Raw genomic sequence first — 98,392 nt, 5'->3', positions numbered from 1 at the left:
CTACGTGATGGTCTACGCCTACTCGACCTTCAGCGGGCTCAGCCTGACCGGCAGCTACAGCGCCGGCGGGGGCGGCGGTACGACATTGACGAATGGCGTGCCGGTGACGGGCCTGTCGGCGAGCAGTGGCAGCTGGACGCCGACGTACACGCTGGTGGTGCCGTCCGGCGCGAGCAACCTGTCCTTCGCGATCAGCGGCGGCACGGGCGATGCGGACCTGTACGTCCGTCTCGGCGGCGCGCCGTCGACGACCAGCTACACCTGCCGTCCGTACCTCAGCGGCAACAGCGAGACCTGCTCGTGGACCGCGCCGACGGCGGGGACGTACTACGTCGCCGTGCGCGCCTACTCGACGTTCTCCGGCGTCACGTTGACGCCGAACTACACGCCATAGCGGCAATCCCTCGCAGGAGGCGATGAAAAAGGCGGCCGGATCGTTCCGGCCGCCTTTCTTGTTCGTGTGATCGTCCTCGATCGCTGCTGTCCGCGCGTCTTTCGGACCTGTGCTGTACGGAGCCTGCGAGCGATCCACTCGCGGCCGTCGCCGGCCGCATTTTTCGAAAAGCGGCTACGGGCTTCCAGAGAAGTCGCTACAGGCTCTCGAAGCGATTCGCGTCGCGATTCTTGCGTACGCGCGACGGATCCCAGATGCGCCCGTTCATCGCGATGTAGACGCCGTCGGGCAGGGTCTGCACGGCGCCGACCGCGCAGCCGATGTTGAACACCGCGTCGGAGCCCTTGAACAGCGCCGGATTTAGCGCGCCGGTCAGCACGATGACCTTGCCGGCGAGGCCGGCGAGCGCCTGCGCGGTCTCGACCATCGTGTCGGTGCCGTGCGTGACCAGCACGTGGCGATGGATCTGCCGTTCGATCGCCGCGCGCACCGCGGCGCGATCCTCGTCGTCCAGATGCAGGCTGTCCTTGCGCAGCACCGGCACCACCTCGAAGCTGAAATCGACGCCGAGCTGCTGGAGGATCTCGCCGATCTGCGGCGCGCCGATCTGGAAAGTGGACTTGTCGTCGAAGTAGATCTTGTCGATGGTGCCGCCGGTGGTGACGATGGTCAGATGCTGCATGGGTCGTTCCGTTGGAGGATTGCGGGAATGGGTCGTGCAGAAGCGTCGTGCTCGCGCGCACGGGCATCCGTGGTGCTTTCGGGTGGCGGCCGACAATGGGCGACCGGCCTTCGGCGGTCGCAGCGGGCTTCCACGCGAGCGGGAATGAGGCTTTTCCGAGCACGAAGCATACGGCTTGGCGATGTCGCGCGATCGCCGTTCACAGCGCGCGCGCGATCAGGCGGTCGTCGACGAGCGTGACGGGCAAAGTGCCGAAACCCAGCCCGTGCTCGCCGCCGAGGCGGCTGCGACAGAAGACCGGCGCGGCCGGGCTGCCGGCGCGCAGCAGCACGCCGGCCTGCAACGTCAGCGCCAGACGTTCGGTCAGCACGCGTGCGGCGGTTTCGTCGATACGCTGCGGCGACAACGCGTCCTTCAGCGCCGGCAGCGAGGCGTCGTAGGAAGGGTCGAGGCCGCGCGCACTTTCCAGCTCGGCGATCAGCGCCGCGCCGCAGGCCGGGTCGCGAGACAGCGCGCGCAGCACGTCGAGGCACTGGATGTTGCCGGAGCCTTCCCAGATCGAGTTCAGCGGCGCCTGCCGGTACAACCGCGGCAGGATCGACTCCTCCACGTAGCCGGCGCCGCCGAGGCATTCCTGCGCCTCGTTGACGAAGGCCGGCGCGCGCTTGCAGACCCAGTACTTGCCGATCGCGGTGGCGACGCGCGCCAGCGCGGCCTCGTGCGCATCGCGCGCGGACGCGTCGACCGCGCGCGCGACGCGCATCGCCAGTGCCAGCGCGGCTTCCGATTCGACGGCGAGATCGACCAGCACGTTGCGCATCAGCGCCTGCTCGATCAGGCGCTTGCCGAACGCGTGCCGGTGCGCGGTGTGGTGCAGCGCGTGCGCCAGCGCCATGCGCATCGTCGCGGCCGAGCCGAGCATGCAGTCGAGCCGGGTCAGCATGACCATTTCGAGGATGGTCGCGATGCCGCGGCCTTCCTCGCCGACCAGCCAGGCGCTCGCGTCGGTGAACTCGACCTCGCTCGACGCGTTGCTCCAGTCGCCGAGCTTGTCCTTCAGCCGCATCAGGCGGAACGCGTTCTTGCTGCCGTCCGGCAGGCGGCGCGGCAGCAGGAAGCAGCTCAGTCCGCCGGGCGCCTGCGCCAGCACCAGGAAGCCGTCGCACATCGGCGCCGAGAAGAACCACTTGTGCCCGACCAGCGCGTATTCGCCGGGGCTCGCCGTCGGCGTCGCCTGCGTGCGGTTGCTGCGCACGTCGCTGCCGCCCTGCTTCTCGGTCATGCCCATGCCGAGCATGACGCCGGGCTTGGCCGCCATCTCGACGTCGCGCGCGTCGTAGCGGCAGGCGGCGATCTTGTCGATCCATTCGCGCAGGTGCGGCGCGTGGCGCAGCACCGGCGCGGCGGCGTGCGTCATCGTCAGCGGGCAGCTGGTGCCGGGCTCGACCTGGTGATGCAGATAGGACAGCGCCGCGCGCGCGACGTGCGCGCCGGGCGCCGCCTCGGCCCACGACAGGCCGGCCACGCCGTGCTCGACGGCGGCCTGCAGGATGCGGTGGTAGTTCGGATGGAACTCGACCACGTCGATGCGGTGGCCGAAGCGATCGTGCGTGCCCAAGCGCGGCTTGTCGCGATGCGCGTCGAAGCTGAGCGCGTACAGTTCGCTGCCGGCGAGCGCGCCGTAGGCGGCAATGCGCTCGGCGTAGGCGGAGGCCCCTTCGCGCTGCACCGCGTCGCGCAAGGCGACGTCGTCGGCCCAGAGGTCGCGCGGAGCGAACTCGGGCGGCTGATTGTCGACGCGATGCGTCTCGAACGGCGGGGGCGGCGATGCGGACATGACGCCGGGAATGGTGTCGGGACCGCGATTATGTCACCTGGACGAGGATTGCTCGTGCGGCATGCGCTGGTGCGATCGTTGTCGATCGCTGCAATCCGGGAAGCGGATCGTTCGGGCGAGCGACGTCTTCGGCTGATCTACCCGCGGCCATCCGTGGCCGCACTCTTCAAATGGAACAGCGCATCGCCGCGGTCGGCGGCGTTCGCTCAGGCGGCGAGGCGGGCGCAGTCCTCGATCGCATCGTGCGCCGAGGCGATCGCCTGCGCCTTCTGTTCCGGGCCGAGGTTGACGCCTTCGGCGCGCACGAACTCGACGTCGGCGATGCCGAGGAAGCCGAACACCTGGCGCAGGTAGGCTTCCTGGAAATCCGCCGCCGCGTACGGCGAGCCTTCCGAGTAGATGCCGCCGCGCGAGGAGGCGACGACGATCTTCTTGCCGCCGGCCAGGCCTTCGGGGCCCTTTTCGGTGTAGCGGAAGGTCTTGCCGGCGATCGCGATGCGGTCGATCCAGGCCTTCAGCGAGCTGGGGATGCCGAAGTTGTACATCGGCGCGCCGATCACCACAGTGTCGGCGGCGAGGAACTCCTCGAGCACGGCGCCGTTCTCGCGCATCGCCGGATCGTTCGCGTCGGCCACCAGCCTCCAGTGCGGCAGCGGATTGGCGGCGAGATCGCGATAGACGACCTTCGCGCCGGGATTGCGGCGCTTCCAGGCCTCGACCAGCGCGGCGCTGAGCTCGCGCGAGACGGAATGCGCGCCGAGCGCGCTCGAATCGATGTGCAGGAGACTCATGGCGAACCTCGTTCGGTGGAATGCCGTTTCCGGCGACGGGAATAAGGTATTGCGTGTACGATGCTTCGATAAGTCCGCAAAATTCGGATGGATCGTTCGCGAGGTGAAACAATGAACCTGATGACGGTCGGGGCGCTTTCGGACCTGAACGATCTGCGTTTCTTCGCCGGCGTGGTCGAGCACGGCGGCTTCTCCGCCGCCGGACGCGCGCTCGGCGTGCCGAAATCGCGCCTCAGCAAGCGCGTCGCGCTGCTCGAGGAGCGCCTCGGCGTGCGCCTGCTGCAGCGGACCACGCGGCGCTTCGCCGTCACCGAGGTCGGCGAGCGCTTCTACGCGCACTGCCGCGCGATGCTGGAGGAGGCGCAGGCGGCGCAGGACGCGGTCGCCGAACTCAGCGCCGAACCGCGCGGCGTGGTGCGGGTGAGCTGCCCGGTGGCGATCGCGCAGACCGTGCTCGCGTATCTGATGCCCGATTTCCTCGCCGCGCATCCGAAGGTGCAGGTGCGCGTATTCGCCAACAACCGGCGCGTCGACCTGATCGCCGAAGGCATCGACGTCGCGATCCGCGTGCGCGACAAGCTCGACGCCGAGGCCAGCCTGATCCTGCGCAACGTCGGCCGCAGCCGCGTCGTGCTGTGCGCGAGCCCGGCGTTCCTCGACGCGCACGGCCGGCCGTCGGCGCCGGCCGATCTGGAGTCGATGCCGCTGCTGTCGGTGCAGGAGCACGAGGGCGCGCAGACGCTGGAGCTGACTGGCAACGACGGCACCCGCCTCACCGTCGAATTGCAGGCGCGCATGATCTGCGGCGAGTTCAACGTGCTCTACGAAGCGGCCAAGCGCGGCATCGGCATCGCGGCGCTGCCCGAATTCGTCTGCGCGCCGGCGATCCTGCGCGGCGAGCTGGAAGTGCTGCTGCCGGAATGGAGCGTGCCGCAGGGCATCGCGCACTTCGTGTATGCCAGCCGCCGCGGCCTGCTGCCGGCAGTGCGTGCCTTCGTCGATTTCCTCGCCGAACGACTGCCGGAAACCTTGCGCACCAAGCACGAGCAGTGCAGGCAGCGTGAGGATCCGTTGATGGGGCAGGTCGATCTGTGAAGCGGCAGAGCGGTTGGACGCGGATCGGAGCACATGGACGCGGATAGAGCGAAGGACTTCCCGGCTCATCCGCGCCACGGCCTCTCACTGCCGGCACGCCGAACTTCGACGAAAGCGAACGCTGGACGAGGGTGACGTGGAAGCCAAGATCTTCGGCTCTATCGGCGTCTACGCGCTCTGATCCGCGTCCAGCCTTTGCTTCTGCCGACTGCGGCGCACGTTCCAGCCCAGCGTCGCGATCAGCACCACGCAGAACAGGATCTCGAGCACGGCCGGCACGCGCGTGGTCGGGTAGGTCCACGCCGCGACGATGCCGTGGCAGAAGTAGAACAGCGCGAGGATGCCGACCCAGAGCAGGGCGCGCTGCGCGCTGCTGCGCAGCGCGAGCAGCGGCAGCAGCAGCGGCGGCAGGGTCAGCAGCAGGGCCAGCGTGGCGTTTCCGTTCGCGGGCGGCGCCAGCCACAGGTACCAGGCGGGCTGCAGCAGCGTCAGCAGCGCCCACGCGCACAGGCCGAGTCGGAGTGGATTCATGCGCGTGCTCCGAGTTTCGCCGCGACCTCGGCGACGCGCCGGCCAAGTGCGCGCGCCAGCAGGCGCTGATCCTCGCTGATCTCGGCGTCGCCGTTGACGCCGGCCACGTGACTGGCGCCGTAAGGCGAGCCGCCGCCGCGCGTGCGGTTCAGCGCGCTTTCGGTGTACGGCACGCCGACGATCAGCATGCCGTGGTGGAGCAGGGGCAGCATCATCGAGAGCAACGTCGTCTCCTGGCCGCCGTGCATCGTGCTGGTCGAGGTGAACACGCCGGCCGGCTTGCCGACCAGCGCGCCGGAGGCCCATTCGGCCGCGGTCGAATCGATGAAGTGCTTCAGCGGCGCGGCCATGTTGCCGAAGCGCGTCGGACTGCCGAGCACGAGGCCGGCGCAGGCGCGCAGGTCCTCGCGCGTCGCATACGGTGCGCCGTCCTCCGGCTCCGGGGCGTGCGCGACTTCGGTCACCGGCGCCACCGGCGGCACGCTGCGCAGGCGCGCGGCGAGGCCGGCTTCCTCGACGCCGCGCGCGACCAGCCGCGCGAGCTGCGCGACCTTGCCGGTGCGGCTGTAGTAGAGGACGAGGATTTCGCTCATGCACGGTTCCACGGGAGTCGACAGGTTGGTTGAACGAGGGCGCTGCGCTAGGCTCGCACCATGTTCGTGCGCCTTCAGCAGTTTGCCAGATCGCTACGCGACCGCGACCGCGTCGTCGCGTTCCTGCACTTCACCTGGCAGCGCTTCCTCGAGGACCGCTGCTTCCAGACCGCCGGCGCCCTGGCCTACACCTCGATCTTCGCGCTGGTGCCGCTGACCGCGGCGGTGCTCGGCATCCTCGCCGCGTTCCCCGGCTTCGCCGGCTGGCGCGAGCAGATCACGACCTGGGTGTTCGACAACTTCGTGCCGGCCGCCGGCAGCACGGTGCAGGGCTACATCACGCAGTTCGCCGACAGCGCGAGCAAGGCGACCGCGATCGGCGTGCTGGTGCTGCTGTTCAGCGCGGTGTCGCTGATGATGAGCATCGAGGACGCGTTCAACCGCATCTGGCGCGTGCAGGTCGCGCGCGGCGCCACCGCGCGCTTCATCATCTACTGGACCGCGCTGACGCTGGGACCGCTGCTGCTGGTCGCGGCGCTGGCGATCAGTTCCTACGCGTTCGCGCTGCCGTTCATCGACGTCGCCGAGGCGCAGTTCTCGATCAAGGCGCGCGTGCTCGCGGCGTTGCCGTTCCTGATCGTCTGGGCGGCGCTGATCGCCGCCTACGTGGTGATTCCCAATCGCAGCGTGCGTCTGGCGCACGCGGTGATCGGCGCGCTGATCGCGGCGCTGCTGTTCGAGGCGGCCAAGCGCGGTTTCGCGCTGTACGCGACCAAGTACGCCAGCTACCAGCAGGTCTACGGCGCGCTCGCCCTGGTGCCGATCTTCATCTTCTGGGTCTACCTGTCGTGGATCGTGGTGCTGCTCGGCGCCTCGATCACCGCGTCGCTTTCCGCGTTCGACTACCGCCCGGCCGATCGCCTGCTGCCGCGCGGGCAGGAGTTCACTGGCCTGCTGCGCGTGATGGCGCGCTTCGCCGCCGCGCAGCGCGAGGGCAAGGGCTTGCACAGCACTTCGCTGCTCGCCAGCGAGCCGTATCTGACCGACGACCAGTTGCAGCGCTATCTCGGCGATCTGCATCGCATCGGCCTGATCCAGCGCGGCGAACTCGGCGAATGGATGGTCGTGCGCGATCTGGCCGCCACCGATCTGCTGGAGGTCTACGAGGAAGGCGGCTATCGCCTGCCGCTCGACCATCATCCGGCAGCGGACGGCTTGCAGGCCCCGGCGCAACGATTGCTCGACGCGCTCGGCGACAGGCTGCGTTCCGAACTCGCGGTGCCGTTGGCGGTCCTGTTCCCGCTGCAGGTACCATCGCCGCCGGAGACCGCGCCGGCGGCCCGCACCCCCACGGAGTCCGCATGAAACTTTCCCGTCGTCTGTGCTGTTGCGCCGCGCTCGCATTCGCTCTCGCCGCGTCCGGTATCGCGCAGGCCGAAACGGCGAAGCAGCCCTCGCTGAAGATCCAGACCCTCGACGGCGGCAGCTTCGATCTCGCCGCGCAGCGCGGCAAATGGGTGATCGTGAATTTCTGGGCGACCTGGTGCTCGCCGTGCATCAAGGAGATGCCGGACATCTCCGAGTTCGTCGGCAGCCGCAAGGACGTCGCGGCGATCGGCCTCGCCTACGAGGACACCGACAAGGCCGAGGTCGAAGCGTTCGCGAAAGCGCATCCGGTGAAATATCCGCTGGCGCAAGTGGACGTGTACCAGCCGCCGGCGGATTTCGAGAAGCCGCGCGGCCTGCCGACGACGTATCTGATCGCGCCGGACGGCAGCGTCGCGAAGAAATTCACCGGTCCCATCACCGCGACCGATCTGGACAAGGCGATCGCGGCGGCGAAGAAGTAGTCCGGTTCCGTGGCGACTGCGCGGTTCCTCGTTTCCGGTCTGGTGCAGGGCGTCTGCTTCCGCGCCTCGACGCAGGCGCGCGCGCGGCAGCTCGATCTCACCGGCTACGCCAGGAATCTCGCCGACGGCCGCGTCGAAGTCGTCGCCAGCGGCGATGCGCAGGCGCTGGCGCGTCTGGAGGCCTGGCTGCACCAGGGGCCGCCGGCCGCCGAGGTCGAATCGGTGATGCGCGAGGACCACGCCGAGCAGCACCACGACGATTTCGCGCGGCGCTGAGGAGATGTCCGGACGCGACCGCCAGGCGCGCGGCCCCGGCCGGCGTCCGCCGCCGAGCAAGCCTTCCGCGCCGCGTCACGGTCTCGCGCGCGTGATCTCCAAGTTCGGCGTCGCCTCGCGGACGCAGGCCGCGCGCTGGATCGAAGCCGGCCGCGTCGCCGTGGACGGACGCATCGTGCGCGATCCGGAGCGGCCCACCGACGCGGCGCGCGAACGCATCGCCGTCGACGGCGCGCCGATCGAGGCGCGCGGACGCATCTATCTGATGTTGAACAAGCCGCGCGGCTACGTGACGACCGCATCCGACGAGCGCGGTCGCGACACCGTCTACGCGCTGCTCGAAGGCGCCGGCTTGCCGTGGCTGGCGCCGGTCGGGCGGCTCGACCGCGCCAGCGAAGGCCTGCTGCTGTTCAGCAACGACAGCGTCTGGGCGGCCGCGATCACCGCGCCGGAAACGCATCTGGACAAGACCTATCACGTGCAGATCGACCGCCTGCCCGACGCGGACCTGCTCGCCGCCTTGCAGGCGGGGGTCGACGACCGCGGTGAACGCCTGGCGGCGAAGTCCGTGCGCGAGCTGCGCCGCGGCGAACGCCATGCCTGGCTCGAGATCGTTCTCGACGAAGGGCGCAACCGACAGCTCCGTCGCATGCTCTATGTCCTCGACGTCGCCGTGATTCGGCTCGTGCGTGTGGCGATCGGCGGGCTGACGCTGGGTGCGTTGGCGAAAGGCGCCTGGCGCGAGCTGACGGTCGACGAAGTGGCGCGGTTGTCGCCGTCTTCGCTCGCCTGAATCCAGCGACGGATTCGTCAAGTCCATTCGGAGGTCGTCATGGCCGGCATTCGGCGCGCGTTGAAGTGGTCGGGGGGATTGCTGCTCTGCTTGATTCTGGGGGCCGCGCTCGCGGTGTTCGCCCTGTTCCGCACGTTCTATCCCACGCCGCCGAAGGCGGACTATCCGCCGGCGAGCGACGTGGCGACCCGGCAGCGGCAGGATCTGGACTACTTCCGCCACTACCTCGAACTCAATCGCAGCTACACGCCGCAGGCGCGCGCGCAGGCGGAGGCGCTGCGCGAGGAAGACCTCGCGAAGGCCGGTTCGTTCTCGCCCGCGGCATTCGATCTCGCCGTCGCGCGCATGGTCGCGCTGTCCGACAACGGCCATTCGCGCATCCATCCCGGCGGGCAGTCGCGTCGCCATGCGCGGCTGCCGTGCCGGTTCTACCGGTTCGCCGACGGCTACTACGTGCTGCGTGCGCGGCCGGCCTGCGCGGAACTGCTCGGCGCGAAACTGACCCGGCTGGACGGACGTCCGATCGACGACGTCGCGCAGCGCATGTACGAATACTTCGGCGGTCCGCGCAACCACTACGACCAGTTCGCCGTTCCGTTCTTCCTGGAGTCGCCGCCGTTGCTGAACGCGGCAGGGCTGGCCGAATCGCCCGAGCGGCTGACGCTGCGCGCGACCTTGCGCGACGGCAGCGAGCGCGAATGGACGATCGCCGCCGATCCGCCCGATGCCGACGCGCCGCGTGCCTACTCCGACAGCTACCTGTCGCCGCAGCGGCTGGAGAGCGAGCCGGCGGACTGGACGGCGTTGCTGCCGGCCGATGCGGCGCTGCCGCTGTTCCTGCGCGACTACGCGACGCCGTTCCAGTCCGGTCCGCTGGCCGACCCCGCGGTCTACTACGCGCAATTGCGCAGCAACGACGACGAGCCGGGCCATCCGATCGGTGAATTCCTGGCGCGCGTCGAACGCGAGATCCTCGCCGGCCGACCGCGTGTGATCGTGCTCGACCTGCGTTTCGACCAGGGCGGCAATTTCACCAAGACCGCCAGTTTCATGAAGCGGCTGCCGACGCTGAGCGATTCGATCGAACGCGTCTACGTGCTGACCGGCGCCTGGACCTTCTCGGCCGGCAACGTGAGCCTGGCTCTGCTGAAGGAGCACGGCGCCGGCAAGGTGCGCGTGTTCGGCGAGCCGGTCGGCGACCGCGTGCGCATCTGGGCCGAAGGCGGCACGCTGGAGCTGCCCAATTCCAAGGTCGCGATCGGCTACGCGACGGGACTGCACGACTACGCGAAATCCTGTTTCGGCGAGTCCGGCTGCTTCTGGATCATGTGGCTGTATCCGACGCACGTGGAAAGCTTCGATCCCGACGTGCGCGTCGACTACACGTTCGACGACTACGTCCGATTGCGCGATCCGGTGATGGAAGCCGTGCTGGCCGACGCGCGCAAGCGCGACTGATGCGCGCAAGTGCGCGGATGGCAGCCTTCGCACGCGCCGAACACCGTTCGTCCGACGCAAACCTGAACCGTCCCGGCTCCGCGCCGGGCGCGTTCAGACGCGGGCAAGGCGGCTTCCTCAACCATCGAACGCGTTCCATCACGGAGAGCGCCATGAACACATTCCGCACATCCCTGCTGGCCACGCTGATCGCGTCCGTTCCGATGCTGGCCTTCGCGCAGACGGCAGTCCCCACCGCGAAAGACCCCACGCCGCCGCCGAAGGCGCCGGAATGGAGCGAATCGGACACCAATCGCGACGGTTATCTGACCAAGGAAGAATTGATCCCCTTCCCGAGCGTGCTGAAGCGCTTCGAGGAGATCGACACGAATCAGGACGGCCGCATCTCGGAAGCGGAATATCGCGCCTGGATCGAGCGCAAGTAGACGTCGGGTAGACGTGTGGCGGCCGCACCGATGCGCGCATCGGTGCGGCCGGTGGGTCGATGGGTTCCCGGGCGCGAGCCCGGTTCCAGATGCCGACGCGGAAAATGCGTCGACGACGCGGTTTCGTTATTCGAACCGCCCGCAAGAAATTACGATCGGTCGCCGCCGCTTCGCAGGCTGAATCTCGGACGCGGAAAACCGATCCGGCTCAATCGCCGCTGATCGTGTCCGGCCCCTTGCCTGCGGTCTTCTCGTACTTTCCCTTGCCGACCCTGCGGTACTGCGTGAAGCCGTGCTTGGCGACGTGGCTCTCGCGCAGCACGTGGCCCTGGCCCGCGATGACCTGCGGCGCGCAGATGACGCGGCGTATCGGCGCGCCGCAGTCGGGGCACTCCGTCAATGCCGCGTCGGCGAGCTTCTGCAGACGCTCGAAGCCGTCGCGGCAGGTCGCGCAGGATCGTTCCGTGCTGGCGGCGTATTCGTAGATGGGCATGAGCGGAAGATGCGCCCGCAGGCGCCGTCGATCAAGTCTCGACGACGCCGGTGCTCGAAGGACCGACGTGGGTGCGGAAGTAGTCGTCCATCTGCTTCCAGCGGTTGATCACGCCACAGAAGAGTTCGGCCGTGCGTTCGGCGTCGTACACGGCCGAATGGGCGGCCTGTACGTCCCAGTGTTCCCCGGACGCCTCGACCGCGCGGCTGAGCACGGTCTGGCCGTAGGCCAGGCCACCGAGCGTGACGGTGTCGAAGCAGCTGAACTGATGGAACGGGCTGCGCTTGTGCGCGGTGCGGCGGATCGCGGCGTTGAGGAAGCCGAGATCGAACGCGGCGTTGTGGCCGACCAGGATCGCGCGTTGGCAGTCCGCCTCGCGCATCGCGGCGCGGATCGGCTTGAAGATGTGGTCGAGCGCGGCGCGTTCGGGCAGCGCGAAGCGGAACGGATGGTCCGGGTCGATGCCGGTGATCTCGAGCGAGCGCGGATCGAGCTCCGAGCCCGGAAACGCCTCGACGTGCGTGGAAACGGTCGGCTCGGCATGCACCAGGCCTTCCTCGTCCATGCGCACGATCACGGCTGCGATCTCCAGCAAGGCGTGCCGCTCGCAATCAAAACCACCCGTCTCGACGTCGACCACGACGGGCAGGAAGCCTCGAAAGCGCTGCGCCATGCGCGTGGCGGGGGTGGGAATAGTCATCCGGCGAGCATAGCAAGCGCCGCCGCTGCGTGCCGCGCGACGCGCGTGCTGGCCGCCGCCGTTTGCCGTTGATGAGAAGTGCGACCGTGGGATGGCCGCTTTGGATTCCGGAACGGAGTCGTCCTTTCGCGTGCTTGCGACTTCGGGCACGTGGCGATCACGGACGATCGCACCAGTAAATCAAAAAAAGAGGCGGGGTTTCCCCCGCCTCGGAGTGACTCAGGATATCGGTTTGCTTACGGAATCGTGATCGCCGCGCCCGTCCGGTCGTACCAGTACTGGTTCAGCGTCGCCGGAGTCCCGTTCGGACCGGTGGTCGTGAGCTTGGCATAGCCGTAGTTGACCTGGCTCGTATTGGTGTTGGTGAACTTGAAGCCGACGTACATCGTGCCGCCGACGCGGAACGAGTTCGCCGCACCGTCACCCCAGGTGGAGGCCGGGCCGACCGTCGCGCCGGAGGCGAGCACGGTGCAGTTGGTACCGGTCACGACGCATTGTGCTGCCGCATCGCTGACGCCCGTCGACCAGAAGAAGCTCAGGTTGGTCGAGCCGTACGCATTGAACGTGTACGGACCGGCATCGCAACCGCCGCCCGACGCCGTGCTGCAGGTCGCACCGGTGAGCCAGTTGATGTACAGGCCGTTGGTGTCCTGCGCGATCGCGAGGTTCACCACACCGCTGTCGACGACGTTCGGGTTGCCGCCACCGGTCACGGTGAGGCTCGCGGACGCCGCCGCAGCGCTGTTGCCGAGGTCGGTCTGCAGGCCGCCGGCCGGGATCGTGTTGTTGTACGAACCCGCCGTGGCAGACTGCACGTCCACCTTGACCGTGCACGAGCCGGAGCCCGGGATGGCCGCACCCGTGCCCAGCGTCACGGAACCCGCGCCCGCCGTGGCCGTGACGCCGGCACCGCCGGCGCACGTGGTGGACGCATTCGGCGTCGCCGCGATGACCAGGCCGCTCGGGAACGTGTCGACCAGGTTAGCGCTCAGCGTGGCCACGCCTGCCTGCGTGTTGCTCAGCGTGATCGTCAGCGTGCTGGCGCTGCCGGCTGCGACGCTGGTCGGAGCGAACGCCTTCGCGGCGCTCGGTGCCGGCGGCGGCGGGTTGCCGATCGTCATCTGCACCGGTACCTGCACCAGCGGCGAGTCCGGATCGTTGCTGCGCACGCACAGCGTGCCGTTCCTGACGTCGCCATTGGCGAGGCCCGCGCCGTTCAGCGTGACCGTGACCGGATCGGTGCCGCTGGCCGCCGTCGTGCCGCTGGTCGGCGCGACCGACAGCCACGGCTGATCCTGCGGCTGCGAGCACGGTCCGTGTCCGAGGGCGATCGCGAACGCGGCCACCTGCAGATCGGAGGAGGTACCGGTGGCGCCGACCAGGGTCGCTGCACCCGTCGTCAGATCGACGGTGTACATGTTGTTGGTCTGGCCCTCGATCAGGTACAGCGTGTTGGTGTTCGGATCGAACGAAAGCGCCTGACTGAAGCGCGTGTCGATGCCGAGCGAGCCGACCGTGGTCGCCGCGCCGGTGGTCTTGTCGACCGCGATCAGCGAGGCCGAGACGATTTCCACGCCGTACATCAGGCCGTTGTTGTCGACCGCCAGGCCCATCACGAACGAGTAGCCGCTGGCACCGACGCCGCTGATGGCGCCGATGCGCGTCGGCGCGCCGGTGGCCGGATCGTACTTGTACAGATCCGTGCCGACGTCGCCGTCGACCACTGCACCGAACAGCGTGTTGGTGGTGGCGTCCCAGGCCAGGTCGCGGGGACGGTCGCCGAGGCCGGTCGAGCCGACGGTGGCGGTTGCGCCGGTGGTGGTGTCGACGGTCTTCAGATCGCCCGACGGATAGGCGATGAAGTATTCCTTGCTGAAGTCGTCGGCGACGAAGTCACCGCTGAAGGTGATCTCGCTGCTGGTGGCGATCGTGTTCAGCGTGCCCGGGGCGGTGGCGTCGAACGAGACCCACTTGCCGCTGGTCGACGACTGGATGCTGAAGGCGTACGCCGGCACGCCGGCGCCCTGCGGCTGCGGCTGCAGACGCTGCTGCGTGGCCGGCTTGGTCGGGCCACCTTGCAGGCTGCTCGGGCGGTTCGCCGCGGTGATGCGCTCACCCGGCTTGCGCGTGGTCGGAACGTAGCGCGGACCGATCGGGAAGTGCGAAGCCGGACCGGCTTCGCCGATCGACCACACCAGGTCGCGATTGCCGACGTTGGAGATGTCCAGCGTCGTCGCCGACGTGCCGCCGGCCGGCGCCGTGCCGCTGATCGAGGTCGGGGCGACCTGGATGTCGGGCGCGCCGACGTTCAGCGTGACGGTGTCGGAGGAGGTGAAGATCTGCGGATCGGTCGCTTCCCAGTCGATGCCGGTGTTGTTGGCGATCGAGGCCTGGTTGAAGGAGAACTGGTTGGCCAGGGTCGGATCGTTCTGCAGACCGATCGTCGCGCACACGCCGTTGTCGCAGTTCGCCGGATCGCCGCTTCCGGCCGCCGTGTAGACGACGTCCAGGTACTCGAAGGAGATCTTGCCGGTCGCCTCGTCGAAGATCGCCTCGAACGTCGCCGTGTCGGTGTTGTTGGCACCGTTGTAGTGCGCGCGCTGGTACCACTCGACGATGAACTTGCGGTTCGGCGCCGTGCCCTGCGTGGCGTAGTAGACCTCGCCGCTTTCGCTGTCGAAGTCGTCCCACAGCGGCATGATCGCGGCGGCCGGCAGGCTGGTGGTCGGCAGCGCCGCGTTGTTGAACAGGCCGCTGGTCGGGCAGGTGGTGGTGCCGAACAGGATCAGGCCGTTGTTGTCGACGCAGATCTGGTTCGAGGTATTGCCGTAGAAGTTGAACGAGAACGGCATCGTGACGGCGGCCGAGCCGTCGTCGTCGATTCCGAGCGCGGTGCCGGTGCTGCTGATGTCGATGAAGCCGCCACCGCCGCCGTTGCCGCACGCGGCGCCGTCGAAGCCGTCGCAGAAGATGCGGTCGGTGATCGGGCCGCCGCCGGTGGTGACGGTCGAGGAGTAGCCGGGCAGCTCGTCCTGCGCGGTCCAGGTCGCCGTGTTGGTCTCGGTCGCGCCGGCCGTGACGATACGGTTGTATTGGTAGGTCGCGCCGGCCGCCAGCGGCTGGTTCATCAGGCGGAAAATCTCGCCGTTGATGTTGTCGCTGAGCGTGTGGTAGTCGAGCGAGCCGGAGGTGTTGTTCTCGACGGTGTAGCAGAAGTTGACCTGGTCGCCGACGGTCGCGTCGAGCGTATCGGCCGTGCCGCAGGCGCCCGCGGTGGTGTCGGTGCCGAGCGTCACGGTCAGGCAGATGCCGCCGGCCGGGCAGGTATTGCCGCCGCCGCCGACCGCGCCGACGACTTCGAAGCCGAACGTGTTGCCGGTCAGGTCGCAGGCAGTGGTCGGGCCCCACGAGGTACAGCCGGAGCCGAATCCGTCACCCGGATTCTTCCACTGCGCGACGGTTCCGGGCACCGTGGCCGGCGAAAACGCCGACCAGTACATCTGGTTGCCGGCGGTGGCGAAGTTGATGTTGGCCTGCAGGACGACCCAGTAGTGACCCGCGGGCAGCGAGCACGCCGCCGGCAGGGCGACGCTGAGCGCCGTATCGCTGCTGCTCAGCGTGCCGGCGAGGTCGTCGCCGCCGCAGAGCGCGGCCGCCGTGTCGTTGGGAACGCCGGAGGCGTCCGAATAGACGTGCACGTTGTAGGTCGTCCCCGGATCCGCCGAGAACTGCCTGAAGGACACGTTGAAATTGAATGCGCTGACGTTCCAGCCGGCCGCATCCGTGACGGTGAAATCATCGGCGGCGAAGGAGTCGAAATCGTCGGTGGAGATCGAGTTGGAGGTGACCGCGCTACCGTCGTAGGTACCCGTGGTCTGCGAGTAGAGAACCGTACTGCCGTTCGGCTGCACGTGGCGTGGATAGGCGAAGCGGTTGGCCGACTGGATCGGACCGGTGGCTTTGGAGGTCTTGGTGTTCTTGCTTGCTGCAGCTGCAGCGTCGTGCGTGGCGAAAGCCTGCGCCGACAACGCCGCTGCGATGCCAATGGCAATAGTGCTTTTACGCATGAGCGAAACTCCCCATGAGGTGGCCGATGAAACAGACCGAACGTAACAGACCATGAACTACGTGACAATTAAATTGAATTTTGCTACGCAGCAATTGTCGTGGGGCCGCAGGCGAGTGTGATGCGGCGCGCTTTTTGCCTCGTCTAGGGGGCGGAAAAAAAGTGACGGCGGCGCTCGCGCCGGCACCCGGCCGTGGCGCGATTTCGAGGCTTCCCGCCACCCGCGGTGACGCCACCGCGCATGGGGAGGCGGGGCGGGCGGAAGGCAAGGAAAGATCGCCCGTTCCGCACGCGGACACGCGATGCGGAGACGGGCCAGGGGCGTGATCGCGTCGGCTAGCGCGTGCCGAGCGCCGCGCGCAACGGACTCAACAGGTCGCCGTACCTGGCTGCGTGACCGCCGCTCGCCTGCAAGGGCTGGCGGACCTGCGCGGCGCTGACCGTGCGCACGTTGCGCGGCGTCTCGTGGAAGCGCAGGCAGGCCGCGTCGAAAGGCAGGCCGCAGAAGTCGAGCAGGCCGCGGGTCTGCGCCTCGGGATCCTGCACCAGCTCCTCCAGCACCTGGTCGCGGATGCGATGCGGGTAGCGCGCGTGCCAGAAGCGCATCGCGCGATCGTAGTCGCGCCAGAACGAGGCCAGCTCGTCGACGTCGTAGGTATAGGCGTGGCCTTGCGCGAACAGCTGCCGGTAGCAGGAGAAGCAGGTCTCCACCGGATCGCGACGGCAGTTCACCACCCGGGCGCCCGGCAGCATCGCCATCGCGGCGCCGATCAGCCGCCAGTTCGACAAGGCCTTGTCGGTGAAGATCGGGCGGTCGCGGCGCCAGCGTTGCGTGCGGTCGAGATAGTCCTGGCCGAGCCGGCGCCAATCCTCCGGCGTCGCCTGCGCCACCCAGGCCGGGAACGGCCGGCCGGTGCGGCGGCTTTCGGCCTCGATCACGATCTCGAGGTCGCTCAGTTCGTTGGCGCCTTCGACCTGCGGATGCGAAGCGAGGATCTGCTCGGTCAAGGTGGAGCCCGAGCGCGGCAGGCTGACGATGAAGATGACCTCGCGCCCCATCTCCTTCGGCGCGGCGGTCGCCGGCGGGCTGCTGAAGGCGCGCAGGATCGATTCGGTGATTGCGCTGTGCGCGGGCGCGTCCCAGTGCAGCTGGCGCCGCTTCGACGCGTTGACCGTGTTCAGCACGGAGAGCGCGTCGATCGGACGGCGCTGGTCCTCGAGCGACTTGGCGTAGGCGAAGCCGATGCTGATGCGATCGGCCTCCGGCAGCGTCTTGGCCGCGTAGAGCCGCTCCAGCCAGGCCGACTCCTCGGCGCTGAACCGGATCGTGCGCATGTTCGCCAGGCGCACCCAGGCGCGCGTCGTGTTCGGCTGCTTCAGCGCCTCGCGATAGGCCGCCGCGGCCTGGTCGATGCGGCCGAGCGTGCGCTGCGCGTCGCCATAGCCGATGAGCGCGCCGCCGTGCGCCGGGTCGAGCTGCAAGGCGCGCTCGTAGGCGTCGAGCGCCTCGCCCGAGCGCGCGTCCTGCGCCAGCGCGCGGCCGAGGTTGTACCAGGCCGGCGCGTGCTCCGGTGCCAGCTCGCATGCCCGCCGCAGCGCGACGGTGGCCGCGCGCAGGTCGCCGGTCGCGCGCAGCGCGGTGCCGAGGTTCATCAGCAGCAGCGCGTCGCCGGGCGCGATCTCCAGGCCGCGGCGCAGCACGTCGACCGCTTCCTGCGGGCGCCCTTGCAGGTGCCGCGTCACGCCGAGCAGGCGCAGGTACTCCGGATGGCCGCCGGCCCAGGTCTGCGCCCGTGCGAGCAGTTGGTCGGCTTCGTCGGCTCGCTGCTGCTGGATCGCCTCGCGCGTCGCGCGCAGCAGACGCAGCGCGCGTACCGGCAGGCCAGCCAGGCGCTGGTCCATCGCAGAGGCGCCATCCGCGTGCGATGTCGAATCGGTGTGCTCGGCCGCGATGGGCTCGGACGTCGGAGTGCTCATGGACGGCGTCAACGCAAGGAAAGAATCAGCATAGCAAAGCCGCCCGCGCACGGGCGCACGGCTAGCGGCGTGCCTGCGCGCGACGCAGCGCCTCGCGCAGCGGGTCCAGCAAGTGGCCGTAGCGATCGCCGCGCGCGGTATCGCCGCGCAGCGGCTGGCGCACCTGCGCGGCGCTCGCGGTGCGCACCGCGCGCGCCGCGCTGTGGAAGTCCAGGCAGGCGCGATCGAACGGCAATCCGCAGAAGGCGAGCAGGGCGCGGATCTCGGCTTCGGGATCGGCCAGCAGCGCTTCGTAGGATTGCGTGCGGATGCGCTGCGGGAACAGCGCCCGCCAATGCCGCATCGCGCGATCGTAGGCGTACGCGTAGGCGGCCAGGTCGTCGAAATCGTAGGCGAACGGTGCGCCCTGCGAGAACAGCTGGCGGAAGCACGACCACGCGATCTCCAGCGGATCGCGCCGGCAGTCGATCACGCATGCGCCCGGCAGCATTGCCAGCGCGGCGCCGAGATAGAGCCAGTTGTTGGGCATCTTGTCGGTGCTGCGCGGGCGCTGGCGGCGCCAGCGCGCCGTGCGTTCGAGATAGCGCCGGCCGAGGCGGCTCCAGTCCGCGGAATCCGCCCGTAGCGCCCAGTCCGGGAATTTCTCGCGCCGGCGGTTGGATTCCTCGGCGATCACCGCGCCGAGGTCGCCCAGTTCGCTGGCGCCCTCGACCTGCGGATGCGCGGCGAGGATCTGTTCGGTCAGCGTCGAACCCGAGCGAGGCAGGCTGACGACGAAGATGACTTCCCGGCCGAGTTCCGCCGGTGCGGCGCCGGCGACGTCCGGGGTGAACAATCCGAGCATGCGCTCGACGCGGGCGACGAAATCATTCGCGCTCCAGTCGATCCGGCGCCGCTGGCGCGCGTTCGCGTCGAGCAGCATCGCGTACGCGTCGGCGTAGCGTCGTTCGTCTTCGAGCGCCTTGGCCAGCGCGAAGCCGACCGCGATCCGGTCCGGTTCCGCCAGCGTGGCGTCGCCGGCCAGCGTTTCCAGGCGCGCCAGTTCGTCCGCCTCGAGGCGTTCGGTCCTGATGCCAGCCAGTCCCCACCAGGCCGGACCGCAGCGTGGCTGCAGTCGCAACGCTGCGCGGTACTCCCCGGCCGCCGCCGCGACGTCGCCGCGAAACAGCAGCGCGTCGGCCAGCTTGACGCGGATCATCGGCTGTTGCGGCGCCGCGGAGATCGCCTGCCGCAGCAGCGAGCAGGCCTCGTCCAGCTCGCCGTTCTCCTGCGCCTGCGCGGCGCGATCGAGCCAGGTCGCGACGTCGACGTCGATCGACATCGCGACTCAGCGCGCGCCGGCGAGCGCGCTTCGCAGCGGATCGAGCAGGTCGCCGTAGGCGCTCGCGTACGTGGCGTCGCGCTGCAGCGGGCGGCGCACCTGCGTCGAACTCAGCGTGCGCACGGGACGCGCGGTTTCGTGGAAGCGCAGGCAGGTCTCGTCGAACGGCAGCGCGCAGGCGTCGAGCAGGCGGCGGATTTCGCCGTCCGGGTCGGCCAGCAGCGCGGCGTGCGACAGCACGTGGATGCGGTCCGGATGCAGGCGATGCCAGTGCGCCATCGCGCGCTCGTAGTCGCGCCAGAACGCACCGAGCTCGTCGAACTCGTAGGCGTAGCGCGTGCTGCCGTCGGGGAATCGGTGCTTGAAGCAGGACCACGCCGCTTCCAGCGGATCGCGCCGGCATTCGACGATGCGCGCGCCCGGCAGCATCGCGCGGATCGCGCCGATCAGCTGCCAGTTCGGCAGTGCCTTGTCGACGAAGCGCGGCCGCGCCTCGCGCCGGCGTCGCGTGCGTTCGAGGTAGTCGCGGCCGAGTCGCGCCCAATCGTCGGCGCCGGCCGAACCGGCCCAGTCGAAGAACGGTGCGCCGCGCCGGCGCGATTCTTCCTGCAGCACCTCGGCGAGGTCCGGCAGCTCGCCGGCGCCTTCCACCTGCGGATGCGAGGCGAGGATCTGTTCGGTCAGGCTCGAGCCCGAGCGCGGCGGGCTGACGATGAAGAGGACTTCGTGGCCGAGTTCCTCGTCCGCGGCCGTCGCACCGGCGCCGTCGAAGGGCACGATGCAGCCGTCGACTTCGCGGCCGAAGGCGGCGGCGTCCCAGTCGATGCGCGCGCGCTGGCGGTGGTTGGCTTCGACGAAGGCCGCGAAGGCCTCGGCGTGCCGGCCCGCCCGCTCCAGCGCCGTGCCGAGCGCGAAGCCGGCGTGGATGCGCTGCTCGTCGTCGAGCTGCGGTTCGGACGGCAGGCGCTGCAGCCAGGCCAGTTCGTCGGCGTCGAGCGTTTGCGTGGCGAGACTGGTCAGGCCGTGCCAGGCCTCGCCGATGTGCGGGCTCAGCCGGATCAGCTCGCGGTACTCGGCGGCCGCCTCGGCATCGCGGCAGAGCGACTTCAGGATGTCCGCGTGCAGCAACAAGGTCTGGCGGTGCATCGGCGCGAGCGCGCGGGCGCGCGCCAGCGCCTCTTCGGCGCGTTCCGCATAGGAACCGTCGCGCAGCAGTTCGCCGAACCGGTACCACGCGCGCGGCGAATCCGGGTCGCGCTGCGTCGCTTCGGAGAGCACGGCGTAGGCGGACTGCGCGTCGCCGGCTTCGCGCAGCGCGAGGCCGAGGTCGATCAGCAGCGGCGCATTGGCCGGACGCAGCTCCAGCGCGCGCCGCAGGCGCAGGGCCGCGCCCGCGGCGTTGCCGCCCGCGCGCAGCAGGGCGGCTTCGGTACGCAGCACGTCGGCGTGGTCGCCGGTGCGCTGGCGCGCTTCGATCAGCGCGCGCTCGGCGGCGGCGAACTCGCCATGCTCGATCCAGTGGCCGGCGCGGCGCAGCAGTTGCGCGCAGCGCGGCGGCAGCGGCGTTTCGACGACAGCGTTCACGACAGACCGAGGCTGCGCCGCAGCGGATCGAGCAGCGTGCCGTACAGGTGCGCGCGTGCGGTATCGCCGCGCAGCGGTTCGCGCACCTGCGCCGCGCTGGCGGTGCGCACGGTGCGCTTGGCCTTGTGGAAGGCCAGGCTGGACGGGTCGAAGTCGAGGTCGCAGAAGCTCAGCAAGCGGCGCACCTGCGTTTCCGGGTCGGCGAGCAGGTCTTCGTAGACCTGGTCGTACACCTTGCCCGGATAGCGCGCGTGCCAGAACGACATCAGGCGGTCGTAGTGTTGCCAGTAGGCGCCGAGCTCCTCGAGCGTGTAGCTGAACGGGTGCGGGTTGCGGCCGAACAGCTGCTTGTAGCACGACCAGCAGGTCTCGACCGGATCGCGCCGGCAGTTGACGAAGCGCGCGCCGGGCAGCATCGCCAGCGCCGCGCCGAGGAACAGCCAGTTGGTCAGCGCCTTGTCGGTGAAGCGCTTGCGCCCGCTGCGCCAGTGCGCGGTGCGCGCGAGGTAGTCGTGGCCGAGGCGCTGCCAGTCTTCCGGCGTCATCTGCGGCACCCAGTTCGGGAACACCTCGCCGCGACGCTGCGATTCGGCCTGGATCGTGGCGACCAGATCCGACACTTCGCCGCCGCCTTCGACGTCCGGATGCGCGGCGAGGATCTGTTCGGTCAGCGTGGAGCCCGAGCGCGGCAGGCTGACGATGAAGACGGCTTCCTGGCCGAGCGTCCTGTCGGGCGCGCCGGCCGGCGGGGTGGCGAAGGCGTCGGTGAAGCGGTCGAGCAGGGCGCCGAACTCGGGCAGGTTCCACTGCACGCGGCGCCGCCAGATCGCGTTGGCCTTGGAGAACACCTCGAAGGCTTCGGCGTAGCGCGTCTCGTCTTCGAGCGCCTTGCCCAGCGCGAAGCCGGCGAAGGCGCGGTCGCCGTCGTCGAGCTTCGGTTCGGCGTACAGGCGCTCCAGCGCGGCGATCTCGTCCTTGTCGAGGCGCTCGGTCTTCAGGTCGGCGAGGCCGAACCAGGCGCGCGTGGAGTCCGGCTGCACGCGGATCGCGCTGCGATACGCCGCCGCCGCGTCGGCGGTGCGGCCGAGCGACTTCAGCATGTCGCCGTGCGCGATGTGCGCCGGGACGTTGCGCGGGTCGCAGGCGAGCGCGCGCTCGAACGCGGCCGCGGCTTCCTCGACGTGCGACTCGTCCGTCAGCGCGCGGCCGAGATTGAGCCAGGCGGTGGCGAGCGCGGGATCCAGTTCGCAGGCGCGCCGCAGCAGGATCAGGCCGTTGGCCGCGTCGCCGGTCTCGTGCAGCAGTGCGCCGAGATGGTTGAGGATCAGCGGATCGTGCGGTTGCCGGCGCAGCGCTCGGCGCAGCGAGGCGATCGCCTCGTCGCGTCGCCCGCGCTTGGACAGGATGACGGCCTGCATGCGCAGCGCTTCGGCGTGTTCGGCATCGAGCGCGAAGACGCGTTCGAGCGCGCCTTGTGCGTCGTCGAAGCGGCCGGCGCCGAGCTGGTTCGACGCCTCGACCAGGGCGGCTACGCCTTCGGTCGGAAGTCCGGCCAGGCGGTCCGCCGGCGTCAGGCGCCGCGGCGAGGATGGAGTCGCCCCCACCGGAATGCGCTGCAGAGGTTCGGCCATGTGCGGAAGCAATGCGAAAAGGGCGGTCGAGAATAGCAGAGCGCGTCACACCGACCAGCGGGATGGCGCCGACGTGTGAACAATTCGTGCGGGTCCGGACCGGCGCCGCAGAAGCGCGGCAAATCCGCTTGCGAGGCGCGCGCGCGGCGGAGTAGTGTCCGCCCGGCCGGATGACCGGAAAACGATTGAGGGCAACGACGATGCTCTGGCAGAAGGGTCGCGCGAGCGACAATGTGGTCGAAGACGACGGCGGTGGCGGCGGCGGGCCTCGTTTCGGCGGCGGTCGCGGACTCGGCCTCGGCGGCATCATCCTGGTGGTGATCGTCGGTCTGCTGTTCGGCAAGAACCCCGGCGAGATCCTGCAACTGCTCGGCAGCATGTCCGGCGACGGCGGCGTGGACGCGCCGCAGCAGACCACGCCCGCCGGCAACGACGAGCAGACCCTGTTCGTGAAGAAGGTGCTCGGCTCGACCGAGGACGTCTGGGGTCAGATGTTCCGCGCCAGCGGCCAGCAGTATCCGGCGCCGAAGCTGGTGCTGTTCCGCGGCGGCGTGCAGTCGGCCTGCGGCGCGGCGTCCTCGGCGATGGGCCCGTTCTACTGCCCGGGCGACCGGCAGGTCTATCTGGATCTCGGCTTCTTCCAGGAGATGCAGCAGCGCTTCCAGGCGGCCGGCGATTTCGCGCGCGCGTACGTGATCGCGCACGAGGTCGGCCACCACATCCAGAATCTCGTCGGCGTGATGGATCAGGTCGAGAACCAGGCGCGCCGCGGTGCGCCGATGCAGGGCGCCGACGGGCTTTCCGTGCGCCAGGAACTGCAGGCGGACTGCTTCGCCGGCGTGTGGGCGAACCATGCGCAGCAGCAGCTGAACTGGCTGGAGACCGGCGACGTCGAGGCGGCGTTGAACGCCGCCAACCAGATCGGCGACGACGCCTTGCAGAAGCGCGCGCGCGGCTACGCCGTGCCGGACTCGTTCACGCACGGCAGCTCGGCCGAGCGCGTACGCTGGTTCCGCCAGGGGCTGAGCAGCGGCGACATCAAGAGCTGCGACACCTTCTCCGCGGCGCAGCTTTGATTCAAGGCTTTTCGACGCGGATCATGCCGATGGACGCGGATGGAGCGCTTCCGAAACAGGGGCGACCTCGATCCTCGTTCGCTCCGGCCCGTGGCTCCGCATGGCGTCGCGTGGAGAGCTTGGACACGGATTACGCGGATTCACGCGGATAAAGATTTTCTCTGTTCGAGAACTGCTTTATCCGCGGCCATCGGTTCGATCCGCGTCCCGCTTCTCGACTCGCGGAATTAGTTCGCAGGCACCGCACGCACCGGGACCGGCACGCTGCACAGGTCGATCTTGCCGGCCGGGACCTTGTACCAGTCGTCGCGGCGATTGCGGCGCGACTCGACCAGCGCGGTGAAGGTCGACGTGTCGGTGCGCAGGACTTGCAGCGGCGTACGCTCGGATTCGGGTACGTCGGCGGCGAGGCGCACCGACTTGATGGAGGTGCGCTGCTCCGGCTTCTCGTAGAAGCCGAGCGGCCCGCTGCCGCGCGGCAGCGCCGACAGCCACTCCATGCCCTGCACGACGCGGCCGACCAGGGCGATGTTGCGATCGAGCTGGCGCGGTGCGTGGCCGATCACGACGTAGAGCTCGGCGCCGCTGCCGCTGTCGACGCCGGCATCGCGGCCCGCGCCGACCATGCCGTAGCAATGCGCCAGCCAGGTCTTGCCGGCCTTGGCGTCGCGCGCGACCGGCAGGCCGTCGGAAAACCCGACCTCGGGCGCGTAGACGTCGCCGTCGGGCAGCTTCGTGAACGGCAGGTCCTTGGCGATCGCGCGCTCGAATTCGGGCGCGAGGGTCTTGCTCGCCTTGCCGAGCGTGCGCGCCTTGTCCTTGTCCTCCGCGTTCGGATCGCCCCACTGCGTGACGAAGCCGTCCTGCACGCGCAGGATCGCCAGGCCGTCGAAGTAGTGTTCGCGCACCATCGTGCGGATGTTCTGCGCGTGCAGCGGCGCGTAGGCGGGCGCGAGTTCGATCACCACACGCCCCGCGGCCAGATCGAGATACAGCGTGTTTTCCGGATCGAGCGGGCGCCAGTCGGAAGGTTTCGACGCCTCCAGCACCTGCTGCATCGTCGGCGGCTTGGTTTCGGCCCGCGCGGTGGCGCAGAGGGCGAGCGACAGCGCGCCGACGGCGAGGGCGCAGCGGATTGCGGCGGAGGTCCGACTCAGCGGATTCATGGAAACCCCGGATGGCGACGATGGCCGGAGACTGTAACCGATCGCGCGCGACGCCCGTCGCGGCAGGCGACGCTCCCGATTGAGCTAGCATGCGGCGAGCGGAAGGGGAATGACATGCGTCTACGATGGCTCGTCCTGCTGGTCGTCGCTCTGGCTGTTCTGCCGGCGTGTAAGAAGAAGGCCGTGCCTGCCCCGCCGCAAGAGACGGCGGTGTCCGGCGAGCAAGCCAAGGCCGGCGCATTCCTGGCGTACGAGCACGCGGTCCGCGTCGGGCTCGATCGGCGCGATGCGATCCCGGCGCAGATCGCGGCGGTGCGCGACGCCTGCGCCAGTGAACGGTTCGGCGCCTGCAGCCTGCTTTCCCTGGAGCAAGATTCCGGCGGCTATACGGCCGGCAAGATCGTCGTGCGGATCGTGCCGGCCGGCGTCGAGCCGCTGGTCCAGCTCGCGGCGCAGGGCGGCGCGATCCGGTCGCGCAAGACCAGCGCCGAAGACCTCGCCCAGGCCGTCGCGGACAACGTGAAGCAGCGCGAGCTGCTGACGCGGCAGCGCACGAAATTCGAAGAGCTGCAGGTGCGCAAGGACCTGACGGTCGCCGACAGCCTGGCGCTGGCGCGCGAACTGGCGGGGCTGGAAGTCCAGCTCGACGCGGTGGAGCAGGAATCGGCGCAGCAACGGCGGCGCATCGAGACGAATCGCCTGACGATCGACTTCGTCGCGCCTTCGGTGGAGGCCGACCGCTCGCGCATCGTCGGCGCGCTGCGCAATCTGTGGGACTCCTTCAGCGAAGGCGTCGCCGACGCCATCGAGTACGTCGGCTACCTGCTGCCTTTCCTCCTGCTCGGCTTTCCTTTGCTCCTGCTGGTGCGATGGCTGTGGCGGCGGGCCACGCGGCCGCGTGATGCGCGTTCGTCCGCGGGTCGATGAGGTCGTACCCGGGGAGACAGGCCGTTTCGCCTGGCAACCACGGCCGCGGGCAGCGGTAGCCGATATCGACGCCCGTCGCGAATGCCTGCCGTATCATGGCCCGGTCAGTTCCTGACGGGAGGGTGTCATGATCGACCGATTGATCGAGCGGTACCGCGACGCGCTCATTCTGCTCGCGCGCATCCTGCTGACGATGCTGTTCGTCATTTCCGGGTTCGGCAAGCTGACCGACTACGCCGGCACCGTGAGCTACATGAACTACGTCGGCGCGCCGATGCCGTCGGTCGCGGCGGCGGTGGCGATCGCGATGGAGGTGCTGGTCGGGCTCGCCTTGCTGGTCGGGTTCCGCGTGCGGCCGTTGGCGTTGTTGATGATGGTGTTCGTCGCGGGCACCGCGATCCTCGGTCATCCGTTCTGGGCGATGGATGCGGCCGAACGCGCCCTCAACCAGACCCAGTTCCTGAAGAACCTGTCGATCATGGGCGGATTGCTGCTGCTGGCGATCGTCGGCGCCGGCCGCTATTCGCTGGGCAAGTCCTGACGGATCGATCCGGGACGGCGGCGCGGCACGGCCGCGCGCGCCGTGGAGCACGGCGTCATCCCTTGTGGAAGCGCCGGATGAAGTCGCGCACGTCGGGGTAGACGATCTCGCGCCAGCGGCGGCCGCTGAAGATGCCGTAGTGTCCGGCGCCTTTGACTTCCAGATGGCTGTGGTTCTCGGCCGGGATGCCGCTGCACAGATCGTGCGCGGCCTTGGTCTGGCCGAGGCCGGAGATGTCGTCGAGTTCGCCTTCGATGGTCAGCAGGGCCGAACCGGTGATCGCTTCCGGCGCGACGCGTTCGCCGGCGACCATCCAGGTGCCGCGCGGCAGCGAGAACTCCTGGAACACCAGCCGGATGGTGTCGAGGTAGAACTCGGCCGGCAGGTCGAGCACGGCGTTGTACTCGTCGTAGAAGCGGCGATGCGCGGCGGCGTCGTCGAGGTCGCCGCGCAGGAGATCCTGGTAGTAGTCCCAGTGCGCGGTGAAGTGGCGGCTCGGATTCATCGCGACGAAGCCGGCGTGCTGCAGGAAGCCGGGATAGACCCTGCGGCCCTTGCCCGGGTAGTTCGGCGGCACGTCGAAGACCACGTTGGTCTCGAACCACGAGAACGGCTTGGTGGTGGCGAGGTCGTTGACCTGGGTCGGATGTTTGCGCGCGTCGATCGGGCCGCCCATCATGGTCAGGGTCAGCGGCGTGGTCTCGCCGGCGGCGGCCATCAGCGACACCGCGCCGAGCACCGGCACGGTCGGCTGGCACACCGACATCACGTGCAGCTCGGCGGCGCCGAGGTGCGTGATGAAGCGGCGCACGTAGGCGACGTAGTCGTCCATGCCGAATGCGCCCTTGTCCTGCGGCACCATGCGCGCGTCGACCCAGTCGGTGATGTAGACGTCGTGGTCGCGCAGCAAGGTGCGCACGGTGTCGCGCAGCAGGGTCGAGTGGTGACCGGACAGCGGCGCCACGACGAGCACGGTCGGATCGTCGCGCAGCTGGCGCAGCGCGGCCGGATCGTCGCTGGCGCGCTTGAAGTGGAGCAGGTGGCAGAACGGCAGCTCGATCACGCGCTCCTCGATCACCGCCGCTTCGCGCCCGTGCGCGTTGACCGAGGTGATGCCGAAGGCCGGCTTCTCGTAGTCCTTGCCGAGCCGGTAGAACAGCTCGTAGCCGGCGGCGATGCGATCCACCCCCGGCATCTTCGACAGCCAGTTGTCCGGTGCCGACAGCGCATGCGCGGCCGCGCCCGACCAAGTCACCCAGGGGTTGAGCAGGGCGCGGTTGATTTCATGCAGGTGGTACAGCATCCGGGTGTTCCTGTTGCAGTGCGACAGGCGATTCTAGGCCATCGCATGCGCGGATGGCGTATGCGAAAAGTAGCCTTTGGTCGCATGCGGGCCCTTAGAAAACCCCGATGGCGGTCAATCTGCGCGAAAGAGGGGATCTCCTTCGGCGTGTACCCGGCGCGATCGACGACGAAACGGGCGACTGTCCCGTCGGCAGCCGGAAGGCCCGCTCCCGTTTTCGCGGGAAGACGGGGCGCGCTCGAGGTGCGCTTGCCGAAGCTCGTTCAGTTTTCCTCGAAACCGTCGCGGAAGATCACGTCGCCCTGCGGCAGCGGCCAGACGTAGGCGCCGCGCGAGCGCGTGAAGATCGCCAGCGTGGTCGCGCCGCGGTCGATCACCAGGTCCCAGATCATCGCCGACGGCAGGCCCGCGTCGAAGCGGTTCCACACCGGCACGGCCGCGCCGATGTCGTCGGTGTAGTAGAGCCCCCAGTCGGTGCCGGCGAAGGCCTGCGCCGGGCGGTGCGGATTGATCAGCAGCGCGTTGACCGGAACGTTCGGCAGGTTGCCGCTCTTGTCGGTCCAGGCGAAGGCGGCGCAGTTCGCCGTGCAGTCGACGCGATAGACGTGGCCCGGCGTCGTCGGCGTGTTCTGGTCGAAGCCGGCGAATGCGGCGTAGGCGATCAGCGGTTGCGTCGGATCGGCGGTCACGTCCATCACCGGGCGGTTCGGCAGCACCGCGTTCGCCCCGGTCAGGTCGACCCAGGTGGCCGAATCGGCCGTGCCCGCGCCGAGGCCGAAGCCGGCCCAGACGTTGCCGTCGTTGGTGCCGACCATCGCGCGCGTCGGATCGGAGTAGGCGTAGCGCACCTTGTTGACGATCGAGAGGTCGTAGAAGTCTTCCGGCAGGTTCTTGGTCAGGTCCGGGCTGTTGGGGTACCAGGACGTGTTCGGCAGTCCGCCGCTCAGCGATTCCCACACGCGGAAGGTGCCGGCGAGCATGCGCTGGCAGCCGCTCGCCGGCGGGCAGGTGTCCGCGCCGCCGAACTTGTAGAGGTCCAGGTGCATCAGGAAGCCGGTGCGGTCGCCCTGCCAGAGTTCGAACGTCTTCTCGTCGTACGGCGACACCATCTGGTCGGGCTCGACCTCCGGGCCGGTCGTGCTGGCCATCACGTAGCCACCGTTCGCCGTGTAGTACCAGCGCTGGCCGAGAACCGGTTCGATCTTGTTGAAGGTGCCGTCGCCGCCGAAGCGCAGCGTCCACACCGACGGTCCCGGCGCGGCGCCGCCGCTCCAGGTGTGCGTCGCGCCGCCCTGGTCCTGGGCGCCGGCGATGATTCCGCGTTCGGTCGTGGCCGGATCGTCGAAGCGCGCGGTGATGTCGCCGGAGTAGAACTCGATGGTGCTCGTGCCCTGGTTCATCGCGACGAAGTCGGGCTGCGCGGCGAGCGCGTTCGCGCTGTAGTAGACGCCGCCGTCGTTGCCGACCAGCAGCCGGTTCGGATCGCCGCCGACGAACGCGCGCGCGTGGTTGTCGACGTGCACGTTGCCGTACTGCCCGGGCACGATCTCGCCGTAACCGCAGGTCAGGTTGCGGAAGGTGTCGCCGCCGTCGGTCGAGCGCCAGACGTCGGTCGAACTCAGGAACAGCGTCTGCGCCGTCGTCGGGCTCACCAGCAGGCCGGCGTTGTAGTCCTCGAACATGTAGCCGCTGCCGTACGGATCCTCAACGCAGCCGCTGGCGAAGTCGGCCGGCGGCACCGCGATGTTGGTCCAGTTGGCGCCGCCGTCGGTGGAACGCCACACGCCGAGCCGCATCGCCTGCACGTAGATCGTGTTCGGATCGCTCGGCGCCAGTGCGAGGTCGAGACGACGCAGCGGGTTGCCGCCCGGCTGGGTGGATGGCACGCCGCTGCCGGTGCCGGCCGGCCAGCCGTTGTCGGGACGCGAGATCAGCGTCCACGAGGCCGGGCAGCCGCTGCTCGGCATCGCCGTGCGATAGAGGCCGTTGGCGCCGTTCTCGGTCAGGTCGTAGCGCACGCCGGAATAGCGGCCGATCGTGCCGACCGCGGCGACCAGATCGGTGCCGCCGCCGGTGTCGATCGCGACCAGGCTGGTGACGTCCTGGCGCTGCGTCGAAAACGCGTTCGTGTAGCAGGGTCCGTCCCAGTTCGTGCCGCCGTCCTGGCTGAAGTACACGCCCTGGTTGGTGGCGACGGCGATGCGCGCCGACTGATGGCGGTCGACGGCGACGGAGCTGATCGCGCGGTACTGCGGGAATTCGCCGGCGGGTTCGGTGTAGACGGGATTGAACACGTCCTCGCCGAGTACCTGCCAGGTCTCGCCGCCGTCGGCGCTCTTCAGCAGGCCGCCGGCGCCGAAGGTGAACGGACGGTTGCGGCGGAAGTCGCCGGTGCCGGCGTAGAGCACGTCGGGATCGTTCGGGTCGAGCGTGAGCCAGCCGATGGCGATGTTGGCGATGCTCGGCGAGTCGGTCTTCGGCTGCCAGGTGGTGGCGGCGCTGCAGCAGTTCGTCGTCTTCCACACGCCGCCGCCGTCGGAGCCGAACCAGGCGATGTTGGTCTGCGTCGGATGCGTGACGATGGTGTTCACGCGTCCGCCGACGAGACCGAAGTTGTAGGCGGTGCCGGCGTCGAGCGGCGCGGGTCCGAGCGGCGTGACCTGGTCCGGATTCAGCACGCCGGCCGGCGCCTGCGCTCGCGCTGCCGTCCGCGGGCGGCTCTTGTTCATGCGCTCGTGCTGGCGTGCCGCGTCGACGAGCCAGCGCGAGTGGAACTGTCCGGTCGGATAGGTCGCGCGCCAGTTCCAGTAGCCGGTGCCGGCGGCCGCCGGCGACAGCTTGATCGGTCGTTCGACGGGGCGCGACGGCGAGGATTCGTGCCGTGGGCGATGCCACAGGAATCCTGCGGCGACGAGCGAGACTACGACGAGCGATGCCACGCCTACCGCGACCTTCGTCATGCGTCCTCCTCCCGGGAGTGTGCGAATATCGAAAGCATGTCCCCGCGCCTGAGTCTCTATCGACTTCGGTCGATGGGCTCATGCGTGCTCGTCTCCGCGGCGGATGGTAGGACGAGGGATTTCGTAATTCAACGAGAATCAAAAGCGGGAGTTCGGATGGCGAAGAGATGGAGATGGCTGGTCGCGTGCGCGGTCGGCAGCGCGGCGATCGTCGGTACGGCTGAAGCGCAGAACGAAGGCATGCGCGCGGTTCCCGCGCCGGCGGACGTGGTCTATCCGGGCACCATCCGGCTCGACGTCGACGCCAGCGACGTCGGCCGCCGCATCTTCCGCGTGCGCGAAGAGATTCCGGTCGCCGCCGGACCGCTGACCTTGCTCTATCCGCAGTGGCTGCCCGGCAATCACGCGCCGCGCGGGCCGATCGACAAGCTGGCCGGGCTCATCATTCGCGGCAACGGCCAGCCGATCGCGTGGAAGCGCGATCCGGTCGACGTGTACGCGTTCCATCTCGAGGTGCCGCCGGGCGTCGCCAGCCTGTCGCTCGAATTCGATTTCCTGTCGCCGCAGGAACCGAGCCAGGGCCGCATGGTGATGACGCCGGAGCTGCTCAACCTGCAGTGGAACACCGTGGCCTTGTATCCGGCCGGGCACTATTCGAGCCGCGTCACCGTCGCGCCGAGCGTGAAGCTGCCGTCCGGCTGGCAGTTCGGCACCGCGCTCGAACGCAGCGAGGGCAGCGGCAACGCGACCGGCGCCGACGGCACGGTCGCGTTCAAGCCGGTCACCTTCGACGTGCTGGTCGACTCGCCGATGTTCGCCGGGCGCCACTACAAGCGCGTCGACCTCGGCGGCACGCCGGCGCCGGTGCATCTGAACCTGTTCGCCGACGAAGCCAAGAGCCTGGACTTCAAGCCGGAGCAGATCGACGCGCACAAGCGCCTCGTGCAGCAGGCGCGCAAGCTGTTCGGTTCGCAGCACTACGATCGCTACGAGTTCCTGTTCGCGCTGACCGACCAGCTCGGCAGCATCGGCCTGGAGCATCATCGCTCGAGCGAGAACACCCGCCAGCCCGGCTACTTCACCGAATGGGAGCGGCGCGCGCCGGGTCGCGACCTGCTCGCGCACGAGTACACGCATTCGTGGAACGGCAAGTTCCGCAGGCCCGCCGATCTGGCGACGCCGACCTTCAACGTGCCGATGCAGGATTCGCTGCTGTGGGTCTACGAAGGGCAGACCGAGTACTGGGGCAACGTGCTCGCCGCGCGCGCCGGGTTGTGGACGCCGGAGCAGGCGCGCGACGATCTCGCGCTGATCGCCGCGACCTACACCGACAATCGCCCCGGCTTCGCCTGGCGCACGCTGCAGGACACGACCAACGATCCGATCGTCGCGCAGCGCCGCCCGCTGCCGTACCGCAATTACCAGATGAGCGAGGACTACTACAGCGCCGGCGCGCTGCTGTGGCTCGCGGTCGACGCCAAGCTGCGCGAGCTGAGCCGCGAAAAGCGCGCGCTCGACGATTTCGCCGCGGCGTTCTTCGGCGTCGACGACGGCAGCATGGCGGTCAAGCCGTACCTGTTCGACGACGTGGTCGCCGCGTTGAACGGCGTCGCCGCCTACGACTGGGCGAAGTTCCTGCGCGAGCGCCTCGACGCCGCCGCGCCGCCGCTGGACGGTCTCGCCGCCGTCGGCTGGAAGCTCGTCTACACCGACAAGCCGAGCGACTACCAGAAGAACAACGAATCCGACCGCAAGACGCTCGACTACTCCGCCTCGCTCGGCATCACCATCGGCAGCAACGGCGGCAAGATCGCCGACGTGCGCTGGAACGGTCCCGCGTTCAAGGCCGGCATCGCGCCGACCAGTGCCGTGGTCGCGGTCAACGGCCGCGAATTCTCGCCGGAGCGCTTGAAGGACGCGGTCGCCGCCACCAAGGACGGCAAGGCGCCGATCGAGCTGCTGGTCAAGAACGGCGAGGAGTACCGCAGCGTGCGCGTCGACTACCGCGAAGGACTGAAGTATCCGCATCTGGAACGCATCGCCGGCGTGCCCGATCGCCTGAGCGCGATCCTGGCGCCGAGGAAGTAGGCCGGTCGGGAACGCGATGACGGCGATTCGTCTCAGCGCGCAGCAGGCGCGCCTGCTGCATCTGGCCGCGCAGGGGCTGCTCGCGCGGCCGGGCCGGCGCGCGCGCAAGGCCGACGTGCTCGCCGCGATCGCGCGCATGCGCGTGTTGCAGATCGACACCATCAACGTCGTCGCGCGCAGCCCGTACCTGGTGCTGTTCTCGCGTCTCGGCGCGTACCGCAAGGAATGGCTGGAAGCGTGGCTAGCCGAAGGCGCGATCTTCGAATGCTGGGCGCACGAGGCGAGCTTCGCGCCGGCGCTCGACTACGCGCTGCACCGGCGCCACGTCGACGGCCGCGACGGGCACTGGTCGATGAAGCACGCCCGCCGCATGCGCCGCGAGCACGCCGCCGAGATGGACTCGCTGCTCGCGCACGTGCGCGAGCGCGGCGCGGTCAAGGCGGCCGACTTCGAGCGCGTCGACGGCGTCGGCGGCGGAGGCTGGTGGGGCTGGAAGAGCGAGAAGCGCTGGCTCGAGGCGTTGTTCGCGCTCGGCGAACTGATGATCGCGCGCCGCGAGAACTTCCAGCGCGTCTACGACCTCGGCGAACGCGTGCGCGCGGCGGCGCGCGCCAACGGCCATGTCCCAGACGCGGACGAGGTGTCCGAGGAACATATGCGCCGCGAGTTCACGCTCGGCGCGGTCCGCGCGCTCGGCGTGACGCAGGCGCGCTGGATCAACGACTACTTCCGCAGCGGACGCAAGCTGAAGGACGCCGATCTCGACGCGTTCGTCGAGGCCGGCGAACTGTTGCGCGTCGACGTGGAGGGCTGGAAGCATCCGGCCTACGTGCATCCGGATCACCGCGAGGCGCTGGCAAGCGCCGCTGTCGGCCGCCTGCGCGCGACGCATACGACGCTGCTGTCGCCGTTCGATCCGGTCGTCTGGGACCGCGAGCGCGCCGCCGCGATGTTCGGCTTCGACTACCGCATCGAGTGCTACGTGCCCGCGCCCAAGCGCAGGTATGGCTACTACGTGCTGCCGATCCTGCATCGCGGCCGGCTGGTCGGCCGGCTCGATGCGAAGGCGCATCGAGCGGACGGCAGGTTCGAGGTCAAGGCGCTGTACCTGGAGGAGGGCGTCGAGGCGGACGCGAAACTCGCCGCGGCCGTCGCCGAGGCGATCCGGCGCTGCGCCGACTGGCACGCGACGCCGCAGGTCGAACTCGGCCGCTGCGAGCCGAAGACGTTCAAGCGCGAACTGCGCGAGGCGCTGCGCCGGGACGGGTGACGCGCGCCGTTGTCGAGCGCGCGCCGTTGCGCGAGACTGCCCGCGGTGACGGAGGACTGGCGATGTTCGAGGAAGCGCTGGCGATCTCGATGCGGCTCGGCGCGGCGGTGCTCGTCGGCGGCCTGATCGGCCTCAACCGCGACCTGCACCACAAGCCGGCCGGCGTGCGCACGCATGCGCTGGTCAGCCTCGGCGCCGCGCTGATCGTGCTGGTGGCGCTGCCGCCCGGCAGCGGCGACCCGCATCGCTACGATGCGCTCAGCCGCGTCGTGCAAGGCGTGCTGACCGGCATCGGCTTCCTCGGCGCCGGCGTGATCCTGCGCAATCCGGACAAGCAGCACATCAGCGGCCTGACCACCGCCGCGACGATCTGGCTGACCGCGCTGCTCGGTGTCGCCTGCGGCATCGGCCTGTATCTGCCGCTGACGATCGCCTTCGTCATCGGCGCGCTCGTGCTGCTGCTCGGCGGCCGCTTCGAGCGCGCGTTCCGGCGGCGCTGGATGAAAGCCGGCGATCCGCCGCCTCCGGCACCGCCGCAGGGAGAGTGACGGCGATGGCCGAACTGCACGAGTGCGAGATCGCCAGGCTGCGCCCGACGCAGATCACGGTCGGCATGATCGAGGTCGAGGACAAGCGCAAGCATCTCGACGCGATGGGGCATCGCGAGCGCAAGGATTTCCTGGAGGCGCGCCCGATTCCCGCCGTATCCGGCCCCGGCGACAAGCTCTACATCACCGATCATCACCATCTCGCCCGCGCGCTGTCCGACGGCGGCTACGACAGCGGCTATTTCCTGATCGAGGCGGATCTGTCGAGCCTGGCGCTCGAGGCGTTCTGGAAGACCATGCAGGAGCAGCGCTGGGCGCATCCGATCGACGCGAGCGGGCAGCGCCAGTCGACCGACGACATTCCGCACCACGTCGACAAGCTCGTCGACGATCCGTACCGAAGCCTGGCCGGCTACGTGCGCGAACGCGGCGGCTACGCGAAGACGCCGACCGCGTTCGCCGAGTTCGCGTGGGCGGACTTCTTCCGCCCGCGCGTGGTCATCGGCCCGAAGCGCCGCGATTTCGACGCGGCGGTCGAGCAGGCGCTGGCGCTCGCGCACAGCGCGGCGGCGAAGGCGCTGCCCGGCTATCTCGCCGCGGCAGCGCGCTGACCGCGATGCCGATCAGGCCGGTCGCGACTGCCGGCCGCGACCGCCGCGCCGGCGCGGCTTCTTCTTGCGCGCTTCCGGATTGGCTTCGTTGCCGTTCGAGGCGTGCGGCCGGCGCGCATGGCGCTGCGGGCGGCCGCCGCTCGGCTTCTGCGTCGGCCGCGCCGTGCCGTCCGCACGCAGCGGACGCGACGGCTCGAAGCCGGCGACCGACGCGATCTCGATCTCCTGCTTGAGCAGGCGGCGGATGTCGCGCAGCAGGCCTTCCTCTTCGTGCGAGACCAGCGAGATGGCCAGGCCCTCGGCGCCGGCGCGGCCGGTGCGGCCGATGCGGTGCACGTAGTCCTCGGCGACCATCGGCAGGTCGTGGTTGATCACCATCGGCAGCTGGTCGATGTCCAGTCCGCGCGCGGCGATGTCGGTCGCGACCAGCACGTTGATCTTGCCGCTCTTGAAGTCCGCCAGTGCGCGCGTGCGCTGGTTCTGGCTCTTGTTGCCGTGGATCGCCGCCGCGCGCAGGCCGGATTTCTCGAGGATCTTGGCCAGCTTGTCCGCACCGTGCTTGGTGCGGCCGAACACCAGCGTCTGGCGCGCGTCGTTCTGCAGCAGGTGCAGCAGCAGGTCGCGCTTCTTGTCGGCGTCGACCGGATGCACGCGGTGCGTGACCGTGGTGGCGACGCTGTTCGGCTTGGCGACCTGGATCTCGACCGGCTCGCGCATGAATTCGCCGGCGAGCGCCTTGATCTCCGGCGCGAAGGTGGCCGAGAACAGCCAGGTGATGCGCTGCTGGCGCGGCAGGTGGCCCAGGATGCGCTTGATCGACGGCAGGAAGCCCATGTCGAGCATGCGGTCGGCCTCGTCGAGGATCAGCACCTCGATGTGCGACAGGTTCACGCTGCGCTGCTGGATGTGGTCGATCAGGCGGCCCGGCGTGGCGATCAGCACGTCGACGCCGCGGCGCAGCGCGTCGACCTGCGGCTTGATGCCGACACCGCCGAAGATCGTCGTCGCGCGCACGCCGAGGTGCTTGCCGTAGGCGCGCACGCTGTCGTGCACTTGCGCGGCGAGTTCGCGCGTGGGCGTGAGCACCAGTGCGCGCGGCGTTTTCGGCTGCGTCGTCGTGCGGCCGGCGGCGTAGAGCCGATGCAGCAGCGGCAGCGCGAATGCGGCGGTCTTGCCGGTGCCGGTCTGCGCGCCGGCGAGCAGGTCGCGGCCTTCCAGCGCGGCCGGAATGGCGGCGGCCTGGATCGGCGTGGGCTGGTCGTAGCCTTGTTCGGCCAGCGCGCGCAGCAGCGCGGGCGCGAGCCCGAGGGTTTCAAATGACATTGGATGACTCCGAATCGATGACGCGCGCGACGCACGCGGATCCGGCCGCGAAGGCCGTGACGATCAGCGCGAGGCGCAGCGCTCCGGTCGTGGAGACCGGTCTGCCGCAGCGTTCCCAAAGACCGCGCTGCGAACAGAAAGATGGGCGGATCGCAGCGATCGTCTTGATCGTGGATTCCGGGTTTGACGCGGCGAAGGCCGAGCGGCGCGGAACGTTTCGGCGGAAGCGGGGAGGCTTCCAGGCTCGGCGTTCCAAAGGGAAGATCGCGAAAGCGACGCAACAAACTGCGCGCAGCATACACGATGCGGCCCGCGCCGGCCACGTCCCCGGGGCACGTTGACCCCGGGGCGGGGCGAACATAGGCTCCCGGCCTCCCTTTCGCTCCGGAGTGTTCCTCATGGCCGCTCCCACGCTCGCGTGGTTCTTCCTGCTGCTCGCCGGCTTCGCCGAAATCGGCTGGGCGGTCGGTCTCAAGTACACCGAAGGCTTCACGCGGCCGCTGCCGACCGTGCTGACGATCGCCGGCATGATCGTGAGCTTCTACCTGCTCTCGCTGGCGATGCGCAGCATTCCGCTCGGCACCGCCTACGCCGCCTGGACCGGCATCGGCGCGGTCGGCACGGTGATTCTCGGCATGGTCCTGTTCGGCGAGTCGCGCGATCTCGCGCGCATCGGCTGCATCGCGCTGATCGTCGGCGGCGTGGTCGGGCTGAAATGGCTGAGCGGGAGCGCGGCCCACTAGTGTCGAACGTACGTCACGATCGCCGGATCGCCGTCGATCCTCATCCGCTGTTCCTGCCGAGGTCGCCGTGAACCCCGTCGATTCCACGCTCGCCAGCGTCCGCCTCGACGTCTGGCTGTGGGCCGCGCGCTTCTTCAAGACGCGCGCGCTGGCCAAGCAGGCGGTCGAGGGCGGCAAGATCGAGGTCAACGGCGCCGCCGGCAAGCCGGCCAAGGCCGTGCACGTCGGCGATGCGTTGAAGATCGTGCGCGGCGAGGAACGTTTCGAGATCCGCATCGACGGGCTCGACGAACGCCGCGGTCCGGCGAGCGCGGCGCGCCGCCTCTACTGCGAGACCGAAGCGAGCCTCGCCGCACGCGCTGCGGAGGCGGAGCTGCGCCGGCTGCAGGGAGCCGGCTACGCGAAACCGCCGACGAAACCGGACAAGCGCGCGCGGCGCCTGATCCGCGCGCTCGGTGACATCGACGCGCTCTGACTAGCGCGTGCCGCTCACGGCGACGGCCGTTGTCGCGAGCGGTTTTTCCGCGGCCTGCGCAATCAGCGCCGCGACCGTATCGGCCTGCGTGACCGGAAGCATGTGGCCGCCTTCCAGCAGGTGCAGCCGCGCGCCGGGAATCGCCGCGGCGAGCCGTTCGCCGTGGAGCTTGTAGTCGAGCAGCGGATCCTGCCGGCCGAATACGACGTCGACCGGCAGCGTCAGCGCAGCGTAACGCGGCACCATCGTCGGCAGCTCGTAGCGCAGGCCGACCATGTCCTGTGAAGCGGTGACGAATTCCAGCGGCCGAGCGGCCAGGGCACCGCCGCCGTCGACGTCGAAGTTCGCCGGCACCGGCTCCGGCGCGAACACGTCGCGCAGCATCGCCTCGTGCTTCAGCTTGCCGATCAGCGTCGCCAGGGTCCAGGCGACCAGTTCGCGCGCGAGCGGCGAGGTCAGGTCCAGGTCCTTGAACACCGCGGGCGGATCGACAATCGCGCCGCTGGCCGGAGCGATCAGCACCAGTCCGCTCACCGCTTCCGGATGATCGAGCGCGAGGGCGAGCGACAACGCGCCGCCGAGCGAATGCCCGACCAGCAGCGGTCGGCGCAGATCGAGTGTGCGCATGAACTCGGCAAGGACCGCGGCCTGCGCGAACAGGTCCGGATGCTTGCCCGACAGCCGTGTCGAGTAGCCGCAATCGGGCCGGTCCACCGCGATCACGCGATGGTCCTTCGCCAGGCGGTCGATCAGCGCGTGGAAGTTGCGCAGGTTGCCGCTGAGGCCGTGGACCATGACGATGACCGGTCCCTGGCCGCGATCGACGTAGTGCAGCCGCATGCCGCCGACGTCGACGAACTGCCCGAGCGGCGGCACCTGCGCTTCGGCCTGCCGTGCGCTCCACCAGGTGTACGAGACCAGCCCGGCGACGATCAGCGGCGCGAGCACGACCAGGGTGCGTGTGATCCTCATGGCTTCCCCCTGGTGTGCGTCAGCGCCACGCCGCCGCGCACAGCGCGTCGCAGGCGGCGAACGGGTCGTGCGTGCGTTCCCAGGCTTCCAGCCAGTTCCCGTAGTTGTGGATCGTCGGTTCCTGCGTCGGATGGAAGCCGGGCCGGAAGTAGGCCAGCAGCTTGCCGGCCAGCGAGCCGTAGATGCCCTTGCGCGGACCGTGCAGCCAGAAGAAGTTGCGCACGTGCAGGCCGATCCGCTGCCGGCGCGTGTAGCCGTCGGCTTCGAGCAGCCGGTCGGTGTAGATGTAGGTGTAGCGGATCATGTTCTTGATCGCGTAGGCCATCGCCGCCACGCGCTTGAAGTAGCCGACCCCGGCCACCTTCTGCATCACGTCGTAGGCGACCGACTTGTGCTCCATCTCCTCGATCGCATGCCAGGCGAACAAGGCCTTCACGCGCGGATCGGCCCCTTCCATCACCGCGGCCCTGGCGAAATAGGCGAAGGCCATCGTCGCGGTGAAGTGCTCCAGCGCGGCGGTGTGCGCGACGTTGAACTCGGGCGAGTAGGTCTTCGTCCAGCGCTCGAACTCGTCCTTGCCTTCCTGGAGGATGTCCTCCATCGGCATGCCCTGGCGTTCGAGCATCTGGTTGTAGCGCGTGTGCGCGAGGCCGTGCTGGCCTTCCTGGCGCATGAAGTCGCGCACTTCCTGCCGCATGACCGGATCGTCGATGCAGTCGCGGAACGCGCGCACGCTGGTGATGAAGTAGCGCTCGCCGTCGGGGAAGCCCGACTGCACCGCGTCGAACACGCGCGTCTTGTAGGCGTCGCCGCGGAACCAGTATTTCGGCACCGTCTCGTCGAGACGGAAATCCAGGTGCTCGCGCGGGACGATCGTTTCGTGGTGGGAGAGAGGCTTGTTCATGATGTCTGCTCCGCTGATGTGCGCGTCGGTCATTCCCGCGGGAGCGGGAGTCCGGCCTCTTGCGTCGCTCGAGGGGCGAGGTCGCCTGCCGGCGACGCCGTGGCTGCGCCGGTCTTGTGCGTGCGCCGATGAAGCGATTCGACGACGGCGGCGTAGCCGGAAGGAAACAGCCGCTGGATCTTGTCGAGCACGACGGCATCGGGCCCGACCAGCACGCGGCGCCGGTTGTTTCGCACCGCCTTCAGGATCGTTCTCGCCGCGGCCGCGGCGGTGGTGATGAAGTGCTTCTCGAATTCCTGCGCCGACTTCAGCGGGTCGACGCCGAGCGCGGCGACGTTGGCGTCGACGCGCGAGTTCCTGGCGATCGCCGTCTTGATCCCGCCCGGATGCACGCAGGTCGCCGACACGCCGCAGTTCATCAGGTCCAGCTCCTGGCGCAGCGATTCGGTGAAGCCGCGCACCGCGAACTTGGCCGCGTGGTAGGCCGACGCGCCGGGCGAGGCGAGCAGGCCGAACAGGCTGGAGGTGTTGACGACGTGGCCGTCGCCGCTCGCCTTCAGATGCGGCAGGAACGCCTGCGTGCCGTGCACGACGCCCCAGAAGTTGATGTTCATCAGCCACTCGAAGTCGGCCAGGCGCATCGCCTCGACCGTGCTGGCGAGGCCGACGCCGGCGTTGTTGAAGACCAGGTTGACCTTGCCGTGCAGGCGCGCGCTCGCCTCCGCCCAGGCGAATACGGCGGCGCGGTCGGCGACGTCCAGCGCGGTGGCTTCGACCCGGATGCCGTCGTTGGCGGCGCCTGCCAGGCGGCGCGTCTCGGCGAGGCCTGCCTCGTCGACGTCGCCGAGCGCGAGATGGCAGCCATGTTGCGCCAACTGCACGGCCAGCTCGCGCCCCATGCCGGAGGCGGCGCCGGTGATCGCAGCGACCTTGCCCGCGAACGTCTTCATGCCGCCGCCTTGCGGGGCTCGGCCGCCGCGTCGGTCGCCGTGCGCGAGAACGCCAGCGTGCCGTCTGCGACGGCGCCGAACTTCAGCCCGAACAGGTCGACGAGATAGTTCTGCCGCAACCGCCACGGCGCGCGCGCGCCTTGCTGCGGGAACTCGTCGAGCGCGCGTAGCACGTAGCCCGACTTGAAATCGAGCAGCGGCAGGGAAGGCTCGAGATCGGCAGCCGTCGCCTTCGGCACCACCTGCGCGAAACCGTGCCGGTCCATGTGCGCGATCAGGCGGCAGACGAATTGCGAGGCGAGGTCGGCGCGCAAGGTCCAGGAGGCGTTGGTGTAGCCGACGCAGAAGGCGAGGTTCGGCACGTCGCTCAGCATCACGCCCTTGTAGGTATGCGAGCGGCCGAGGTCGAGCGTGCGTCCGTCGACGTCGATGCGCAGGCCGCCGCAGGCCTGCAACTTCAGGCCGGTGGCGGTGACGATCACGTCGGCGGGCAGCGTCTGCCCCGATTGCAGGCGCACGCCCTCCGCAGTGAAGGTGTCGATCCGGTCGGTGACGATCGAGGCCTTGCCGGCACGGATCGACTTGAACAGGTCGCCATCGGGCACCAGGCACAGGCGCTGGTCCCACGGCTGATAACTCGGGTTGAAGTGCGTGTCGAACGCGTAGTCGGCCGGCAGGAATTTCTTCTGCGCGTGGCGGATCAGGCGCTTGAACGCTTCCGGCGCGCCGCGCGCGAAGGCGAAGAAGAACATCGTCAGTGCGATGTTCTTCGCCCGCGCGAGGCGATGCGCCGCGCGGGCGGGCAGATGCCGGCGCAGCCACGTCGCGACCGCGTCCCTGGCCGGCAGGCTGGTGACGTAGGTCGGCGAGCGCTGCAGCATCGTCACGTGCGCCGCGGCGGCGGCCATCGCCGGCACCAGGGTCACTGCGGTCGCGCCGCTGCCGATCACCACGACGCGCTTGCCGGCGTAGTCGAGGTCCTCGGGCCAGGCCTGCGGATGCACGACCGCGCCGCGGAACTCGTCACGCCCCGGGAACTCCGGTGCATGACCGCCGGCGTAGTCGTAGTAGCCGCAGCACAGGTAAAGGAACTTGCAGCAGTACTGGCGCCGCTCCTTCGCCTCGCCGGCTTCCGCCTCGACCAGCCAGTGCGCGTCGCGCGAGGACCACGTGGCCGAGAGCGCGCGCTGGCGATAGCGGATGTGACGGTCGATGCCGTGCTCGGCCGCCGTCTCGCGCAGGTAGTTCAGGATCAGGTCGCCGTCGGAGATCGACTTGTCCGCCGTCCACGGGCGGAACGAATAGCCGAAGGTGTACATGTCCGAGTCGGAGCGGATGCCGGGATAGCGGAACAGGCTCCAGGTGCCGCCGAGTTCGGCGCGGCTTTCGAGGATCGCGTAGGACTTGCCGGGCAGCCGGCGCTGCAGGTAGTAGCCGGCGCCGATGCCGGACAGGCCCGCGCCGACGACGAGTACGTCGAGATGTTCGGCCGCCATGCGTCTTCCTCGAATCGCAGCGTGCCGCCAGCTTGCTCCGGCCGGCCGCGTGCGGCTTGACCGTGCGCGACAATGATTTGACACTGCGCGACATGACCACGATGGCACGCGCCGCCGTTCTGCGCGGGTTTCCCGAGCTGGTGACACGGCTCGGCGGCGACCCGCGCGCGCTGCTGCGCAAGCATCGCCTCAACCCGGGCGCGCTCGACAACGAGGACGCGCTGATTCCTTCGCGCGCGAGCATCGAACTGCTCGAAGACAGTGCGCGCCTGCTGCAATGTCCCGACTTCGGCCTGCGGCTCGCGCAGTTCCAGGACGTCTCGACCCTGGGGCCGCTGGCGATCGCGATCCAGCACGCGCGCAGCGTGCGCGAAGCGGCGGCCAGCGCCTCGCGCTTCATTTTCATCCAGGGCGCCGACGTCGTGTTCACGCTGCAGCCGGCGCCGATGGAGCGCGACTGCGCCGAGCTGCGCTTCGAATTCCTCGAGGCGCAGTCGATGAATTGCCGCCAATGCACCGACCTCGCGATCGGGCTCACGCATCGCATCATCAGCCTGCCGTTCGGCGGCAGCTATCCGCTCGACCGCGTCCTGCTGCCGCACGAACCGCTGGCGCCGGCGTCGGCCTATGCGCGCTTCTTCGGCGCGCCGGTGCGCTTCGCGCAGGCCTACGCGGCGCTGCGCGTGCCGGTCGCGTTCCTCGAAGCGCCGTTGCCCGATTTCAACGAGACGCTGCGCACGCTCGCGGTCAACTACCTGGAGCGGAACTACTCCGACCGCGAGCATTCGCTGTCCGCGCGCGTGCGCCTGATCCTGTCCAAGAGCCTGGGCAGCTCGCAGTCGGAAATCGGTGGCGTGGCGGCCTTGCTGGCGATGCATCCGCGCACCTTGCAGCGCCAGCTGGCGGAAGAGGAGTCGACCTTCGAGTCGATCCGCGACCAGGTGCGTCGGCAGGCCGCGCTGCGCTACCTGGTCTCGACCGAACTCGCGCTGACGCAGATCGCGACCCTGCTCGGACTGTCCGAACAGTCGGCGCTGACGCGCTGCTGCCGGCGCTGGTTCGACAAGACGCCTTCGGAAATCCGCAACGAGGCCGCAACGCCGGACGAAGGAAAGCGCGCGTCCGCGCGCTAGCCGCGTCCGCTCATCGCGTCGCTTTCGCCGCCGCGGCTTTTTCCTCGGCGATGCGCGCGTCGAGCAGTTTGCCGGCGTGCTCGGCGTAGACCCGACAGGCCTGCGCATCGACGAACGGATTCGGTTCGGCGTGCTTCTCGGCCTGCCGCAGCTTGCCGTCGACGCCGCCGACGTCCGGATGCACCGAGATCAGGATGTCGCACGGCAGCGCGGCGACCTTGCGGATGCTGCTGCGGAAACGTTCCGCCAGATCGCCGTGCGTGGCGTCGGCGAGATAGTGGAATCCGGGCGCCGAGATCGAGTTCAGGCTGTCGGCGTAGACGACGTCCAGGCAGCGATCGCCTTCGCAGGACTTCCAGCTCCACGTCGTGCTGCCCGGCGTGTGCCCGAAGGTGTCGTGGGCGGTGACGGCGACGTTGCCGAGGCGCAGCGTTTCGCCGTCGCGCAGTTCGCGCACCTCGGTCGTCACCGGCGGCCAGGTCGCTTCCTTCGCGTAGCCGGCTTGCGGATCGTCGGTGACGGCGTGCCCGAGCTTCAGCCCTTGCGCGCCGGACGGACTGGCGACGACCACCGCGCCGCTGTCGCGCTGCAGGGCCGCGATGCCGCCGGCGTGGTCGAAGTGTGCATGCGAGTTCAGGATGTACTTGATGTCCTCGACCTTGAAGCCGAGACGGCGGATGTTCGCCTCGATCATCGGCACCGACTGCGGCAGCGCACCGTCGAGCAGGATCAGGCCCTCGTCGCTGCGGATCAGCACGGCGCTGAGGCCGGCGACGCCGACGTAGTAGGTGTCGCCGTGGATCTTCATCGGCGTCTGCGGCCGATTCCATCGCTTCGGTCCGTCGCCGGGGATCGGCTTGGTCAACGGATCGGCCGCGGCGGCGACGGCCGGGATCGCGGCGAGCAGGGCGAAGGCCAATGCGGCGAGCGGAATGTGTTTCATCTTGGGCCTTGGAAGAGTGCGGAAAATCCGGTCCGCCAGTGTCGTCGATCGGTGTGGCCTGGCGCAGGCGTCAGATGGCGAACGTCGGGCATTCGCGCGCGCGGCGGTCGTCCTCTACAGCAGCCGCTGCCAGTAGCCGACGTCGATCCAGCGATCGAATTTGAAACCGACTTCGGCGAAATGCGCGACCTTGTGGAAGCCGAGCCGCTCGTGCAAAGCGACGCTGGCCGGGTTCGGCAGAGCGATGCCGCCGATCGCGACATGCAGCTTCTTGGCGCGTAGGCGATCGAGCAGTTCGGTGTAGAGCTGACGCCCCAGTCCTTGGCCGGTTGCGGTCCGGTCGAGGTAGACCGTGGTCTCGGCCGAATAGCGGTACGCGCAGCGGCCTTTCCATTGGCTGGCGTAAGCAAAGCCGCGAACGACGCCGTCGGTTTCGTCGACGAGCCAAGGGAGACCCGAATCCAGCACCTCGCGGATACGCTCGGCCATCCGATCGTCGGTGACGACTTGCTCCTCGAACGTGATCACACTGTCGAGCACGTAGGGGTTGTAGATCCGCGCCAGCGCGCCTGCATCGCGATTGTCGACGTTGCGAATCATGACGGCGTCCTCAAAAAAGAGCGGCTAAGTAGGCGCGGCGGTCCGCGAGGCGCCAGCCTCATACCAGCGCCGGCTTCGATTCACCATATGCACGATCGACAGCATCACTGGCACCTCGACGAGCACGCCGACGACCGTCGCCAGCGCAGCGCCGGAGCGCAGCCCGAACAGGCTGATCGCTGCCGCTACCGCCAGCTCGAAAAAGTTGCTGGCGCCAATGAGCGCAGCGGGGCCGGCGACGCAGAACGGCACCTTCAGGCGGCGGCTCATGCCGTACGCGACTGCGGCATTGAGATAGACCTGGATCAGGATCGGGACGGCCAGCAGTACGATGACGAGGGGCTCGGCGAGGATCGCCTCGCCCTGGAAGCCGAACAGCAGCACCAGCGTTGCCAGCAGCGCGGCCGTCGACCAGGGATCGATGCGGGCCAAGACGCGTTCAAGCGCGACAGGACCATTGCGTAGCAGGCGCCGCCGCCACCCTTGCGCGGCAACGACGGGGACGACGATGTAGAGCAGCACGGACAGCAGCAGCGTGCCCCACGGCACGTGGATCGCGGCGACGCCGAGCAGCAGGCCGACGATCGGCGCGAACGCGACGATCATGATCAGATCGTTGAGCGCGACCTGGGTCAGAGTGAAGTTCGGCTCGCCGCCGCACAGGCGCGACCACACGAACACCATCGCCGTGCACGGCGCCGCCGCGAGCAGGACCAGGCCGGCGATGTAGGCGTCGTGCTGCTCCGCCGGTAGCCAGGGCGCGAAGACGTGGCGCACGAACAGCCAGCCGAGCAGCGCCATCGAGAACGGCTTGATCGCCCAGTTGACGAACAACGTGACGCCGATGCCGCGAGCCTGCTTGCGCACCTGGCTGAGCTGCCCGAAATCGACCTTCAGCAGCATCGGCACGATCATCAGCCAGACCAGGACCGCGACGGGAAGATTGATATGCTGCAGCTCGATCGTCGCGAGCCGGGCGAACGCGGCGGGGAACGCATGGCCAAGGCCAATGCCGGCGACGACGCACAGCGCGACCCAGACGCTGAGGTAGCGTGCGAAGAAGTCCAGCCGCGCCGGCGCGACGGCAACCACGCCTACTTCATCGTCCATGGCCAACCGTCTGGCCGATCGTGCGCAGCTCAGCCTGTCGCGACAGGCGATCGAGCTTGTCCAGCGGCAGGGCCAGGAACAGATCGACGCGTTGGCGCAGCATCATCCAGGCCTGCTGGAAGGCGCGGCGCCGATCGTCCTCGCCGCCGTCGACAGCGGCGGGATCGGGCACGCCCCAATGCGCGGTGACGGGTTGGCCCGGCCAGATCGGGCACACCTCGCCGGCGGCGTTGTCGCAGACGGTGATGACGAAATCCATCGACGGCGCACCGGCACCGGCGAACTCGTCCCAGCTCTTGCTGCGCAACGGTTCGGCGTAGCCGAAGGCCTGCGCCAGTTCGGCCGCGATCGGCTGCACCTTGCCGGTCGGAAAGCTGCCGGCGCTGTAGGCTTTGAAGCGTCCTGCGCCGAGCACGTTGAGCATCGCTTCGGCCATGACGCTGCGCGCCGAGTTGCCGGTGCAGAGAAACAATACGTTGTGAATGGTCATGCGAACCTCAGTCGCCGACGTGGGCGGAGGCCGAAGCGCACGACGTCGGCGTCGCTGGTCCGCAGCAGCGCGAAGAGGCGAGCGCAGGCGTCCCGGGCGCGGCGGTGTAGGTCGTGGCCGCGCCGAAGCTGTGGAAACTCTCCCAGCGCACGCCCTGCGGATCCTCGGCCCAGAACTTGTCGGAGCGGGCGTAGCAACACGTCGTGGCCTTCTCGGCCAGCGCGATCGCATCGGCAGCGTGCAGGCGCTGGCCGATCCCGTCGAGCTCGGCGGCGTCCTCGGCCTGCAAGCCGAGATGGTCGACGCCGGCGGCACGGCCGCGCTGCGAGATGGCGAAGTTGACGCGCGGATCGTCGAGCATCCACTTCGCGTAGTCGGACTTGACCACCGTCGGCTCGGCGCCGAACAAGGTCGAGTAGAAGCGGATGCTGGCGTCGAGCGCGTCGACGTTCACGTGGACGTGGAAGCGTTTCATGGCTTTCTCCGGGTGGGCTTGCAGGCGGAAGAGGGAACGCAGGCGGACGACGACGGCGATCCGGCGCAGCAGTTCTCGGTCAGGAAGCCGAGCAGGGCGTTCATCGTCGGGTAGTTCGCGCTGCACTGGATGACGCGCCCGCGGCGTTCGTCGCGAACCAGGCCGGCGCGGCGCAGGATGTGCAGGTGGTTGGTCAGCGTCGCGCCGGCGAGGCCGGTCGCCTCGCCGAGTTCGCCGACGGCCATGCCGTCGTCTCCGGCCCGGACCAGCAGGCGGAACAGGTTCAGGCGATGCTCGTGGGCGAGCGCGCTCAATACGGCGAGGGCGTCTTTCGATTTCATATTTCTAGAATTATCGAAATATCGATCGCCGTCAAGACGGACACGAGCGACGTGTCGCGGTCGGGGGCGGAGTCGGGTCCGCCGAGACGGCGTCTCGCCGGATGTTCGCGATCGCCGCGACCGGGTTCGGCGGCTAGATCAACTTCTTCAGGCGATACAGCGCTTCGAGCGCATCGCGCGGGCTCATCGCGTCTGGATCGAGCGCGCGCAGCGCCTCCTCGGCCGGCGACGGCAGTGCCGGTGCGAACAGGCCGAGCTGCGGCGAGGCCGGGCGCGGCAGCGCATCCGCCGCCACGCGCGGCGCCTCGCCGGCGTGCTGGCGCTCGAGGCCCTCGAGGTACAGACGCGCCTGTGCGATCACCGGCTTCGGCAAGCCCGCCAGCGCGGCGACCTGCAGGCCGAAGCTGCGGTTGGCCGGGCCTTCCTTGACCGCGTGCATGAAGACGAGCTGGTCGCCGTACTCGACCGCGTCCAGGTGCACGTTGGCGATGCCCTCGTACTCGGCGGCGAGCTCGGTCAGTTCGAAGTAGTGCGTCGCGAACAGCGCGAATGCGCGGTTCCTCGCCGCCAGCGCGACCGCGCTCGCGCGCGCCAGCGCGAGGCCGTCGTAGGTGCTGGTGCCGCGGCCGACCTCGTCCATCAGCACCAGGCTGGCGGCGGTGGCGTTGTGCAGGATGTTGGCGGTCTCGCTCATCTCGACCATGAAGGTCGACTGCCCGCGCGCGAGGTCGTCGCCGGCGCCGATGCGCGTGAAGATGCGGTCGATCGGCCCGATCGTCGCTGCGTCCGCCGGCACGTAGCTGCCGACGTGGGCGAGCAGCACGATCAGCGCGGCCTGGCGCATGTAGGTCGACTTGCCGCCCATGTTCGGGCCGGTGACGATCAGCATGCGGCGGCCGTCGTGCAGGTCGAGGTCGTTCGGCTCGAACGGATCCTCGCGCACGCGCTCGACCACCGGATGACGGCCGCGTTGGATGCGGATGCCGCTGGTGTCGGCCAGTTCGGGGCAGTTCCAGCGCAGCGCGTCGGCGCGTTCGGCCAGCGTCGCCAGCACGTCGAGTTCGGCCACCGCGACGGCGGCCTGCTTCAGCGCGGCGAGGCGCTCGATCAGGAAATCGAGCGTGGCTTCGTACAGCGCGCGTTCGCGCATCAGCGCGCGCTCGCGTGCGGACAGCACCTTGTCCTCGAACGACTTCAGCTCCTCGGTGATGTAGCGCTCGGCGCCCTTCAGGGTCTGCCGCCGCGTGTAGTGCGTCGGCGCCTTGTCCGCCTGCGCCTTGCTCAGTTCGATGTAGTAGCCGTGCACGCTGTTGTAGCCCACCTTCAGCGTGGGCACGCCGGTCGCGGCCTTCTCGCGTTCCTCGAGGTCGATCAGGAACTGGTCGGCATTCGTCGACAGCAGGCGCAGTTCGTCGAGTTCGGCGTCGAAGCCGGCGCGGATCACGCCGCCGTCGCGCTGCAGCACCGGCGGGACGTCGACGATCGCGGCGACGAGGCGCGCGGCGGTGTCGGCGTGGTCGCCGATCTTGCCGAGCAGGTCGTCGAGCAGCGGACTGTCGCAGCCCTGCAAGGTCTCCACCAGCTTCGGCGCGAGTCCGAGACCGTCGCGCAACGTCGACAGGTCGCGCGGCCGCGCCGAGCGCAGCGCGACGCGGGCGAGGATGCGCTCGAGGTCGCCGATGCCGCGCAGCACTTCGCGCAGGTTCTCGAAGCTGCGGCGGTCGTGCAGCGCGTCGATCGCCTGCTGACGGCGCTTCAGCACCTCACGCGCGCGCAGCGGACGATTCAGCCAGCGGCGCAGCAGGCGCGCGCCCATCGGCGTGACGGTCGAGTCGAGCACGCCGAGCAGGGTGAACTCGCTGCTGCCGCTGGCGTGCGTGTCGAGTTCCAGATTGCGCCGCGTCGCCGCGTCGAGCGCGATGGTTTCGCTGGCGTTCTCGATCGCCAGGCCCGTCAGGTGCGGCAGGGCGGACTTCTGCGTCTCCTCGACGTAGCCGAGCAGCGCGCCGGCCGCGGCCACCGCCAGCGGCAGGTTCTCCACACCGAAACCGGAAAGATCGCGCGTGCCGAAGAAGCGCGCGAGTTCGCGCTGCGCCGTCGCCGCGTCGAAGTGCCAGGGGCCGCGCTTGCGCAGGCCGGGCAGGGCGGTGACGAACTTCGGCCAGGCGACGTCCTCGCCGACCAGGGTCTCGGCCGGCGCCAGTCGCGCGAGTTCGGCCGCGAGCGCTTCCGCATCGGTCGCCTCGCTGAGCAGGAAGCGTCCGCTGGAAAGATCGACCCAGGCGAGTCCGTAGGCACCGCTGCGGCCGGCGGCGATCGCCAGCAGCAGGTTGTCGCGACGTTCCTCCAGCAAGGCCGCATCGGTCACGGTACCCGGCGTGACGACGCGCACCACCTTGCGCTCGACCAGGCCCTTCGACGCCGCCGGATCGCCGATCTGCTCGCAGATCGCGACCGACTCGCCGAGCCGCACCAGCTTGGCGAGATAGCCTTCCACCGCGTGGTACGGCACGCCGGCCATCGGAATCGGCGCGCCGGCCGAAGCGCCGCGTTGGGTCAGGGTGATGTCGAGCAGGCGCGCGGCCTTGCGCGCGTCCTCGTAGAACAGCTCGTAGAAGTCGCCCATGCGGAAGAACACGAGCGTGTCGGGATAGTCCGCCTTGGCTGCGAAGTACTGGCGCATCAGCGGCGTGTGAGAGAGAAACTCTCTGCTACCTGCAGCATTTCCTTGCGTGCCGACCGTATTCGGCGCATTCGTGTCGATCATTTTCGGATTGCTTTGGCTCTTCGAAGGCATCTCTTGGCTCGCTTCCGTGCGTTCCGCGTCCATGTCGTGTCCAGGGATGTCGGAGTCGGCTGAGGCATGTGTCCATGAAAAGGTAGCATTGTCGGTGTGACCTGCGCTTGCCGGCACGCGGCCTGCGTTCGCGCCGGCCATGCGAAGTGCGCACGAGCGCTGACCTTCTACGCAAGCGGCGTTCGCACTCCGGCGTATTCCACGCGTTCTCGACGAGCCGCATCCGCGCGGCGGTTTCGGCGGCGAACGGCGACTCGTCGACATGGGTCTCCTGTTGTCGTGGGGAGCGGCGGCTCATGTTTGCATTGGAACGCCAAGGACTCCGGATGCCTGAAATCCCCGGCAAAAAAAAAGCGCCGCCGTTTCCGGCGACGCTTGGGGAGAGGAAGGACGTAGACGATCAGGGAATCGTGATCGGGCCGCCCGCACGGTTGAAGCCGTAGCCGACGACCCTGGCCGGGTAGCCGGTGGGCGAGGTCGTGCGCAGGTGGATGTAACCGTAATTGATCTGGCGCGTTTGCTCGTTGTAGAAGCGCATGCCGAGATAGCCGTCCACGCCTTCCAGGAATCGTCGGGTCTCCGAATAGCGGCCGCTGGCGACTTCGCTGAAGACCGAGTCCGGACCGATCGTGTCGCCGCTCCGCAATACCCGATAGGGGCCGAACACCGTGTCGGCGACACCACCGCCTCGACCCGGGGTCGAGGCGCCGTTCCAGTAGAACAGCGCGTAAGGGGCGAGTGGCCCGCCGTAGAACGTCGCGAAGTCGTCGCCGGAGAAGAGGTAGTCGCTCCATTCGCCGCGGGCGAAATTGAACGACACGCCGAACGGCGTCGGCGGCAGGTTCACGTCGAGGAGGCCGCCGTCGACCACGTCGTCGCTTTCGGCTCGATCGAAGCCGTCACAGAACAGGCTGTCGCCGTTGCTGGCGCAGGCGTGCGTCAGCAGCGGCGCATTCACCTGCACCGTGATCGGCACGGACAGCGTGCGTTGCGCCGGATCGTTGGTGACGATGCACAGCTCCGCGTGGTGGATGCCGGGTTCGAGCTGGCCTGCGGCCGGATCGATCTCGACCTGCAACGTCCTCGACGAGCCGCCGGCCACGACGTCGGCGCCGCCGTCGACGCGCAACCAAGGCACTCCTGCTCCGCCGCAGGACACGCCGCTGCCGGTCGCTCGGAACGTGAAGTTGCCGGCCGCGCCCAGCGCGCCGATCACGGTGGTGAACGGGTTCGCGCCCAGGTGATCGATGTCGGGCGGACCGCCGAAATTCACCGATGCGTAGGAAGCACCGCCATAGGCGGACGTATCGAAGGCTGCGGCGTACATGACCTCCTGCGAGCCGTCCATCGGCCAATGCTCGACGAAGCCGATGTAGAGGTCGCCGGGTCCCGGAACCGCGAACTGCGTCGTATAGGTCTGGAAGCGGTCGAGCGCATCGATCGTCACGATACGGTCGACACCCAGGCGCACCGCATTCGTCGGATCGCCGTCGGCGTCGGCGTCGTAGTAGGCGACGAGGTTCACGGGCAGGCCCAGCAGGGCATTGGGGTCGCCCGTCGCCTGCCTCGGCCACATCACCGACATCGAGTGGATCGTCTGCGCCTCGATGATCGAATAGCGGTTCAGCCAGATCCCCGCCAGGCTTCCCATGCCGATGATCTTTTCATAGGCGCCGTCATCGAGTGCGTAGAGAAAGCCGTCGCCCGCGCTCCACGGCGTCGGATCGAAGCCCTGCACATGCGCCTGTCGCAGAGGCGAGGCGAGCGGTGGCAAGAACGACGGCGCGGTCGCCTGCGCAGCGTCGCCGGGGCGGGCCAGATCCTCGATGCCCGGCCGCGCGGCCAATGCGATGCCGCGACCGCTCGGTGAGTAGCGCAGCGGCGCACTGCCGACGGCGTTGGCGAGAGACAGCTCCTGGCGCGATACCGCGTTGGCGGCCACGCTGAGCGAGAGCGACGCCGGCGCAACGCTGGCGGCCGGTGGATTGCTCGCCGCCGGCAGTTGCACCGTCACCGGATTGCCGTCGCCGTCGAACGCCGATTCGACCAGCCGGACGGGAATGCCGCTCGGCGCCGTGCTCGCCAGGCGCACGTAGCCGAAACAGAAGTCGCCGCCGGCCACCGGATACGTCAGGCGCCCGGCGCAACGGAAGCGGATGCCGATCGCGCCGTCGGCCCCGGCGTACCAGTTCGGATCGTTGCTCACATAGCCGCCGCCGCTGAACGGGGTGGCCGGTCCGACGACCTCTCCGTCGCCGAGCAGGGCGATTTCGCCGTTGCCGTTGACGGCGAATTCGGTGTCCGGCGGGGCGGCGAAGCCGAACACGAGCATCGCCGGCGAATTGGAGTCCATCGCCAGGCCGACCTTCAGGTCCCAGTTCATCCCGAGCGCGCCGGCGAAGTTCAGGGTATTGCCGACCATGTCGTAGGAGGTGCCGGCGGTGGACATCGGCAGCGTGCGGTTGAGCGAGCCGGATCGGATCAGCCCGTTGCCTCCGGCAGGCACCACGACCAGTCGGGCCGACGATGCTTGCGTGTTGTCGCCCTGGTCGGTGCGCAATGCATCGACGGGAATCGTGAGGTCGTAGGTGCCGCCGACGGAGGTCACGTCGACGCCGAGCGTGCACGAACCCTGCGCCGCGATCGTGGCGCCGGCAAGGCTCACGCTGCCCGGCGCGGTCGTCACGCTGCCGCCGCAGCTGGTGACGGCGTTCGGCACGGCGGCCACGGTCAGGCCGGCCGGCAACGTCACGGTGAAGGCCGACGTCAGCCCCGCCACCGACGGCAGCGGATTGGCCAGCGCGATGTCCAGCCGCGAAATTCCCCCCGAGGCGATCGTCGCGGGCGTGAACGACGGCAGCAGGCCAACACCCGGCGCGGCCGTGTTGGCGACCAGGATCATGTGCGAACTGGGGAAACCGGCGCCGCCGACGGGCGTCGGCGCCAACACCCCGCAGCTGGGCGCACTGATGAAGGAGGGATGCGTCTCGGCGGTCGGGTTGCCACCGCCGTAGAACAACGAGCCGAACGCCTCGCCGACGTGGTATTCCACCACCAGGTCGTCGACGGCGGCATCGGCGAGCAGGCCGGTCACAGGAATCGTACGGGTGTCCAGCTGACCCCGTACCAGGACTTCCGCGGAGGCGCCGATCGGGCGCAGCAGGTCGACGGGAATCGTGTCGGCCGGCGTCGCGTGCGCGAGCGCGTGCAGCCGGATCGTGACCGGCGCGGCTCCCGATTCGGCGCCGATCGTCACGCTCTCGATGCGCAAGGACGACGGAGCGCCGTGCTCGGCCAGGTAGAAGCGTCGCCAGTAGCTCTGGCTGGACGTGTAGGTGCTCTGTTCGTCGGTACACGACAGGCCGCCTCTCTCGACCGGCGTGTTGTCCTCCATCTGAGCCAGCGCGCGAGCGCCGAGCACCACCGACGAGGAAGCGGCGAAGCCTGTGGCCGGCGCGCGCCGCAGCGAGGCCGCGCCGGCGGTGCCGGCGACGAGCAGGCCGGCGAGGGACAAGGAAAGGATTTTCATGGGCGATGTTCCGCGGCAGATGTCCGCACGTCGTTCCGGCGTGCGCGGGAGCATGGAAAGGTCGTGGCGCGATGCGTTCATGGCGCGCCCTCGAAGCCGTCGCGGAAGATCGTGCCGTCGGACAGGACCGTCAGCACCACCGGCACGCGCTGCATCGCGCGCGCGGGGTCGTTGCTGGCGACGCACACCTGTGCGGCGTACGTCCCCTCGGCGAGTCCGCTGCTGTTCAATTCCAGCACCACGGACGCCGAGCCGCCGGGCGGGACCGAACCGGCCGCCGGGCTCAGCGCGAACCACGGCGCGGCGGCGGGATCGATGCAGTCGTTGGCGGGATCCCTGCCGGTGGCGCGGATCAGCGCGTTGCCGGCGCGCACCTCGCGCGAGTAGTCCTCGAGGTACATCTGCACGCGATTGGCGGAGAGATCGTCGAGATCGGGCGCGCCGTCCTCCATCGAGGCGAGCCAGGAATGCTCGAGCACGGGCGCCGTCGTATCCAGCGCGATCGGGAAGCGCTCGGCGATGCCGCCGCGCGCGTAGGTCGTCTCGAAGCCGACGTAGACGTCGCCGTCGCCGGGAACGCGGAAATCGGTCGGGAACGTGATGAACGATCCCTCCGCCGTGATCGTGGCCGGCAGATCGGTGCCCAGGCGCACGGCATTGCCCGGATCGCCGTCGGCGTCCGCGTCGTAGTAGGCGACCAGGGTGATCGGCTTGCCGACCAGCGAGCCGTTGTTTTCGGCGGGAACCAGCATCGAAATGCTGTCGATGGTGAAGGCGCCGGTACCGGTCGGCGCGGCGAACCGGTTGAGCCAGATGGCGGCTTGTTCGGTGTACTGGAAGTTGAACGATTGCTTGGTGTCGTATCCGCCGTGGTCGAGCGCGAAGTCGAGCGTGTCGCCCGTCGGACCGGCGTGGTCACCCCTGGTCGAAGCGAAGCGCGGCTGCAGCGACCTCCCTCGCGCGAGCGGCGCGTTCAGCTCGAAGTGCAGCGTCTCCTCACCCGCGTTGTCGATCCGCAACGAGCGCTGCGCCGAGCTGCCCGAAGGCATGGCGGCATGGATCGAAGCGGCTTGCAGGTGCGCGCTCGCCGGCCGATGCGCCTCGAAGGAGAAGACGTTGCCGGGAGGATAGGAGCTGATGATCGCCGAGCGGCCGGACAGGGCGACCCAGGCGCCGAAATAGCCGTAGTCGATGCCTTCCGGCGAGGTCACCCGGCTGCGCCGGGCCCAGCGAGCGCCGTCCCTTTCGTAGACGAGGGCGGTGCCCTGCTGCACCAGATTGCCGGTGTAGAAAGTCTGATAGGCGCCGGCGATGGCGATGTCGCCGGAGATCGCGACGCTCTCGCCGAGGGAGTCGGCATAGTTCTGGTCGTTCAGCGACGGCAGCGCCTGCGTCACCGACCAGAAGCCGTTCGCGCGTTGCAGCATGTAGACGCCACCGAGTGCGTCGCCGTATTCCAGGTAGCCGCTCAATCCGCGCGGCGCACCGACGATGGCGCTGTCGCCGTCCAGCGCCAGCGACTGGCCGAATCGGCCGACCGCGGACAGCGGCGACGGATACAGCTTCTGGCGCTGCATCCAGACGCCGTCCCGGCGTTCGAAAACGTAGACCAGACCGTGCCAGGGGAAGTCGCGGTTGCGCGTCGCGCCGCGCGCGCCGACCAGCAGGGTATCGCCCTGGATCGCGATGGCATTGCCGAATTGGTCGCCGGCGCGGCCGTCGTCGGGGACCAGCTTCTGCGTCTGCCGCCAGCCGCTGCCGTCGTCGCTGAACAGGTAGACCGCGCCCTGGTTGACGCGATCCGCGTCGGGCGTGTGCGAGTACGCGCCGACCGCGATGGTGGTGCCGTCGATCGCCAGGCTGGTGGCGAACGAATTGCCGCGGTCTCCCCACGATCCGGGGGCGCCGTCGTCCGGCGTCAGGCGGGCCGTTTCGACCCAGGCGCCGTCGCGATCCTCGAACACGTAGGCCGCCGGCTGCGCCTCGGTGCCGGTGTCCGCGCCGAGGTCCGGGGGAGCGAAATCGATGCCGTTGGTCCCGCGGGCATGGCCGATCACGGCGTGCGAACCGCCGATCGCGATGGCGGCCCCGAAGGTGAAATAGGCCTCCGGCGGAACGGATTGGCTGGGGTCGAGGGTCTGCCGCTCGACCCAGCGACCCGTCTCCTTGCGGTAGACGTGGACGCTGTGGAGATCGCCGATCATGGCGACCTCGTCGGTCATCGCGATGCCGTTGCGCAGCTCGCCTCCGTTGCCGGGTGCCGGCATGCGCTGGGCCGTCCAGGCCAGGGGTGAATCCGCGACGACGACGGCGGTGGTCGAGGCGGGAGCGCCGCTGCCGCTTGCGTCCAGGGGCGGGAGGGCCGCGCGGGCGGGCTGGAGACCCAGGCCGGCCGAAGCAGCCAGCAGAGGTATGACGAGTCGCTTCATTGCAGGAATTCCCCGGAGCGCTGAACAGGAGGACGCCGCCACGGCGTCCGGTGGATGAGGCGGGCGAACCTAGCGGGGCGAGGCCTTCGTGCGCATTCGCGCTGCCTCTCGGGAGGCTTAGAAGACCTGATGCGCGGCTTATGGCCGGCGAGAACCCGGGGCCGGGCGCCGGCGGCAAGCCCGGTTCATCCCGCGGAGGGCGGCTCCGCCGTCGGCGCGGCGAACCCGCGCGCCGCGACCTCGGCCGGCGCGACCGCCAGCGCCGGCGGGATGCCGCGCTCGCCGGCCAGCCGCCGGGCCGCGGCCAGCGCCCGTCGCCAAGGCTCCGGCTGGCCGAGCACGTGGTAGAGCCGCACCTGCAGCAGGGCGCATTCGAAGTCCTGCTCCGCCCAGCGGGCGACGCGTCCGATGACGCGCGTGGCCGCCGCGACCTCGCCGGCGTCGAGCAAGTACGTGCCGTAGGCGTTCGCGATCCTGGCCAGACGCGCCGGCGCCGCCGTCGAGGCGGCCTCCAGGGCTGCGTCGAAGCGCCGGGTGGCGACCTCGGCGGCGTCTTCGCGAGCGCTCAGCAGTGCCTGCGCCAGCCTGAGATGAGCGACGACATCGGGATTGGCCGATCCATCCGCCCAGTGGGCGAACGTGCGCACCACCTCCGCCGCCTCGGCGGGCCGCTGCTGCGCCAGCAGCGCGCGGACGTGAAGCAGCGCGGCGGCTGACCGCCCTTTGATGAAATGCGCAGCGGCCAGCGCCGGCGTCGCGCGCACGTCTTCGGCGCTGGCGGCCAGGCGCGCCGCGTCGGCGGCGTCTCCGCGCTCGAGCGCCAGTTGCGCGAGCAGCAGCTGCGCATTCGAATAGGCATCCGGCGTCGCCGCGGGGTCGAGTCCCGTGCGGACGGCGAGCAGTCTCCGTTCCGCCTCGGCGAAGCGACCGGCCGCGATGTCCGCGCGGCCGAGGTGCACGGCGAGCCAGGACATCGCGCGCTGGTCCGGCAGGCTCTTGTCGACGCGCTGCTCGGCGCGCGACGCCGTGGCCAGCGCGGACGGCGTGTCGAGCAGGTCCAGTTCCATGGCGATCTTGTTGCCGTAGGCGATCCTCAGCGCCTCGCCGGCCGGGAACCGCTCGAGGCGTTCGATCGCACGGTCCTGCAACCTCGCCGCTTCGGCATAGCGCTGGCGGTTGATCAGCGCGCCGGCTTCGTCGGACTCGAGTTCGGCCAGGCCGAGACGGTCCCCGATCATTTCCATCGCGACGCGCGCCTGGGCGAAGTCGGCATCCGCCTCGGGCCAGCGCCCGAGCATGGTGTTCACCGCCGCCCGGCTTTGCAGCGCGGAACCGTAGTTGCTCACCGACTGCCCCTTTCTGGCCGCCTCGACGGCCGCGTCGAGGCGCTTCAGCGCCTCCGCCGGCTGTCCGCTGCGGACGAGCAGCGCGGCCCACGCCTGCAGGATGCTCGAATGCAGATTGACGTCCGTCGCCGTGTCGGACACGTCCCTGGCGAGGGCTTCCAGCTCGGCCAGCGCCTCCGCCGTCTGCCCTCGTTGCAGCAGCAAGTGGACGCCCATGAAGCGTACGCGCGGCGCATTGCGCCGTTCGGGCGGCACCTCGTCGAGGAGCCGCTGGGCGACGTCGAAGCGCATGCTGGCGACGGCCGCGTCGATGCGCAACGCCGTTTCGTCGTCGCCGACGCGCTCCTCGCCGAGACGGCCGGTGACCGGTGCGCGATCCATCATCACCAGCACGCGGTCGGCCGCCTGGCGCGCCGTGGTGGTGGGGTCGTCCTCGTGCACCTCGATCTCGCGGGCCGCCCCTTCCAGGCCGGTGAGATCCAGCCGCAGTCGCCAGCCGTTGCTGGTGCGATGGATCGACGGCGCGACGACGATGGCCGCGCCGGTGACTTCGCGGACCGCCGTCGCGCTCGGAAGCGTGTTCCGGTCCCCCATCAAGGCCACGATGTTGTGCGCCGGCACCACGTGGACGCCGCCTTCGATCAGGCGCGCGGCGAGCAGGTCCATCAGGCCCAGGGGCAGCCAGGCCCACCGGCTGTCGGACTCGGCGTCCATCGCCACCGGCAACACGGCCACCAAGGCCGTCGTCGTCGGCGACGCGGATGGCTTGGCCGATATCGCATCCGTCGGCGCGGCGCGCTGCGTCGAATGCAGCGCCCATGCCGCGGCAGCCACGGTCAGCAGCACGACGATGCCCAGCGCGAATCGCGGGAGTCGGCGCGACGCGGTTCCGCTCGCGGGGGCCGTTTCCGTCTCGGCGACGGCGGGCGGTTTCTCGTCGGCTGCTGCGGCCGACGACGCGGCCGGAGCGGTATCGGCGTCGCCGGGCGGCGCCACCGGTTCGACCTCGGCGATCCACAGATAGCCGAAACGCGGCACCGTGCGGATGATGGTGCGCTGGCTGCCGCTGTCGCCGAGCGCGCGTCGCAATCCCCAGACGAGCTGATCCAGCTGGCCGTCGGTGAAATCCGTCTTGCCCCAGATCGCCGCGCCGAGCTCGTCGCGGCTGACCGCGCGTTCGCGGTGTTCGAACAACCACAGCAGGACGTCCAGAACCTTCGGCGCCAACGTCACCAGGCGCCCGTCCTCGAACAGTTGGCGGGCTTGCGGATTCAGCATGAACCGACCGAAACGATATTGCCTGGATCGCTGCGTCATGCTCCCGTTTTCGCGCAAGGGGTGGCCTGCCGGCCGATGCCATCGATTTTCCCACAATTCGCCTGATCGCCGGTTTCGCGGTTCTGCCGCTCGTCAGCACCGGTCGCCGCAACTTTGCGCGCTCGTTCTTGGCTTGCCGTCGCGGGTACCGCCTTCGGCATTGCCTATCGGCTCGCGCCGAGTTGCCCGGCCATCCGCGCACCCGGAGCCCGTTCCATCAGCGCCTTGATCGGTTGCCCGAGCGGGCCGCTATTGCCGATCAGGTCCTCGGGCTTCTTGTCGTGGGTCATCGGCCTGGCCAACCATTCCTCGGGTACTGCGTGCTTGGGCGTCGTCATCGTGTCTGCGAGGTTGGCGGCCGTGTCCTGCCGGTGGCCCCATGACGCAAAATCCAGGACAGGCCCGGGTTGCGACCCGGGCCGCCTTTCGGAAGGTCGAGCAGCCCAGGAGAGCAGTGATGCGAATGATTCGTTTGGTGGCGGCAGTGGGAATCCTTGCGGCCGGGTCGAGCGCGGCCGTTCGAGCCGGTCAGGCCGAGATCTGCTACGGGCCGGAAGAGCAGATCTCCGAATGCGCATCCGGCACTTGCCCGTTGCCGACCAACGACACGGTTTTCGCTTGCCCTACCGCCGGCAACAAGACCCTTCCGCAGCTGGCGGCGGCCGGCTGGACCATCACGCAGCTGGTGCAGCGGACCTACAGCACGACACCGACGCCGTACGGTCGGCAGAAAGAACAGATCGTGATCCAGAAGCCGTGAGGCCGCCCATCATGCGGGCGGCTCTTGCGGCATCGGTCGTGCTCGTGCTGTCGATCGAATGGTCCAGCGCCGGGGCCGCAGCCGAGATCTGCTATTCGGACCCGACCGACGCACTGGCAACGTGTCAGAGCGAATCGGGCTGTGTACTCCCGACCAACGACACGGTTTTCCATTGCCCGACGGAGGGCGATGCGACGGTACCGCAGCTCGCGCAGCGCGGGTGGTGGATCGTGAGCGTCGGCAGCAAACCGGCCGCCCTCGTATCGGGCGCAAACATGGCGGTCGAACAACTGGTCATTCGATGGCCCGACGGTATTTTCCGAAGCGGCTTCGAGTGAGCGCCTCCGATCGTCATATGCACTGAGCGCAGGGCATCGAGTCCAGCCGGACGACATCGCTGATCGACCCGCTCGATCGCGGCAGGCAGCAGCTCACGCCGGTCGTCGTCCGTCGCGCAGGCGTCGAGCCGCCGGCGACGGACATCGTACGCCGGACGGCTCGGCGCCGATCGGCTCGACCCGCCGGCACGCCGAGCTTCGTCTGCGACGGCTCGCTGCCGAGTTCGGCCGCGACCCCGTGCTACCATCGAACGGTCAGATTTTTCAGCGCGACGAACCTCCCGAAGGACCAAGCATCGCCGACCAGTCCGTCGGGAGGTTGCGCATCTCGGGGATGTACGCAAGGGCCGAGTTGCTTCATCGGCATTTCCGAACAAGCAACGATTGCGGTCCCGGCGCAATTGGCGTGGTCCAGTCCGTGTCCAGCATGCCCGACGACTCCATCACCCTGCTGCTGCATCGCTGGCGATCCGGCGACGTGGAAGCGCTCGACCACCTGCTGCCGAAAGTCTATGCCGACCTCCGCGCGTTGGCGCGCAGTCAGCTGCGCGGCAATCGCGGCAGCACCCTGCAGCCGACCGCCCTGGTTCACGACATGCTGCTGCGCTTCATGCAGGGCAGCAAGGTGTCGCTCAACGACAGCGCGCATTTTTTCAAGGCCGCCGCGCGCACGATGCGCAATCTGCTCGCCGACCGCGCGCGCCGCGCGCAGACCGACAAGCACGGCGGCGGCTATCAGCGCACGGATTTGCTCGATGTGCTGCAACTGCCGGTTCCGGCCGAGACCGATCTCGAACTGCTCGATGCGGCGCTGACCGACCTCGAAACGATCAAGCCGGATCTCGCGCGCATCGTCGAGCTGCGCTACTTCGTCGGCCTCAAGGTGCACGAGGTCGCCGCGCTATTGGGCGTCGACGAGAGCACGGTCTATCGCGACTGGGCGTTCGCCCGCGCCTGGCTGCGTGAACGGATGCGTCCGTAATGGACGCCGCCTCGTTGCGGCGCGAGCAGCGAGCCTACGCCGCATTCGGTGAACTGTTCGCGCTGACGCCGCCGGCGCGTGCGGCGCGTCTCGCCGAGATCGCACGGGAGGACGAGGAGCTGGCGCAGACGCTGCGCCGCCTGCTCCGCGCGGCGGACGACGAGGCGGGCATCGCCGCCGCCGAGCGCGGCGCTTCCGACAGTTCGCTCGGCGAGGCGTTCGCGTCGGCGCCGCCGGATCGCTCCGGCATTCTGATCAGCGGGCGCCTGCGTCTGCTGCGCCGGCTCGGTGTCGGCGGCATGGGCGAGGTCTACCTCGCCGAGCGCACCGACATTCAGCAGCAGGTGGCGTTGAAGCTGGTCCGCGGCGACGTGTCCAACCCGCCCGGACGCGCCCGCCACGAGCGTCAGATTCTCGCGCGCCTCGGGCACACGCACATCGCCGGCCTCATCGATGCGGGCATCTCCGATGCCGGCGAACCCTGGTTCGCGATGGAGTACGTGGAGGGCGAGCCCATCACGGACTGGTGCGACCGTCGCCGGCTCGATCTGCGCGCGCGAGTGCGGCTGTTCGGCCAGATCTGCGTCGCGGTCCAGTTCGCGCACAAGAATCTGATCCTGCATCGCGACCTGAAGCCCTCGAACATTCTCGTCAATGCGCAGGGCATCCCGAAGCTGCTCGATTTTGGCATCGCCAAACTGTTCGACCCCGAGGACGGACGGGAAACGCAGACATTCGCGCTGACGCCGGCCTACGCGGCGCCGGAGCAGCTGCGCGGCGAGCCGGCGACCACGGCGAGCGACGTCTACCAGCTCGGCCTGGTGCTGTACGAACTCGCCGGCGGCGTCAGCGCGCAGGACGCACGCAAGGCGCAGCCGCGCCGCACCGATCCCGCCGGGCTGCCGCGGCTCGACCAGGCTCTGTCGGCATTGGTCGTGCGCGATCGGTCGCGTGCGTCGGCGCTCGCGCAGGCACGCGGCACCGGCGTAGACCGCCTGCGCCGCCTGCTGAAAGGCGATCTCTCGCGCATCGCCGCCAAGGCGCTCGCCGACGACCCGCACGTGCGCTACGCCAGCGCGCAGGCGCTGGCCGACGACCTCGAGCGCTGGGCCGGCGGCCTGCCGGTCGAGGCCCGGCAAGGCTCGTACGCGTATCGGTTCGAGAAAGCGTTGCGCCGGCATCCGTTCGCGGCGGTGGCGATACTCGCGTTGAGTCTCGGCCTGATCGTGGCCAGCCTGATCGCCTTCGACAGCGCGCACCGCGAACGCGTGCAGCGCGACCGCGCCGAGCAGCAGCGGCAGGTCGCCGAAGACCAGCGCGAGTTGGCCGAGGAGCAGCGCCGACACGCCGACGAGCAGCGTCGCCATGCCGAATCGCTGCTCGGTTTCATGCGCGAGATGTTTCGATCGAACGCCCCCGGCCAGTCGCAAGACGTCACGGCCGACAGCGCCGCCGAGATGCTGCGCCGTGCCGCCTCCGGCCTGGAACGACGCACGGACATCGACGATGTCACGCGGGCCGTCCTGCTCACGCAGATCGCCGACGTCTACCAGGATCTCGATCGAATGCCGCTCGCCCTCGCTCCCGCGGAGCGCGCGCATGCGCTGCTGTCTCCCCAGAAGGACCGGCATCCGTCGGAATATCTGCTGTCCGTTCGCGTTCTTGCCGGAATCTACGGCCATCTCGGTCGCAGCCGGGACGTGGTGACGCTCGTCGACGCGGCCATGCCGCTGGCGGACAAGACGCATGACGGCATCACCCCGTGGCGCGCAACGCTGCTGGCCGAACGTGGACAAGCGAAGTTCGTGCTCGGCAGCGAGTCGGAGGCCCTGGCGGACGAGAATGCGGCGTTGGCCGAACTCGACGAGGCAGGCGGCAGCGGCGGCGTCGACGTCGTCGGCCCCTTGCTCACCGCTGCGGTCGTCTTCGACGCCAGCGGCGACACGCGGCGTGCGATCGAGGTGAACGAGCGCATCGTCGCGCTGGCCAAATCCGATCCGGCCGCGGTCGAGCAGACCGCGTTGCTGGCCACGCTCGCGAACCTCGGCCTGGCCCATTATCGGCTCGGCGAGGCGCAGGCCGTGCTGGACAGCGCGATGCCGGTGATCGAGCGTGCGCAGACGCGGTTCGGCCCCGGCCACGCCATCGGGCGTTTCGCGCGCGTCATGGTCGCGCGTGCCCGGCTGGCGATGGGCGATTACGCGGGCGCACGCGACCAGATCGAGCAGGCTCGCGCGCAGGCGCCTGTATCGGGGGACGATTCCAACGTGCGCGTCGCCACCGAGACGGCGCGATTGCGGCTGGCGCTGTATTCCGGCCAGTTCCCGGCGGCCGAGACGCAGGCGCGCGAGCTGGTCGAGTTTGCGCGCTCTTCCGGCCGCTCGGACCAGCTGCTGGTCAGTCAGACACGCCTGCTCGGCGAAGTCTTGCTGCAGCGGCGCGACATCGCCGGCGCCATCGAGATCCTGCAGCGTGCCCGCCGATCGGTGGGCGCGCGCGAGCGGGTGGAAATGGCCGAGATCGAAGACAGTCTCGGCCGGGCCTGTCTGCTGCGCAGCGACTGGGACCAGGCGCGTACGCACCTGCACAACGCCATCGCGCTGTTCCGCGAGACCCAGGGCGAAGACAAGCCCAATACCGTGCGCAGCGAAATCCATCTGGCATGGGTCGAGGCGCTGGCGACGCGCGAGGTGGCCGCGCTGGATCGGCTCGCCGCGAAGCGCACCCAACTGGTCGCGGCGCTCGGCGGCGATGACAAGCCGCAGGCCTGGCAGTTCGATCTGCTGGTCGACGATCTCGCTCGATCGCTCGGCCGGCCCGGCATCGACGCTGGCCGACGGACGCAAGCCGAGGCCGGCCTCGCCCGGATGGCGGGGCGCCGCGTCGCTCCACGCTTCGTCGGGCTCAACGGGTTCTGAGTGTCGTTCGAGCCGTCGCCGACCGGTGCGACGACCGCGTCGACGCGGTCCTGCGGATCACCGAAAGGGACGCACCGCCAGGCGGTGCGTCCCGTACTGCGTGCGGCGGCGATCAGCCGCCGTCGAAGCCGTCGCTGAAGATCGCGTCGCCAGACGCCGTGACCGTCACGTCCACGGGCACCTGGATCAGCGAGGGCATCGGCCCCTTGGTCGCCAGGCACACCTGGGTCGTGTACTGGCCGGGGCTGAGGTTGGTCGCGTCCACGGTCACGACCAGATCCTGCGCGGCGCCGGCATCGACCGAGCCGGTCGCCGGCGATAGCTGGAGCCACGGGTTGGCGGTCGGATTGGCGCAGCCGATGCCGGACGCGGCGGGGTCCAGATGCGGCGCGATCAGGATGTGCGACCAGCTTCCGGCGAAGTAGCTTTGCCCGGACGGATCGGCGGCGAAGCTCATGAACGTCGCGTGCGACTGCGGCGACGCGTTGGCTCCCGGAAAGAACACCGGCAGTCCCTCGAAATCTTCGACCGAGTACTCGACGACGAGATCCTTGCCGGCGGTATCGTCGATCGTGCCGCTGACCGGAATCCGCAGCATCGTGTCCGGCGTGCCGTCGGCGGTCACGGTTGCGCTGCCGATCGGCGTCAATTGCGCGGGATCGAGCGTGTCGACCGGCATCGCGTGAGGCGCCGTGTAGAGGTTGATCGTCAGCGGCATGCCGGCCGGAGAGCGCTCGATGCCGATGGTCACCGCGTCGACCGCCGCCGTCGCGCCGACCTGCGGGTGTTCGTCGAAATAGAAGCGCCGGTACCAGCTCGTGCCGCTCGTGCCGCTGATCTCCTGGCATACGCCATCAGCGCACATCGGCAGCACCTTGCCGACGCCGGCGGCGGGCGATTCGTCACTCGTCTGGGTCAGCGTACGACCGTCGTCCACTGCGAAACGCAGCGAGGTTCCGCCACCGTCATTGGCCAGCCGCAGCGTGGCGGACGCGTTCGCGCCGGCGGCGAGCGAGATCGCCAAGGATGCGGGCGCGATCGCGGACTGCGCGGGAAAATCGAAAACGTCGACGACCCCGTTGCCGCCGTAGAAGCCGATCGTGGTACTAATGCCCGCCGCCAAGATCGCCGTCCCGTCGATCGCCACGCCGCCGAAACCCATTCCGTCGACGTAGCTGCCGTCATAGTCGAGGATGCCGCCTTTGCGCTCGATCGTGTCGGACAGACTCCAGACGCCGTTCGATCGGCTGAACGCGTAAATGGCGCCGGATGTGGTGGTGCCGTTGTTGGTGCCGCCTTCGTCCTGCATGGCTGAATTCGTCAAAGGCGCGCTTATGACCAGGACATCGCCGCTCAACGCCACCTGAGCTCCAAACGCATCCCTTTGCGTGTTGTTTTCGGGTTCCAGCACTTGCGTAGGCGTCCAGCCCTCGGCCGATTCTGCGAACAGGCAAGCGGCTTTTACGGATTCCCCCGTAGCCCCCCAGTACGCCGCGGTGGCGAACGCCGTGCCGCCGCCCAGGGCAACGGAACCACCGAAGAAGCCGGCGGAGGCACCCGGCAGGCTGCCGCAGGCATCGAGACGCTGCCCCTGGGTCCAGGTTCCATCGGATTCACTGAAACGGAAGAAGTACGCCGCACCCTGGTAAGCCTGGCTGCCGTCGGACGACGACGCCATTTCGGCGCCGATCAGCGCGGTCGATCCGTCGATGGCCATGGACCGGCCGAACGCATCGCCCCAGCCGTTGGGATCGTTGGGAGCGGCATGGACCTCGAGCACCTGCGTCTGGCTCCAGACGCCGTTGCTTTCGGAAAACGCATAGACCTTGCCGTCGTTGCCTGGGAACCTGGCGTTCGCAATCAGGGCTTTGTCGCCTTGCAGCGCCATCCCGAAACCAAAGGAATAACCGTTGACCGAGATCCCGTCGGTCAATATCTGCGTCTGGCTCCAGTTGCCATTGGACCGCTTGAAGACGTAGACCTTGCCGGGATTGGGGCGATGGGTAGTGGCGACGAACAAGGTATCGCCGGAAAGGGCCACCGCTGTGCCGAAGCGGTCGTCCTTGACGCCGTCGTCGGCCACCAGCCGCTGAACTTGCCGCCACTGTCCGTCGGTCTTCTGGTAGATGTAAACGGCCCCGTTTCCACGGGCGGTTGCACTGTTGGTATCGGACGGATCCCAGCGGTCGAGGCTCGCGCCTACCGCCAAGATATCCCCGGACCGTGCGATCGCGCGACCGAAGGAGTTGCCGGAGGCGGGGGGATTGACGGGAAACACGCCGTCGTAGCCGCCGCCGGTCAAGGCCTGAACTTCGCGCCGGCCGGACGGCGTGCCTTGCGGGATCGCACGCGCCGTCGCCGCGGCGAAGCTGGCGACCCAGGGCGGTTGGCGCAGAGCGCTGATGGGCTCCGCCAGCGCCGGCGAGGGCCGCATGAGCGCAGGCGGCACCGTCGGCGGCGCGCCGGCATTGGCCTGCGCCGCGGCCGCCGCGATCGAGCAAAGCGGCCACGCCAGCGCAAGGAGGGTAGTGAGCGTTTTCATTCGGTCCTCTCCGGTTTCTCAGCTGAACAATCGACGGCCAGCGTCCGTGCCGAGCATGGCCACGGGCTGTCCGTTCGCGGTAAACGAGAAATCGGCACGAAACCTCGCACTGCGACGAAGATTCGTGCGCAGACCGGGTGCAGCTAGCGGATGGACGTGCATGGGGATGGGAAGTTCGGGGCGGGATCGATCGTGTCGGCGCCGGCCCAGGCGCCGGACTCGGCTCGTCGTCGGCGTTCAGATCGGCTTCGCCGGATCTCGCGACCGAATTCGGCGACTCGCCGCCTTCCGCTGATCGACGCCGCGCGCGGCGTCGTGTGCGGCGAGCCGATCAGCCGGCCGGAACGCCGGTCTTGATCGCGATCGGTTCGCGGCTCAGCTCAGCCGGAAAGGGGCGCTCGCCTGCCAGCGCCCGCGCGTGCGCGAGCGCGCTGCGCCAGGCTTCGGTATGCCCGAGCGCGCGATACAGCCGCGCCTGCAACACCGCGGCGGGATAGCTGCGCGTGGCGTAGCGGTCGAGCAGTCCGACGACGGGTACGGCGCGTTCGAGTTCGCCGCGCGCGATCAGCGCCTCGCCGTACGCGATCGCGACGTCGGCGGTGTCCACCGGAACGTTGTTCCGGTTCGCCAGGGCGAGCGCGTCCGCATAGAGCTTTTCGGCGTCCTCGACGCGATGCGCGCTTTGCGCCAGCTCGGCCTGCGCGAGCCTGGCGTGCACGACGAAGCGCGGGTTGCCGGAATCGTCGGCCCAGGCGGCGAAGGTCGCGACGGCTTCCGCGGCGTCTCGTTCCCGATCGAGCAGGAGCAGGGCGCGGATCGCGATCGACCACGCCTCCTGGCGCGTGGCGGCGAAATCGGGCGCGAGCAGCGTTTCGACGACGGGTTCGGCCAGATCCAGCGCCGCCTGCGGGCGGCCGCGTTCCAGCTCGATGCGCGCGCGTTCGGTGTCGCTCATCGCCCAGATTTCCGCTTCGCGCGTGCGGTCGACGGCGCGGGAGAGTTCGTCGAGCTGGGTGCCGGCCTCGCTCCAGCGGCCGACGTCGACGAGCGCCTGCGCGCGCCGGATCTGCACCAGGTGGGTGGCTTCGATGCTGGCGAGGTGGCCGAGCAGGGACAGGCTGCGCTCGCTGGCGGCGAGACCCTCGTCGGGTTCGAGCAGCAGGCGATGCGCAAGCACCTGATTGGTCACCGCATTGGCCAGCTCGCCCTGCACGCCGAGCCGTTCGAAGTGTTTCTCGGCGAGCACGAAGCTCGCCAGCGCATCGGCGGGATGGCTGCGCAATCCGTTCAACGCACCTTCGTTGAGTTCCACCAGGGCGATGCCGAGCGTGTCGCCGGCCAGCTGCATGGCGATGCGCGCCTGGGCGAAATCGGCCAGCGCGTCGTCGTTGCGGCCGAGCAGGGAGCGCGCGACGCCGCGCCGCATGTAGGCCTTGCCGAGCAGGGCCGGCGCGTCGAGGTTCTTCAGCAGCGCCAGCGCCGCGCCGGTTTCCTCCTCGGCCTCGGCGGCGCGGCCCATGCGGATGTGCGCGGCGCCGAGCTGGCTGACGATGCGCGCGCGCAGCAGCGGGTCGGTCTCCGCGGGGACGTCGGGCAGCAGCGCCTCCAGCGCCTGCGCCGCCGCGTCGTTGCGGCCGACGGTGAAGTCGATGGACGCCTGGCGCAGCCGTACTTCCGGCGTCGCGCGCATCGCGTCGGAGGTGCCGGCCAGCAGGCGCCGCGCGCCGTCGACGTCGTCCACCAGCAGGGCGGCGTCGACGCGCGACAGCAATGCTTCGGCCGGGCCCGCCGGCGTCTCGCCGAGGGCTTCGGCGGCCTGGCCGAACGTGCCGAGCAGGCGTTCGGCGGCGATGCGCGCCGCGACCATCGGATCGGCGGCGTCGCCCTGGAACTCGCGCGTCTTGCCGCTCCGTTCGCCGAGTTCCAGGCGCGCGATCCAGCCGGAGTCGGATTTGCGCATCGTCGGCACCACGATCCAGCGCGGGTCCAGCGCCGCCTTCAATGCCGCCGGCATCGCCTTCGCGTCGGCGACCGAGCGCATCACCGAGATGACGTTCTCGCTCGGCGTGACGGTCTGCCCGGCCTTGCGCAGGCGCCCGGCGACGAATTCCATCGCGCCGAGCCGCAGCCAGTCCCATTCGTCGGCGGCGTCGACGGTCGCCGGCAGCACCGCGATCGCCCGGTCGGCCTCCTTCGCGGCCGCGGCGGTCGGCGCTGGGGCGGCGATCGGCTTCTTCTCGTCGGCGAACCGGAACCATGCCAGGCCGGCGGCGGCGACCAGCGCCAGCAGCGCGATCGCCAGGATTGCCGGCCATCGCGGCGACGGCCGGATGGCCGCGGCCGGTGGCGCGGCGGCCGGTCGCACGGCGTCTTCATACTCCCGATCGCTTGCGGGAGCGGGAGAGGGAGCGGCGGCGGGAGCGCCCGGCGGGTCGGTCGGAGCGGGCGCTTCTTCCTCCTCGCCTGTCTCCGCGACCCAGCGGTAGCCGAAACCCGCGACGGTGCGGATGGCCTGCTGCGCCTCGCCCGAATCGCCGGCCGCGCGGCGCGCGCGCAGGATGATCTGCGCCAGCTGGGTGTCGGCGACATCGGTCTTGCCCCACAGCGCGGCCATCAGTTCGTCGCGCCCGACGGCGCGGTCGCGGTGCTCGATCAGATAGGCGATGCAATCGAATACGCGCGGCGACAGCTGCAGCAGGCGGCCGTCGTCGGACAGTTCGCGTGTCGCAAGATCGATGAGATGGGAGCCGAAGCGGAGACGTCGTGCCACCCGGACGAGGGTAAACGGCACGCCCGCGTAAGACCAGAGCGCCCCGTCGCGCGGATCGTCGCGGCGTCCCGCACGCGCCGGCGGCGATGCGCCGGCGTTGCGGCAACTGCCTGCCGGAAAGGGAGTTTTTTTGGCTTCATAGGGTCCTGGCATCGCCAGTAAAGCCCCTTGAAACATCCCTGAAGCGCCTTGTAAACACGAATCTCAAGCTCCGCGCCGACCGCGTTGCTAGCGTGTCGGCGTCCGGCAGTGCAACGTCGGCGCACCTTCGCCGACGCATTCGCGATGCGGGCGGTGAAGGAAGGGGCGGCAGCGGTCGGGGTGGCGCGGCATCGGAGCAGCCGCGCCGTCCGGCACGAGCGGCGTCCGGACGACGGGCAGCGGATGGCCCGTCGACGAGCGACCGCACCGGTTTGCCGATCCGCCGGGGCGATCCATGTCCGGTCCCGCGGCGGGTGCCTGTTCGCGGTCTTCCTGAATCCTTCGGGCAAGGAAGAAACCTTTTTCGCGTCGGCCCGGGAGGCCGGCTCCGCCTGCGTGCGTCCGCGCGCCGGCGGACGGTTCCCGACGCCGATGTAAGTACGGCCACAAAGGCGATTCACATGACGATGAAGAAACCAACCAGGGGTATCGCTCTTCGCACCATGCTGTTCGCGGCGCTCGGCAGTCTTGCCGTGCTGCCCGGCGGCGTGCTTGCCGGGAGCGCAGGGGAGACCAGCCAGTTCGCCGCGGCGCCGGCGCCGTTCGCTGTCGAGCAGCACGAGGATCAGAAGATCCTCGCCAGCGACGGCACCGAATTGCAGCGTTTCGGCGAGTCGGTGGCGCTTTCCGGCGACACCGCGCTGGTCGGCACCAACGACACCCACACCGGCCGCAGCGCGGTCTACGTGTTCACGCGATCCAACGGCAGCTGGGTCGAGACGCAGAAGCTGTTCGCCGCGGACGGAGCGCCGGGCGACAACGCGCGCTTCGGCGCGTCGCTCGCCGTCGACGGCACGACCGCGGTGATCGGCGCGGACGGCGCGAAGGTCGGCAGCAAGCCGGAGCAGGGCGCCGCCTACGTGTTCCGCAAGAACGGCGCGAGCTGGGTGCAGGTCGCCAAGCTCGTTGCGGCCGACGGCCAGACGAACGACAACTTCGGCAATTCGGTCGCGCTGTCCGGCAACCAGGTGCTGGTCGGCGCGCACAAGGCGCACGTGAACGGAAACGCCCGCGGCGCCGCGTACCTGTTCGAGGGCTCCAACGACGTCTGGACCCAGACGCAGAAGATCAAGGGCGTCGACACGCGCGACAACGACGCGTTCGGCTACCGGGTCGGGTTCTCCGACACCGGCATCGTCGTCAGTGCCCAGCTCGGCGGCGCCGACTTCCCCGGCGCGCTGTACTTCTTCTGGAATAACGAGGGCACCTGGATCCAGAGGCAGAAGCTCGTCGGCGAGACCTACTCGATGTTCGGCTCGTCGCTGGCGGTACACGGAAACCGGCTCGTCGTCGGCGCGCCGGCGCTCGACGCCGAGGGCGTGGTCTACGTCTATGCCGAGCTCGACGGCTTCTGGAGCCGCACGCACACGATCCGCTCGCCCGAGGGCGAGGTGTTCGCGAACTTCGGCTATTCCCTCGGCATGACCGGCGACTCGTTCGTCGCCGGCGCCAACGCCGCGGCGGTGAACGGCCAGTCGTGGGCCGGCGCGGGCTACGTCTTCACCGAGTCGAACGGCGACTGGCGCTACGTGCAGAAGCTCGTCGCCAGCGACGCCGGCAGCAACGATTCGCTCGGCGCGAGCGCGGCGATCGACGGCACCACGGTGCTGCTCGCCTCGTCCTCGGCGAGTCCCGGCGGAAACTTCCTGCAGGGCATGGGCTATTTCTTCACCGCCGAGGCGGGAACCAACCAGCCGGCGGCGCAGGTCGCGCCGAGTCCGCTCGCGCTGACGCTGCAGCAGGGCGCTTCGCGCAGCGTGTCGCTGACGATCTCCAACGCCGGCAGCGCGGCCCTGGACTATGCCGTGGCCGAAGGCGGCTGCGCGCAGCCCGGCGACGTCGCCTGGCTGAGCCTCGGCGCCGCCTCCGGCAGCGCGATGCCCGGCCGTGCGGCGCAGGTGGAGGTGGTCGCCGACGCGGCGACGCTCGGAGTGGGAAGCCACGCAGGCACCCTGTGCGTCACCACCAACGATCCGCAGCAGGCGTCAATCGACGTTCCGGTCGACCTGACGGTGACCCCGCCGGCGGCGGAACCGCCGTCCATCGCCGCCCTTCCGACGGTACTGATTTTCTCCGTCTCGAGCGGCGCGTCGGAATCCGTCGCGCTGAACATCGCCAACCACGGCGGCAGCGATCTGGACTTCACCCTCGTCGAGAACGCCGCCAGGCTCGATCCGCCGAGCTACCAATCGTCCCGCGCGCGCAAGCAGAGCGGTGCTGCGGCGATCCGCACCGCGACGTTGAACCGGGCCACGGGCGCGTCGACGGCCGGCGGCAGCTCCGCCGTCCTGCTCGCCGACACGGCGATCTCGCAGATGACCGACAACCGCCCCGGCGACACCGGTCTTTCCTGCGGTGTGTTCGGCGAGAGCACGGCCGACAACAGCTGGTGGCGGCGCTTCTACTTCGGCGAGCACGAGCGCGTCGGCGCGCGCGCCGACGTCACCAGCGTGACGGTGTCCTCCGGCGGCATGGGCCCGGCCGGCGTGCCGGTCACGATCAATCTCTACACGATCGCCCACTCCACGCCGGTCGACACCATCCCGACCAGCGGCCTGACCCTGATCGGCAGCGCCACCACCACGATCGACAGCGGCCTGGTCTCGGTGAGGGTTCCGGTGTTCGGCTCGATCGACGACACGGTCGGCAAGGATCTCGTCGTCGAATACCACACCGACGGCGTCGGCAACTTCCAGGGGCAATTCTTCCCCGGCGCCAACGCGACGCCGGAGACGCATCCGACCTTCATGTCCTCGACCGAATGCGAGCTCGACGAGCCGGTGACGGCGGCCAACCTCGGCGTGCCGGATTTCCACCTGACCATGATCGTCGACGTGCAGGACGCGGCGCCGCCGGAATGCCGCAATCCCAGCGAGATCTCCTGGCTCGAGCAGACGCCGGCCTCGGGTCGCGTGGCGCCGGGCAGCAGCACTCCCGTGACGATCACCGCGAACGCGACGGGTCTGGCCGCGGGTTCCTACTCGGCCAACGTCTGCATCGCCAGCAACGATCCCGTGCGGCCGGTGATCGCCGTGCCGGTGAGCCTGACCGTCGCCCTCGGCGGCGGCGGCGCGCCGGTCGCGGTGCTGACGCCCGACGCGCTGTCGCTTTCCGTCGCCTCCGGCGCGAGCAGGTCGACGCCGCTCACGATCGGCAATCTCGGCGGCAGCGACCTGACCTACGCGATCTCCGAAACCGCCGCGCGCGCCAATCCGCCGAGCTACAAGAACGTGCGGCAGCCCAAATCCGCCGCCGCCTTCGCCGGCGCCAGGCTGTCGCAGGCGGAAGGTCCGAGCGAAGCGGGTCGACCGGTCTTCCTCGACGCGACGATGATCTCGCAGATGCAGGACAACAGTCCCGGCAGCGAAGGCGTGTCGTGCGGCGCACCGGGCGTCACGGCGGCCAACAGCTGGTGGCGGCGGTTCTACTTCAGCGAGCACGCGCAGGTCGGCGCGCGCGCGGACATCGCCAGCGTCACGGTGTCCTCCGGCGGCGCCGGTCCGAGCCCGCTGCCGATCACGATCAACCTGTACACGATTGCGCACTCGACACCGGTCGACACGATTCCGACCAGCGCGCTGGTGCTGATCGGCACCGCCAACGCCACCATCGAAAGCGGTCTCGTCTCGCTGACGGTTCCGATCACCGGCACGGTGGACGACACGGCGGGCAAGGACCTGGTGGTCGAGTACCACACGGACGGCCTGGACGACGGTAGCGGCCAGTTCTTCCCGGGCGCGAACGCGACCCCGGAGAACCATCCGACCTTCGTCTCGGCGGCGCAGTGCGACATCGCCGTGCCGACGCGCACCACGGCGATCGGCTATCCCAACTTCCATCTGACGATGGTCGTCGAGCTGGCCGACGAACCGGCTCCGGCCGACTGCCGCAATCCGATCGACGTGCCGTGGCTGTCGGCGCCGCAGCCATCCGGAACCCTGGTGCCGGGAGCGTTCGCCGATGTCGCCATCACCGCGAACGCGGCCGGTCTCGCCGAGGGCACGTACGCCGCGGACGTGTGCGTGGCGACCAACGATCCGACGCACGCGCTGGTCGCGGTGCCGGTCCGCCTGACCGTCACGCCGGCGGTCGTCGTCGACAGCCTGTTCTGCAGCGGATTCGAGTCCGGCGAGACCGGCGCCTGCGCCGCGCCGCCCGAGAACGAGAACATCGTGCGCAGCGGCCCGATCGACCATGCGATCGCGATCGACCGCGAGGGCACGTCGGTCGACTGGATCCGCGGGATCGTCGACGACGGCGAGCTTCCCGGCGCGCATTTCAACGCCTACGACAACGACGCGCAGATCGCGTTCTACTGGCTCGGCGGCGCGCCGGACATCGCCGGCGTCTCCAGCTCGGATTCGACGTCGGATTTCCTCGTGCTGCAATCCGGTGCGGTGATCGGCCCGGCGTCGACCTGGTCGACCGTGCACAACCCGGGGCCGGCGCGCTGGGCCGCCGACGTGGACGGGTATCTGGGCTTCCGCTTCAACTGCTCGAGCCTGACCGAGCCGCCGGCGAGCGGCATCTGCTACGGCTACGTGCACCTGCGCACGGGCGCGCCGCGCGGCTTCCCGGCCACGATCGTCGACTACGCCTACGACAAGAGCGGCGCCGCGATCACGATTCCCTGATCGCCGTTGCGGGTTCCGTCTCGCGCGTTTGCGCGGGCGATGAAAAAGGAAGGGAGCGCCGCGAGGCGCTCCCTTTTTTCATCGGATCGTTCTTTCACGGCAAGTGGAGGCGCGTCCGCCTCACGGCTTGCCTTCCACACGCGGCGCGCCGCGATCGTCGCGCGCTCCCGGCGCTGGCCGCGGCGGCAACGGTCCCGGTCCGCGCTGCGACATCCAGCGCGCGTAGGCGCGATAGCCGTCCTCGCCGAGCGCGGCGCGCAGTTTCTGTGCGCTCTGGTCCTCGATGCGTTCGCGCTCGGTGCGCTCGCGCTGGTCGATCGCCTCGCGCTCGCCGCGCAGGCGCGAACGCAGCGCGTCCTCCGCGTCGCGCCGCTCGCGCAGGATCTTGCGGATGTCGGCCTGCTGGGTCGCGCTGAGGTCATCGGCGGTGGCGAGCATTTCCGCCGAGGGAATGCCGGGGCCGGGGCCAGGATGCGGGCCGTCGGGGCCGTGCGGCATCGGTCCGGGCGGACAGCCCGGGCCGGCAGCCCACGCGGCGCCGGTAGCGACGAGGACGGCGAGGGCGAGTGCCGAAAGAGTCTTCTTTGTCATCACGACGCGTTCTCCGTTGGGGATCGTGACGCGCAGCGTGCGCCCGGACTGCGCAGCGGATGCGCAGAGATCGTGGAGAAATCGTGGAATCGTCGCCGCGGGCTTGCGCCGCCGCCCGGCGCCTTTATCGTAGCCGCATGCGCCTGCGGCTCTGGCACCGGTTGTTCCTCGCGTTCGCCGCGCTCAGCGTGCTGGCGCTGCTCGCCTTCGCGCTGTGGCAGCAGCGCGCGTTCCACGAAGGCTTCCTCGCCTATCTCGACCAGGTCGCCCTGGATCGATTGCAGTCGTCGACCGGACGGTTCGCAGCGGCCTATCGCGAGCACGGCGACTTCGCGTTCCTGCGCGGCGATCCGCGCCGTTTCGACGCGCTGCTCGACGGCCGCGACGACGCGCCGGTCGAACCGCCGCGGGAACCGCGGCCGCCGCCGTTCGACGACGGACGTCCGCCGCCGCCGCGCGGCGGGCCGCGCCCACCGCCGGGCGGTCCGCATCACCTCGCGCTGGTCGACGCCGACGATCGCTTCGTCGCCGGCGATCCGCGTGTCGACGCCGGGGCGCACGTGCTGCCGATCGAGGTCGACGGCCGTCGCGTCGGCGCCTTGCGCGTGCAGCCGCTGCCGCGGATCAGCGGCGCGCAGGATCTCGCGTTCGCGCAGGACCAGGCGCGCGGCGCACTGCTGGCCGTGCTGGTGGTGCTGGTCGGCGCGTTCGCCGCGGCATTCCTGCTGGCGCGCTGGCTGCTGGCTCCCGTGCGCGCGCTGGCCGAGGGCACGCATGCGCTGGCCGCCGGCGATTTCGCACGGCGCGTCGACGCGTCGCGCCGCGACGAACTCGGCGCGCTCGCGGCCGACTTCAACCGGCTCGCCGCGAGCCTTGAGCAGCACCGCGAGGCGCGCCGGCGCTGGGGTGCGGACATCGCGCACGAACTGCGCACGCCGCTCAGCATCCTGCGCGGCGAGGTGCAGGCGTTGCAGGACGGCGTGCGCGCGCCGAGCGAGCGCGCTTTCGCGTCGCTCGACGCCGAATGCGGACGCCTGGCGTCGCTGGTCGAGGACCTGTACCAGCTCGCGCTGGCCGACGCCGGTGCGCTCGAATACCGCTTCGAGCCGATGAACCTCGCCGCGTTGGTGCGCGACGTCGCCGAACCGCAGCGTGCGCTGTGCGAGGACGCGGGATTGCGGTTGGAACTGTCGGTCGCCCCGGTGCCGCCGCTGTCCGGCGACGCGCGCCGGCTGGCGCAGCTGCTGGACAACCTGCTCGCGAACGCGCGCCGCTACACCGATGCGCCGGGCACCGTCCGCGTCGCGTTGGCCGCCGGCGCGGACGGCCTGCTGCTGGCGGTCGAAGACAGCGCGCCGGGCGTCGCGCCGGAACATCTGCCGCGACTGTTCGAGCGGCTCTACCGCGTCGACCCCTCGCGGCGCCGCGCGGACGGCGGCGCGGGACTGGGCCTTGCGATCTGCCGCGCGATCGTCGAAGCGCACGGCGGCGGCATCACGGCGAGCCGCTCGACGCTCGGCGGCCTGCGCATCGAGGTTCGCCTGCCGTCGGCCGGAGGAAGGCCGGCATGAGCGCGCAGGTCCACGTGCTGATCGTCGAGGACGAGCCGAAGATCGCCGCGCTGCTCGGCGAGTACTTCGGCATCGCCGGCTGGCGCAGCAGCGTGCTCGACTCCGGCGCGCGCGTGGCCGGCTGGATTCGCGAATACGAACCCGACGCGGTCGTGCTCGACGTCCTGCTGCCGGTGCAGAACGGCTTCGACATCTGCCGCGAAGTGCGTGCGTTCTCGAACGTGCCGATCCTGATGCTGACCGCGCGCGTGGAGGAGATCGACCGCCTGCTCGGCCTCGAGCTCGGCGCCGACGACTACATCTGCAAGCCGTTCAGCCCGCGCGAGGTGGTCGCGCGCGTGCGCGCCGTGCTGCGTCGCACGGCCGCTCCCGCGCTGGGCGAAGCGGCACTGAGCGAAGCGGCGCCGCGCGCGCCGTCGATCGAGTTCGACGACGAGGCGTTCGAGGCGCGCTGCGAAGGACAAGGGCTCGGGCTCACGCGGGTCGAGTTCCGCCTGCTGCGCAAGCTGCTGGAACGGCCCGGCCGCGTACTGTCGCGCACGCAATTGCTCGATGCTCTGTACGAGGACTACCGCATCGTCAGCGACCGCACCGTCGACAGCCACGTGAAGAACCTGCGCCGCAAGCTGCAGGCCCACGGCGTCGACGGCGTCGCGTCGGTCTACGGCGTCGGCTACCGCTTCGAGATGCCGGTCGACGAGCAATGACCCGCACGACGCCGGCCGCGCTGCGCACGGGTGCAGCCGGCGGAGGGTCGCCGCTCAGGGGTCGAAGTCGTCGACGAAGATCAACTCCGAGGTCGTCGCGTCCACCGAAAGGCCGACTTCGAGGAAGGCCGCGTAGCCGTCGGTCGGGTTTCCGCTCGCCGCCGCGAGCTGGTGCACGCCGCCGTCGTCGCCGAAGACGTTGTCCGAAGTCAGCGTGATGCGGCCGAGGTTGCCGGCGCTGCCGGGATACCGGGCGGATTGCGCGTACACCTCGGTGCAGGCCGCCTCGGGCAGGGCGAGCTGCGAGACGCGCCCGGCGTTGCGGCCGCTGGTGGCGTCGGCGAGCGAAGCGAACACCTCGAAGTGGATGTGCGGCCAGCGACCCGGATAGCAGCCGGGAAAGACCGTCGTGAAGCTCACGCGGCCGCTGCCGTCGGTGGTCTGCACGCCGCGCAGGTAGTTCTGGCCGGTCACGCCCTGCGAGTACATCGAGTAGCGCCCCTGTGCGTCGCAGTGCCAGGCATACACCGCCAGTCCCTCGATCGGGCCGCAGTCGTCCAGCGTACTGAGGAACTGAAGCGCGAACGTCAGCGGCGCTCCCGCGGCGGTGGCCGGATTCGCCACGCCGACGCTGGAACGGATGTCGGAGCGGACGATGCCGCTCGCGGCGAGCGCGTTCGGGCCGTTGGTGCCGTCGCCGGGATAGGGTCCTTCGGTCTCCTGCGGAATCAGCGTGCAGGCGAGGGGACTGCGCGGCAGCACGGCGCACAGTCCGGCGCTGCCGAGCAGGGCGAGCACGCGGCGCCGCTCGCGCAGGACGCGCATCGTCTCGGCGAGGTTGGCGTCGGGATCGGCGAGGCGGGGCAGGTCGCGGATGGGGCGTGTCGTCTTCATCGTCTTCTCCTCCGGCAGGTCGCTGGATTGCGGAACGCGTGAGGCACGCTAGCGCGCGAATGTGCAGAACCGGTGCAGTCGCCTTCGTCGTCGCGGCTGGCGGCAATGCGCCGCGGCCCGCTGGCGTGCGGAAACGGGAATCCCCGGTCGAAGCCGCGGCGAAAGACATCGCCGGCGGGCGTTCGGATCGACGCGCCGGGGCTGGAAAGTTCGGGCGCGTCGCGGCGGCTTCCTACCCCGTACGAACTCCGTCGGCCGCTCTCCGAAGTCAAGCGAAAAATCCTGCATCCGCGGATTGATGTGAACGGGCGAATCGAATATCTTGTGTTGGTCGATGGTGTCCAACACAACATCTGGGCCGTCGTCGGAGCTGCAAGGCTCGGGCGACGAGGGAATCCGGTGCGAATCCGGGACTGCCCCGCAGCGGTGATCGGGAACGAACGACGCGAATCGCACTGAGCCTCGCGGCTTGGGAAGCAGCGTCCAGTAGGCGAGGCGACGAGCCTCGGGCCCGTAGTCCGAATACCGGCCACGACCGTCGTGCCGCAAGGCGCGGCGTTGGCTCGAAGGCCCTCGCGGGAAGGGCCGGCCGGAAGTCGCCGCGCATGCGTCCGTACGGGCGCGGCCCCGCTTTCGACCCGGTCGCCCCGCAGGTTCTCGTTTCGCTCGCGGGAGCGGAAGCCGGCGCATCGCGGGATGTCTCATTCCGTGCGTCGCCGTGCTCGTCTCCTCGCGGGTCCATTGCTCGTGAAGGAGAACGCCATGACCACGTCCGAACTCACTGCCGCGCCCCCCATCGCGCCTGCCACCGTGGCGAAGCCCGACCAGGGCGGCTTCCGTCTGACCGCGCCGCACGCCGGCCCGGTCGCCATGCAGGTGACCAAGCGCTCGGGCGCGCACGAACCGGTCGACCTGAACAAGATCGTGCGCGCCGTCGCGCGCTGCTGCGAAGGCCTGGCCGACGTCGACGCGATGCGCGTCGCGCTGAAGACGATCAGCGGCCTCTACGACGGTGCGACGACGCGCGAGCTCGACGAGCTGTCGATCCGCACCGCCGCCTCGTTCATCGCCGAGGAACCGGAATACTCCAAGGTCGCCGCGCGCCTGCTCGCCGGCTATATCGACAAGGAAGTGCAGGGCCTGGGCGTGCATTCGTTCTCGCAGTCGATCCGGCTCGGTTTCGAGGCCGGCCTGATCAACGAGCGCGTGCTGAATTTCGTCGAGGCGAACGCGCGCAAGTTCAACGACGCGGTCGACGCGCGCTACACGCTGCGCTTCGAGTACTTCGGGCTGCGCACGCTGTACGACCGCTACCTGCTCAAGCACCCGAGCAAGCGCCAGGTGATCGAGACGCCGCAGCATTTCTGGCTGCGCGTGGCCTGCGCGCTCAGCGAAACGGTGGCCGAGGCGATCGAGCTGTATCAGCAGTTCGGCGCGCTCGACTACGTGCCGAGTTCGCCGACGCTGTTCAACGCCGGCACGCGCCACGAGCAGCTGTCGAGCTGCTTCCTGCTCGACTCGCCGGAGGATTCGCTGGAGGCGATCTACGACAAGTACCGCGACGTCGCGCTGCTGTCGAAGTTCTCCGGCGGCATCGGTCTCGCCTGGCACCGCGTGCGCTCGGAAGGCTCGCTGATCCGTTCGACCAACGGCCTCAGCAACGGCATCGTGCCGTGGCTGAAGACGCTCGATTCCTCGGTCGCCGCGGTCAACCAGGGCGGCAAGCGCAAGGGCGCGGCCTGCGTCTACCTGGAGCCGTGGCACGCGGACATCGAAGCGTTCCTCGAGCTGCGCGAGAACACCGGCGACGACGCGCGCCGCACGCATCATCTGAACCTGGCGAACTGGGTGCCGGACCTGTTCATGCGCCGCGTCGACGAGAACGGCGCGTGGTCGCTGTTCGATCCGAACGACGTGCCCGAGCTGCCGGATCTGTGGGGCGCGGCGTTCGAGCAGGCCTACGTGCAGGCCGAGGCGCGCGGGCTGGCGCGCAAGACGCTGCAGGCGCGCGACCTGTACGCGCGCATGATGCGCACGCTGGCGCAGACCGGCAACGGCTGGATGACCTTCAAGGACGCCTGCAACCGCGCCTGCAACCAGACCGCGCGCGGCGAGAACGCGGTGCACCTGTCGAACCTGTGCACCGAGATCGTCGAGGTGACCAGCACCGGCGAGACGGCGGTATGCAATCTCGGCTCGATCAACCTGGCGCAGCACCACGACGGCGTCGCGTTCGATTTCGAAAAGCTCGCGCACACGGTGCAGGTGGCCGTGCGCCAGCTCGACCGCGTCATCGACCTCAACTTCTATCCGATCGCCACGGCGCGCGCGTCGAACCTGCGTTGGCGCCCGGTCGGTCTCGGCCTGATGGGCTTGCAGGATCTCTTCTTCGCGCTGCGCCTGCCGTTCGACAGCGCGGCGGCGCGCGAGCTGTCGGCGCGCATTTCCGAGGAGATCTACTACTGGGCGCTGCGCACTTCGCTCGAGCTCGCGCGCGAGAAGGGCGCGCACGCGGCGTTCGCGCAGACGCGTGCCGCGCAGGGCGAATTGCAGTTCGACGCCTGGAAAGTGACGCCGCGCGACGCCGAGCGCTGGAACGCCCTGCGCGAGGAGATCCAGGCGCACGGCCTGCGCAATTCGCTGCTGATCGCGATCGCGCCGACCGCGACGATCGCCTCGATCGCCGGCTGCTACGAGTGCATCGAGCCGCAGCTGTCGAACCTGTTCAAGCGCGAGACGCTGTCCGGCGACTTCCTGCAGGTCAACCGCTACCTGGTCGACGAGCTGAAGCGCCTCGGCCTGTGGATGGCGGAAATCCGCGACGCGATCAAGCTCGCCGAGGGGTCGGTGCAGTCGCTGCAGGAACTGCCGGGCGAACTGAAGGCGATCTACCGCACGGTGTGGGAGCTGCCGATGCGCTCGCTGATCGACATGGCGGCCGACCGCGGCGCCTTCATCGACCAGAGCCAGTCGCTGAACCTGTTCATCGAGAGCCCGAACATCGGCCAGCTGTCGAGCATGTACATGTACGCGTGGAAGCAGGGTCTGAAGACGACCTACTACCTGCGCTCGCGCCCGGCGACGCGGATCGCCAAGGCGACGGTCGACGCCGCCGCTCCGGCGAAGACGTACACGGACAGCGAGGCCGTCGTCTGCTCGCTGGAGAATCCGGAGATGTGCGAGGCGTGTCAGTGAGCGAGAAAGAGTGTGGAGGAGTAAGGAAGCAGTGGAGAGCTGCGCTTCACTCGTTACTCGCTCCTCGTCACACGTTTCTCGTCTTTCGCCGCAGCGCGGTCAGCATTCGACTGGTTTCCTCGATCTCCGCTCGCAAGAGAAATGTGGGCTCGACGTCGAACCAGCCCAGCTGTTCGCACAAGGTCAGCAGGGTTTCGGCTTCCGCCAGCGAGCCATGCGCTATGGACAGAAACTGCGCCTTCTCCCGTCGAGATTCACGCGTCCAACCTTCGGCGATATTGCACGGCACGGAGACCGCCGCTCGCGCCAGCTGGCTTCTGATTCCGAACATTTCTTCCCGCGGGAGGCGCGGCAGCAATCCGTAGATTCGCCGGACTGCTGCCATCGCCTTGCTCCAAACGATCGTTTCCCGGTAGTGCATTCATGACCTCCATTCCCGTTTCTCACTCCTCTCCACCGGTTCCCCATCTTCTCGACCCCGGCTTCGACCTGACCCTGCGGCCGATGCGCTATCCGCAGTTCTACGAGATGTACCGCGCCGCGATCAAGAACACCTGGTCGGTCGAGGAGATCGACTTCCAGATCGACCTTGGCCATCTCGCGCAGCGCATGACGCCCGCCGATCGCCACCTGATCGAGCGGCTGGTGGCGTTCTTCGCCACCGGCGATTCGATCGTCGCCAACAACCTCGTGCTGAACCTCTACAAGCACATCAACGCGCCGGAAGCGCGCATGTACCTGTCGCGCCAGCTGTTCGAGGAAGCGCTGCACGTGCAGTTCTACCTGACGCTGCTCGACAACTACATCCCGCAGCCGGAGCGGCGGGCGCAGGCGTTCGCGGCGGTCGAGAACATTCCCTCGATCCGCGCCAAGGCCGAGTTCTGCCAGCGCTGGATCGATTCGATCTACACGCTCGAGCGCATCTCCAGCGACGCCGAACGGCGCCGGTTCCTGCTCAACCTGACCTGCTTCGCTGCCTGCATCGAAGGCCTGTTCTTCTTCGGCGCGTTCGCCTATGTCTATTTCCTGCGTTCGCGCGGCCTGCTGCCGGGCCTCGCCGCCGGTACCGCATGGGTGTTCCGCGACGAATCGGCGCACATGGGCTTCGCCTTCGAGGTGATCCGCACCGTGCGGAGCGAGCAGCCGGAGCTGTTCGACGAGCAGTGGGCGGGCCAGGTCGGCACGATGATCGCCGAGGCGGTCGACTGCGAGACCGCGTTCGCCGAGGACGTGCTCGCCGGCGGCGTGGTCGGCATGTCGGTGAAGGAGATGCGCCAGTACCTCGAATACGTCGCCGACCGGCGCCTGGAGATGCTCGGCCTGCCGCGCCGCTACGGCGCGCGCAATCCGTTCCCGTTCATGGAATTGCAGGACGTGCAGGAGCTGACCAACTTCTTCGAGCGGCGCGTGTCGGCTTACCAGGTCGCGGTCGAGGGCGAGGTCGGCTTCGATCATGCGTTCTGAGGCGGCGGCGGAGAGCGGAGTCGAGGTCCGCTGCGTCGAGATCGTCTTCCCGGACCACTGCAATCATCTCGGCAGCCTGTTCGGCGGCCAGGCGCTGGCGTGGATGGACAAGGCGGCCTTCCTCGCCGCCAGCCGCTTCGCCGGGCGCACGGTCGTCACCGCGCGCTCGGATCGCATCGATTTCCGCGCGGCGGTCAAGCTCGGCGACATCGTCGAGCTGCGCGCGAACGTGGTCGGTGTCGGGCGCAGCTCGATGACCGTGCGCGTCTCGCTGCTGCGCGAGCCGACGCCCGGTGCGGAACGGCAGCTGGCGACCTCGGGCGAGTTCGTGATGGTGGCGGTCGACGAGCAGGGCCGGGCGGTGCCGGTGGGTCGCGCGCTCGACGCCGTGCGCTGAGGCCGGCGTCGAATCGCGCGCGGTGCGCGTTGCCGCGCGTGATCGGCGGAGTATGCTGCGCGTTTCGTATCGCACCTCCGGAATCGTCGTCATGTCGGCAAGCATCGCCTCTTCGGACCAGGCCCTGAACGCACAGGCGCAAGCCGTGGCCGAATGCCTGCTCGCGCGCGGCCAGACCCTGGTCGCGGCGGAATCGTGCACCGGCGGCTGGATCGCCAAGGTGCTGACCGACATCGCCGGCAGCTCGCAGTGGTTCGAGTGCGGCGTGGTCGCCTACAGCTACGAGGCGAAGGAAGCCCTGCTCGGCGTGCGGCCGCAGACGCTGGAGCGCACCGGCGCGGTCAGCCAGGAAACCGTGATCGAGATGGTCTCCGGCGCGCTCGCCCGCTACGGCGCCAGCGTGGCGGTCGCCGTCACCGGCGTGGCGGGGCCTTCCGGCGGCACGCCGGACAAGCCGGTCGGCACCGTCTGGATCGGCTGGAAGCGGCGCGGCGGCTACGCGCGCGCGGAGCTGTTCCATTTCGACGGCGACCGCGAAGCCGTGCGGCGCCGCACCGTCGCCGCGGCGCTCGACGGCGTGCGCCGAATTCTTACGAGCTGACGCGCGATTCGCACATCGACGCGGCGGAACGCTGTGGGATAATCGTCGCCACTGCCGGAGTCTTAGCCACTGAGACTTCGCCGCGGCAGGCTCGCCGCATGAACGACACCCACGAGGATTCCGCAATGGACGACAACAAGCGCAAGGCGCTCGCCTCCGCACTCAGCCAGATCGAAAAGCAGTTCGGCAAAGGCGCCGTCATGCGCATGGGCGACAAGACCGACGAGGCGATCGACGTCGTCTCCACCGGTTCGCTCGGGCTGGACATCGCACTCGGCGTCGGCGGCCTGCCGCGCGGCCGCGTGGTCGAGATCTACGGGCCGGAATCGTCCGGCAAGACCACGCTGACCTTGCAGGTCATCGCCAACTGCCAGCGCAACGGCGGCACCGCCGCCTTCGTCGACGCCGAACACGCGCTCGATCCGAGCTACGCCGAGAAGCTCGGCGTCAACGTCGACGATCTGCTGGTCTCGCAGCCGGACACCGGCGAGCAGGCGCTCGAGATCGCCGACATGCTGGTGCGCTCGAATGCTGTCGACGTGGTCGTGATCGACTCGGTCGCGGCGCTGACGCCGAAGGCGGAAATCGAAGGTGAGATGGGCGACTCGCACGTCGGCCTGCAGGCGCGCCTGATGAGCCAGGCGCTGCGCAAGCTGACCGCGAACATCAAGAAGTCCGGCACCCTGGTCATCTTCATCAACCAGATCCGCATGAAGATCGGCGTGATGTTCGGCAACCCGGAAACGACCACCGGCGGCAACGCGCTGAAGTTCTACGCCTCGGTGCGCCTGGACATCCGCCGCATCGGCTCGGTCAAGCGCGGCGAGGAAGTGATCGGTTCGGAAACGCGCGTCAAGGTGGTCAAGAACAAGGTCGCGCCGCCGTTCCGCCAGGCCGAGTTCGAGATCCTCTACGGCGAAGGCTCCTCGCGCGAAGGCGAGCTGATCGAGCTCGGCGTCAACCACAATCTGGTCGACAAGTCCGGCGCCTGGTACAGCTACAACGGCGATCGCATCGGTCAGGGCAAGGACAACACGCGCCTCTATCTGAAGGAACATCCGGAGATCGCCGCGGCGATCGACGCGCAGCTGCGCGCCAAGCTGCTGATCAAGGGCGGCGATTCGCCGTTGCCGGCGGTCGAGGTAGAAGAGGCGTGATCCGCCAGCGGAGAGCCCGATGTCGAAGCTGAAGTGGATGTTCGCCCAGGTGGTTCTTCTCGCCGCGATCGGCCTCGCGATGCCCGCCGGCGCGGCCGACGCGCCGGCCGCGGCTTCGGTCAGGCCGCTGGTCGGCGGCGTGTGGATTTCCGGCCAGATTTCGCCCGACCAGATCGAGGAATTGAAGGCGCAGGGCATCAAAGCCATCGTCGATCTGCGTCCGGACGGCGAGGCGCCGGAGCAGCCGCCGTCGAGCGCGGTCGACGCCGCCGCCCGCAGCGCGGGTCTGGCGTTCTCCTACGCTCCCGTCGCCGGCAGCGACATTCCCGCTGCCGCCGTCGATGCCGTCTCGCGGGCGATCGCGCGTCCCGACAATGCCGTGCTGCTGTATTGCAAGAGCGGCCGCCGCGCGGCGCGAACCTGGGCGCTGGCCGAAGCCTCGCGCTTCGGCGGGCTCGAAGCGGAAGCGATCGAGGCGGTGGTGACGTCGGCGGGCCAGTCCGTCGACGATCTCAAGGAGCAGATCGCCGCGCGCGTCGCGACGCGGCCGAAGCTGCCTTGACCCGCGGCTCGCCGCGGTTCCGCGATTGACGGTACGGCCCGGTTCGCCATGTCGCGACGCTCCTCCGACAAGCCGGCCAAGCGCAGCGCCTACGAGCAGGCGGTCGGTCTGCTCGCGCGGCGCGAGCACTCCGCGCGTGAGCTGAAGACCAAGCTGCGCAGCACCGGCCGCACGGGCGACGAAGCGGAGCAGGCGATCGGGCGCTTGCAGGAGCAGCGCTATCAGGACGACGAACGCTTCGCCGCCAGCCTCGCACGGCGGCGCGCCGCGCAGGGCTACGGACCGCTGCGCATCCAGGCCGAGCTGAAATCGCATGGGCTCGGCGACGCCGCCATCCGCGCCGCGATCGCGGTAGCCGCGGTCGACTGGGCCGCCAGCGCAGCGGCCCAGCTGCGCCGGCATGCCGGTTCGGCGCGGTCTGCGGACGCGGCCGAGCGCGCCAAGCGCGCCGCCTTTCTCTTGCGCCGCGGCTTCGATGCGGCGACAGTACGCGCCGTCACTCGCGCCGAACCAGGCGATCCGGACCTCGGGTTGGATTGAACACTCCAATCGCGGACCGTATTTTCGGCCGATGCCTCGAACTTCGATGCCCGCGAACGCGGGCGTCCGGCGTGCCGTCGATCGGCCGCGGGGATCGGATTCCCGCGTTCATGGGCGTGACGCCTTCTCGACGTTCGGAGCATCGCACGCTCGGCGCGTCCGATTTTCCGATTCCCCATTCCCGATTCCCGTCCGCATGAAAACCTCCGAAATCCGCTCCGCCTTCCTGGAGTTCTTCCGCTCGAAAGGGCACACCATCGTGCCGTCGAGTTCGCTCGTTCCGTCGAACGATCCGACCTTGCTGTTCACCAATTCCGGCATGGTGCCGTTCAAGAACGTGTTCCTCGGCAGCGAAAAGCTGAAGTTCGTGCGTGCGGCGGACGTGCAGCGGTGTCTGCGCGCCGGCGGCAAGCACAACGACCTCGACTCGGTCGGCTACACCGCGCGCCATCACACGTTCTTCGAGATGCTCGGCAACTGGTCGTTCGGCGACTACTTCAAGCGCGAGGCGATCGAGTGGGCGTGGGAATTCCTGACCGGCGTCCTGAAGCTGCAGAAGGATCGCCTGTGGGTCACGGTCTATCACACCGACGACGAAGCCTACGGAATCTGGAAGGACGAGATCGGCGTCCCGCCCGAGCGCATCGTGCGCATCGGCGACAACAAGGGCGCGCCGTTCGCGTCGGACAATTTCTGGCAGATGGCCGATACCGGTCCGTGCGGGCCGTGCACGGAAATCTTCTACGACCACGGCGCGGACATCGCGGGCGGCCCGCCGGGGTCGCCGGACGAGGACGGCGATCGCTACATCGAGATCTGGAATCTCGTCTTCATGCAATTCGATCGCGCCGCCGACGGCACGCTGAGCAAGCTGCCGGCGCCGTGCGTCGACACCGGCATGGGACTGGAGCGCCTGGCGGCGGTGCTGCAGCACGTGCATTCGAACTACGAGATCGACCTGTTCCAGCACCTGATCCGCGAAGCCGCGCGACTGACCAAGACCGGCGATCTCGAGAACAAGTCGCTGCGCGTGATCGCCGACCACATCCGCGCCTGCGCGTTCCTGATCGTCGACGGCGTGCTGCCGTCCAACGAGGGGCGCGGCTACGTGCTGCGCCGGATCATCCGCCGCGCGCTGCGCCACGGCTACATGCTCGGCCAGCAGCAGCCGTTCTTCCACGCGATGGTGCCGGCGCTGGTCGAGGTCATGGGCGAGGCCTATCCGGAGCTGCCGGCCAAGCGCGAGCTGGTCGAGCGCACGCTGAAGGCGGAAGAGGAGCGCTTCGGCGAGACGCTGGAGCAGGGCATGAAGGTGTTCGAGGAGGTGGCCGCGAAATCCGGTGGCACGATTCCCGGCGAGGCGATGTTCCGTCTCTACGACACCTACGGCTTCCCGGTCGACCTGACCGCCGACATCGCGCGCGAGCGCGGACTCTCGGTCGACATGCCCGGCTTCGAGGCCGCGATGGAGCAGCAGCGCGAACGCGCGCGCTCGGCCAGCCAGTTCGACAGCAGGGTGAGCTTGCCGGCGGAGCTCGCCAGCACGTTGGCGCCGACGCAGTTCCTCGGCTACGAAGCGCTCGCGGCCGACGGCCTCGAGCTGCGCGCGATCGTGCGTGACGGTCGCGCGGTCGAAACCTTGAACGACGGCGAGAATGCGGTCCTGATCCTCGAGCGCACACCGTTCTACGCCGAATCCGGCGGCCAGGTCGGCGATACGGGCAGCTTGTCGTCGGGCGACGGCCGCTTCGCGGTGGCCGACACCATCAAGCTCGCCGGCAGCTTCCACGGCCACGTCGGACGTTGGAGCGGGAAACCGCTGCGCGTCGGCACGCCGCTGCGCGGCGAGGTCGACGGCGCGCGCCGCCAGGCGATCGTGCTCAATCATTCGGCGACGCATCTGCTGCATGCGGCGCTGCGCCAGGTGCTCGGCGAGCACGTCACGCAGAAGGGCTCGCTGGTCGCGCCGGATCGCCTGCGTTTCGACTTCTCGCATCCCGTTCCGCTGACGCACGAGGAATACGCGCGGGTCGAAGCCATCGTCAACGAGGAAATCCGCCGCAACGTCGCCGCCGACGTGCGTCACATGGCGTACGACGACGCCATCGCGTTCGGCGCGATGGCGCTGTTCGGCGAGAAGTACGGCGACGAGGTGCGCGTGCTGAAGATGGGCGACTTCTCGACCGAACTGTGCGGCGGAACCCACGTCGGCCGCACCGGCGACATCGGTCTGTTCAAGATCGTCGCGGAAACCGGCGTGGCGTCGGGCGTGCGCCGCATCGAGGCGGTGACCGGTGCCGTCGCGCTGCAGGTCGTCAACGACGACGTGATGCGGCTCGACGAGGTCGCGCACCTGTTGTCGGTCGACGCCTCCCAGGTCGTCGACAAGCTGCAGGCGCTGTTCGACAAGCAGAAGAAGCTCGAACGCGAGCTCGAATCGCTGAAGGCGAAGGCGGTCAGCTCCGCCACGCAGGACCTGGTCGGCTCCGCTCGCGACGTCGGCGGGATCCGCGTCGTCGCCGCGCGTGTCGACGGCCTCGACGCGAAAGCCTTGCGCGAAGGCGTCGACTCGTTGAAGCAGAAGCTCGTCGATTGCGTCGTGCTGCTCGCCGCGGGCGCCGACGGCAAAGCCGCCCTGGTCGGCGGCGTGCACGGCCAGGCGGCCGGCCGGATCAAGGCCGGCGACGTCGTCGCCCACGTCGCCTCGCTGATCGGCGGCAAGGGCGGCGGAAGGCCCGACATGGCGCAGGGCGGCGGCGTGGATTCGCCGGCGCTCGATGCTGCACTCGCCGCATTGCCGGACTGGATCGCGCAGCGCCTTTCGTGAATGTAAAGACGAGGTAAGGCGCGGGCGCGTTTCGTTGCGCCTGCGACAGGCGTTCGCTAGTATCGAGCGGTCGAGGTATCGCTGCATCGCCACTGCGTGGCGACAAGAACAGCGAGCCGGTTTGCGACAGGGGGAGCGGCAGCGAGGGAGGCTGCCTGGTCCCCGGAGTTTCCTTCGACGCGCTCGGGTGAGCGGTTGCATGCGCTGAAGGGCTCATCGGACCGACAATCGTGTAAGGAGAGCACCAACATGCTTATTTTGACTCGCCGCGTCGGCGAGACGCTGATGATCGGCGACGAGGTGACCGTCACCGTGCTCGGCGTCAAGGGAAATCAGGTTCGCATAGGGATCAATGCGCCGAAGGACGTGGCGGTGCACCGCGAGGAGATCTACCAGCGCATCAAGCGCGAGCTGGCGCCCGGAGAAGAGCCTTCGGGCGGTGCACAAAGCTGACGCTTTACCATCACGGATGGGGCCGCTATCCTTCGCGCCCCGTTCGCGGCGCGAGGAGCGCCGCGAAGCCAAGCAAGTCCGACGAAATCCGGAGAGATGCCCGAGAGGCCGAAGGGGCTCCCCTGCTAAGGGAGTATAGGGTCAAAAGCTCTATCGAGGGTTCGAATCCCTCTCTCTCCGCCAGTCGAAAAGCTTGACACGTCGAGTGATGATCGCGATGATGGCGGGCTTCCTCCCCAGGGCGAATCTCTTACGGGAACGACCGCGGCGGAAGACGTTTCGCAAGTGTGGAATGCAAGTTTTCAAGCGCCCGTAGCTCAGCTGGATAGAGCACCAGGCTACGAACTTGGTGGTCGGGAGTTCGAATCTCTCCGGGCGCGCCACTTGAACCGAAAGGGTGCTGCGGCACCCTTTTTGTTTTGCAAAGAGGATGAAGTCGCAGACCCGTTCCGAACTCGGCTCGCCGGGCGGATGACGGTGGTGCGAATTGACGCAATGGAGTTCGGTTCGTACTATCCCGCAGCTATTCCCGGCGTCGACGAGGTTGTAGGTACGGCAACGGGTATCGGGGTATAGCGCAGTCTGGTAGCGCGCCTGCTTTGGGAGCAGGATGTCGGGGGTTCGAATCCCTCTACCCCGACCAATCCGATGCGCGACGAAGCGGCTGACGATGCGCCCGTAGCTCAACCGGATAGAGCATCGGCCTTCTAAGCCGACGGTTGCAGGTTCGAGTCCTGTCGGGCGTGCCAGCCCCGCGACGATTTCGGCGCGAAGCTGGTCGAAGGCGCCCACCGGGCGTGAGGGAAAGGCAGGATGCCGAAGGGAGCGCGCTTCACGGACGAACTGGAAGCGCAAGTTTTACGTGGTGGGCGTAGCTCAGTTGGTTAGAGTACCGGATTGTGATTCCGGTTGTCGGGGGTTCGAATCCCCTCGTCCACCCCAAATTGTTTCGCTATACTTGGCGATTCCGGTCGGTGCGTCGAAGGCACGTCAGCCTTCTGCTCGCCGCCACTCCCGCAGGGGAGGCGGTTCGCGCATCGCGCTGCCGCAATGCTGGTTGTACACGTGGGCCGTTAGCTCAGTTGGTAGAGCAGGAGACTCTTAATCTCTTGGTCCTAGGTTCGAGTCCTAGACGGCCCACCATTACATTCCACCGCGCGGCGTCCAGTCCGCGCGCTCGCGGGTGAAGAGTGTCGATCCGGGCGAAAGTGGCGGAACTGGTAGACGCGCTGGATTTAGGTTCCAGTGGGGCAACCCGTGAGAGTTCGAGTCTCTCCTTTCGCACCACGTCTGGAACCATGGCTTCCTACTTCGTGGAGCACATTCATCTGGCTCGTCTTCGGAACTTCCAGCTCGAGCGCCGTGACCCAGAGTCCGCTGTGCGAAGAGTTCCCGCCTCGCCCATCCCTTAGAATCCCAAGCTCAAGCAGCGCACCCCCAGGGTCGCCTGCGATCCGTCATTGAGGTACACCCGATGCAAGTTTCGATCGAAAACGTTGGTTCCCTCGGCCGCAAGCTGACCGTTCGCCTACCGGCGGCGCGGCTGGAGGACACGATCCGCTCGCGTATCCAGGAAATGGGTCGTACCGCGCGTCTGAAGGGTTTTCGTCCGGGCAAGGTGCCGACCAAGGTCATCGAGCAGCGCTTCGGCGGGCAGATCCGCAACGAGGCCCTGTCCGAGATGATCGGTTCGAGCTTCCAGGAAGCGGTCAACCAGGAAAAGCTGCGTCCGGCGGTGCAGCCGTCGATCGCCACCAGTGGCCGCCCCGAAAACGGCGAGATCGAATACACGGCGACGTTCGAAGTGCTGCCCGAGATCGGCAAGCTCGACGTCAGCGCGATCGAAGTCGTCAAGCCGACGGCCAGCGTGACCGACGCCGACGTGGATCAGATGATCGAAACGCTGCGCATGCAGCGCCGCAGCTGGGCCCAGGTCGAGCGGCCGGCCCAGGAAGGCGACATGGTGCTGTTCGAATACTCCGCGCAGGGCGACGGTTTCCGCCATCCCGACGAAGGCACCGATCGCGTCGGCGTGGTGCTCGGCTCGAACGTCTATTCGGCGGAGCTGGAACAGCACCTGGGCGGCAAGACGGGAGGCTCCGAATTCGCGGCCACCGTGCAGTTCCCGGAGACGACCCGGGTTCCGGCGCTGGCGGGCAAGTCGGCCGAGGTGACCGGCAAGGTCGTGCGCGTGCAGGAACCGCAGCTGCCGGCGATCGACGAGGCATTCGCGGCCAGCTTCGGCGTCAAGGAAGGCGGTCTGGAGCGCTTCCGCGAGGACGTGCGCAGCAATCTCGATCGCGAGCTGAAGGGCGTGCTGATGGGCCGCCTGAAGGCCGGCGTGGTCGAGAAGCTGGTCGACTCGCACCCGGAACTCGAGCTGCCGCAGAGCATGATCGAGAACGAGGCACGCCTGCTGGCGCGCCAGGCGAACGCTCCGGGCGACGACGCTTTCGTCGCCTACCTCCCGGTGGCGCGTCGCCGCGTCGCGGCGGGCCTGCTGATCGCCGAGTTGGCGCGCCAGAACGAACTCCGCCTCGAACCCAAGCGCGTCAGCGAAGCGCTGGCGACGATCGCCTCGACCTACGAGGAGCCGGAGAAGGTCGTTGAACTCTACACGCGCGATCCCCAATTGATGAACGCGCTGCGCAATCGCGTGCTCGAAGACCAGGTGGTCGAGTGGATCGCCGAGCACGCCAAGCACAGCGAACAGGTGTTGAGTTTCAACGAAGTCATGCGTCCCGGCGGCTGATCGCCGGGCAGGTAAGGAGTACCCATGTCCAGCCAGAATTCGCCGATCCACAGCCTCAATCTCGTGCCGATGGTCGTGGAGCAGACCTCGCGCGGCGAGCGGGCCTACGACATCTATTCGCGCCTGCTGAAGGAGCGCCTGGTCTTCGTAGTCGGCCCGATCGACGACTACATGGCCAACGTGATCGTCGCCCAGTTGCTGTTCCTCGAGTCTGAGAACCCGGACAAGGACATCAACCTGTACATCAACAGTCCCGGCGGCGTAGTGACGGCAGGGCTGGCGATCTACGACACGATGCAGTACATCCGCTGCGACGTCAGCACGATGTGCATCGGCCAGGCGGCCAGCGCCGCCTCGCTGCTGCTGATGGCCGGCACCAAGGGCAAGCGCTACGCGCTGCCGAACTCGCGCGTGATGATCCACCAGCCGTCCGGCGGCGCGCAGGGCCAGGCCACCGACATCGAGATCCAGGCGCGCGAGATCCTCTACTTGCGCAACCGCCTGAACCAGATCTACGTCAAGCACACCGGCCAGCCGCTCGAGCAGATCGAGCGCGACATGGAGCGCGACCGCTTCATGAGCGGCGAGGAAGCCAAGACCTACGGTCTGATCGACGCGGTGCTGGAGAGTCGTCCGGGCGAATCGGCGGTCACTCCCTGATTCCGCGGCACCTCATCCGAAGCGAAAATTTTACTTTCCTGAAGCCACCGCGAACCGGGCTGGGCGCCCGGTTCCGCTGTGCTATTCTCGGCCGGGATAGCGTGGCACACCTCCGAGGCGGAGCATGACTGACGAGCGGCAAAGCCGATCGGGCGACAACGGCAAGATTCTCTACTGCTCGTTCTGCGGCAAGAGCCAGCACGAGGTGCGCAAGCTCATCGCGGGCCCGTCGGTGTTCATCTGCGACGAGTGCGTGGAGCTGTGCAACGACATCATCCGCGAGGAACTTGAGGAGAAGGCGGCCAGCGCGCGCAGCGATCTGCCCAAGCCGGCCGAGATCCTCGACGTGCTCGACCAGTACGTGATCGGCCAGGCACGCGCGAAGAAAGTCCTCGCGGTCGCGGTGTACAACCATTACAAGCGACTGGAAGCGCGCGGGCGCAACGAGGAAGTCGAGCTCGCCAAGTCGAACATCCTTCTGGTCGGTCCGACCGGCTCGGGCAAGACCCTGCTCGCCGACACGCTGGCGCGTCTGCTCAACGTGCCGTTCACGATCGCCGACGCGACGACGCTGACCGAGGCCGGTTACGTCGGCGAAGACGTCGAGAACATCATCCAGAAGCTGCTGCAGAAGTGCGACTACGACGTCGAGAAGGCGCAGACCGGCATCGTCTACATCGACGAGATCGACAAGATCTCGCGCAAGAGCGAGAACCCCTCGATCACGCGCGACGTGTCGGGTGAAGGCGTGCAGCAGGCGCTGCTCAAGCTGATCGAAGGCACGATCGCCTCGGTGCCGCCGCAGGGCGGGCGCAAGCATCCGCAGCAGGAATTCCTGCAGGTCGACACCAAGAACATCCTGTTCATCGTCGGCGGCGCGTTCGCCGGCCTCGAAAAGATCATCCTGCAGCGCTCGGAGTCGACCGGTATCGGCTTCAACGCCGAAGTGCGCAGCAAGGATCGCCGTGCCGACACCGGCAAGCTGCTCGCCGACGTGCAGCCGGAGGATCTGATCAAGTTCGGCCTGATTCCGGAGTTCGTCGGCCGCCTGCCGGTCGTCGCGACGCTCGAGGAACTGGACGAGACGGCGCTGGTCAAGATCCTGACCGAGCCGAAGAACGCGATCACCAAGCAGTTCAAGCGCCTGTTCGAAATGGAAGGCGTCGAACTCGAATTCCGTCCCGACGCGCTCAACGCCGTCGCGAGCAAGGCGATCAAGCGCAAGACCGGTGCGCGCGGCCTGCGCACGATCCTCGAGCAGGTGCTGCTCGACACGATGTTCGAGCTGCCTTCGCTCGAGCACGTCAGCAAGGTCGTCGTCGACGAGGCCGTCATCAACGGCCAGGCCGAGCCGTACCTGATCTATCGCGGCAATATGCAGACGCGCGCGGCGGCCTCGTCCGAGTAGCCGCCGCAAGGCCGTTCGCCGCCGGCGGGAGGCCGGGAAGCGGGCGGTTCACCTTGCAATTGCTCCCAGAAATCCTTACTTGACGATACGGCAGCGTGGGTACACGCTGCCGTTCGTATTTTCACGTTGCGCACGTCCCGTCTTTGAATCCCGTAGGCCGATGACCGACAAGCCGATCAAATCCAGTCCGATTGAATCCAATCAATCCTCGTCCGACCTCGTCGAGCTGCCGGTGCTTCCGCTGCGCGACGTGGTCGTGTTTCCGCACATGGTGATTCCGTTGTTCGTCGGTCGCGAGAAGTCCGTTCGCGCGCTCGACATCGCGATGGAGAACGGTCGCAAGATCCTGCTGGTCGCGCAGCGCAGCCCCGACGTCGACGAGCCGGCGGCCGGCGATCTGTATTCGATCGGCACGATCGCCAGCGTCCTGCAGCTGTTGAAGCTGCCGGACGGTACGATCAAGGTGCTGGTCGAGGGCGCGGACCGCGCCGAGATCGCCACCTTCGGCGAGCGCAACGGATTGATGGTCGCGCACGCGCGCGTGCTCGACGCGGCCTACACGCGCAGCGAGCGCGAGGTCGAGGTCATCGGCCGTCAGCTGATCGGTCAGTTCGAACAGCTGGTCAAGCTGTCGCGCAAGATTCCGCCGGAGCTGATGTCGACCCTGGCCGGGATCGAGGATCCCTCGCGCCTGGCGGACACGATCGCCTCGCACATCGCCGTGCGCGTGGCGGAGAAGCAGAAAGTGCTGGAAACCGTCGACGTCGCCGATCGCCAGGAGCTGCTGGTCGGCATGGTCGACGGCGAGATCGACGTACAGCAGATCGAGAAGCGCATCCGCGGCCGCGTCAAGACGCAGATGGAGAAGAGCCAGCGCGAGTACTACCTCAACGAGCAGATGAAGGCGATCCAGAAGGAGCTGGGCGACAGCGAGGATTCGCCGAACGAGCTGGAGGACCTGGCGCGCCGCATCGGCGAGGCCGGCATGCCCAAGCCGATCGAGGCGAAGGCGCGTGCCGAGCTGAACAAGCTCAAGCAGATGTCGCCGATGTCCGCCGAGGCGACCGTCGTGCGCAACTACATCGACGTCATGCTCGGCGTGCCGTGGAAGAAGAAGACCAAGGTGCGTCGCGATCTGAAGCGTGCCGAGGAAGTGCTCGACGCCGATCATTTCGGGCTCGACAAGGTCAAGGAGCGCATCCTCGAATACCTCGCCGTGCAGCAGCGCGTGAACAAGATGAAGGGTCCGATCCTGTGTCTGGTCGGACCGCCGGGCGTGGGCAAGACCTCGCTCGGCCAGTCGATCGCCAAGGCGACCAATCGCAAGTTCATCCGCATGTCGCTGGGCGGCGTGCGCGACGAGGCCGAGATCCGCGGTCACCGGCGCACGTATATCGGTTCGATGCCGGGACGCATCATCCAGAACCTGGCCAAGGCCGGCACCAAGAATCCGCTGTTCGTGCTCGACGAGATCGACAAGATGTCGATGGACTTCCGCGGCGATCCGTCGGCGGCGCTGCTCGAGGTGCTCGATCCGGAGCAGAACCACACCTTCAACGACCACTATCTCGAGGTCGACGTCGACCTGTCCGAGGTCATGTGGATCGCCACGGCGAACTCGCTGAACATTCCGCCGGCGCTGGCCGACCGCATGGAAGTGATCCGCATCCCCGGCTACACCGAGGACGAGAAGGTCAACATCGCCGAGCGCTATCTGGTTCCCAAGCAGCTGAAGGCGAACGGACTCAAGGCGTCGGAACTATCGATCGCCGAGGCGGCGATCCGCGACGTGATCCGCTACTACACGCGCGAATCGGGCGTACGCAGCCTCGACCGCGAGATCTCCAAGATCTGCCGCAAGGTCGTCAAGGAGCTCAGCCTGGCCGCGTCGAAGGCCGCCAAGAAAGGCAAGGGCGCCGAGGAACGCAAGCGCAAGGTCAGCGTCACGGCGAAGAACCTCGACGACTACCTCGGCGTGCGCAAGTTCACGTTCGGCCGCGCCGAGCAGCAGAACGAGATCGGCCTGGTCACCGGCCTCGCCTGGACCGAGGTCGGCGGCGACCTGCTCAGCATCGAGGCGACCGTGGTGCCCGGCAAGGGCAAGCTGATCCATACCGGCCAGCTCGGCGACGTGATGCAGGAGTCGATCCAGGCCGCGCTCAGCGTCGTGCGCGCGCGCGCCGATCGCCTCGGCATCGATCCGGACTTCCACCAGAAGCTCGACATCCACGTGCACGTGCCCGAAGGGGCGACGCCGAAGGACGGTCCGAGCGCCGGTATCGCGATGTGCACGGCGCTGGTGTCGGTGCTGACCAAGGTGCCGGTGCGTTCGGAGGTGGCGATGACCGGCGAGATCACGCTGCGCGGTCGCGTGCTGCCGATCGGTGGTCTGAAGGAGAAGCTGCTCGCGGCGCACCGCGGCGGCATCACCACCGTGATCATTCCGGAAGAGAACCGCAAGGATCTCGCCGACATCCCGAAGAACGTGACGCAGTCGCTGGAAATCCACCCGGTGCGCTGGATCGACGAAGTGCTCGATCTCGCCCTGGAACGCCCGCTGGCTCCCGCCGGTGCGCACGCCGAAGGCGAGACGCCGCGCGCGCGCGAGGAAGGCGCGGTGGAGACGCCCGCTCGTCCGCACTGACCGGAGTAACGGGCCGGAGAGGTCGCCGCCGAGCGCGGCGGCCTCGCGCGGATGCGAATCGACAGCCGTCCAGCACACTCGCATCGAACCGAAACCGGTCGTCGTCGCCCCGTCCGAGCAGTCGACGGACGCCGCGGATAATTCACTGTAAAACCCTGAAAACCGCATCAGAGCTCGTGTTGCGCGCCTCCGGGGCCACTGGTATAAAGGGCCGGCCGCGATCCGGGCGATGGAATATCCGGGCGATTGCGGGGTAACGGGGCGATGGATTTCAGAGGTGCGAGAACCTCCGCGAATGCATGCCCCGACTCGATCAAATTCACTGCGGAGCGATCGCTCCGCGACGGGAGTCATACATGAATAAAGGCGAATTCGTTTCGGCCATTGCCGATGCGTCCGATCTGACCAAGGCCGATGCCGAGCGTGCGGTCGAAGCCATGTTCAAAGTGGTCAAGAAGACCCTGAAAGCAGGCGAGTCGATCTCGCTGGTCGGCTTCGGCACCTTCGTCGTGCGCAAGCGCGCCGCGCGCACCGGCCGCAATCCGCGTACCGGCGACACGATCAAGATCAAGGCGTCCAAGGTTCCGGCGTTCAAGGCCGGCAAGGCGCTCAAGGACGCGCTCGGCTGATACGGTTCGCGCCCCGCTTCGTCGGATCCGGCGCGAGGTCAACCGGGTCCGCAGACAACGATCCGGGTGCTTAGCTCAGCGGTAGAGCGTCGCCCTTACAAGGCGAGGGTCGGGGGTTCGAAACCCTCAGCACCCACCATTCGTACCGGACGCCTTCCTTCGAATGCGTCCGCCCAGCCGGAACGGCGCGGTTCGCGCTTTTCCCGGCCAAGCGTCGAAGCCAAGGGCGCCCACGTGGCGCCCTTGGTCTTGATGGGCGCCGCACGGCCTGTGTTCACCGCCCGCGACCGCGTAGAATTCGCGCCCCCGGACGTCACCCCGGCGCAGCGCGCCGATATCCAGAACAGGTTCACCTACCCATGCTGCAACTGCTCCGCGGAAAGAAATCCAGTCTGTTCGTGAAGATCATCCTCGTGGTGGTCGTCATCGGCTTCTCGTTCTTCGGCATCGAGTCGTACTTCGTCGCCAACATCGACACCAGTGTCGCGCGCGTCGGCGGCAGCGAGATCAGCCAGGAGCAGTTCCGCGAGCGCTTCAGCCAGTATCGCCAGCGCATGGTGCAGATGATGGGCGGCGCCGGCGACACCTCGTTCCTCGACCGCCCGGAGGTCAAGCGCCAACTGCTGAACCAGATGGTCGACGAGCGCGTGCTGTTGGAGGCGAACGACAAGCTCGGCGTCGCGATCGCGCCGGATCGCATCCGCAACGAGATCCTCGGCATCCCGGCGTTCCAGAGCGAAGGCAAGTTCGATCCGGACCAGTACAAGATGCTGCTCGCCTCGCAGGGCATGTCGCCGAGCGGTTTCGAGCAGCGCGTGCACGACGACCTCGCCATGCGCGAGCTGCCGCTGCAGATTTCCTCGACCGCGCTGGTGACCGACGCCGAGATCGACGCCTACCTGCGCCTGAAGGACCAGCGCCGCGATTTCCACTACATCAAGCTCGACAAGCCGGCCGCGGCGGACGCCGAAATCGCCGACGCCGACGTCGAGGCCTACTACAAGGCGCACACGGCGGACTTCATGACGCCCGAGCGCGTCGCCCTGGAATACATCGATCTCGACGGCTCCAAGCTCGAGGTCGATCAGACGCCGGACGACAGCGTGCTGAAGGAGCGCTACGAGAAGGACAAGGCGCGCTACGTCACCGCGGAGCAGCGTCTGGCCTCGCACATCCTGGTCAAGGTCGGCGGCAAGGGCGGCCCGGACGACCAGAAGCAGGCGCTGGCGAAGGCCGAAGGCATCGAGCAGCAGATCAAGGGCGGCAAGGCGTTCGCCGACGTCGCCAAGCAGGACTCCGACGACCTCGGCTCGAAGAACCTCGGCGGCGATCTCGGCTGGCTCGACAAGGGCGCGACCGACGAGGCGTTCGAGTCCGCGCTGTTCGCCTTGCAGAAGGGCGAAGTGTCCAAGCCGGTCCTGACCAGCGAGGGCTACCACGTCATCGAGCTGCGCGACGTGCGCCCCGGCAAGGTCCGCACGTTCGAGGAGGTCAAGCCGGATCTCGCCAAGCAATATGCGGATTCGGAGAAGGAGCGCGTCTACTCCGAGAAGGCCGGCCACCTGACCGACCTGACCTACCAGAATCCGGCCTCGCTGGAGCCGGCCGCGAAGGATCTCGGCCTGACGGTGCAGAAGACCGCGCCGTTCGGACGCCAGGGCGGCGAGGGCATCGCCGCGAATCCGGCGGTGGCCAAGGCGGCGTTCTCGGACGGCGTGCTGGTGCAGAACAACAACTCCGATCCGATCGAGATCGGCCCGAACCACGTCGTCGTCGTGCGCATCGCCGAGCACAAGCCGTCGACGCCGATGCCGCTGGACGAAGTGAAGGGCGCC

At 68.8% G+C, this 98,392-nt stretch carries 77 protein-coding genes, 8 tRNA genes and 1 riboswitch (1 of these 86 running past the window's edge); of the genes, 48 read left to right on the top strand and 37 right to left on the bottom strand.

Annotated features, from left to right (window positions below; genetic code table 11):
* Positions 1 to 394, top strand: a 394-nt coding sequence (locus J7520_RS10605) for a PPC domain-containing protein (RefSeq protein ID WP_291187780.1), incomplete at its 5' end; no start/stop codon positions are given.
* 196 nt (positions 395 to 590) lie between these two features.
* Here the strand turns inward: J7520_RS10605 and J7520_RS10600 are convergent.
* The 3 genes from J7520_RS10600 to J7520_RS10590 form a co-directional block, all read right to left on the bottom strand.
* A complete protein-coding gene (locus J7520_RS10600; protein ID WP_291187777.1) occupies positions 591 to 1,076 on the bottom strand; it encodes an asparaginase domain-containing protein in 486 nt (161 codons plus the stop codon).
* Between the two features lie 199 nt (positions 1,077 to 1,275).
* Entirely contained in the window at positions 1,276 to 2,913 is a 1,638-nt protein-coding gene (locus J7520_RS10595; RefSeq protein ID WP_291187773.1) for an acyl-CoA dehydrogenase family protein, read from the bottom strand.
* A gap of 206 nt (positions 2,914 to 3,119) precedes the next feature.
* Positions 3,120 to 3,704 (bottom strand): FMN-dependent NADH-azoreductase, encoded by a 585-nt coding sequence (locus tag J7520_RS10590; RefSeq protein WP_291187770.1) that lies wholly within the window; start codon positions 3,702 to 3,704, stop codon positions 3,120 to 3,122.
* 120 nt (positions 3,705 to 3,824) lie between these two features.
* On the opposite strand from J7520_RS10590, the gene J7520_RS10585 reads away from it, so the two are divergent.
* Positions 3,825 to 4,799, top strand: a complete 975-nt coding sequence (locus tag J7520_RS10585; RefSeq protein WP_291187820.1) for a LysR substrate-binding domain-containing protein — start codon at positions 3,825 to 3,827, stop codon at positions 4,797 to 4,799.
* A gap of 168 nt (positions 4,800 to 4,967) precedes the next feature.
* On the opposite strand, the gene J7520_RS10580 is transcribed toward J7520_RS10585, so the two are convergent.
* Positions 4,968 to 5,330 carry a DUF2069 domain-containing protein gene (locus J7520_RS10580; RefSeq protein WP_291187767.1) on the bottom strand — a complete coding sequence of 121 codons (363 nt, stop codon included), beginning with the start codon at positions 5,328 to 5,330 and terminating at the stop codon, positions 4,968 to 4,970.
* Positions 5,327 to 5,923, bottom strand: coding sequence for an NAD(P)H:quinone oxidoreductase (wrbA, locus tag J7520_RS10575; protein ID WP_291187764.1), 597 nt, complete (start codon positions 5,921 to 5,923; stop codon positions 5,327 to 5,329). Before wrbA ends, J7520_RS10580 begins: the two co-directional genes overlap by 4 nt.
* A 60-nt stretch (positions 5,924 to 5,983) precedes the next feature.
* Here wrbA and J7520_RS10570 point away from each other — a divergent pair, with 60 nt between their 5' ends.
* From J7520_RS10570 to J7520_RS10545, 6 genes are read left to right on the top strand one after another with little or no spacing between them, the layout of a single operon-like run.
* Positions 5,984 to 7,288, top strand: a complete 1,305-nt coding sequence (locus J7520_RS10570) for a YihY family inner membrane protein (protein ID WP_291187761.1) — start codon at positions 5,984 to 5,986, stop codon at positions 7,286 to 7,288.
* Positions 7,285 to 7,773, top strand: a complete 489-nt coding sequence (locus tag J7520_RS10565; protein WP_291187758.1) for a TlpA disulfide reductase family protein — start codon at positions 7,285 to 7,287, stop codon at positions 7,771 to 7,773. Before J7520_RS10570 ends, J7520_RS10565 begins: the two co-directional genes overlap by 4 nt.
* 9 nt (positions 7,774 to 7,782) lie before the next feature.
* Positions 7,783 to 8,049 carry an acylphosphatase gene (locus tag J7520_RS10560; protein ID WP_291187755.1) on the top strand — a complete coding sequence of 89 codons (267 nt, stop codon included), beginning with the start codon at positions 7,783 to 7,785 and terminating at the stop codon, positions 8,047 to 8,049.
* A gap of 4 nt (positions 8,050 to 8,053) precedes the next feature.
* Positions 8,054 to 8,842 (top strand): pseudouridine synthase, encoded by a 789-nt coding sequence (locus J7520_RS10555; RefSeq protein ID WP_291187752.1) that lies wholly within the window; start codon positions 8,054 to 8,056, stop codon positions 8,840 to 8,842.
* A 39-nt stretch (positions 8,843 to 8,881) separates the two neighbouring features.
* The gene (locus J7520_RS10550; RefSeq protein ID WP_291187749.1) at positions 8,882 to 10,300 is read left to right on the top strand and encodes a hypothetical protein; all 1,419 of its coding nucleotides are present in this window, start codon (positions 8,882 to 8,884) and stop codon (positions 10,298 to 10,300) included.
* Positions 10,301 to 10,317: 17 nt separating this feature from the next.
* Entirely contained in the window at positions 10,318 to 10,725 is a 408-nt protein-coding gene (locus tag J7520_RS10545) for a hypothetical protein (protein ID WP_291187746.1), read from the top strand.
* Positions 10,726 to 10,933: 208 nt separating this feature from the next.
* On the opposite strand, the gene J7520_RS10540 is transcribed toward J7520_RS10545, so the two are convergent.
* The 7 genes from J7520_RS10540 to J7520_RS10510 all read right to left on the bottom strand — a co-directional run bounded on the left by J7520_RS10540 (position 10,934) and on the right by J7520_RS10510 (position 22,497).
* Entirely contained in the window at positions 10,934 to 11,218 is a 285-nt protein-coding gene (locus tag J7520_RS10540; RefSeq protein WP_291187743.1) for a zinc ribbon domain-containing protein, read from the bottom strand.
* Between the two features lie 31 nt (positions 11,219 to 11,249).
* Positions 11,250 to 11,918, bottom strand: a complete 669-nt coding sequence (gene rnt, locus J7520_RS10535) for a ribonuclease T (RefSeq protein ID WP_291187740.1) — start codon at positions 11,916 to 11,918, stop codon at positions 11,250 to 11,252.
* A gap of 236 nt (positions 11,919 to 12,154) precedes the next feature.
* The gene (locus tag J7520_RS10530; RefSeq protein ID WP_291187737.1) at positions 12,155 to 15,985 is read right to left on the bottom strand and encodes a hypothetical protein; all 3,831 of its coding nucleotides are present in this window, start codon (positions 15,983 to 15,985) and stop codon (positions 12,155 to 12,157) included.
* Between the two features lie 335 nt (positions 15,986 to 16,320).
* Positions 16,321 to 17,886 (bottom strand): tetratricopeptide repeat-containing sulfotransferase family protein, encoded by a 1,566-nt coding sequence (locus J7520_RS10525; RefSeq protein WP_291187734.1) that lies wholly within the window; start codon positions 17,884 to 17,886, stop codon positions 16,321 to 16,323.
* A 136-nt stretch (positions 17,887 to 18,022) separates the two neighbouring features.
* Positions 18,023 to 19,282, bottom strand: a complete 1,260-nt coding sequence (locus tag J7520_RS10520) for a sulfotransferase (RefSeq protein ID WP_291187732.1) — start codon at positions 19,280 to 19,282, stop codon at positions 18,023 to 18,025.
* Positions 19,283 to 19,288: 6 nt separating this feature from the next.
* Positions 19,289 to 20,866 carry a sulfotransferase gene (locus tag J7520_RS10515; protein ID WP_291187729.1) on the bottom strand — a complete coding sequence of 526 codons (1,578 nt, stop codon included), beginning with the start codon at positions 20,864 to 20,866 and terminating at the stop codon, positions 19,289 to 19,291.
* Positions 20,863 to 22,497, bottom strand: coding sequence for a tetratricopeptide repeat-containing sulfotransferase family protein (locus J7520_RS10510; protein WP_291187726.1), 1,635 nt, complete (start codon positions 22,495 to 22,497; stop codon positions 20,863 to 20,865). The genes J7520_RS10515 and J7520_RS10510 overlap by 4 nt, the downstream gene beginning before the upstream one ends.
* 200 nt (positions 22,498 to 22,697) lie before the next feature.
* On the opposite strand from J7520_RS10510, the gene J7520_RS10505 reads away from it, so the two are divergent.
* Positions 22,698 to 23,573, top strand: a complete 876-nt coding sequence (locus tag J7520_RS10505) for a neutral zinc metallopeptidase (RefSeq protein WP_291187723.1) — start codon at positions 22,698 to 22,700, stop codon at positions 23,571 to 23,573.
* Between the two features lie 227 nt (positions 23,574 to 23,800).
* Here J7520_RS10505 and J7520_RS10500 read toward each other — a convergent pair whose 3' ends face one another.
* Positions 23,801 to 24,739, bottom strand: a complete 939-nt coding sequence (locus J7520_RS10500; RefSeq protein WP_291187721.1) for a peptidylprolyl isomerase — start codon at positions 24,737 to 24,739, stop codon at positions 23,801 to 23,803.
* Positions 24,740 to 24,853: 114 nt separating this feature from the next.
* Here J7520_RS10500 and J7520_RS10495 point away from each other — a divergent pair, with 114 nt between their 5' ends.
* Positions 24,854 to 25,666 carry a DUF4349 domain-containing protein gene (locus tag J7520_RS10495; protein WP_291187718.1) on the top strand — a complete coding sequence of 271 codons (813 nt, stop codon included), beginning with the start codon at positions 24,854 to 24,856 and terminating at the stop codon, positions 25,664 to 25,666.
* Positions 25,667 to 25,793: 127 nt separating this feature from the next.
* Entirely contained in the window at positions 25,794 to 26,207 is a 414-nt protein-coding gene (locus J7520_RS10490) for a DoxX family protein (RefSeq protein WP_291187715.1), read from the top strand.
* A gap of 55 nt (positions 26,208 to 26,262) precedes the next feature.
* On the opposite strand, the gene phaZ is transcribed toward J7520_RS10490, so the two are convergent.
* Together phaZ and J7520_RS10480 are read right to left on the bottom strand one after the other, a co-directional pair.
* The gene (gene phaZ, locus J7520_RS10485) at positions 26,263 to 27,510 is read right to left on the bottom strand and encodes a polyhydroxyalkanoate depolymerase (RefSeq protein WP_291187712.1); all 1,248 of its coding nucleotides are present in this window, start codon (positions 27,508 to 27,510) and stop codon (positions 26,263 to 26,265) included.
* Positions 27,511 to 27,773: 263 nt separating this feature from the next.
* Positions 27,774 to 30,470 (bottom strand): hypothetical protein, encoded by a 2,697-nt coding sequence (locus tag J7520_RS10480; protein ID WP_291187709.1) that lies wholly within the window; start codon positions 30,468 to 30,470, stop codon positions 27,774 to 27,776.
* 240 nt (positions 30,471 to 30,710) lie between these two features.
* Here J7520_RS10480 and J7520_RS10475 point away from each other — a divergent pair, with 240 nt between their 5' ends.
* From J7520_RS10475 to J7520_RS10460, 4 genes are read left to right on the top strand one after another with little or no spacing between them, the layout of a single operon-like run.
* Positions 30,711 to 32,558 (top strand): peptidase M61, encoded by a 1,848-nt coding sequence (locus tag J7520_RS10475; RefSeq protein WP_291187817.1) that lies wholly within the window; start codon positions 30,711 to 30,713, stop codon positions 32,556 to 32,558.
* Positions 32,559 to 32,574: 16 nt separating this feature from the next.
* A complete protein-coding gene (locus tag J7520_RS10470; protein ID WP_291187706.1) occupies positions 32,575 to 33,828 on the top strand; it encodes a crosslink repair DNA glycosylase YcaQ family protein in 1,254 nt (417 codons plus the stop codon).
* 26 nt (positions 33,829 to 33,854) lie between these two features.
* Positions 33,855 to 34,376, top strand: a complete 522-nt coding sequence (locus J7520_RS10465; protein ID WP_291187703.1) for an MgtC/SapB family protein — start codon at positions 33,855 to 33,857, stop codon at positions 34,374 to 34,376.
* Between the two features lie 5 nt (positions 34,377 to 34,381).
* Positions 34,382 to 34,987 (top strand): ParB-like protein, encoded by a 606-nt coding sequence (locus tag J7520_RS10460; RefSeq protein ID WP_291187701.1) that lies wholly within the window; start codon positions 34,382 to 34,384, stop codon positions 34,985 to 34,987.
* A 12-nt stretch (positions 34,988 to 34,999) separates the two neighbouring features.
* On the opposite strand, the gene J7520_RS10455 is transcribed toward J7520_RS10460, so the two are convergent.
* Together J7520_RS10455 and J7520_RS10450 are read right to left on the bottom strand one after the other, a co-directional pair.
* Complete coding sequence (locus J7520_RS10455) at positions 35,000 to 36,310, bottom strand: DEAD/DEAH box helicase (protein WP_291187698.1); 1,311 nt, start codon at positions 36,308 to 36,310, stop codon at positions 35,000 to 35,002.
* A complete protein-coding gene (locus J7520_RS10450) occupies positions 36,300 to 36,608 on the bottom strand; it encodes a hypothetical protein (RefSeq protein WP_291187696.1) in 309 nt (102 codons plus the stop codon). The genes J7520_RS10455 and J7520_RS10450 overlap by 11 nt, the downstream gene beginning before the upstream one ends.
* Positions 36,609 to 36,708: 100 nt before the next feature.
* Here J7520_RS10450 and sugE point away from each other — a divergent pair, with 100 nt between their 5' ends.
* Both sugE and J7520_RS10440 read left to right on the top strand, forming a co-directional pair.
* Positions 36,709 to 37,053 (top strand): quaternary ammonium compound efflux SMR transporter SugE, encoded by a 345-nt coding sequence (gene sugE / locus J7520_RS10445; RefSeq protein WP_291187693.1) that lies wholly within the window; start codon positions 36,709 to 36,711, stop codon positions 37,051 to 37,053.
* Positions 37,054 to 37,120: 67 nt separating this feature from the next.
* Positions 37,121 to 37,528 carry a S4 domain-containing protein gene (locus tag J7520_RS10440; protein WP_291187690.1) on the top strand — a complete coding sequence of 136 codons (408 nt, stop codon included), beginning with the start codon at positions 37,121 to 37,123 and terminating at the stop codon, positions 37,526 to 37,528.
* On the opposite strand, the gene J7520_RS10435 is transcribed toward J7520_RS10440, so the two are convergent.
* From J7520_RS10435 to J7520_RS10420, 4 genes are read right to left on the bottom strand one after another with little or no spacing between them, the layout of a single operon-like run.
* Positions 37,529 to 38,500, bottom strand: a complete 972-nt coding sequence (locus J7520_RS10435) for an alpha/beta hydrolase (RefSeq protein WP_291187686.1) — start codon at positions 38,498 to 38,500, stop codon at positions 37,529 to 37,531.
* Positions 38,501 to 38,519: 19 nt separating this feature from the next.
* The gene (locus tag J7520_RS10430) at positions 38,520 to 39,404 is read right to left on the bottom strand and encodes a metal-dependent hydrolase (RefSeq protein ID WP_291187683.1); all 885 of its coding nucleotides are present in this window, start codon (positions 39,402 to 39,404) and stop codon (positions 38,520 to 38,522) included.
* A 29-nt stretch (positions 39,405 to 39,433) separates the two neighbouring features.
* Complete coding sequence (locus J7520_RS10425) at positions 39,434 to 40,354, bottom strand: SDR family oxidoreductase (protein WP_291187680.1); 921 nt, start codon at positions 40,352 to 40,354, stop codon at positions 39,434 to 39,436.
* Positions 40,351 to 41,850, bottom strand: a complete 1,500-nt coding sequence (locus tag J7520_RS10420) for an NAD(P)/FAD-dependent oxidoreductase (protein ID WP_291187677.1) — start codon at positions 41,848 to 41,850, stop codon at positions 40,351 to 40,353. Before J7520_RS10420 ends, J7520_RS10425 begins: the two co-directional genes overlap by 4 nt.
* A 92-nt stretch (positions 41,851 to 41,942) precedes the next feature.
* Between J7520_RS10420 and J7520_RS10415 the strand changes: the two genes are divergently transcribed.
* Positions 41,943 to 42,983: an AraC family transcriptional regulator gene (locus tag J7520_RS10415; RefSeq protein WP_291187674.1), complete on the top strand. Its 1,041-nt coding sequence runs from the start codon at positions 41,943 to 41,945 to the stop codon at positions 42,981 to 42,983.
* 10 nt (positions 42,984 to 42,993) lie between these two features.
* Here J7520_RS10415 and bla read toward each other — a convergent pair whose 3' ends face one another.
* The 11 genes from bla to J7520_RS10360 form a co-directional block, all read right to left on the bottom strand.
* Positions 42,994 to 43,926, bottom strand: a complete 933-nt coding sequence (gene bla / locus J7520_RS10410; protein ID WP_291187672.1) for a subclass B3 metallo-beta-lactamase — start codon at positions 43,924 to 43,926, stop codon at positions 42,994 to 42,996.
* Between the two features lie 114 nt (positions 43,927 to 44,040).
* Complete coding sequence (locus J7520_RS10405; RefSeq protein WP_291187670.1) at positions 44,041 to 44,526, bottom strand: arsinothricin resistance N-acetyltransferase ArsN1 family B; 486 nt, start codon at positions 44,524 to 44,526, stop codon at positions 44,041 to 44,043.
* Positions 44,527 to 44,550: 24 nt separating this feature from the next.
* Complete coding sequence (gene arsB, locus J7520_RS10400) at positions 44,551 to 45,618, bottom strand: ACR3 family arsenite efflux transporter (RefSeq protein ID WP_291187667.1); 1,068 nt, start codon at positions 45,616 to 45,618, stop codon at positions 44,551 to 44,553.
* A 7-nt stretch (positions 45,619 to 45,625) separates the two neighbouring features.
* Positions 45,626 to 46,126, bottom strand: coding sequence for an arsenate reductase ArsC (locus tag J7520_RS10395; RefSeq protein ID WP_291187665.1), 501 nt, complete (start codon positions 46,124 to 46,126; stop codon positions 45,626 to 45,628).
* A 7-nt stretch (positions 46,127 to 46,133) separates the two neighbouring features.
* Complete coding sequence (locus J7520_RS10390) at positions 46,134 to 46,601, bottom strand: ArsI/CadI family heavy metal resistance metalloenzyme (protein WP_291187663.1); 468 nt, start codon at positions 46,599 to 46,601, stop codon at positions 46,134 to 46,136.
* Complete coding sequence (locus tag J7520_RS10385; RefSeq protein ID WP_291187661.1) at positions 46,598 to 46,942, bottom strand: metalloregulator ArsR/SmtB family transcription factor; 345 nt, start codon at positions 46,940 to 46,942, stop codon at positions 46,598 to 46,600. The genes J7520_RS10390 and J7520_RS10385 overlap by 4 nt, the downstream gene beginning before the upstream one ends.
* A gap of 133 nt (positions 46,943 to 47,075) precedes the next feature.
* The gene (gene mutS / locus J7520_RS10380; RefSeq protein ID WP_291187659.1) at positions 47,076 to 49,625 is read right to left on the bottom strand and encodes a DNA mismatch repair protein MutS; all 2,550 of its coding nucleotides are present in this window, start codon (positions 49,623 to 49,625) and stop codon (positions 47,076 to 47,078) included.
* 514 nt (positions 49,626 to 50,139) lie between these two features.
* Entirely contained in the window at positions 50,140 to 53,268 is a 3,129-nt protein-coding gene (locus tag J7520_RS10375) for a hypothetical protein (RefSeq protein WP_291187658.1), read from the bottom strand.
* A gap of 77 nt (positions 53,269 to 53,345) precedes the next feature.
* Positions 53,346 to 55,697 (bottom strand): FG-GAP repeat protein, encoded by a 2,352-nt coding sequence (locus tag J7520_RS10370; protein WP_291187656.1) that lies wholly within the window; start codon positions 55,695 to 55,697, stop codon positions 53,346 to 53,348.
* 185 nt (positions 55,698 to 55,882) lie between these two features.
* Positions 55,883 to 58,321, bottom strand: a complete 2,439-nt coding sequence (locus tag J7520_RS10365; protein ID WP_291187654.1) for a winged helix-turn-helix domain-containing protein — start codon at positions 58,319 to 58,321, stop codon at positions 55,883 to 55,885.
* A 203-nt stretch (positions 58,322 to 58,524) separates the two neighbouring features.
* A complete protein-coding gene (locus J7520_RS10360; protein ID WP_291187652.1) occupies positions 58,525 to 58,698 on the bottom strand; it encodes a hypothetical protein in 174 nt (57 codons plus the stop codon).
* A 125-nt stretch (positions 58,699 to 58,823) separates the two neighbouring features.
* On the opposite strand from J7520_RS10360, the gene J7520_RS10355 reads away from it, so the two are divergent.
* The 4 genes from J7520_RS10355 to J7520_RS10340 all read left to right on the top strand — a co-directional run bounded on the left by J7520_RS10355 (position 58,824) and on the right by J7520_RS10340 (position 63,358).
* A complete protein-coding gene (locus tag J7520_RS10355; protein WP_291187650.1) occupies positions 58,824 to 59,120 on the top strand; it encodes a hypothetical protein in 297 nt (98 codons plus the stop codon).
* A gap of 38 nt (positions 59,121 to 59,158) precedes the next feature.
* Positions 59,159 to 59,458 carry a hypothetical protein gene (locus tag J7520_RS10350; protein ID WP_291187648.1) on the top strand — a complete coding sequence of 100 codons (300 nt, stop codon included), beginning with the start codon at positions 59,159 to 59,161 and terminating at the stop codon, positions 59,456 to 59,458.
* 238 nt (positions 59,459 to 59,696) lie between these two features.
* Positions 59,697 to 60,440 carry an ECF-type sigma factor gene (locus tag J7520_RS10345; RefSeq protein WP_291187646.1) on the top strand — a complete coding sequence of 248 codons (744 nt, stop codon included), beginning with the start codon at positions 59,697 to 59,699 and terminating at the stop codon, positions 60,438 to 60,440.
* Positions 60,440 to 63,358 (top strand): serine/threonine-protein kinase, encoded by a 2,919-nt coding sequence (locus J7520_RS10340; RefSeq protein WP_291187644.1) that lies wholly within the window; start codon positions 60,440 to 60,442, stop codon positions 63,356 to 63,358. The genes J7520_RS10345 and J7520_RS10340 overlap by 1 nt, the downstream gene beginning before the upstream one ends.
* Positions 63,359 to 63,470: 112 nt before the next feature.
* Here the strand turns inward: J7520_RS10340 and J7520_RS10335 are convergent, their stop codons facing one another.
* Together J7520_RS10335 and J7520_RS10330 are read right to left on the bottom strand one after the other, a co-directional pair.
* On the bottom strand, positions 63,471 to 65,900 hold the full coding sequence (locus J7520_RS10335) for an FG-GAP repeat protein (protein ID WP_291187641.1): 2,430 nt from the start codon (positions 65,898 to 65,900) through the stop codon (positions 63,471 to 63,473).
* 331 nt (positions 65,901 to 66,231) lie between these two features.
* Positions 66,232 to 68,670 (bottom strand): winged helix-turn-helix domain-containing protein, encoded by a 2,439-nt coding sequence (locus J7520_RS10330; RefSeq protein ID WP_291187639.1) that lies wholly within the window; start codon positions 68,668 to 68,670, stop codon positions 66,232 to 66,234.
* Between the two features lie 608 nt (positions 68,671 to 69,278).
* Between J7520_RS10330 and J7520_RS10325 the strand changes: the two genes are divergently transcribed.
* Positions 69,279 to 73,505, top strand: a complete 4,227-nt coding sequence (locus J7520_RS10325; RefSeq protein ID WP_291187637.1) for an FG-GAP repeat protein — start codon at positions 69,279 to 69,281, stop codon at positions 73,503 to 73,505.
* 120 nt (positions 73,506 to 73,625) lie between these two features.
* Here J7520_RS10325 and J7520_RS10320 read toward each other — a convergent pair whose 3' ends face one another.
* The gene (locus J7520_RS10320) at positions 73,626 to 74,096 is read right to left on the bottom strand and encodes a periplasmic heavy metal sensor (protein ID WP_291187635.1); all 471 of its coding nucleotides are present in this window, start codon (positions 74,094 to 74,096) and stop codon (positions 73,626 to 73,628) included.
* 137 nt (positions 74,097 to 74,233) lie between these two features.
* On the opposite strand from J7520_RS10320, the gene J7520_RS10315 reads away from it, so the two are divergent.
* Together J7520_RS10315 and J7520_RS10310 are read left to right on the top strand one after the other, a co-directional pair.
* Positions 74,234 to 75,667, top strand: coding sequence for an ATP-binding protein (locus tag J7520_RS10315; protein ID WP_291187633.1), 1,434 nt, complete (start codon positions 74,234 to 74,236; stop codon positions 75,665 to 75,667).
* Positions 75,664 to 76,374 (top strand): response regulator, encoded by a 711-nt coding sequence (locus J7520_RS10310; RefSeq protein WP_291187631.1) that lies wholly within the window; start codon positions 75,664 to 75,666, stop codon positions 76,372 to 76,374. The genes J7520_RS10315 and J7520_RS10310 overlap by 4 nt, the downstream gene beginning before the upstream one ends.
* A gap of 54 nt (positions 76,375 to 76,428) precedes the next feature.
* Here the strand turns inward: J7520_RS10310 and J7520_RS10305 are convergent, their stop codons facing one another.
* Positions 76,429 to 77,268, bottom strand: a complete 840-nt coding sequence (locus J7520_RS10305; RefSeq protein ID WP_291187629.1) for an intradiol ring-cleavage dioxygenase — start codon at positions 77,266 to 77,268, stop codon at positions 76,429 to 76,431.
* Between the two features lie 318 nt (positions 77,269 to 77,586).
* Positions 77,587 to 77,817, top strand: a riboswitch (cobalamin riboswitch).
* Between the two features lie 213 nt (positions 77,818 to 78,030).
* On the opposite strand from J7520_RS10305, the gene J7520_RS10300 reads away from it, so the two are divergent.
* Positions 78,031 to 80,463, top strand: coding sequence for a ribonucleoside-diphosphate reductase subunit alpha (locus tag J7520_RS10300; RefSeq protein ID WP_291187627.1), 2,433 nt, complete (start codon positions 78,031 to 78,033; stop codon positions 80,461 to 80,463).
* Positions 80,464 to 80,530: 67 nt separating this feature from the next.
* Here J7520_RS10300 and J7520_RS10295 read toward each other — a convergent pair whose 3' ends face one another.
* Positions 80,531 to 80,884 carry a four helix bundle protein gene (locus J7520_RS10295; RefSeq protein WP_291187626.1) on the bottom strand — a complete coding sequence of 118 codons (354 nt, stop codon included), beginning with the start codon at positions 80,882 to 80,884 and terminating at the stop codon, positions 80,531 to 80,533.
* A gap of 2 nt (positions 80,885 to 80,886) precedes the next feature.
* Here J7520_RS10295 and J7520_RS10290 point away from each other — a divergent pair, with 2 nt between their 5' ends.
* The 22 genes from J7520_RS10290 to J7520_RS10185 all read left to right on the top strand — a co-directional run.
* Positions 80,887 to 81,927, top strand: coding sequence for a ribonucleotide-diphosphate reductase subunit beta (locus J7520_RS10290; RefSeq protein WP_291187623.1), 1,041 nt, complete (start codon positions 80,887 to 80,889; stop codon positions 81,925 to 81,927).
* Positions 81,917 to 82,324, top strand: a complete 408-nt coding sequence (locus J7520_RS10285) for an acyl-CoA thioesterase (RefSeq protein WP_291187621.1) — start codon at positions 81,917 to 81,919, stop codon at positions 82,322 to 82,324. The genes J7520_RS10290 and J7520_RS10285 overlap by 11 nt, the downstream gene beginning before the upstream one ends.
* 91 nt (positions 82,325 to 82,415) lie before the next feature.
* Positions 82,416 to 82,925 carry a CinA family protein gene (locus J7520_RS10280; RefSeq protein WP_291187619.1) on the top strand — a complete coding sequence of 170 codons (510 nt, stop codon included), beginning with the start codon at positions 82,416 to 82,418 and terminating at the stop codon, positions 82,923 to 82,925.
* 125 nt (positions 82,926 to 83,050) lie between these two features.
* Positions 83,051 to 84,082 carry a recombinase RecA gene (gene recA / locus J7520_RS10275; protein ID WP_291187814.1) on the top strand — a complete coding sequence of 344 codons (1,032 nt, stop codon included), beginning with the start codon at positions 83,051 to 83,053 and terminating at the stop codon, positions 84,080 to 84,082.
* 19 nt (positions 84,083 to 84,101) lie between these two features.
* Positions 84,102 to 84,644 carry a TIGR01244 family sulfur transferase gene (locus J7520_RS10270; protein ID WP_291187616.1) on the top strand — a complete coding sequence of 181 codons (543 nt, stop codon included), beginning with the start codon at positions 84,102 to 84,104 and terminating at the stop codon, positions 84,642 to 84,644.
* 48 nt (positions 84,645 to 84,692) lie between these two features.
* Complete coding sequence (locus J7520_RS10265) at positions 84,693 to 85,184, top strand: regulatory protein RecX (RefSeq protein ID WP_291187613.1); 492 nt, start codon at positions 84,693 to 84,695, stop codon at positions 85,182 to 85,184.
* Positions 85,185 to 85,380: 196 nt separating this feature from the next.
* Entirely contained in the window at positions 85,381 to 88,011 is a 2,631-nt protein-coding gene (gene alaS / locus J7520_RS10260) for an alanine--tRNA ligase (protein WP_291187610.1), read from the top strand.
* 249 nt (positions 88,012 to 88,260) lie between these two features.
* Positions 88,261 to 88,464 carry a carbon storage regulator CsrA gene (gene csrA / locus J7520_RS10255; RefSeq protein WP_291187607.1) on the top strand — a complete coding sequence of 68 codons (204 nt, stop codon included), beginning with the start codon at positions 88,261 to 88,263 and terminating at the stop codon, positions 88,462 to 88,464.
* Between the two features lie 90 nt (positions 88,465 to 88,554).
* Positions 88,555 to 88,647: transfer RNA gene (locus J7520_RS10250), tRNA-Ser, on the top strand.
* Between the two features lie 123 nt (positions 88,648 to 88,770).
* Positions 88,771 to 88,847 (top strand) — tRNA-Arg (locus J7520_RS10245).
* A 183-nt stretch (positions 88,848 to 89,030) separates the two neighbouring features.
* Positions 89,031 to 89,107, top strand: a tRNA-Pro gene (locus J7520_RS10240).
* Positions 89,108 to 89,136: 29 nt separating this feature from the next.
* Positions 89,137 to 89,213, top strand: a tRNA-Arg gene (locus J7520_RS10235).
* Between the two features lie 116 nt (positions 89,214 to 89,329).
* Positions 89,330 to 89,406 (top strand) — tRNA-His (locus J7520_RS10230).
* A gap of 125 nt (positions 89,407 to 89,531) precedes the next feature.
* A tRNA-Lys gene (locus J7520_RS10225) sits at positions 89,532 to 89,607 on the top strand.
* 59 nt (positions 89,608 to 89,666) lie between these two features.
* Positions 89,667 to 89,751 (top strand) — tRNA-Leu (locus J7520_RS10220).
* Positions 89,752 to 89,938: 187 nt separating this feature from the next.
* Entirely contained in the window at positions 89,939 to 91,216 is a 1,278-nt protein-coding gene (tig, locus tag J7520_RS10215; RefSeq protein ID WP_291187604.1) for a trigger factor, read from the top strand.
* Positions 91,217 to 91,240: 24 nt separating this feature from the next.
* A complete protein-coding gene (gene clpP, locus J7520_RS10210; protein ID WP_291187601.1) occupies positions 91,241 to 91,876 on the top strand; it encodes an ATP-dependent Clp endopeptidase proteolytic subunit ClpP in 636 nt (211 codons plus the stop codon).
* A gap of 124 nt (positions 91,877 to 92,000) precedes the next feature.
* The gene (clpX, locus tag J7520_RS10205) at positions 92,001 to 93,284 is read left to right on the top strand and encodes an ATP-dependent Clp protease ATP-binding subunit ClpX (protein WP_291187598.1); all 1,284 of its coding nucleotides are present in this window, start codon (positions 92,001 to 92,003) and stop codon (positions 93,282 to 93,284) included.
* A 160-nt stretch (positions 93,285 to 93,444) separates the two neighbouring features.
* Positions 93,445 to 95,928: an endopeptidase La gene (gene lon, locus J7520_RS10200; protein ID WP_291187596.1), complete on the top strand. Its 2,484-nt coding sequence runs from the start codon at positions 93,445 to 93,447 to the stop codon at positions 95,926 to 95,928.
* A gap of 356 nt (positions 95,929 to 96,284) precedes the next feature.
* Entirely contained in the window at positions 96,285 to 96,557 is a 273-nt protein-coding gene (locus J7520_RS10195; protein ID WP_291187593.1) for an HU family DNA-binding protein, read from the top strand.
* 64 nt (positions 96,558 to 96,621) lie between these two features.
* A tRNA-Val gene (locus J7520_RS10190) sits at positions 96,622 to 96,696 on the top strand.
* Between the two features lie 220 nt (positions 96,697 to 96,916).
* Positions 96,917 to 98,392, top strand: the 5' portion of a protein-coding gene (locus tag J7520_RS10185; protein WP_291187589.1) for a SurA N-terminal domain-containing protein. Its footprint extends 438 nt past the window's final position; the window shows 1,476 of its 1,914 coding nt (coding positions 1–1,476); its start codon is at positions 96,917 to 96,919; its stop codon lies off the right edge, out of view.

Origin of the sequence: Dokdonella sp. (assembly GCF_017744955.1) — a bacterium.
GTDB lineage: Bacteria > Pseudomonadota > Gammaproteobacteria > Xanthomonadales > Rhodanobacteraceae > Dokdonella_A.
The sequence above is the reverse complement of the archived record's forward strand: the minus strand, read 5'-3'. Positions and strand labels throughout refer to the sequence as shown.

What these genes read in the sequence shown, in the direction of transcription:
- J7520_RS10265 (WP_291187613.1), top strand. Translation starts at nt 84,693, where the DNA reads ATGTCGCGACGCTCCTCCGACAAGCCGGCCAAGCGCAGCGCCTACGAG.
- J7520_RS10540 (WP_291187743.1), bottom strand. Translation starts at nt 11,218, where the DNA reads ATGCCCATCTACGAATACGCCGCCAGCACGGAACGATCCTGCGCGACC.
- J7520_RS10430 (WP_291187683.1), bottom strand. Translation starts at nt 39,404, where the DNA reads ATGAACAAGCCTCTCTCCCACCACGAAACGATCGTCCCGCGCGAGCAC.
- clpX (WP_291187598.1), top strand. Translation starts at nt 92,001, where the DNA reads ATGACTGACGAGCGGCAAAGCCGATCGGGCGACAACGGCAAGATTCTC.
- J7520_RS10480 (WP_291187709.1), bottom strand. Translation starts at nt 30,470, where the DNA reads ATGACGAAGGTCGCGGTAGGCGTGGCATCGCTCGTCGTAGTCTCGCTC.
- J7520_RS10555 (WP_291187752.1), top strand. Translation starts at nt 8,054, where the DNA reads ATGTCCGGACGCGACCGCCAGGCGCGCGGCCCCGGCCGGCGTCCGCCG.
- J7520_RS10470 (WP_291187706.1), top strand. Translation starts at nt 32,575, where the DNA reads ATGACGGCGATTCGTCTCAGCGCGCAGCAGGCGCGCCTGCTGCATCTG.
- J7520_RS10315 (WP_291187633.1), top strand. Translation starts at nt 74,234, where the DNA reads ATGCGCCTGCGGCTCTGGCACCGGTTGTTCCTCGCGTTCGCCGCGCTC.
- J7520_RS10450 (WP_291187696.1), bottom strand. Translation starts at nt 36,608, where the DNA reads ATGCTGCGCGCAGTTTGTTGCGTCGCTTTCGCGATCTTCCCTTTGGAA.
- wrbA (WP_291187764.1), bottom strand. Translation starts at nt 5,923, where the DNA reads ATGAGCGAAATCCTCGTCCTCTACTACAGCCGCACCGGCAAGGTCGCG.
- clpP (WP_291187601.1), top strand. Translation starts at nt 91,241, where the DNA reads ATGTCCAGCCAGAATTCGCCGATCCACAGCCTCAATCTCGTGCCGATG.
- alaS (WP_291187610.1), top strand. Translation starts at nt 85,381, where the DNA reads ATGAAAACCTCCGAAATCCGCTCCGCCTTCCTGGAGTTCTTCCGCTCG.
- lon (WP_291187596.1), top strand. Translation starts at nt 93,445, where the DNA reads ATGACCGACAAGCCGATCAAATCCAGTCCGATTGAATCCAATCAATCC.
- J7520_RS10550 (WP_291187749.1), top strand. Translation starts at nt 8,882, where the DNA reads ATGGCCGGCATTCGGCGCGCGTTGAAGTGGTCGGGGGGATTGCTGCTC.
- J7520_RS10375 (WP_291187658.1), bottom strand. Translation starts at nt 53,268, where the DNA reads ATGAAAATCCTTTCCTTGTCCCTCGCCGGCCTGCTCGTCGCCGGCACC.
- J7520_RS10415 (WP_291187674.1), top strand. Translation starts at nt 41,943, where the DNA reads ATGACCACGATGGCACGCGCCGCCGTTCTGCGCGGGTTTCCCGAGCTG.
- J7520_RS10565 (WP_291187758.1), top strand. Translation starts at nt 7,285, where the DNA reads ATGAAACTTTCCCGTCGTCTGTGCTGTTGCGCCGCGCTCGCATTCGCT.
- J7520_RS10595 (WP_291187773.1), bottom strand. Translation starts at nt 2,913, where the DNA reads ATGTCCGCATCGCCGCCCCCGCCGTTCGAGACGCATCGCGTCGACAAT.
- J7520_RS10370 (WP_291187656.1), bottom strand. Translation starts at nt 55,697, where the DNA reads ATGAAGCGACTCGTCATACCTCTGCTGGCTGCTTCGGCCGGCCTGGGT.
- J7520_RS10525 (WP_291187734.1), bottom strand. Translation starts at nt 17,886, where the DNA reads ATGGACCAGCGCCTGGCTGGCCTGCCGGTACGCGCGCTGCGTCTGCTG.
- J7520_RS10325 (WP_291187637.1), top strand. Translation starts at nt 69,279, where the DNA reads ATGAAGAAACCAACCAGGGGTATCGCTCTTCGCACCATGCTGTTCGCG.
- J7520_RS10460 (WP_291187701.1), top strand. Translation starts at nt 34,382, where the DNA reads ATGGCCGAACTGCACGAGTGCGAGATCGCCAGGCTGCGCCCGACGCAG.
- J7520_RS10270 (WP_291187616.1), top strand. Translation starts at nt 84,102, where the DNA reads ATGTCGAAGCTGAAGTGGATGTTCGCCCAGGTGGTTCTTCTCGCCGCG.
- J7520_RS10360 (WP_291187652.1), bottom strand. Translation starts at nt 58,698, where the DNA reads ATGACGACGCCCAAGCACGCAGTACCCGAGGAATGGTTGGCCAGGCCG.
- J7520_RS10495 (WP_291187718.1), top strand. Translation starts at nt 24,854, where the DNA reads ATGCGTCTACGATGGCTCGTCCTGCTGGTCGTCGCTCTGGCTGTTCTG.
- J7520_RS10585 (WP_291187820.1), top strand. Translation starts at nt 3,825, where the DNA reads ATGACGGTCGGGGCGCTTTCGGACCTGAACGATCTGCGTTTCTTCGCC.
- J7520_RS10305 (WP_291187629.1), bottom strand. Translation starts at nt 77,268, where the DNA reads ATGAAGACGACACGCCCCATCCGCGACCTGCCCCGCCTCGCCGATCCC.
- J7520_RS10385 (WP_291187661.1), bottom strand. Translation starts at nt 46,942, where the DNA reads ATGAAATCGAAAGACGCCCTCGCCGTATTGAGCGCGCTCGCCCACGAG.
- J7520_RS10285 (WP_291187621.1), top strand. Translation starts at nt 81,917, where the DNA reads ATGCGTTCTGAGGCGGCGGCGGAGAGCGGAGTCGAGGTCCGCTGCGTC.
- J7520_RS10195 (WP_291187593.1), top strand. Translation starts at nt 96,285, where the DNA reads ATGAATAAAGGCGAATTCGTTTCGGCCATTGCCGATGCGTCCGATCTG.
- J7520_RS10355 (WP_291187650.1), top strand. Translation starts at nt 58,824, where the DNA reads ATGATTCGTTTGGTGGCGGCAGTGGGAATCCTTGCGGCCGGGTCGAGC.
- J7520_RS10500 (WP_291187721.1), bottom strand. Translation starts at nt 24,739, where the DNA reads ATGAATCCGCTGAGTCGGACCTCCGCCGCAATCCGCTGCGCCCTCGCC.
- J7520_RS10340 (WP_291187644.1), top strand. Translation starts at nt 60,440, where the DNA reads ATGGACGCCGCCTCGTTGCGGCGCGAGCAGCGAGCCTACGCCGCATTC.
- sugE (WP_291187693.1), top strand. Translation starts at nt 36,709, where the DNA reads ATGGCCGCTCCCACGCTCGCGTGGTTCTTCCTGCTGCTCGCCGGCTTC.
- J7520_RS10520 (WP_291187732.1), bottom strand. Translation starts at nt 19,282, where the DNA reads ATGTCGATCGACGTCGACGTCGCGACCTGGCTCGATCGCGCCGCGCAG.
- csrA (WP_291187607.1), top strand. Translation starts at nt 88,261, where the DNA reads ATGCTTATTTTGACTCGCCGCGTCGGCGAGACGCTGATGATCGGCGAC.
- J7520_RS10335 (WP_291187641.1), bottom strand. Translation starts at nt 65,900, where the DNA reads ATGAAAACGCTCACTACCCTCCTTGCGCTGGCGTGGCCGCTTTGCTCG.
- J7520_RS10280 (WP_291187619.1), top strand. Translation starts at nt 82,416, where the DNA reads ATGTCGGCAAGCATCGCCTCTTCGGACCAGGCCCTGAACGCACAGGCG.
- J7520_RS10580 (WP_291187767.1), bottom strand. Translation starts at nt 5,330, where the DNA reads ATGAATCCACTCCGACTCGGCCTGTGCGCGTGGGCGCTGCTGACGCTG.
- J7520_RS10290 (WP_291187623.1), top strand. Translation starts at nt 80,887, where the DNA reads ATGACCTCCATTCCCGTTTCTCACTCCTCTCCACCGGTTCCCCATCTT.
- J7520_RS10510 (WP_291187726.1), bottom strand. Translation starts at nt 22,497, where the DNA reads ATGGCCGAACCTCTGCAGCGCATTCCGGTGGGGGCGACTCCATCCTCG.
- rnt (WP_291187740.1), bottom strand. Translation starts at nt 11,918, where the DNA reads ATGACTATTCCCACCCCCGCCACGCGCATGGCGCAGCGCTTTCGAGGC.
- J7520_RS10545 (WP_291187746.1), top strand. Translation starts at nt 10,318, where the DNA reads ATGGCAGCCTTCGCACGCGCCGAACACCGTTCGTCCGACGCAAACCTG.
- J7520_RS10320 (WP_291187635.1), bottom strand. Translation starts at nt 74,096, where the DNA reads ATGACAAAGAAGACTCTTTCGGCACTCGCCCTCGCCGTCCTCGTCGCT.
- J7520_RS10490 (WP_291187715.1), top strand. Translation starts at nt 25,794, where the DNA reads ATGATCGACCGATTGATCGAGCGGTACCGCGACGCGCTCATTCTGCTC.
- J7520_RS10390 (WP_291187663.1), bottom strand. Translation starts at nt 46,601, where the DNA reads ATGAAACGCTTCCACGTCCACGTGAACGTCGACGCGCTCGACGCCAGC.
- J7520_RS10300 (WP_291187627.1), top strand. Translation starts at nt 78,031, where the DNA reads ATGACCACGTCCGAACTCACTGCCGCGCCCCCCATCGCGCCTGCCACC.
- J7520_RS10395 (WP_291187665.1), bottom strand. Translation starts at nt 46,126, where the DNA reads ATGACCATTCACAACGTATTGTTTCTCTGCACCGGCAACTCGGCGCGC.
- J7520_RS10475 (WP_291187817.1), top strand. Translation starts at nt 30,711, where the DNA reads ATGCGCGCGGTTCCCGCGCCGGCGGACGTGGTCTATCCGGGCACCATC.
- recA (WP_291187814.1), top strand. Translation starts at nt 83,051, where the DNA reads ATGGACGACAACAAGCGCAAGGCGCTCGCCTCCGCACTCAGCCAGATC.
- J7520_RS10600 (WP_291187777.1), bottom strand. Translation starts at nt 1,076, where the DNA reads ATGCAGCATCTGACCATCGTCACCACCGGCGGCACCATCGACAAGATC.
- J7520_RS10405 (WP_291187670.1), bottom strand. Translation starts at nt 44,526, where the DNA reads ATGATTCGCAACGTCGACAATCGCGATGCAGGCGCGCTGGCGCGGATC.
- J7520_RS10365 (WP_291187654.1), bottom strand. Translation starts at nt 58,321, where the DNA reads ATGCTGAATCCGCAAGCCCGCCAACTGTTCGAGGACGGGCGCCTGGTG.
- J7520_RS10590 (WP_291187770.1), bottom strand. Translation starts at nt 3,704, where the DNA reads ATGAGTCTCCTGCACATCGATTCGAGCGCGCTCGGCGCGCATTCCGTC.
- J7520_RS10435 (WP_291187686.1), bottom strand. Translation starts at nt 38,500, where the DNA reads ATGAGGATCACACGCACCCTGGTCGTGCTCGCGCCGCTGATCGTCGCC.
- bla (WP_291187672.1), bottom strand. Translation starts at nt 43,926, where the DNA reads ATGAAACACATTCCGCTCGCCGCATTGGCCTTCGCCCTGCTCGCCGCG.
- J7520_RS10425 (WP_291187680.1), bottom strand. Translation starts at nt 40,354, where the DNA reads ATGAAGACGTTCGCGGGCAAGGTCGCTGCGATCACCGGCGCCGCCTCC.
- phaZ (WP_291187712.1), bottom strand. Translation starts at nt 27,510, where the DNA reads ATGCTGTACCACCTGCATGAAATCAACCGCGCCCTGCTCAACCCCTGG.
- J7520_RS10310 (WP_291187631.1), top strand. Translation starts at nt 75,664, where the DNA reads ATGAGCGCGCAGGTCCACGTGCTGATCGTCGAGGACGAGCCGAAGATC.
- J7520_RS10505 (WP_291187723.1), top strand. Translation starts at nt 22,698, where the DNA reads ATGCTCTGGCAGAAGGGTCGCGCGAGCGACAATGTGGTCGAAGACGAC.
- J7520_RS10530 (WP_291187737.1), bottom strand. Translation starts at nt 15,985, where the DNA reads ATGCGTAAAAGCACTATTGCCATTGGCATCGCAGCGGCGTTGTCGGCG.
- J7520_RS10455 (WP_291187698.1), bottom strand. Translation starts at nt 36,310, where the DNA reads ATGTCATTTGAAACCCTCGGGCTCGCGCCCGCGCTGCTGCGCGCGCTG.
- tig (WP_291187604.1), top strand. Translation starts at nt 89,939, where the DNA reads ATGCAAGTTTCGATCGAAAACGTTGGTTCCCTCGGCCGCAAGCTGACC.
- J7520_RS10295 (WP_291187626.1), bottom strand. Translation starts at nt 80,884, where the DNA reads ATGCACTACCGGGAAACGATCGTTTGGAGCAAGGCGATGGCAGCAGTC.
- mutS (WP_291187659.1), bottom strand. Translation starts at nt 49,625, where the DNA reads ATGCGCCAGTACTTCGCAGCCAAGGCGGACTATCCCGACACGCTCGTG.
- J7520_RS10420 (WP_291187677.1), bottom strand. Translation starts at nt 41,850, where the DNA reads ATGGCGGCCGAACATCTCGACGTACTCGTCGTCGGCGCGGGCCTGTCC.
- J7520_RS10570 (WP_291187761.1), top strand. Translation starts at nt 5,984, where the DNA reads ATGTTCGTGCGCCTTCAGCAGTTTGCCAGATCGCTACGCGACCGCGAC.